The sequence below is a fragment of the Microbacterium sp. LWS13-1.2 genome (assembly GCF_040144835.1).
GTDB lineage: Bacteria > Actinomycetota > Actinomycetes > Actinomycetales > Microbacteriaceae > Microbacterium.
The window spans coordinates 3,383,907-3,499,249 of sequence record NZ_CP151632.1 but is presented as its reverse complement, the minus strand read 5'-3'; the positions used below and the strand labels follow the sequence as shown (position 1 = coordinate 3,499,249).

90 protein-coding genes (2 of these 90 cut by a window edge) are annotated in these 115,343 nt (G+C 70.8%); 48 read left to right on the top strand and 42 right to left on the bottom strand.

Annotation, left to right across the window (positions count from 1 at the left end):
- From MRBLWS13_RS16135 to MRBLWS13_RS16060, 16 genes are all read right to left on the bottom strand, one after another.
- Positions 1-2,600, bottom strand: partial view of an LPXTG cell wall anchor domain-containing protein gene (locus tag MRBLWS13_RS16135; RefSeq protein ID WP_349426347.1) — the 5' portion only. Its footprint begins 685 nt before the window's first position; 2,600 of the gene's 3,285 nt are visible here — the first part of the coding sequence; it begins with the start codon at positions 2,598-2,600; its stop codon lies beyond the left edge, outside the window.
- Positions 2,601-2,877: 277 nt separating this feature from the next.
- On the bottom strand, positions 2,878-3,096 hold the full coding sequence (locus MRBLWS13_RS16130; protein WP_349426346.1) for a hypothetical protein: 219 nt from the start codon (positions 3,094-3,096) through the stop codon (positions 2,878-2,880).
- A gap of 167 nt (positions 3,097-3,263) precedes the next feature.
- Positions 3,264-4,457, bottom strand: coding sequence for an elongation factor Tu (tuf, locus tag MRBLWS13_RS16125; RefSeq protein WP_308867838.1), 1,194 nt, complete (start codon positions 4,455-4,457; stop codon positions 3,264-3,266).
- Positions 4,458-4,616: 159 nt separating this feature from the next.
- Positions 4,617-6,731 carry an elongation factor G gene (gene fusA / locus MRBLWS13_RS16120; protein ID WP_349426345.1) on the bottom strand — a complete coding sequence of 705 codons (2,115 nt, stop codon included), beginning with the start codon at positions 6,729-6,731 and terminating at the stop codon, positions 4,617-4,619.
- Between the two features lie 80 nt (positions 6,732-6,811).
- Positions 6,812-7,282 (bottom strand): 30S ribosomal protein S7, encoded by a 471-nt coding sequence (gene rpsG, locus MRBLWS13_RS16115; protein ID WP_055962856.1) that lies wholly within the window; start codon positions 7,280-7,282, stop codon positions 6,812-6,814.
- 5 nt (positions 7,283-7,287) lie between these two features.
- Positions 7,288-7,656, bottom strand: a complete 369-nt coding sequence (rpsL, locus tag MRBLWS13_RS16110; RefSeq protein ID WP_018171438.1) for a 30S ribosomal protein S12 — start codon at positions 7,654-7,656, stop codon at positions 7,288-7,290.
- 350 nt (positions 7,657-8,006) lie between these two features.
- Entirely contained in the window at positions 8,007-8,606 is a 600-nt protein-coding gene (locus MRBLWS13_RS16105) for a hypothetical protein (protein WP_349426344.1), read from the bottom strand.
- Positions 8,603-10,111, bottom strand: coding sequence for a DUF5684 domain-containing protein (locus MRBLWS13_RS16100; protein WP_349426343.1), 1,509 nt, complete (start codon positions 10,109-10,111; stop codon positions 8,603-8,605). The genes MRBLWS13_RS16105 and MRBLWS13_RS16100 overlap by 4 nt, the downstream gene beginning before the upstream one ends.
- A complete protein-coding gene (locus MRBLWS13_RS16095; protein WP_349426342.1) occupies positions 10,108-12,663 on the bottom strand; it encodes a transglutaminase domain-containing protein in 2,556 nt (851 codons plus the stop codon). The genes MRBLWS13_RS16100 and MRBLWS13_RS16095 overlap by 4 nt, the downstream gene beginning before the upstream one ends.
- A complete protein-coding gene (locus MRBLWS13_RS16090) occupies positions 12,660-14,102 on the bottom strand; it encodes a DUF58 domain-containing protein (RefSeq protein WP_349426341.1) in 1,443 nt (480 codons plus the stop codon). The genes MRBLWS13_RS16095 and MRBLWS13_RS16090 overlap by 4 nt, the downstream gene beginning before the upstream one ends.
- Entirely contained in the window at positions 14,099-15,064 is a 966-nt protein-coding gene (locus MRBLWS13_RS16085) for a MoxR family ATPase (protein ID WP_349426340.1), read from the bottom strand. The genes MRBLWS13_RS16090 and MRBLWS13_RS16085 overlap by 4 nt, the downstream gene beginning before the upstream one ends.
- A 57-nt stretch (positions 15,065-15,121) precedes the next feature.
- Positions 15,122-21,091, bottom strand: coding sequence for an Ig-like domain-containing protein (locus tag MRBLWS13_RS16080; RefSeq protein ID WP_349426339.1), 5,970 nt, complete (start codon positions 21,089-21,091; stop codon positions 15,122-15,124).
- A complete protein-coding gene (locus tag MRBLWS13_RS16075; RefSeq protein WP_349426338.1) occupies positions 21,091-22,233 on the bottom strand; it encodes a serine/threonine-protein kinase in 1,143 nt (380 codons plus the stop codon). The genes MRBLWS13_RS16080 and MRBLWS13_RS16075 overlap by 1 nt, the downstream gene beginning before the upstream one ends.
- Positions 22,234-22,396: 163 nt before the next feature.
- Positions 22,397-23,065, bottom strand: coding sequence for a spermidine/putrescine ABC transporter substrate-binding protein (locus MRBLWS13_RS16070; RefSeq protein WP_349426337.1), 669 nt, complete (start codon positions 23,063-23,065; stop codon positions 22,397-22,399).
- Positions 23,066-23,137: 72 nt separating this feature from the next.
- Positions 23,138-23,665, bottom strand: a complete 528-nt coding sequence (locus tag MRBLWS13_RS16065) for a hypothetical protein (protein ID WP_349426336.1) — start codon at positions 23,663-23,665, stop codon at positions 23,138-23,140.
- A 44-nt stretch (positions 23,666-23,709) separates the two neighbouring features.
- On the bottom strand, positions 23,710-24,693 hold the full coding sequence (locus MRBLWS13_RS16060; protein WP_349426335.1) for an ABC transporter: 984 nt from the start codon (positions 24,691-24,693) through the stop codon (positions 23,710-23,712).
- A 139-nt stretch (positions 24,694-24,832) separates the two neighbouring features.
- Here MRBLWS13_RS16060 and MRBLWS13_RS16055 point away from each other — a divergent pair, with 139 nt between their 5' ends.
- Positions 24,833-25,438 carry a hypothetical protein gene (locus MRBLWS13_RS16055; RefSeq protein ID WP_349426333.1) on the top strand — a complete coding sequence of 202 codons (606 nt, stop codon included), beginning with the start codon at positions 24,833-24,835 and terminating at the stop codon, positions 25,436-25,438.
- Positions 25,439-25,448: 10 nt separating this feature from the next.
- On the opposite strand, the gene MRBLWS13_RS16050 is transcribed toward MRBLWS13_RS16055, so the two are convergent.
- A complete protein-coding gene (locus MRBLWS13_RS16050; protein ID WP_349426331.1) occupies positions 25,449-26,063 on the bottom strand; it encodes a hypothetical protein in 615 nt (204 codons plus the stop codon).
- Between the two features lie 236 nt (positions 26,064-26,299).
- On the opposite strand from MRBLWS13_RS16050, the gene MRBLWS13_RS16045 reads away from it, so the two are divergent.
- Genes MRBLWS13_RS16045 through MRBLWS13_RS16035 form a run of 3 tightly spaced genes read left to right on the top strand, consistent with a single transcriptional unit; the run spans position 26,300 to position 28,205 of the window.
- Positions 26,300-27,073 (top strand): hypothetical protein, encoded by a 774-nt coding sequence (locus MRBLWS13_RS16045; RefSeq protein WP_349426330.1) that lies wholly within the window; start codon positions 26,300-26,302, stop codon positions 27,071-27,073.
- Entirely contained in the window at positions 27,070-27,489 is a 420-nt protein-coding gene (locus MRBLWS13_RS16040) for a phage holin family protein (protein ID WP_349426329.1), read from the top strand. The genes MRBLWS13_RS16045 and MRBLWS13_RS16040 overlap by 4 nt, the downstream gene beginning before the upstream one ends.
- On the top strand, positions 27,486-28,205 hold the full coding sequence (locus MRBLWS13_RS16035) for a DUF3618 domain-containing protein (protein ID WP_349426328.1): 720 nt from the start codon (positions 27,486-27,488) through the stop codon (positions 28,203-28,205). The genes MRBLWS13_RS16040 and MRBLWS13_RS16035 overlap by 4 nt, the downstream gene beginning before the upstream one ends.
- 98 nt (positions 28,206-28,303) lie before the next feature.
- Here the strand turns inward: MRBLWS13_RS16035 and rpoC are convergent, their stop codons facing one another.
- The 3 genes from rpoC to MRBLWS13_RS16020 all read right to left on the bottom strand — a co-directional run bounded on the left by rpoC (position 28,304) and on the right by MRBLWS13_RS16020 (position 36,338).
- The gene (rpoC, locus tag MRBLWS13_RS16030; RefSeq protein ID WP_349426327.1) at positions 28,304-32,176 is read right to left on the bottom strand and encodes a DNA-directed RNA polymerase subunit beta'; all 3,873 of its coding nucleotides are present in this window, start codon (positions 32,174-32,176) and stop codon (positions 28,304-28,306) included.
- 41 nt (positions 32,177-32,217) lie between these two features.
- Positions 32,218-35,718: a DNA-directed RNA polymerase subunit beta gene (locus tag MRBLWS13_RS16025; protein ID WP_349426326.1), complete on the bottom strand. Its 3,501-nt coding sequence runs from the start codon at positions 35,716-35,718 to the stop codon at positions 32,218-32,220.
- A 293-nt stretch (positions 35,719-36,011) separates the two neighbouring features.
- The gene (locus MRBLWS13_RS16020; RefSeq protein WP_163618826.1) at positions 36,012-36,338 is read right to left on the bottom strand and encodes a hypothetical protein; all 327 of its coding nucleotides are present in this window, start codon (positions 36,336-36,338) and stop codon (positions 36,012-36,014) included.
- A gap of 193 nt (positions 36,339-36,531) precedes the next feature.
- On the opposite strand from MRBLWS13_RS16020, the gene MRBLWS13_RS16015 reads away from it, so the two are divergent.
- From MRBLWS13_RS16015 to MRBLWS13_RS16005, 3 genes are all read left to right on the top strand, one after another.
- Positions 36,532-39,165 (top strand): DUF4062 domain-containing protein, encoded by a 2,634-nt coding sequence (locus tag MRBLWS13_RS16015; RefSeq protein WP_349426325.1) that lies wholly within the window; start codon positions 36,532-36,534, stop codon positions 39,163-39,165.
- 125 nt (positions 39,166-39,290) lie between these two features.
- A complete protein-coding gene (locus MRBLWS13_RS16010; RefSeq protein WP_349426324.1) occupies positions 39,291-41,513 on the top strand; it encodes a CHAT domain-containing protein in 2,223 nt (740 codons plus the stop codon).
- A gap of 38 nt (positions 41,514-41,551) precedes the next feature.
- Positions 41,552-43,753, top strand: a complete 2,202-nt coding sequence (locus MRBLWS13_RS16005; protein WP_349426323.1) for a caspase family protein — start codon at positions 41,552-41,554, stop codon at positions 43,751-43,753.
- Between the two features lie 19 nt (positions 43,754-43,772).
- On the opposite strand, the gene MRBLWS13_RS16000 is transcribed toward MRBLWS13_RS16005, so the two are convergent.
- Positions 43,773-45,347, bottom strand: a complete 1,575-nt coding sequence (locus tag MRBLWS13_RS16000) for an urea amidolyase family protein (protein WP_349426322.1) — start codon at positions 45,345-45,347, stop codon at positions 43,773-43,775.
- A complete protein-coding gene (locus tag MRBLWS13_RS15995) occupies positions 45,341-46,096 on the bottom strand; it encodes a 5-oxoprolinase subunit PxpA (RefSeq protein ID WP_349426321.1) in 756 nt (251 codons plus the stop codon). Before MRBLWS13_RS15995 ends, MRBLWS13_RS16000 begins: the two co-directional genes overlap by 7 nt.
- Before the next feature lie 117 nt (positions 46,097-46,213).
- Here MRBLWS13_RS15995 and MRBLWS13_RS15990 point away from each other — a divergent pair, with 117 nt between their 5' ends.
- Complete coding sequence (locus tag MRBLWS13_RS15990; protein ID WP_349426320.1) at positions 46,214-47,968, top strand: ABC transporter ATP-binding protein; 1,755 nt, start codon at positions 46,214-46,216, stop codon at positions 47,966-47,968.
- Positions 47,969-48,141: 173 nt separating this feature from the next.
- Here the strand turns inward: MRBLWS13_RS15990 and MRBLWS13_RS15985 are convergent, their stop codons facing one another.
- The 3 genes from MRBLWS13_RS15985 to MRBLWS13_RS15975 form a co-directional block, all read right to left on the bottom strand.
- Positions 48,142-49,104 carry an ABC transporter permease gene (locus MRBLWS13_RS15985; RefSeq protein ID WP_349426319.1) on the bottom strand — a complete coding sequence of 321 codons (963 nt, stop codon included), beginning with the start codon at positions 49,102-49,104 and terminating at the stop codon, positions 48,142-48,144.
- 43 nt (positions 49,105-49,147) lie between these two features.
- Positions 49,148-50,152, bottom strand: coding sequence for an ABC transporter permease (locus MRBLWS13_RS15980; RefSeq protein ID WP_349426318.1), 1,005 nt, complete (start codon positions 50,150-50,152; stop codon positions 49,148-49,150).
- A 105-nt stretch (positions 50,153-50,257) separates the two neighbouring features.
- Entirely contained in the window at positions 50,258-51,919 is a 1,662-nt protein-coding gene (locus MRBLWS13_RS15975) for an ABC transporter substrate-binding protein (RefSeq protein ID WP_349426317.1), read from the bottom strand.
- A gap of 257 nt (positions 51,920-52,176) precedes the next feature.
- Here MRBLWS13_RS15975 and MRBLWS13_RS15970 point away from each other — a divergent pair, with 257 nt between their 5' ends.
- The 3 genes from MRBLWS13_RS15970 (at position 52,177) to MRBLWS13_RS15960 (ending at position 54,196) form a co-directional block, all read left to right on the top strand.
- Positions 52,177-53,040, top strand: coding sequence for a fused MFS/spermidine synthase (locus MRBLWS13_RS15970; protein WP_349426316.1), 864 nt, complete (start codon positions 52,177-52,179; stop codon positions 53,038-53,040).
- An 86-nt stretch (positions 53,041-53,126) separates the two neighbouring features.
- Complete coding sequence (locus tag MRBLWS13_RS15965) at positions 53,127-53,654, top strand: tetratricopeptide repeat protein (protein ID WP_349426315.1); 528 nt, start codon at positions 53,127-53,129, stop codon at positions 53,652-53,654.
- Positions 53,655-53,704: 50 nt separating this feature from the next.
- Positions 53,705-54,196, top strand: coding sequence for a SprT-like domain-containing protein (locus MRBLWS13_RS15960; RefSeq protein ID WP_331910833.1), 492 nt, complete (start codon positions 53,705-53,707; stop codon positions 54,194-54,196).
- A gap of 109 nt (positions 54,197-54,305) precedes the next feature.
- Here the strand turns inward: MRBLWS13_RS15960 and MRBLWS13_RS15955 are convergent, their stop codons facing one another.
- Entirely contained in the window at positions 54,306-54,947 is a 642-nt protein-coding gene (locus MRBLWS13_RS15955; RefSeq protein ID WP_349426314.1) for a 2-phosphosulfolactate phosphatase, read from the bottom strand.
- A gap of 66 nt (positions 54,948-55,013) precedes the next feature.
- Here MRBLWS13_RS15955 and MRBLWS13_RS15950 point away from each other — a divergent pair, with 66 nt between their 5' ends.
- The 3 genes from MRBLWS13_RS15950 (at position 55,014) to MRBLWS13_RS15940 (ending at position 58,668) form a co-directional block, all read left to right on the top strand.
- Positions 55,014-55,520, top strand: a complete 507-nt coding sequence (locus tag MRBLWS13_RS15950) for a hypothetical protein (protein WP_349426313.1) — start codon at positions 55,014-55,016, stop codon at positions 55,518-55,520.
- A 104-nt stretch (positions 55,521-55,624) separates the two neighbouring features.
- Entirely contained in the window at positions 55,625-57,367 is a 1,743-nt protein-coding gene (locus MRBLWS13_RS15945; RefSeq protein WP_349426312.1) for a hypothetical protein, read from the top strand.
- Positions 57,364-58,668, top strand: coding sequence for a hypothetical protein (locus tag MRBLWS13_RS15940; RefSeq protein WP_349426311.1), 1,305 nt, complete (start codon positions 57,364-57,366; stop codon positions 58,666-58,668). The genes MRBLWS13_RS15945 and MRBLWS13_RS15940 overlap by 4 nt, the downstream gene beginning before the upstream one ends.
- 44 nt (positions 58,669-58,712) lie before the next feature.
- Here MRBLWS13_RS15940 and MRBLWS13_RS15935 read toward each other — a convergent pair whose 3' ends face one another.
- Positions 58,713-60,200 (bottom strand): FtsX-like permease family protein, encoded by a 1,488-nt coding sequence (locus MRBLWS13_RS15935; protein WP_349426310.1) that lies wholly within the window; start codon positions 60,198-60,200, stop codon positions 58,713-58,715.
- A complete protein-coding gene (locus MRBLWS13_RS15930; RefSeq protein WP_349426309.1) occupies positions 60,197-61,015 on the bottom strand; it encodes an ABC transporter ATP-binding protein in 819 nt (272 codons plus the stop codon). The genes MRBLWS13_RS15935 and MRBLWS13_RS15930 overlap by 4 nt, the downstream gene beginning before the upstream one ends.
- A 143-nt stretch (positions 61,016-61,158) precedes the next feature.
- Between MRBLWS13_RS15930 and MRBLWS13_RS15925 the strand changes: the two genes are divergently transcribed.
- Entirely contained in the window at positions 61,159-61,848 is a 690-nt protein-coding gene (locus MRBLWS13_RS15925; protein WP_349426308.1) for a hemerythrin domain-containing protein, read from the top strand.
- Positions 61,849-61,928: 80 nt separating this feature from the next.
- Here the strand turns inward: MRBLWS13_RS15925 and MRBLWS13_RS15920 are convergent, their stop codons facing one another.
- Together MRBLWS13_RS15920 and MRBLWS13_RS15915 are read right to left on the bottom strand one after the other, a co-directional pair.
- Complete coding sequence (locus tag MRBLWS13_RS15920; RefSeq protein WP_349426307.1) at positions 61,929-62,567, bottom strand: response regulator transcription factor; 639 nt, start codon at positions 62,565-62,567, stop codon at positions 61,929-61,931.
- Entirely contained in the window at positions 62,564-63,766 is a 1,203-nt protein-coding gene (locus MRBLWS13_RS15915) for a histidine kinase (protein ID WP_349426306.1), read from the bottom strand. Before MRBLWS13_RS15915 ends, MRBLWS13_RS15920 begins: the two co-directional genes overlap by 4 nt.
- A 272-nt stretch (positions 63,767-64,038) precedes the next feature.
- Here MRBLWS13_RS15915 and MRBLWS13_RS15910 point away from each other — a divergent pair, with 272 nt between their 5' ends.
- The 9 genes from MRBLWS13_RS15910 to MRBLWS13_RS15870 all read left to right on the top strand — a co-directional run bounded on the left by MRBLWS13_RS15910 (position 64,039) and on the right by MRBLWS13_RS15870 (position 74,611).
- On the top strand, positions 64,039-64,887 hold the full coding sequence (locus MRBLWS13_RS15910; protein ID WP_349426305.1) for a nitrilase-related carbon-nitrogen hydrolase: 849 nt from the start codon (positions 64,039-64,041) through the stop codon (positions 64,885-64,887).
- Positions 64,888-65,116: 229 nt separating this feature from the next.
- Positions 65,117-66,550, top strand: coding sequence for a dihydropyrimidinase (gene hydA / locus MRBLWS13_RS15905; protein ID WP_349426304.1), 1,434 nt, complete (start codon positions 65,117-65,119; stop codon positions 66,548-66,550).
- Between the two features lie 121 nt (positions 66,551-66,671).
- Entirely contained in the window at positions 66,672-67,688 is a 1,017-nt protein-coding gene (locus MRBLWS13_RS15900) for a TIGR03842 family LLM class F420-dependent oxidoreductase (protein ID WP_349426303.1), read from the top strand.
- Between the two features lie 10 nt (positions 67,689-67,698).
- On the top strand, positions 67,699-68,628 hold the full coding sequence (locus MRBLWS13_RS15895) for an ABC transporter permease subunit (protein ID WP_308867792.1): 930 nt from the start codon (positions 67,699-67,701) through the stop codon (positions 68,626-68,628).
- Positions 68,625-69,416: an ABC transporter ATP-binding protein gene (locus MRBLWS13_RS15890; protein WP_349426302.1), complete on the top strand. Its 792-nt coding sequence runs from the start codon at positions 68,625-68,627 to the stop codon at positions 69,414-69,416. Before MRBLWS13_RS15895 ends, MRBLWS13_RS15890 begins: the two co-directional genes overlap by 4 nt.
- A complete protein-coding gene (locus MRBLWS13_RS15885; protein WP_349426301.1) occupies positions 69,413-70,252 on the top strand; it encodes an ABC transporter permease subunit in 840 nt (279 codons plus the stop codon). Before MRBLWS13_RS15890 ends, MRBLWS13_RS15885 begins: the two co-directional genes overlap by 4 nt.
- 59 nt (positions 70,253-70,311) lie before the next feature.
- Positions 70,312-71,502, top strand: coding sequence for an ABC transporter substrate-binding protein (locus MRBLWS13_RS15880; protein WP_349426300.1), 1,191 nt, complete (start codon positions 70,312-70,314; stop codon positions 71,500-71,502).
- 175 nt (positions 71,503-71,677) lie between these two features.
- The gene (locus tag MRBLWS13_RS15875) at positions 71,678-72,994 is read left to right on the top strand and encodes an aspartate aminotransferase family protein (protein ID WP_349426299.1); all 1,317 of its coding nucleotides are present in this window, start codon (positions 71,678-71,680) and stop codon (positions 72,992-72,994) included.
- An 84-nt stretch (positions 72,995-73,078) separates the two neighbouring features.
- Positions 73,079-74,611 (top strand): CoA-acylating methylmalonate-semialdehyde dehydrogenase, encoded by a 1,533-nt coding sequence (locus tag MRBLWS13_RS15870; RefSeq protein WP_349426298.1) that lies wholly within the window; start codon positions 73,079-73,081, stop codon positions 74,609-74,611.
- 130 nt (positions 74,612-74,741) lie between these two features.
- On the opposite strand, the gene MRBLWS13_RS15865 is transcribed toward MRBLWS13_RS15870, so the two are convergent.
- Together MRBLWS13_RS15865 and MRBLWS13_RS15860 are read right to left on the bottom strand one after the other, a co-directional pair.
- On the bottom strand, positions 74,742-75,716 hold the full coding sequence (locus MRBLWS13_RS15865; RefSeq protein WP_349426297.1) for a diacylglycerol kinase family protein: 975 nt from the start codon (positions 75,714-75,716) through the stop codon (positions 74,742-74,744).
- A gap of 22 nt (positions 75,717-75,738) precedes the next feature.
- On the bottom strand, positions 75,739-76,209 hold the full coding sequence (locus MRBLWS13_RS15860) for an Lrp/AsnC family transcriptional regulator (protein WP_349426296.1): 471 nt from the start codon (positions 76,207-76,209) through the stop codon (positions 75,739-75,741).
- Between the two features lie 124 nt (positions 76,210-76,333).
- Here MRBLWS13_RS15860 and MRBLWS13_RS15855 point away from each other — a divergent pair, with 124 nt between their 5' ends.
- From MRBLWS13_RS15855 to MRBLWS13_RS15845, 3 genes are all read left to right on the top strand, one after another.
- A complete protein-coding gene (locus tag MRBLWS13_RS15855; protein WP_349426295.1) occupies positions 76,334-77,764 on the top strand; it encodes a DUF6421 family protein in 1,431 nt (476 codons plus the stop codon).
- 100 nt (positions 77,765-77,864) lie between these two features.
- Positions 77,865-78,578: an SDR family oxidoreductase gene (locus MRBLWS13_RS15850; protein ID WP_349426294.1), complete on the top strand. Its 714-nt coding sequence runs from the start codon at positions 77,865-77,867 to the stop codon at positions 78,576-78,578.
- Positions 78,579-78,625: 47 nt separating this feature from the next.
- On the top strand, positions 78,626-79,702 hold the full coding sequence (locus MRBLWS13_RS15845) for a low specificity L-threonine aldolase (protein ID WP_349426293.1): 1,077 nt from the start codon (positions 78,626-78,628) through the stop codon (positions 79,700-79,702).
- A gap of 36 nt (positions 79,703-79,738) precedes the next feature.
- On the opposite strand, the gene MRBLWS13_RS15840 is transcribed toward MRBLWS13_RS15845, so the two are convergent.
- From MRBLWS13_RS15840 to MRBLWS13_RS15830, 3 genes are all read right to left on the bottom strand, one after another.
- On the bottom strand, positions 79,739-81,421 hold the full coding sequence (locus tag MRBLWS13_RS15840; protein WP_349426292.1) for a hypothetical protein: 1,683 nt from the start codon (positions 81,419-81,421) through the stop codon (positions 79,739-79,741).
- Positions 81,422-81,626: 205 nt separating this feature from the next.
- Positions 81,627-83,540, bottom strand: a complete 1,914-nt coding sequence (locus tag MRBLWS13_RS15835) for a M3 family metallopeptidase (RefSeq protein WP_349426291.1) — start codon at positions 83,538-83,540, stop codon at positions 81,627-81,629.
- 62 nt (positions 83,541-83,602) lie between these two features.
- Complete coding sequence (locus tag MRBLWS13_RS15830) at positions 83,603-84,190, bottom strand: NUDIX hydrolase family protein (protein ID WP_349426290.1); 588 nt, start codon at positions 84,188-84,190, stop codon at positions 83,603-83,605.
- Positions 84,191-84,287: 97 nt separating this feature from the next.
- Between MRBLWS13_RS15830 and MRBLWS13_RS15825 the strand changes: the two genes are divergently transcribed.
- The 5 genes from MRBLWS13_RS15825 (at position 84,288) to MRBLWS13_RS15805 (ending at position 88,135) form a co-directional block, all read left to right on the top strand.
- A complete protein-coding gene (locus tag MRBLWS13_RS15825; protein ID WP_349426289.1) occupies positions 84,288-84,911 on the top strand; it encodes a hypothetical protein in 624 nt (207 codons plus the stop codon).
- A 79-nt stretch (positions 84,912-84,990) separates the two neighbouring features.
- The gene (locus MRBLWS13_RS15820; RefSeq protein ID WP_349426287.1) at positions 84,991-85,656 is read left to right on the top strand and encodes an alpha/beta hydrolase-fold protein; all 666 of its coding nucleotides are present in this window, start codon (positions 84,991-84,993) and stop codon (positions 85,654-85,656) included.
- A gap of 272 nt (positions 85,657-85,928) precedes the next feature.
- Complete coding sequence (locus tag MRBLWS13_RS15815; RefSeq protein WP_349426285.1) at positions 85,929-87,605, top strand: ABC-F family ATP-binding cassette domain-containing protein; 1,677 nt, start codon at positions 85,929-85,931, stop codon at positions 87,603-87,605.
- A gap of 104 nt (positions 87,606-87,709) precedes the next feature.
- On the top strand, positions 87,710-87,892 hold the full coding sequence (locus tag MRBLWS13_RS15810; protein WP_349426284.1) for a PspC domain-containing protein: 183 nt from the start codon (positions 87,710-87,712) through the stop codon (positions 87,890-87,892).
- Positions 87,893-87,952: 60 nt separating this feature from the next.
- Positions 87,953-88,135 carry a PspC domain-containing protein gene (locus MRBLWS13_RS15805; RefSeq protein WP_349426283.1) on the top strand — a complete coding sequence of 61 codons (183 nt, stop codon included), beginning with the start codon at positions 87,953-87,955 and terminating at the stop codon, positions 88,133-88,135.
- A gap of 6 nt (positions 88,136-88,141) precedes the next feature.
- Here MRBLWS13_RS15805 and MRBLWS13_RS15800 read toward each other — a convergent pair whose 3' ends face one another.
- The 4 genes from MRBLWS13_RS15800 to MRBLWS13_RS15785 all read right to left on the bottom strand — a co-directional run bounded on the left by MRBLWS13_RS15800 (position 88,142) and on the right by MRBLWS13_RS15785 (position 92,453).
- Entirely contained in the window at positions 88,142-88,900 is a 759-nt protein-coding gene (locus tag MRBLWS13_RS15800; protein WP_349426282.1) for a hypothetical protein, read from the bottom strand.
- 364 nt (positions 88,901-89,264) lie between these two features.
- Positions 89,265-91,397 (bottom strand): bifunctional polysaccharide deacetylase/glycosyltransferase family 2 protein, encoded by a 2,133-nt coding sequence (locus MRBLWS13_RS15795; RefSeq protein WP_349426281.1) that lies wholly within the window; start codon positions 91,395-91,397, stop codon positions 89,265-89,267.
- Positions 91,394-91,903 (bottom strand): hypothetical protein, encoded by a 510-nt coding sequence (locus MRBLWS13_RS15790; RefSeq protein WP_349426280.1) that lies wholly within the window; start codon positions 91,901-91,903, stop codon positions 91,394-91,396. Before MRBLWS13_RS15790 ends, MRBLWS13_RS15795 begins: the two co-directional genes overlap by 4 nt.
- A 136-nt stretch (positions 91,904-92,039) precedes the next feature.
- Complete coding sequence (locus MRBLWS13_RS15785) at positions 92,040-92,453, bottom strand: hypothetical protein (RefSeq protein WP_349426279.1); 414 nt, start codon at positions 92,451-92,453, stop codon at positions 92,040-92,042.
- Here MRBLWS13_RS15785 and MRBLWS13_RS15780 point away from each other — a divergent pair.
- The 11 genes from MRBLWS13_RS15780 (at position 92,446) to MRBLWS13_RS15730 (ending at position 107,273) form a co-directional block, all read left to right on the top strand.
- The gene (locus MRBLWS13_RS15780; RefSeq protein ID WP_349426278.1) at positions 92,446-92,628 is read left to right on the top strand and encodes a hypothetical protein; all 183 of its coding nucleotides are present in this window, start codon (positions 92,446-92,448) and stop codon (positions 92,626-92,628) included. The genes MRBLWS13_RS15785 and MRBLWS13_RS15780 overlap by 8 nt on opposite strands.
- Positions 92,628-97,478 (top strand): ATP-dependent helicase, encoded by a 4,851-nt coding sequence (locus MRBLWS13_RS15775; protein ID WP_349426277.1) that lies wholly within the window; start codon positions 92,628-92,630, stop codon positions 97,476-97,478. The genes MRBLWS13_RS15780 and MRBLWS13_RS15775 overlap by 1 nt, the downstream gene beginning before the upstream one ends.
- Positions 97,471-98,259, top strand: coding sequence for a DNA-formamidopyrimidine glycosylase family protein (locus tag MRBLWS13_RS15770; protein ID WP_349426276.1), 789 nt, complete (start codon positions 97,471-97,473; stop codon positions 98,257-98,259). The genes MRBLWS13_RS15775 and MRBLWS13_RS15770 overlap by 8 nt, the downstream gene beginning before the upstream one ends.
- Positions 98,260-98,544: 285 nt before the next feature.
- Positions 98,545-99,753 carry an ABC transporter ATP-binding protein gene (locus tag MRBLWS13_RS15765; protein ID WP_349429084.1) on the top strand — a complete coding sequence of 403 codons (1,209 nt, stop codon included), beginning with the start codon at positions 98,545-98,547 and terminating at the stop codon, positions 99,751-99,753.
- Positions 99,754-99,852: 99 nt separating this feature from the next.
- On the top strand, positions 99,853-101,037 hold the full coding sequence (locus tag MRBLWS13_RS15760) for an extracellular solute-binding protein (RefSeq protein WP_349426275.1): 1,185 nt from the start codon (positions 99,853-99,855) through the stop codon (positions 101,035-101,037).
- Entirely contained in the window at positions 101,030-101,971 is a 942-nt protein-coding gene (locus tag MRBLWS13_RS15755; RefSeq protein ID WP_349426274.1) for an ABC transporter permease, read from the top strand. The genes MRBLWS13_RS15760 and MRBLWS13_RS15755 overlap by 8 nt, the downstream gene beginning before the upstream one ends.
- A complete protein-coding gene (locus MRBLWS13_RS15750) occupies positions 101,968-102,888 on the top strand; it encodes an ABC transporter permease (protein ID WP_349426273.1) in 921 nt (306 codons plus the stop codon). The genes MRBLWS13_RS15755 and MRBLWS13_RS15750 overlap by 4 nt, the downstream gene beginning before the upstream one ends.
- A gap of 26 nt (positions 102,889-102,914) precedes the next feature.
- The gene (locus tag MRBLWS13_RS15745; protein ID WP_349426272.1) at positions 102,915-104,570 is read left to right on the top strand and encodes an amidohydrolase family protein; all 1,656 of its coding nucleotides are present in this window, start codon (positions 102,915-102,917) and stop codon (positions 104,568-104,570) included.
- A gap of 273 nt (positions 104,571-104,843) precedes the next feature.
- Positions 104,844-105,401 (top strand): cysteine hydrolase family protein, encoded by a 558-nt coding sequence (locus tag MRBLWS13_RS15740; protein ID WP_349426271.1) that lies wholly within the window; start codon positions 104,844-104,846, stop codon positions 105,399-105,401.
- A 115-nt stretch (positions 105,402-105,516) separates the two neighbouring features.
- Positions 105,517-106,947 (top strand): FAD-dependent oxidoreductase, encoded by a 1,431-nt coding sequence (locus tag MRBLWS13_RS15735; protein WP_349426270.1) that lies wholly within the window; start codon positions 105,517-105,519, stop codon positions 106,945-106,947.
- Complete coding sequence (locus MRBLWS13_RS15730) at positions 106,944-107,273, top strand: cupin domain-containing protein (RefSeq protein WP_349426269.1); 330 nt, start codon at positions 106,944-106,946, stop codon at positions 107,271-107,273. The genes MRBLWS13_RS15735 and MRBLWS13_RS15730 overlap by 4 nt, the downstream gene beginning before the upstream one ends.
- Positions 107,274-107,285: 12 nt before the next feature.
- On the opposite strand, the gene MRBLWS13_RS15725 is transcribed toward MRBLWS13_RS15730, so the two are convergent.
- Positions 107,286-108,869 (bottom strand): PucR family transcriptional regulator, encoded by a 1,584-nt coding sequence (locus MRBLWS13_RS15725; RefSeq protein ID WP_349426268.1) that lies wholly within the window; start codon positions 108,867-108,869, stop codon positions 107,286-107,288.
- 167 nt (positions 108,870-109,036) lie between these two features.
- Between MRBLWS13_RS15725 and MRBLWS13_RS15720 the strand changes: the two genes are divergently transcribed.
- From MRBLWS13_RS15720 to MRBLWS13_RS15705, 4 genes are all read left to right on the top strand, one after another.
- The gene (locus tag MRBLWS13_RS15720; protein ID WP_349426267.1) at positions 109,037-110,590 is read left to right on the top strand and encodes a CoA-acylating methylmalonate-semialdehyde dehydrogenase; all 1,554 of its coding nucleotides are present in this window, start codon (positions 109,037-109,039) and stop codon (positions 110,588-110,590) included.
- A 124-nt stretch (positions 110,591-110,714) separates the two neighbouring features.
- Positions 110,715-112,124 carry an aspartate aminotransferase family protein gene (locus MRBLWS13_RS15715; protein ID WP_349426266.1) on the top strand — a complete coding sequence of 470 codons (1,410 nt, stop codon included), beginning with the start codon at positions 110,715-110,717 and terminating at the stop codon, positions 112,122-112,124.
- A 143-nt stretch (positions 112,125-112,267) separates the two neighbouring features.
- On the top strand, positions 112,268-112,675 hold the full coding sequence (locus MRBLWS13_RS15710; RefSeq protein WP_308867754.1) for a transferase: 408 nt from the start codon (positions 112,268-112,270) through the stop codon (positions 112,673-112,675).
- Between the two features lie 43 nt (positions 112,676-112,718).
- Positions 112,719-113,288: a thermonuclease family protein gene (locus MRBLWS13_RS15705; RefSeq protein ID WP_349426265.1), complete on the top strand. Its 570-nt coding sequence runs from the start codon at positions 112,719-112,721 to the stop codon at positions 113,286-113,288.
- 150 nt (positions 113,289-113,438) lie between these two features.
- Here MRBLWS13_RS15705 and MRBLWS13_RS15700 read toward each other — a convergent pair whose 3' ends face one another.
- Entirely contained in the window at positions 113,439-113,837 is a 399-nt protein-coding gene (locus MRBLWS13_RS15700; protein WP_331912689.1) for a DUF1304 domain-containing protein, read from the bottom strand.
- Positions 113,838-113,872: 35 nt separating this feature from the next.
- On the opposite strand from MRBLWS13_RS15700, the gene MRBLWS13_RS15695 reads away from it, so the two are divergent.
- Positions 113,873-114,628 carry a LysR substrate-binding domain-containing protein gene (locus MRBLWS13_RS15695; protein ID WP_349426264.1) on the top strand — a complete coding sequence of 252 codons (756 nt, stop codon included), beginning with the start codon at positions 113,873-113,875 and terminating at the stop codon, positions 114,626-114,628.
- A 206-nt stretch (positions 114,629-114,834) separates the two neighbouring features.
- Here MRBLWS13_RS15695 and MRBLWS13_RS15690 read toward each other — a convergent pair whose 3' ends face one another.
- On the bottom strand, positions 114,835-115,343 hold the end of the coding sequence (locus MRBLWS13_RS15690) for a CHAT domain-containing protein (RefSeq protein ID WP_349426263.1). Its footprint extends 1,984 nt past the window's final position; only the last 509 of its 2,493 coding nucleotides appear in the window; the start codon falls outside the window, past its right edge; its stop codon occupies positions 114,835-114,837.

Sequence of the window (115,343 nt, the reverse complement as noted above, 5' to 3'; positions counted from 1 at the left end):
TACGCGAACACCGCCGACGCACCGGCGCCGACCGTAGCGGAGGTGTGGTCCACCGTCTTGGTGATCGTCCAGTCGTAGTCCCGATCGAACGACCCTTCGGCCGTCTTGCTGACGATGAGGTCCTGGTAGTCGCAGACCGTGACGGTCTCGTCCACCTGCTCGCCCGTCTCTTCGATCCACGCGGTGTTCGTGTAGTCGACGCAGGTGCCCGGGGTGCCGTCGAGCGTCAGCTCGTACGTGAACTCCGTCGGGCCGTCCGCCCAGTTGGCGGTGCCCAGCTCGACCGGGTTCTCCGGGTCGGTCATATCGTCGATCACCGTGATGGTGTCGTTGATGAGAGTCTTGTCCCAGTCAGCCTCGGTGATGGGCGCGGTGTACTCCGCATTCGAACCCGGGCTCGATGCCTCGTCGGCGTCCCACGTCACCGTCGCCTTGTTGGACCCCGTGATGAACGGGCCGTCCTCCGAGAAGCTGCAGGTGTAGTCGAACGTCTTGGTCGAGTTCGCGGGGATCGTCGCGTCGACGCCTCCCGTGACCGTGCACGAGGCCCCGTCGAACGACGGCACGTCGGTCACGGTCGCCGTCACGTCGCGGCTGTTCGGGTTGGTGACGTCGATCTCGCCCTCCATCGCCCAGTCGGAGTCGGTGGCGGCACCGGGAGTCACCTCGACGGTGTACTCGAAGGTCGCCTGGCCGTTCTCGTCGACCGTGCGGACCGTCTCGTCGACGCTCTTGGCGATGTCCCACGCGTACGTCCGCGTCAGGCTCACGACGACGTTCTTCTCGATCGTGAGGTCCTCACCGGTGCAGACCTCAACGGTTGCGCTGTCGGAGAGCTCCGGCTGAGTGACTGTTGCGGCGATCGACGCGGTGTTGTCATACTCCTTGCACGCGCCGGCCGCGACGTCGTCCCCGAGGGTGCGCGAGTAGGTGAAGACCGTAGGCTTGCTGACGTCGGTCACTGTCTTCGGCCCGTCGAACTCGGCCGCGGTGTCGGACACCGTCACCGAGGCATCCGTCGTCGTGCTCGGCGCCACTCCCGCGAAAGTGAAGCCGGCGGTCGCCTGCGCCGAACCGGCAGGGATCGCCGACGAGTTCCAGGTCACAGTCGCCGTGTTCGTGCCCGCGGATCCCGAGGGGAGGGTGCAGCCGTATGCGACGTCGGCGGTGCCGCCGGCCGGAACCGTGGGCAGCTGCGGGGTCGTGATCGTGCACTCCGCGCCGGGAATCGAGTCCGTGACGCCAGTGATCGGGACCGCGATCGGATTGGTGTTGGTGACCGTGATCACGCCCGTGACCGTGAAGCCCGAGTCGATCGGGCCCGACGGCGTCACGGTGACGACGTAGTCGAACGTCGCGTTCTCACCGGGGCGCACGGTAGCGCTCGCGGGGTCGACTGACTTCTCGATCTCCCAGTTGTAGTCGCGGACGAACGACGGGGAAGCGGTCTTGGTAGCCGTCAGTGGCACACACGTCGACGGCGGGGTGACTGTCAGCGGACCGGCCCAGGCCTGGATGTTGCCGCCGAGCTCGTTGTTGTTGCCGGTGAAGGACCGGATGTAGACGGCCGAGCCGAGCGTCGGCGGGCAGCCGGGCTTGACATTGGCAAGCAGGGCCAGGTTGAGCCCGACCTCGACGAACGTGCCGTCGGCGTTGGTGACACCCATGAAGCTGTTCGCCGGGAAGTCGCTCGTGACGCAGGTGCCCGGGTAGGACGCAGTGTCGGTGTAGGTGCAGACGCCGCGAAGTATGGTGCCGTCGTTGCCGCTCTGGTCGAGGAAGAACACGGTGCCGCCAAGCGAACGGTCCGGCTGGGGAACGTTGCCATCACCGCCGGAACGAGTCGGAGCCTTGGTGATCTCGATGATGAACCCTGAGGAGCCGGTACCGCTGGCGCGATCCCATGCCGCGAACAGGATCGGGTCGCCGCCCACAGTCGTCGACCATGCCTGCGCGTTCAGGATCGTGGCGTGCTGTGACGGACTGCCGGCGGCGTACCACGTGGACGGGTCGCTGTCGTCATTGGTGGTCTTGTACGGGCCGTGGCTGTTGGTGCTCGCGTCGGGGACGCTGTCCCAGTCCTGACCACCGCAGTTGACCGGGCGGTCACCGTCGATCTCGAAGCCGTAGAAGAGCGCCGGACACGCGAGCGCCACGACGTCCTCCTCCGCGGGCGCTGCAAGTGCGGCAACCGGAGCGGCCGGCTCTTCAGCCTGCGGCTCTTCTGCAGGAGCCGCGGGCTCTTCAACCGCAGGCGCTTCGACCGCAGGCGGTTCGGCCGCGGGCTCTTCGGCTGCTGGTTCCTCGGCCACGGTCTCTTCCGCAGGCGGCGGGGTTGCAGCGTCCGACGATGACGTTTCTGTCGTCGCCTCGCTGGTGGCGGCGGGATCGGTCGGAGTCACCTCCTCGGCCGATGCCGGGGACATACCCGAGAACACGAGCGAACTCGCGACGACAGCCGCGAGCCCTCCCACATACCGGCGTCTCTGAAGCGCGATCTTGCGCTCCTGAGTCCGCTCTTGACGCATGCGACGGCGCAGTCCCTCATTCGAGGCGCGCGCGAAACTACGATTGAACATCACTTCACCCTTGGTCGTCACGACACAGGGCGCCCCAGAAGAGGCCCCTCCCAGCACGTAACGGCCGTGGATTAAAGCGACGTTCCCCAAGATCCCCAAGAGGTTCGGCGTTTCCCCAAACACGAGCCGAAACGTGTTCCCGCCGCAAAGGTATGCCGGGGATCAGCCCGCGTCAAGTATCCGGTGCAAATCCGAATTGCGAAGAACGCCCTGGTAACGATTGTCGAAAGTCGCGTAATAAATCCCAGAAAAGGAAAACGGCCCGGGTTCCCCCGGGCCGCTCCGTCACAGATGAGTTCTACTGGTTGCCGACTGCTCCGTCGACGTTCCCACGGATGTCGTCCACGGTGTCGTGGTGCTCCTCCGGCACGACTTTCTTCGCGATGCCCGAGGCGCCGTCCAGCACTTTGTCGCTGATGTCCTCGGCTTGCTCGGACTTCAGGAAATCGCCGATCTTCTCCTTGTTCTGCGCGTAGAGATCCTTGCCCTGGTTGACGAGGTCGTCGAGACCGCCCATGCTCACTCCTTCAGCCGCCCCCGGCGAGGCGTCAGGCCAATTGTGACGGGAACGGATGCCGCAGCGGAACCCCTGCCCTGGACGCCGAGAAGCCCCCGGGATCACTCCCGGGGGCTTCTCGTCACAGCAGTCGATGCGGTCGCAGAGCGACCTCGTCGAGAACCGTCTTACTTGATGATCTTCGTGACCGTGCCGGCGCCGACGGTGCGGCCACCCTCACGGATCGCGTAGCCGAGGCCCTCTTCCATGGCGATCGGCTGGATCAGCTCGACCGTCATGTCGGTGGTGTCGCCGGGCATGACCATCTCGGTGCCCTCGGGCAGCGTGATGACGCCGGTGACGTCGGTAGTGCGGAAGTAGAACTGCGGACGGTAGTTCGTGAAGAACGGGTTGTGACGGCCGCCCTCCTCCTTGGACAGGATGTACGCCGTGCCCTCGAAGTTGGTGTGCGGGGTGACCGAACCGGGCTTCACGACGACCTGGCCGCGCTCGACGTCGTCACGCTTGGTGCCGCGCAGGAGCAGACCACAGTTCTCGCCGGCCCATGCCTCGTCGAGCTGCTTGTGGAACATCTCGATACCGGTGACGATCGTCTTCTGCGTCGGGCGCAGACCCACGATCTCGACCTCGGAGTTGATCGCGAGGGTACCGCGCTCGGCGCGGCCCGTGACGACCGTGCCACGACCGGTGATCGTGAAGACGTCCTCGATCGGCATCAGGAACGGCTTGTCCTTGTCGCGCACCGGGTCGGGGATCGACTCGTCGACCGCCTCCATGAGCTCGAGGATCTTCGCGGTCCACTCGGCGTCGCCCTCGAGAGCCTTGAGGCCCGAGACGCGCACGACCGGAGCGTTGTCACCGTCGAAGTCCTGCGACGACAGCAGCTCGCGAACCTCGAGCTCGACGAGCTCCAGGATCTCCTCGTCGTCGACCATGTCCGACTTGTTCAGCGCGACGAGCAGGTAGGGGACGCCGACCTGCTTGGCGAGGAGCACGTGCTCGCGCGTCTGCGCCATCGGGCCGTCGGTGGCGGCGACCACGAGGATCGCGCCGTCCATCTGAGCAGCACCGGTGATCATGTTCTTGATGTAGTCGGCGTGACCCGGGGCGTCGACGTGAGCGTAGTGACGCTTCGGGGTCTCGTACTCGACGTGCGAGATGTTGATCGTGATACCGCGCTGGCGCTCCTCGGGAGCGGAGTCGATCGACGCGAAGTCGCGCTGCACGTTGGTGGCCGACGGGTAGGTGTCGGCGAGCACCTTCGAGATCGCTGCGGTGAGCGTGGTCTTGCCGTGGTCGACGTGACCGATCGTTCCGATGTTCACGTGCGGCTTGGTCCGCTCGAACTTGGCCTTAGCCACTGGGTCCTCCTCAGGACGGTCGTGTAGAACTTCCGGGCACTGGTTTGCGACCGGTCGTCTACGGGGATATCTCCACCTTAGTGGAGACGGTTCTGTTGATTCTGTGTGAAGTTGTGCCCCTGGGATGCCTCGTCACCGAGTCATCCCAGGGGAAAAGGGTTACTCGCCCTTGACCTTCTGGATGATCTCGTCGGCCACGGCGCGGGGAACCTCGGCGTAGCTGTCGAACTCCATCGAGTACACGGCGCGGCCCGAGGTCTTCGAGCGCAGATCGCCGATGTAGCCGAACATCTCGGACAGCGGGACCAGCGCGCGGACGACCTTGACGCCCTGTGCGTCCTCCATGGACTGGATCTGGCCACGACGCGAGTTGAGGTCGCCGATGACGTCGCCCATGTACTCCTCGGGAGTACGCACCTCGACCGCCATGAGCGGCTCGAGGATGACGGGGTTCGCCTTGCGGACGGCCTCCTTGAAGCCCATCGAGCCGGCGATCTTGAACGCCATCTCGGACGAGTCGACGTCGTGCGACGCGCCGTCCGTGAGGATCGCCTTCACGCCCACCATGGGGTAGCCGGCGAGCACGCCGATGTTCATGGCGTCCTGGAAGCCCTGGTTGGTCGGCTCGATGTACTCGCGCGGGATGCGGCCACCGGTGACCTTGTTCTCGAACTCGTACGTCTTGTCGGCCGTGACCTCGAGCGGCTCGAGCGCGAACTGGATCTTCGCGAACTGACCCGAACCACCGGTCTGCTTCTTGTGCGTGTAGTCGTGACGCTCGACGACCTTGCGGATCGTCTCGCGGTACGCCACCTGCGGCTTGCCGACGTTGGCCTCGACCTTGAACTCGCGCTTCATGCGGTCGACCAGGATGTCGAGGTGCAGCTCGCCCATGCCCTTGATGACGGTCTGACCGGTCTCGGAGTTCTGCTCGACGCGGAACGTCGGGTCCTCCTCGGCGAGCTTCTGGATCGCGAGACCCAGCTTCTCCTGGTCGGCCTTCGTCTTGGGCTCGATCGCGACCTCGATGACCGGCTCGGGGAAGGTCATCGACTCGAGGACGACCTGGTTGGCGCTGTCGGACAGCGTGTCACCGGTGGTGGTGTCCTTGAGGCCGATGACGGCGTAGATGTGACCGGCGGTGACCGAGTCGACCGGCATCTCCTTGTTGGCGTGCATCTGGAAGATCTTCCCGATGCGCTCCTTCTTGCCCTTGGTCGCGTTGACGACCTGGGCGCCGGAGTCGAGGTGGCCCGAGTACACGCGGATGTAGGTGAGGCGACCGAAGAACGGGTGCGTCACGATCTTGAACGCGAGCGCCGCGAACGGCTCGTCACGGTCGGCGTGACGCTCGATGATGACCTCTTCGTTCTTCGGGTCCTTCGCCTCGATGGCGGGGACGTCGAGGGGCGAGGGGAGGTAGTCCACGACGGCGTCGAGCATCGGCTGCACGCCGCGGTTCTTGAACGCCGAGCCGCAGAGCACGGGGTAGAGCTCCGAGGCGATGGTGAGTTTGCGGATGGCGCCCTTGATCTCGGCGACCGTGAGGCCCTCGCCGCCGAAGTACTTCTCGAGCAGGTGCTCGTCGGACTCGGCGACCGTCTCGAGCAGCTTCTCGCGGTACTCGGCAGCCTTGTCGGCGAGCTCGGCCGGGATCTCCTGGATCTCGTACTTGGCGCCCATGGTCACGTCGCCCTTGGCGTCGCCGGGCCAGACCAGCGCGCGCATCTCGACGAGGTCGATGACGCCCACGAAGTCGTTCTCCGCACCGATGGGCAGCTGGATCACGAGCGGCTTGGCCTTCAGGCGGTTGACGATCGTGTCGACCGTGAAGTAGAAGTCGGCGCCCAGCTTGTCCATCTTGTTGACGAAGCAGATGCGGGGCACGTCGTACTTGTCGGCCTGACGCCACACCGTCTCGGACTGGGGCTCGACGCCCTCTTTGCCGTCGAAGACGGCGACGGCGCCGTCGAGGACGCGCAGCGACCGCTCGACCTCGACCGTGAAGTCCACGTGGCCGGGGGTGTCGATGATGTTGATCTGGTTCTTGTCCCAGAAGCAGGTGACGGCGGCCGACGTGATCGTGATGCCGCGCTCCTGCTCCTGCTCCATCCAGTCGGTGGTGGCAGCGCCGTCGTGCGTCTCGCCGATCTTGTGGTTGACGCCCGTGTAGAACAGGATGCGCTCGGTCGTCGTCGTCTTGCCGGCATCGATGTGCGCCATGATGCCGATGTTGCGGACCTTGTTGAGGTCGGTGAGCACTTCTTGTGCCACGGGGGTCTGTCCTTACTTGTGGTGACGGATGTCGCGGTCCCGCCGCTCCCGTGGATGACACGGGAGCGGCAGGAAGCGGCTTACCAGCGGTAGTGCGCGAAGGCGCGGTTCGACTCGGCCATCTTGTGGGTGTCCTCGCGGCGCTTGACCGCGGCACCCAGGCCGTTCGACGCGTCCAGGATCTCGTTCTGGAGGCGCTCGGTCATCGTCTTCTCACGACGACCCTTCGCGTAGCTCACGAGCCAGCGGAGCGCGAGCGTGTTGGCGCGGTGAGGCTTGACCTCGACCGGCACCTGGTAGGTCGAGCCGCCGACGCGGCGGCTCTTGACCTCGAGGGTGGGGCGCACGTTGTCGAGCGCCTTCTTGAGCGTGGCGACGGCGTCCTGGCCGTTCTTCGCCTCGACACCCTTGAGGGCGGTGTACACGATCGACTCGGCGATCGACTTCTTGCCGTCGACGAGGATCTTGTTCACCAGCTGGCTGACGATGGGTGCGCCGTATACCGGGTCGTTGACGACGGGGCGCTTCGGGGCGGGTCCCTTACGAGGCATCTTGCTTAGCCCTTCTTCGCGCCGTAGCGGCTGCGAGCCTGCTTACGGTTCTTGACTGCCTGGGTGTCGAGTGCACCGCGGACGATCTTGTAGCGGACACCGGGGAGGTCCTTCACACGGCCGCCGCGGACGAGCACGAGCGAGTGCTCCTGCAGGTTGTGGCCTTCACCGGGGATGTACGCGGTGACCTCGGTGCCGTTGCGGAGCTTCACACGGGCGACCTTGCGCATCGCCGAGTTCGGCTTCTTCGGGGTGGTGGTGTACACACGGGTGCAGACACCGGCCTGCTGCGGGTTCGCCTTGAGCGCCGGCGCCTTGGTCTTCGAGACCTTGGGCGAGCGACCCTTGCGAACCAACTGCTGAATGGTTGGCACGTTCTCTCCTTGTTGTGCTGCACGGTGACAGCGTCGTGGTCTCCCCCGCCGCATCCGGATCTTGCGATTCATGACGCTGCGGGCTCACGCGGACCCACCGACGCGGCAGAATGACTGACGCGCTTTGCTTGGTGGGTATGCCGTGGGGGTGGCCTGTTCGCAGGCCGTTCCCTGAGATGCGGCGCCCACACCGTTCGCCGCACCGAGGCACGGTTGACGGCGCGCGTGAGCGCACACCCGATCCATGATACGTGGCTTTCGGGGACCGGGCAAACGCGCAAGCACGCCGCGGGCAGAACGAGGCTGCGACACGCCGTGGCGCGGGCCAGATGGGGCTGCGGTCAGCCCGGTCAGCCGGCGGTCAGCAGAGCCGCGAGAGATACCGCGACGACGATGACGAGAACGGATGCCGCCACCGCCGCGACGATGGCCCGGCGGCGTCGGCGGCGCCTCCCGGCCGCCTCGGCCGCTGCCGTGTCGACGTACGCCTGTGGCGCGTGGCGGGCAGGCTCGGCGCGCGCAGCCGTCGTCGAGGGGACGGACCGCGCACGGTAGGGGCTCGCATCCGCTCGCGGCGCGGACGCGACCCGAGCCCGGGGCGCCGGCGTGCCCGCCGGCGCGGCGGGGCCCGCCGGGGCGGCGCTCTCCCTCCGTCGCACCGTCGCCGTCAGCTCATCGATGTCCGCCGCAGGGCGACCGCGCCGGCGCGGACCGACCGGTGCCGACGTGGTCGCCGCCTGGGTCGTCAGCTCGGAGTTCGGGGGGATCAGGGAGCGCGCCGAGACGACGGTGACGTCGGCGTCGACGTCACCGTCGGCCGGCGTTCCGGCATCCGTCGCTCCAGTTCGGCGCCGCCTCGCGGGAAGCGTCCGTTCGTCGGGTGCCTCGTCCGCGGGCTCCCGCACGGCGCGCCGCGACAGGGCGGTGCGCTCGTCGTCGGGGTCGATCACCCGTCGCTCCGCCGCAGCCGGACCTCGGCGTCGCCCAGAAGGAACCGGTCTCCGGCCTCGACCTCTTCACCGGTGGGCGCTTCGACCTCGGTGCCCATCACCGTCGCGAAGAGGACGCCGTTGGTCGAGTCCAGATCGGTCACGTACCAGCGGTCGTCGCGCAGCGTCAGCCTCGCGTGCGTCTTGGACACCGTCCCGTCGTGGATCGACACCAGCTGCGCGCCGGGGAAATCGGGGTCGCCGGCCGGGCGCCGGCCGAGGATGACGACCTCCGCCGACAGCGCGACGGGGTCGCCGGTGGGCGGGACGAGGGTCCAGTCGGTGCGCTTGCGGCGGGCGATGATCGTCTCGTCGAAGACGTCCTCGTCGGGGATCTCGGGCTTGCCGTGGAATGCCGACACCGACGACCGCGCCGAGAGCGGCACACCGGCGTCCGGAGCCCCGGCGATCGCCGAGACCGGACCGGACGCCTCGGGGAAGGCGTCTGCGTCGCTCATCGGCGAGCGTGCCGGAGCCCACGGCTCGGCCTCGGCACTCGGGGCGTCGGCGACCGGGACGCGCATCACGGGCGGGCGGGTGAGGTGCTCCCCCGTGCTGCCCTCGGGCGCGGCGGACGGGTCGGATGCCGCCACCGGAGCGGCGGTGGAGGAGACCGGCGCGGGCGAGACGAACGACCGGGGAGCGATCGGAACGGCCGAGATGGGGGCGGGAGCACCGGGCACGGCGCCGGTGACCTCGGAGCTCAGGTCGGCGGCATCCTGGCCGAAGCCCTGCCACCGGTCTGCGGGCGCCGGCTCGGCGTCGTGCGCGTCGTCCTCGGCCCAGCCGGCGGCGACGGGAGCGGCGACCGGGCGACCGGGAAGCGGCGGGGGCGTCCAGCCGCCCACGGGCGGTGCGACCTCGTGCGCGTCGGCGGCCGGCGCGGCGGGCACGTTCGTCGCCGGGAACGCGGGAGCGGCGTTCGGGGGCGGGGCGAATCCGCTGGCCCCGGTCGCAGCCGCCGGGAACGCGGCGCCCTCGCCGGAGTGCGGGGCCGGCGTCGGGAACGGCGGCAGCGGCGGAAGGCCGGCGGTGTCGGCCGACCCGCGGCGGACGCCGCCGCCGTGCGCGCCGCGGGATGCGGACGACTGCTCGCGTCCGACCCAGCGGGCGCTCCCCCAGCCGACGATCGACGCCCAGACCGGGAAGAGCAGGACGCCGACCACCGTCATGCCCGCACCGAACCCGAACGCGACGTTGAGGCGGTACAGCGCGATCGCGAGGATCACCAGGAACGCGATGTTCACGAACGGGAAGAACGCCAGGATCACGAGCCACGGCGACAGCCCCGCCAGTTGCAGGACGACGACGATGTTGAGGATCGGCACCCAGGCCTTGAAGGATTCCTCGCCGGACTTGCGGAACACCGCTGACAGCGCGAGGGCCGTCCAGACGTAGAGGCCGGCGAACAGGAGGAGACCGGTCAGCGTCCCGAAGACGGCGGCGGTGGCATCGGTGGCGTTCATGGCATGGGACGCACAGGCTGGGCCCGTCGTCTCCCCCTCTCGGCGAATCTGCTGCGGACGCCCGTTTCGGGCGCCAGTGGTCGGAGCAACGATCTCAACGATACGGTCGCGCGGGCTCCGCGCCAGAACCCTTTTTCGCGGCGCAGTATCCGCCGCTCGGCGTCGACGGCGGCCCAGTAGCGCCGAGCCTCGTCGGCCGATAGCTCGGCGCGCGAGAAGACGGCACGATCTGCGGCGCGCGCGAGCTCCGCCCCGGCGGACGTCGCGAAGGCGGCGGCGAGCTCGCTCCGGGTGAGCGTCTTCGGTGCTGTGCGGCCCGTGTCGAGCGCGGCGTCGACGTACTCGTCCCAGCCCCCGGCGATGCGCGCTGCCGGGGTGCCGGTGCGTCGCCGAGCCCGGCGGCGGGCGGCCTTCGTCCCGACGACGATCAGCAGCGGGCCGAAGGCCAGGGCGAGCACCAGCAGCGCGATGCCGCCGATGCGCAGCGCCGGCCAGAGCCACGCGAGGTCGACGGCGGAGTCCTCCTCGGGGGTGCGTTCCTGCCCCGAGTCCTCCTGCGCGGGATCCGGCGGCACGACCTCCTCGACCGATTCGGGGCGCACCTCGGTGACGTTCTCGGGGTCTCGCTGCTCGGTGACGTCCAGGCTCGGCGACACGGCGTACTGCGGCGTCACGTCGACGGCGACCCATTCACCGGCGGCAGACTGCACCTCGGTCCACGCCGTGAGGTCCTGCGCGCGGCATGCGCCGTCGTCGCAGGTGGCGAGACCGGGCTCTGCCGAGGTGAGGCGCGCGCCGAGCACGACGCGCGACGGGAATCCGAGCTCGCGGGCCATGAGGGCGACGGCCACCGCGAACTGCTCGTCGTCGCCGATCGCGGCGACGTAGTTGTCGGACGCGGTAGCCCGCTGATCCGTCTCGCGCTCGAGCAGGCGCGCGAACATGGTGTCGACACGGGCCAGCGAATGGCCCGAGGCGCTCGGCTGGAACGTGTAATCGGGGAGCGCTGCCGCCCACGCGGGCTGCTCCGCTCCGCGGGAGAGCCCGTGGCTGAGGTAGCCGCGCTCCCGCAGCAGCGACACCAGCCCGGCGAGGGCGGCGCCGCCCGAGCCCGTGGCATGCTCGTCCATCCACGTGCGCAGGCTCTCGGGGGCGGCAACCCCGCCGGGGCTTCCGGGCGCCTCGAGCTCGGCCAGGTCCGCGGTCGGCGGCTCGACCCCGCGCACGACGTAGCTGTCGCCCGCGGAGAGCCCGCCGCCGGCGGTCTGCACGCCGGCCGCCGCGGCGGCGTTGTAGTAGAACCGGTCGGCGAGCGACGCCGACCTGTCGCCCTCGAACTCGACCGTCGAGAGGCGGCCGGCGGTCGGCATCCAGATCCCGTCCCAGGCGTCGATCTCGACGCGCGCCTCGACCGGCGATCCCTCACCCGCGTCGAGAATCGAGGGCACCCGCACGAACCGGCCCGCGTCGACGGCGCCTTCGCCGCCCGAGCGGAAGACCTCGCCGTCGTACGCGTCGAGGGTCGCGATGCGCACGCGCTCGGGGAGCGCGATCCCCGAGCCTTCGGCCGCTTCCACCGTGAACAGGACGTCGTCGGCGCGGTCGTCGCCGAACAGGGCGCGATACTCCGCCAGCGGGCTGACCTCGGCGGACAGATCGATGTCGGGGCCGACCGCCGAGCGCAGCACGTCGCGCTCCGCGCCGCGGGCGGCGAAGGGCACGACGGCCACCGCGAGCACCAGGGCGCCCGCCACCATGGCGGCCCCGAGAGCCGTCCGGCGGCGGTCGGCACCCGTCGGCCGGCGGGAGATGCGCACCCCGCTGGATGCCGCGGCCCGCTGCAGCGCGCGGATGCGCTCGTCGTGGGTGCGCCACGCGAGCCACAGCAGGCAGGTCACGAGACCGGCGATGCCCACGGCCGTCTCGACCGGGGCGTACAGCGCGACCGGGCCGAGCTGCCACGGGACGCTCACGGTGGTGCGTCCGAAGAACAGCCCGAACGTCACCATGCCGAGGGCCACCGGAACGGCGGCACAGGCGGCGCTGTCCTGGCGCCAGGCCAGCAGGAGCAGCGCGCAGGTGCCGACGAGGAACACCACGAGGGCGGGCACGAGCAGGTTGCGATATGAGCCGACGGGCAGTTCGACGGTGACGAGGTCCTTCCACCCCAGCACGAGGCCGCTCGCCAGCTCGCCGAGCCCACGGAGCAGGTCCTGCGGTGATCCCAGCCGCGAGGGGACGGCCAGCGGGATGCCGAGCAGCAGCACCGCGGCAGCGAGGAGTCCCGCGACCGACCAGCCGTTCCAGCCCCGCCACCACGCCAGCGCGGCGGTGCCGCCGCCCACGAGGGTTCCGGCGACGACCAGCACCGTGAAGGAGCCGGAGCGGTAGATGGGCCAGGCGGCCACCGCCGCGATCGCGGCGATCACCACCGCGAACGCCACGCCCACGCCGATGCGGGGCACCAGGCGGGGAGCGCGCAGAGCCGACGTCTCTGCGGCACCCGCGGATGCGGCATCCGTCCTCATCGGCACGGGGATCGGGCCGCTCACGACGTGGCTCCCCGCAGGAGCAGGCCCGACAGGTCATCGAGGGTGCCGACCGTGAGCACCGTCATGCTCGACAGCGGCTGCATGCGGGGGTGGGCGCGCTCGTCGCACATGATGCCGACGACGGCCGTGTCGGCCGGGAAGGCGAGCGCCGCCTGCTGCAGCCGCGTGAGCGGCACGCGCGAGCCGACGACGACGAACGCGATCGAGAGGCGCTCGCCCGACTCGGCGGCGAGGCGGCACACCTCGCCCACGGGCATCGTGCTCTCGAGCAGGTCGACGCCGCTGAACCCGTCGAGCATCGGGCGGGGCGCCGCGGCGGGAATGCGGCGGATCGCGCGCAGGCGGCCGCGGACCACCCGCGGGATCTCCGAGCCGGTGACGATCTGCACGTCCCGGGCGTCGTGCACGGCGCGCAGGCCCAGCGACGCGGCGCACGACACCGCCAGCTCGAACTCGTCGGCGTCCGCGTACTCGGCTGCGGCCACGGCGAGCACGACGGCCATGCGGGAGCGCCGTGACTCCTCGTACTGGCGCACCATGAGGCGCCCGGTCTTCGCCGTCGAGCGCCAGTGGATCTGGCGGCGCGAATCGCCGGGCACGTATTCGCGGATCGCATGGAACGACATGTCGGCGTCGACGAGCCGTCGCGTGGGAGAGCCCTCGAGGTCGCGGATGAGCCCCGCGCTCGTCGAGGGCAGACCGGTGGTGCGGGGATGGACGTAGAGGTCGTGCACGTCGGGGAACGAGTGCTCCCGGCGCAGCAGCCCGATGGGGTCGCTGCGCACGGTCGTCGCCGGACCCACCGTCACGATGCCGCGGGCGAGGCCGGGGATCTCCAGCGGCTGCTCGATGGCGTGGCCGGGACGCAGCAGCGGCACACCGAACTCCACCAGCCCGGCGCCCACCGCGACGTCGATGCGACCTGGAAGCGCGACCCGGTGGCCGTCGTTGCGCACGATGATGCGCCCGTCGACGCCGTCGCCCGCGACGACCCGCTGGTGCGTGAGCGTGAGATCGACGTCGTAGGCGCGCGCGCCGAACAGGAAGGGCACGGCGGCGAGCAGCAGGAGGAGGGATGCCGCCCCCGCGACCATGAACTCGACCCAGCCGAACGCGACGCCGAGCAGCAGCCCGGCCGTCGCCGCGACCGCCGCCAGGACGCCGGCGGGCCGGACCGTGCGTGCAGACCATGCGGCGGCCGTCGAGATCCCTGCGCCCGCCGCCCGCCAGGCCGCCGTCCACCAGACCGCCGCGCGCACGAACGTGCGACCGCGCCGCGGCTCCACGCTCGTCGCGGTGCCGGTCAGCGTCGTCGTGAGGTGCGTGCGACCCTCGGTGCCGGTGGACGAGACCGTGCGGGTGATGCGCGGTTCGAGGGTGCCCGTCCCGCCGCGTCGGCGGTCCCCCCGCCCGGCGGCGGCGCGCTCGGGGGTGCTCATACCGCTTCGCGTCTCGCGGGCGGCGCCACGTCGAGCAGCACCTGGCCGACCACGGTCTCCTGGGTGACCCCGTCGAACTCGGCCTCGGGGTGGAGGATCAGCCGGTGCGAGAGCACCGGCACCGCGAGCGTCTTGACGTCGTCGGGCGTCGCGTACGTGCGGCCCTGCGAGGCGGCGCGGGTGCGCGCAGCGCGGGTGAGGGCGAGCGCGCCGCGGATGCTGACGCCCAGGCGCACCTCGTCGGCCGTGCGGGTGCCGTCCACCAGCCGCGCGATGTAGTCGAGCACCAGCGCGTCGACGTAGACCTGGGCCGCGAGGTCGGCCATCCCGACCAGGGCCTGCGGCGTGATGATCGGGCCGAGGTCGGCGGTCGCGATCGCCGCGCCGTCGAGGATGCGGACGGTCGCGGCGTGGTCGGGGTAGCCGAGCGACGTGCGCATCATGAAGCGGTCGAGCTGCGCCTCGGGCAAACGGTACGTGCCGGCCTGCTCGACGGGGTTCTGCGTGGCGAGCACGAGGAACGGGATGCCGGCCTCGCGAGAGACGCCGTCGATCGTGACGCGCCCCTCCTCCATGACCTCGAGCAGCGCCGACTGGGTCTTGGGGCTCGCACGGTTGATCTCGTCGGCGAGCACGATGTTGGCGAAGATCGGGCCGGCATGGAACTCGAACACGCCCTCCTTCTGGTCGTAGACGCTGAGCCCCGTGATGTCGCTCGGCAGCAGGTCGGGCGTGAACTGGATGCGCGTGTTGGTGCCCTGCACCGACTGCCCCATCGCCCGGGCGAGGGAGGTCTTGCCCGTGCCCGGCACGTCCTCGAGCAGCACGTGGCCGTCGCTGAGCATCGCGGTGAGGACGAGCTCGACGACGTGGCGCTTGCCGAGCACGGCGCGCTCGACGTTGTCGGCGATCTGCCCGAACGTCTGCGCGAACCAGTCGGCCTGCTCCTGGGTGATCGTCATGTGCTGTCCTCTGTGGTGTGCGGGTGGGGCCTGCGGCGAGCGGATGGATGCCGGTGGTCAGGGTGCGGGGGGCGGCTCGGGGTTGCCGTTGTTCGGCTGGCACGCCGCCGAGAACTCGGTGCTCGCGGGGGCCAGCCCCCAGCCCTGGGCGTCCCAGTTCACCGTCACGGAGATGCCTTCGACCCGCTTCGCGCCGATGGGCACGTCCCACGTGTCGACCGTGTGCGGGAGCAGCCTTTCGTCCTCGTCGTAGTAGCGCAGTTGGGAGTTCCCGAAGGCGAAGACGGCTGACGAGCCGTTCGGGGCGTTCGACGACTGGCCGCGGTAGGCGAGCGGGCTCCCGCCGACGCACGATGTGACGGTCCAGTTCGCCTGCACCTGGTACGGGGCGCTGCCGGCGCGCGGGGTCACGGTCGACCACGTGGTCGCCGTGCCCCAGAACTCGTGGACGTATCGCACCTGGATGCCGGGATCCTGGCCGAACACCGTGCTGCCGGGGCCCCATCCCTGGAACTCGGCGCGGTTGCGGTTCGGAAGCCGCTCGGTCGTGGTGGGGTTCTCGCGGATCACCCAGTCGGCGCGTTGCTCCTGCACGTTCGGCCTGCCGTCAACGGCGAACGTCCAGCCCTGCGGCGCCCTGCCCGACTGCTGGGCGCGGACGGTCGCGGTCGTCTCGACGCGGCCGAAGGACTCGTCGTCCCACCACGACTCGACGCACATCCGGAACGCGTACTCCTCGCCGTCCTCCAGCCCGGGGAAGGTGGCCGTCTCGCCGCCGTCGATGACCCTGCAGCGGTCACCGTCCTGCACGATTCCGTAGCGCAGGCCCGATCCGTCGCCGTTGACCACGGCCGACCCACGCGCCGTGACGGTGGCGGTGCCGTCGCCGTTCGACACCGCACTGAGCGTCAGCTGCGGCGACAGCGGACTGCCGATGCCGTTGGCCTGCACGGTCGCGGCGGCGCCCGATGCGCTGCCGCCGAGCCCCGGCGGCAGGTCGAAGCGGGAGTAGGGCGTCACGGTGATCAGCGAGGCGGTGTTGCTGCCCACGCGGTACCAGGGCACCTCGACGCTCGTCCGGTTGCCGTTGACCGGCACGCGCACCACCTCGCCGACGGGGCTCGAGATCTCGAGGCTTCCCGTCTCACCCACCTCGATGCCGTCGATCACGAGCGACACGATCCCGCCGGCGCCGTCGCCGGTGACGACGGGGGCGGCCGTCACGCTCGTCGGCGCGAGCGGCGCGTCGTACGCCCAGGCCAGGGTGCGGACGCTCCCCTTCGACTCGCCCACCGCGTTTACCGCCCACGCCTCGTAGGTGCGCTGCTCGCCGTTGGGGGCTGCGACGGGCGGGCAGACGCCGTCCGCGGCGCACCGCGCGACCTCCTGGCCACCCGAGCGGATGACGAAGCCGGAGAGCGCCGGATACGCCGCGCGTGCCTGTCCCGGGTCGACCCTGAGCGTCACGGTGCCGTCGGCGTAGGACGCCTGGCTGATGCTCGCGGGCGACTTGGGGTATCCCAGAAGATCCAGCAGCACGCGCCCGTCGCGCTCGGCGTTCGTGACCCGGCCCTGGGCGTCGCGGACCGAGAATGTGGCGGTGCACGTCGCCCCCGGGGCATCCGTCGTCCACGTCGCCGTGATCGACGTCGCCGACGCGACCTGGAATCCCACGCCTGCGCACGATCCCGTCGGCCGCACATCGACGACCTCGAGCGGGGTGCGCGGCAGCGGATTGACCTCGCCGCCCGCGCCGATGACCGGGATGGTGCACGACGAGCCGGACGCCTGCGAGCACTGCTGCACGACGGAGCCGCCCTGCGGCAGCGTCGACGGCGCGGCGCCGACGCGGAGGATGAGGCGCGCGGGCGTCACCGAGGGGTGGCTCGTGACCGACACCAGGACGGCCTCCTCCGACCCCTGGACGGCGCGATCGGCGCCGGTCACGGTCACGGTGGAGCCCTCCTGCGTCACCTGGAACGCGGTGCCCGAGTGCTCGGTCGCGTACACGATGCCGTCCCAGTCCTCGCGCAGCTGCCATGTGGTCATGTTCTTGAGGTCGAACGACGCGGTCTCGCCGGGACCGACCGTGATGGAGCCGGGACGCAGCTCGGGCTGCGGATCGCGCGGGTGCACCACGATCGGCACCGAGAGGAGAGTCCACTCCTCGTCGCCCGACAGCCGCACCGGCACCTGGCACGCGTCCACCCACGGTGCGCCCGCTCCGGCGTCGTAGCGGATGACCGTGCCCGAATCGATCGCGCACGCGGCCTCCGCACGGGCTCCGGATGCCCGGACGTCGTCGCCGATCTCGATGAGCGCACCGCGTGGGCGTGCGACGAGGCTCGCCATGTCGAAGGTCCCCGACTCGAGCTCGGTGACTTCGGGGGATGCCGCGCCTGCGCGGAGAGTCAGCGCAAGGTCGTCGTCACCCGGCACGCGGAGGAACCCGTACGACGTGACCTCACCGGCAGCGCTCTCGCCGGTCACGGCGAAGGGGATGAGCTGCGTGGTCTCGGGGAGCGCGCCGCGCAGGCGCGAGCCCTGCACCGCCACCCCCTGCGGGTCGCCCCACAGCGAGAGCTCGAGGTCGCCGGCGTCGCCGCCCGACCACGTGACCTTGCCCGCCAGCACGTCGACGCCCCGCGGGAAGTCCTCGCGGCTCTCGACGGTGAGGCTGGTGTCGGCGACGACCGGGTAGTCCGGCACGCTCTCGCGCACCACCCGCACCACGATGAGGCCGCGCCCCGTGTTGCCCGACGAGGACTCCACGTCGTAGAGGAAGGACATCGTCGCCGGCTCGTCGCCCGCCGCGATGCGGACCGTCGCGTCGTCGACGGCGACGATCTGGTCGCCGAGACGCTCGTACTCCGGATTGTCGCTGCCGTCGATGAGGGTCGCCGGCACGTCGGGACGGATGTCGGTCACGCGCAGCTCGCCCATCGTCGGATCGACGTCGTTCGAGAGCGGGCTCACGCGGATCGTGTTGCCGTCGCCCGCCTGCACCTGCACGTAGTCGGTGAAGGTGACCGGGCTCGGGTTGGCCTCGCTGTCCAGCACGCCGACCCGCACGGTGCCCTCGGCGGTCTCGCCGAACGCGTCGACGACGCGGTAGCGGAACGACACCTGCCCGCTGTCACCCGGGACGCTCGTGTACATGATCGACGCGCCGTCGGCCGTGATCGTGGCGGCTCCGCGCTCGGGCTGGGCGACGATGCGGTCCAGCGTCACGACGTCGCCGTCGGGATCCATCCCGAAGCCGTCGAACTCGATGAGCGCGGACTGGCCGCTCAGCACGCGGCCCTCGAGCGTGTCGGCCGTCGGTGCGCGGTTGGCGTCGGCGTCGATGACCCGCACCCGCACCGCCGCGGTGTCGGCGAGCGCCGGCGCACCGGTGGTGAACACCGAGTACTCGATGCCGTACTCGCCGGGCTCGCCGGGCGCCAGGTAGCGCAGCAGGTCGCCCGATGCGAAGGCCAGCGCCCCATCGGACGAGGACCGCACGGACGCGGGGTTGAGGGTGGGCAGCCCGCCCGACGGCGCGATGTCGTTGTCGAGCACCGGGATGTCGATCTGCGCGCCGGCGCGCACCACCACGGTGTCGTCGACGGCGATCGGCGCGAGCTCGGGCGCCGGAGGCAGCAGGTACACCGTGGCCTCGCCCTGGACGCTCGCGCCGGTGTCCTCGGTGCCGTCGCTCACGACGTACGAGACCGTGCCCAGCCGGCCGGCGGCGCCGTCCGCCGTCGTGCCCGACACCCGCAGGTGGTTCTGGCCCACGGCGTCGACCGACAGGGTGGCGCCGTCGTCGGCTCGCGCGGTGACGTCGCTCAGCAGCAGCACGCGGCGCGTCGGGTTCGAGACCGCGTCGAAGACCTCGAGCGTGGCGTCCTGCTGGGGGTGCACGAACGCCACCACCGGCGAGGTCGAGAGTTGGGCGGGCGCATCGGCGGGCAGCAGGGTGATCCGGGCCGTGCCGGCCGCCTCGCTGACGCCGTCCGTCACCGTGAAGTCGACGCGGAACGTGCCGGGGTTCTGCGCCGTGAAGTCGAACGACGTCGAGCCGCCGACCACGGTCGCCGTCGCTGCGGCGTCGTCGAGTACGCGCACCGACTCGAGCGAGAGCGTTCCCGCCGTGCCGGTGACGTGGTCTGCGACGTCGATGGTCATGCCCGATGCCACCGTGTCGGTGACGGCGAACGACTGGGCGGCCAGCTGCGGCTGCGGCGACACCTTCACGGTGAGCGACTTCACCGCCGTCTGCCCCTGGGTGTCGGCGACGGTGACCGCGAGCTCGATGAGCTGCTCGCCCCCGTCACCGGTGTCGCTGTGCTGGTAGACGACGTCGCCGCCCGGTGTCGAGGCGACGCTTCCGGTCCCCGTCACGTTCTCGACCGACAGCAGCAGCAGCGGGTCGCCCTCCGGGTCCACCCAGCCGGGGAGCACCGGCACGGTCACCGTGCCACCGCGCGCGACCTCCGGCTGCGGCCACTCGACGAGGCAGCGCTCGACGCCGCACCACTCCGGCGCCGACTCGGCTGCGGCATCCGCCACGGTGACGGTGACGGTCGTCGACTCCGACATCAGGCCGTTCTCGGTCGTGCCGTCGGTGACGGCGTACGAGAAGGTGGCCGAGCCCGTCGCGCCGGGCTGCACGCGCACCGCGAGGCGCTGGTCGTCGTCGGTCACCGTCACGGCGCCGAAGGCGGGATCGAGGCCCGTGACCGACGCGGGGTCGATCGTGAGCACGTCCTCGTTCGGGTCGTGGTCGTTCATCAGCACCGGCAGCGAGGCGAGCGCCCCGGAGCGCACGCCGAAGGCGTCCGGCTCGGCGATCGGGGGCTTCGGGTCGAGCACGACCTGCAGCTGCTCGCCGCTCGGCACCGCGTCGGGGTCGGTGCGGTCGTCGAGGCTCCAGTCCTGACTCGAGGCGATGAGGGCGCCGTCGGGCACCGACCACGCCCATCCCGACCGCGTGTCGTTGAGGATCACGGCGGAGTCGCTCGCGACGAAGACCGGGCGGACCTGGTCGCCCATCGCCTCGGCGCCGTAGTCGAGGACGACCGTCGCGCCGTTCGAGCGCCACAGCAGCCCGCCCGCGTCGCCCGTGCCCAGCCAGGCGGCGTAGGTCTCGCCGTCGTGCGTGACCGGCTGCGCCGGGGTTCCGAGCACCGTGCCGGTGCCGCCGCCGACCTCGGTCGCCATGCTGGAGCCGTCGGCCGGCACGCGCACGAGCGCGGTGTCGTCGGCGAGGTAGACGTCGGTGCCGCCCGCATCGGGCGCGCCGACGACCACGGTGCCGGTCGTCGGCGTCCGGACCGGGCCGTCCTGGCCCCGCAGCCAGACATCGCCGTCCTCGGTGTCGACGACGGCCCACGTGTCTCGCGCGGCGGTGATCGCCGGCGCGGCGAGCCCATCGGCGTCGAGGGTGTCGCGGTCGCGCACCTGGCCGTCGCGGACGTCGTAGCGCAGCACCGAGCCGTCGGCGCGCGAGTACGCGAACAACACGCCCCGGGCGTCGACCGCGATCGCCTCGGCGGTGTACTGCGGCGTGTCCTCGTCGTCGGTGCGGAACGGGTCGAGCTGGGATGCCGAGCCGCTGGAGAGCCGCCCGGCGAACACGGCGCCCGAGTCAGTGAGATACGCCACGTAGTCACCCGCGGTGACGACCTCGGTGGTGCCGGGCGGCGTCTTCTGCGACGTCTGCAGCGCCTCCTCGTCGAGGTCCTCCGGCATCGCCGCGTCGATGCGGGTGAGCGTGCTGTAGCTGTCGCTGAACAGGTACGCGGCATCCCCCGTCTGCACCACCTGATCGGGATTGCTGATGCTGCGGACGGTGTCGAGCTCGCCGACCGAGGTGTTCACCCGTGCATAGCGCCTGCCGTCGCCGGTCTGCAGCGCCCACACCGCCGTGTCCACGTCGGGTGTCTCCTGGGCGTCCAGGCCCGGCCACACGATGCTGACCCCGATCACCGCGGCCGCCACCGCGCCGGCGGCGACGAGGCCGGTGACCGTGCCGCGGCGCATCACAGCACCCCCACGGCCAGCAGCACCGCGACGACGGCGCCGGCGCCGGCGACCACTCCCGCGCCGATGCCGACGACCCACGGCAGCGCGCCGCCGCCGCGTCTGAGGCGCGCGGGCGCCGAGATCTCCGTGTCTTCGTCACGGGCGAGGGCTGCCACCCCGGTGCCTGCCCGGGACTTGCGGGTGAGGTCGCGCTCGACATGGGAGCGGGCCGGTCCGCGCAGCGCCGAGTCGCCGAAGTCGACCGGACCGGATGCCGGTGACCACTCCGCGTCGGGGATCTCGAGCGGCGTCGGCGAGAGGCCCAGCCCCGCCTGCACCTCGCGCAGCGCCTCGCCGAACGCACGCGCCGAGTCGTAGCGGCGACCGGGGTCGCGGCTCATCGCCGTGGCGAGCACGCTCTGCAGCGACGCCGGGACGTCGGCGCGGGGGATCTCGACGTAAGTGGCGCGCGCGATGCGACGCCGCAGCAGATCCTTGGTGTTCTGGCCGCGCTCACGCCGCTCGAAGGGGCTGTGACCCGCGAGCAGCGAGTACACCGTCGCGCCGATGCTCCACACCTCGCTCGTGACGGTGCCGCTGGTCTGCTCGGCCACGACCTCGGGCGAGCTCCACGGGATCGACATCGCCAGCACCTCGCCGCCGCTCTTGCGCTGGAGCGACGCTGAGATGCCGAAGTCGGCGAGCACCGGAGTACCGAAGGTCGTGATGAGGATGTTGCTGGGCTTGACGTCGCGGTGGATGAGGCCGGCGCGATGCGCCGACTCCAGCGCGCTCGCCATGCGCACGCCGATCGCGAGCACCTCCTCGACGGGGATGCGCTCCACCCGGTAGCGCTGCGCGAGCGAGCCGGGGCAGTACTCCATCACGATGTACGGCCGCCCGTCGGCCGAGATGCTGGCCTGGTAGACGGTCACGATCGAGGGATGGGCGGACAGGTGTGCCAGGACATCGGCTTCGGCGTTGAACATGCGCCGCAGCTCGGGGTCGCGCACGTCGCTGGGCATGACCTTGACCGCGACGTTGCGGCGGGGCATGTCCTGCTCGTACAGGAAGACGTCGGCGAATCCGCCGGAGCCGAGAGGGCGGATGTAGGCCAGCCCGGGAAGTATCGGGGGCGCCGAGGGAAGCCGTGTGGCCACCACACCTCCCCCGCAGTCCGCTACCTTGACACGACCCGTGCCGTCGTGACGGCAACAAACCTGGCCATGCTAACAAAATCACTTCTGAGAACCCGCGCCGGCCCGCGCCGGCTGTGCAATTCTCGAGGCCCGTCTCCGACCTGCTGTGCCCGGCCGGCGCGAGTCACTCCAGGCGCGGGGCTTCGCCGGGGTCGTGCGGGTCGAACGGCGCGTCGAGCGACTTCGTGAGATCCGCGAGCATCGCCTCGATCTGGGGCTCGACGAACTCGCCGACCGCGGCCTGGATGCGCAGGCGATGGTGCAGCAGGATGGTGCACACCTCGCGGCCGACCATGTTGGCGTAGTCGTCCGCGAGGCCGACCTCCTGGCGGAGCGCGGCCTTGGCCTCCTCGGTCAGCGGCGGCAGGTCCGGAACGTGCGCGTCGGCCTCTTCGGCGAGACCTGCGATCGTGAAGAGGAACGGCGCACCGGGCACCGGCTCAGGATCCAGCGGCAGCCCTTCGAATTCGGGGTCCAGCCCCTCGCCCGGCCGATAGCTGCGCGCACGGTTGCGGGCCGCCTGCTGGTCGAGCTCCGTCTGCAGCATCGGGAGGTTCAGTGCCGTGTACTCGGCCACCGAGCGGTCGACGATGGTCTTGATCCGCGTGGAGAGCCCGTGCTGCACGCCGTGCGGGACGTCGGCTCCGAGCCCCGCCGCGGACAGCACCGGCGACCCGAAGCAGCGCCGGCACGGAGCGGTCCGGCCGCGGTGCGTCGCAGGCTCCCACCGCGGCAGCCAGGCGAGCCAGGCGTCCACCGCCTGGCTGACCTGGGTCTCGAGCGACCGCTCCACCCGGTCAACGCTAGTACCCGGCATGTGTTTTCGCCCGGATTCCCGCGGTTCCCGGCCGCGCGGACATCCGGATCACTCGTCGAACTCGTCCTCCCAGGGCCACCGCGGACGGTGCGCGCGTGTGCGAACGAGCGCGATGCCCGCCCACGCCGACACGAATGCGGCAGCCGCCACCGACACCCCGAACCACGACGTCGCCAGGCGCCCCGCGACCGCCGTCGCGACCCCCAGGTCCGCCCCGGTGAACAGGGCCGCGAACCACACGCCCCCGATGTACGCGAGGAACGCCGCCGCGGTGGTCCACGCGGCACCCCAGTAGGACGGATGCGGCGACCCGGCGCTCGTGCGCGACGACGGGCTGTCCGCGCGAGCGATCGCCGCCCACAGCCCGCCCGCGAACGCGAGCGTCGCGCACACGACGCCCGCGGCCCCCGGGATCTGCCCGAGGCCGGGCGTCGCGATGACGTCCTCGGCGAGGACGAGGCTCGTGATGCCGAGCCCGAAGATGGTGAGCGCGATGAAGCCGACCGTGGCGAAGGCCAGGGCGATCGGCGGCCGCACCGGACCCGCCGACGCCGCGCCTTCCCCGTCACCGGCCATGCCGCCAGCCTACGTCGGCGGCTCCCGCGGCGGAGGGGGTGCGGCTACGCGCGGACGAGCTGCGGCCCGGCCTCGAGCGTGCGCTCGTACTCCCGCTGCGCCTCGATGTTGAGCTCGGTCACGCGCTTCGCGCGCGAAGCCGCCCAGGCGCCGAACCAGATGGTCAGCTCGCGCCCGATGACGAACGCGGCGATCGCCAGCGGCGTGAGCAGCTCGGCCTCGGCGAGGTCGCCGCCCTCGGTCGCCGTGAGCTCCCAGAACGGCGCCTGGAAGAGCGCGCCGAGGATGTGGCCGCCGTACGCGGCGATGCCGACCAGGATGCCGAAGACCACCCAGGCGCCCCACCGACCGCGGTTGATGATCGCGCCCAGCACCCAGAAGGCGAAGAAGAAGACCACGACCGGCACCCACAGCGACCAGGTGCCCAGGGCACCGACGACCGTCGTGCCGACGTTCTCGCCGGTCAGGTCGCCCTCGATCGCGTCGACGCCGAGCCAGACGGCGAGGTACAGCACGGCGAACGCGATGGCGGCGAGGAGGCCGATGGCACCGGCCGCCGCGCGGTTGCCGCGCGGTCGCGGCGCTTCCGGCGCCTGGACGAAGATGGGCTGCGGAGCCGCGGCGGCGACGACCGTCGGCTCGGCGACGACGGGCTCGCTCGGAGTGACGACGGGCGCGGCGACAACGGTCGGCGCGTCGTCGGCAACGGGTGCCGCCGTGGAGGAGTAGTCGAGGGATGCCGCCTCCGGCGATGCCCACGGGTCGGGCTCCGCGTCCGCCGGGGTCGCGGTGGCGGGGGCCACGGCCTCGTCGGCCGGGGCGACGGCGGGCTCGTCGGCGACGGCCGGAGCACTCGCGTCGGACGCATCCGCGGGCGTGGATGCGGCTGCGGTGGAGCTGTCGGCGTCGACCGCATCGCGGCGGGCGGCCTCTGCGTCGGCGAGGCCTTCGTTCGCGCGACCGACGACGTCGTCGACGCCGTTGGGCTCTTCGACGGGCTCGCCGTAAGACGACTTGGGGTCACTCATCGCAGGCACTCCTCACGCAGGGCCAATCCCCGCAGTGGCAGAGTAGCCCGCGGGCCCGCGCATGCCGCGGAGGCGTGCCGGAGGAATGCGCTCCCGCGTCGCGGCGACCGCCGCCGCGCGGCGCCACTACCCTGGGCCAATGGCAACACCTGCGCGAACCCCTCGCCACGGCCGGCGCGCGGCGGTCGCGGCATCCGTCCTCCTCGCGCTCGCCGTGCTGACGGCGTGCGCACCCGACGACGCACCCTCCGGCGACGGCTTCACCTACTCGCCCACCCCCACGAGGGACGCGTCCGTGACGCCGACCCCGACGCCGTCGGCGACGCCGCTCGCCGACATCCCCGACGACTGCCGCGCGATCCTCACCGCCGACGTGCTCGCGCAGCTCGAAGGCATCCCGCTCAACGACCCGGCCTTCGGGTCGTCGGGCGTACAGCCCGACGGCGGCCTCGTGTGCGTATGGCGCGACCCGGCCACGGACACCACGGGGCTGATCACGACCATCACCTACATGTCGCGCGGCCCCGCCCTCGACATGCTCAACAAGCTCGTGACCGACGAGGGCTACACCTGCTACACCCCCGACGGCGGCACGCGCTGCGAGAAGACCTGGCAGAACGAGACGTACCCGGTGACCGACGGGCGCACGCTGTTCTGGCGCGACGACATCCTCATCGACACCACCTACTCGAACCTCGCACCCAGCGGCTACACGGCCGCTGTCGTCGCGAGCATCTTCGGCTGAGGCGGCCGGATCAGCCCCACACGATGCGGTCGAGCCGCGCGCCGTAGTCATCGGGGTGCCACTGCGTCTCGACGCTCACGAGCCAGAGCCCGTCGCGCAGCGTGTGCTCCTCGCGCACCGAGCCCTGCGTCCGCGCGCACACCGTGGCGCCGCCGGCGGTACCGCACGAGAACCCGTCGCCCGAGAGCGCGGCCTCGGCGATGGAGACGGCATCCGGGTCGACCTTCGACAGCGTCGTGACGATGCCGCCCGCGTCGAACCGCCAGGTGCAGGTCACCAGCACGTCGGGGGCCGCCGCGTCGGCGAACGAGGTCGCCGTGGTGGGGGGCGGGCCGAGTGACTGGCCGAGGAGCGAGCCGGGTCGCCAGGTCAGCTCGTTCCAGAGATCGTCGGCGTACAGCGTCCGGCAGTCGACGGCCCCGCCGTCCGCCGCCGTCTGAGCGGGGATCTGCTCGGGCGTCGCGCTCGGCTGCGGCGCCGTGGCGTTGCGCAGCGTGTCGCCGACCCACGCGACCGTGACCGGCAGCATCGGCAGAGACAGCCACACGAGTGCCCCGACGACCGCCCCGCACAGGATCCCCGCGGGCACGGCGATCCACGCGTTGCGACCACCGATCCGTGCCATGGGGCCCCCACCTCCGCTTCCCACGGTAAGCCGGAACGGCCGGATGGCCTCGACCCACGCCGCGGAACCGGCGGCGGCGCGATCCGGCGAGCGGTGAAGAATACACTCCCGCCGCGCCGAGTTCGACCCCCTCTCTACAACCACCCCGGATGACGGACGGTTTTCTCCCACGGCGGATCCCCAGGCCCGGCACAGCGCCGGACCGACACCGCACGTGAAAGTGGAGGAGGAGGAGCATGTCGACATACGACACCGAACAGTCCGCAGGTCGGAGCGCGGCGACGGGAGACGTGAAGGAGCGTGCCGTCGACACGGTCGCCGAGGTGGACGCGGGCGCGAAGTACGTCGCGGGCGTCGCCGGCGAGGAGGCCGGCAGCGTCGCCCACGACGTCAAGCGCGCCGCCCGAGGGTTCTTCGACGAGACCCGGACGCAGTTGTCGGAGCAGGCCTCGACGCAGCAGCGCCGCGCTGCCGGAGCGCTGCGCAGCACCGGTGACGAGCTGGAGGGCCTGGCATCCGGCACGGCCTCAGGAGCCGGAGGCGCCGCGACCAGCGCGGTGCGCACGATCGGGCAGCAGACGCGCCGGGCCGCCGACTGGCTCGAGCAGCGCGAGCCCGCCGACGTGGTCCGGGAGGTGCGCGGGTTCGCCCGCCGCCACACCGGGGCCTTCCTGGTGATCGCACTCGGCGTGGGCATCGTCGCCGGTCGCCTCACCCGGGCGCTCGTGTCGGACGCCCGCAGCGACAGCGGGATGCCGAACGGCAGCGCGGGCCGGGTGGGCGCCCGCCCGATGGTCGCAGGAAACGGCACCGTCGGCGCACCCGCGGGAACGGCCGGCACGACGGGCTGGAACGACACCGGTGTCGCCGCAGACGGCGACACCCCGATCGGCGACGCCCTGGCGGGCGACCAGGAGAGCATGCCGACCACTCCAGGATCGCAGGGGCTGTCGACTGCGGGCGACACCGCGCAGAACGAGTGGTCGCCCAGCGGTGAGGCACGACGATGACCGACATGCCCACGCCGTCGCAGCAGAAGGCGGCCGAGACGTCGCTGGGCGACCTCGTGGGCGAGGTCTCGCGCGACCTGTCGATCCTGATGCGCAAGGAGCTCGAGCTGGCGAAGGCCGAGCTCTCGGAGTCCGCCAAGCGCGCCGGCAAGGGCGCGGGACTCCTCGGAGGCGCGGGATACGCGGCCATGATGGCCGTGCTCTTCCTGAGCCTCGCCCTGTGGTGGGCGCTCGGCACCCTGATCGGCCTCGGCTGGTCGGGCGTCGTCGTCGCCGTCATCTGGGCCATCGTGGCCGGAATCATGTACGCCGTCGGGCGGAGCCGGCTGAAGACCGTGCAAGGCGCGCCGCAGACGGTGGAGACCGTTCGAGAGATCCCCGAGGCGCTCAAGAGGAACGAGGAGAACAGATCATGAGCAACCCAGACCAGATCCGCGCCGACATCGAGGTGACGCGCGACGAGCTCGGACGCGACGTGGACGCGCTCGCCGACAAGGTGTCGCCGCCGAAGATCATGGAGCGTCAGAAGACGAGGGCGCGGCAGGTCATGACCGACGTGAAGGGACGTGTCATGGGCGTCGCCGACGACCTCGGCGACTCGGCATCCTCCACCGGCCACACCGCCGGGCAGGCCGTCGGCACCGCCGGCGACGCTGTGCGCGACCTCCCGAACAAGGCCAGGCAGACGACCCAGGGCGCACCGCTCGTGGTCGGCCTCCTGGCGGCGGGAGTCGGATTCCTCGTCGCGAGCCTGATCCCCACGACCGACGCGGAGACGCGGTGGAGCACAGCGCTGCGCGACAAGGCCCAGCCGCTCGTCGACAAGGCGGTGAATACGGCGAAGGATGCCGCGCACGAGGTGGCCGAGGGACTGAAGGGCCCGGCGCAGGATGCCGCTCAGCAGGTCAAGGACTCCGCCGTCGCGTCTGCCGAGACCGTGAAGGAGGAGGCGCAGAGCACCGCTGAACGCGTGAAGGAGAACGTCACCGAGAACGTGTCGCCCTCCAGCGGCGACGGGGCCGCGGCAACGACCGGCTCCGAGAGCATGGGCCAGACCGGCACGTCGACGTCGTCCGACCCCCTCGGCTCGGCCGAGAGCGACGACTCCCCCGGCTGGCACCGCCTCGGCTGAGGCATCCGTCCGCAGTGAACGACGAAGGGCCCCGGCTGATGCCGGGGCCCTTCGTGCTGCTTCGTCTCAGCCCGGTCGCTCGGCGACCGGAAGGGGACTCAGTTGTAGTCGGTGGTGAAACCGTCCGTGGAGAAGCTGTCGAAGTCGACGTAGCTCAGGTCGGCGTCGGTGTACGCGCCGTCCGAGGCGAAGATGCGGTTGGGGTACCGCTCGCTCTTGGCCTCCTCCGTCGCCTCGACCGTGACATCGCGGTACTTCGCGAGGCCGGTTCCGGCGGGGATGAGCTTTCCGATGATGACGTTCTCCTTGAGGCCGACGAGCGGGTCGCTCTTGCCCTCCATGGCCGCCTGCGTCAGGACGCGGGTGGTCTCCTGGAACGACGCGGCCGACAGCCACGACTCGGTCGCGAGCGACGCCTTCGTGATACCCATCAGCTCGGGACGACCCGACGCGGGGCGCTTGCCCTCGGCCACGGTCTCGCGGTTGATGTTCTGGTACTTCTTGAAGTCGACCAGCTCACCCGGCAGCAGCGTCGTGTCGCCGTGGTCGACCACGGTGACCTTCCGCAGCATCTGACGGACGATGACCTCGATGTGCTTGTCGTGGATCGGCACACCCTGCGAGCGGTACACGCCCTGGACGCCGTTGACGAGGTACTTCTGCACCTCGCGGGCACCCTGCACGCGCATGACCTCCTTGGGGTCGAGCGTGCCGACCTGGAGAGGCTGACCGACCGTGACGCGCTGCCCGTCCTCGACCAGGAGCGTCGCGCGCTTCAGGACCGGGTAGACGTGCGGCTCGTCGCCGTTGTCGGGCGTGAGGATGACCTTCTTCGACTTCTCGGTCTCGTCGATCGTGATGCGGCCATCGGCCTCGGCGATCGGCGACGCGCCCTTCGGGGTGCGGGCCTCGAACAGCTCCTGCACGCGGGGCAGACCCTGCGTGATGTCGTCGGCCGACGCGGAACCACCGGTGTGGAAGGTACGCATCGTCAGCTGCGTGCCGGGCTCACCGATCGACTGGGCCGCGATGATGCCGACGGCTTCGCCGATGTCGACGATCTTGCCGGTCGCGAGCGAACGGCCGTAGCACTTCGCGCAGACGCCGACCGCCGAGTCGCAGGTGAGGACCGAGCGGACCTTGATCGACTCGACACCCGCACCGACGAGCTTGTCGATGAGCACGTCGCCGACGTCCTCACCGGCGGAGGCGACGACCTCGCCCTTCGGGTCGACGGCGTCGGCCGCGAGCGTGCGGGCGAACACCGAGTTCTCGACGTTCGCGTCGCGCACCAGCGCACCGTCGGCGCCGGGGGCGGCGATGGTGAACTCGAGGCCCTTGGTCGTGCCGCAGTCCTCCTCGCGGATGATGACATCCTGCGAGACGTCCACCAGACGACGGGTCAGGTAGCCCGAGTCGGCCGTACGGAGGGCCGTGTCGGCCAGACCCTTACGGGCACCGTGCGTCGCGATGAAGTACTCCGCCACCGACAGACCCTCGCGGTACGAGGAGATGATCGGACGCGGGATGATCTCACCCTTGGGGTTGTTCACCAGGCCTCGCATACCCGCGATGTTGCGGATCTGCAGCCAGTTACCGCGAGCACCCGACGAGACCATCCGGTTGATGGTGTTGTCGGCCGGGAAGTTGTCCCGCATCGCCTTCTGGACCTCGTCGGTCGCCTCGGTCCAGATCTTGATGAGCTCCTGACGACGCTCGGCGTCGGTGGTGAGACCCTTCTCGAACTGCGCCTGGACCTTCGCGGCCTGCTTCTCGTAGCCCGCGACGATCTCGCCCTTGTTCGGGGGCGTGAGGATGTCGCTCAGCGCCACCGTGACACCCGAACGGGTGGCCCAGTAGAAGCCGGCGTCCTTGATGCGGTCGAGCGAAGCCGCGACCTCCACCTTCGGGTACTCCTCGGCGAGCTTGTTGACGATCTGCGACAGCTTGCCCTTGTCGGCCTGCTCGCGAACGAACGGGTAGCCCTTGGGGAGCGTGTCGTTGAAGATCGCCTGACCGAGCGACGCGTCCACGAGACCGTGGCGCTCGTAGCCCTCGGGGGCTTCGCCCTCGAGGAACGTCAGCCCGGGAACGCGGATGCGCACCTTGGCCTGCAGGTCGAGGGTGCCCTCGTCCTTCGCCAGGATCGCCTCGCCGACCGAGCCGAACACGCGACCCTCGCCGCTCGCGCCCTCCTTGACCGTGGTCAGGTGGTGCAGGCCGATGATCATGTCCTGCGAGGGCAGGGTGACCGGGCGGCCGTCCGACGGCTTCAGGATGTTGTTCGACGCCAGCATCAGGATGCGGGCCTCGGCCTGGGCCTCGACCGACAGCGGCAGGTGCACGGCCATCTGGTCGCCGTCGAAGTCCGCGTTGAACGCGGCGCAGACGAGCGGGTGCAGCTGGATGGCCTTGCCCTCGACGAGCTGAGGCTCGAAGGCCTGGATGCCGAGACGGTGCAGCGTCGGCGCACGGTTGAGGAGCACGGGGCGCTCGCGGATGATCTCCTCGAGCACGTCCCAGACCTCGGGGCGCGTGCGCTCGACGGCGCGCTTGGCCGCCTTGATGTTCTGCGAGTGACCGAGGTCGATCAGGCGCTTGATCACGAACGGCTTGAACAGCTCGAGGGCCATCTGCTTGGGCAGACCGCACTGGTGGAGCTTGAGCTGCGGGCCGACGATGATGACCGAACGGCCCGAGTAGTCCACGCGCTTGCCGAGCAGGTTCTGACGGAACCGGCCCTGCTTGCCCTTGAGCATGTCGGACAGCGACTTGAGCGCACGGTTGCCCGTGCCCGTGACGGGGCGACCACGGCGACCGTTGTCGAACAGCGCGTCGACGGCCTCCTGCAGCATCCGCTTCTCGTTGTTGACGATGATCTCGGGGGCTCCGAGGTCGATCAGGCGACGGAGGCGGTTGTTGCGGTTGATCACGCGACGGTAGAGGTCGTTCAGGTCGGAGGTCGCGAAGCGGCCACCGTCCAGCTGCACCATCGGGCGCAGCTCCGGCGGGATCACCGGGACGACGTCGAGCACCATCGAGGCCGGGCTCATGCCGGTCTGCAGGAACGAGTTGACGACCTTGAGGCGCTTGATCGCACGGATCTTGCGCTGGCCCTTGCCCTCCGAGATCTGCAGGTGCAGGTTCTCGGACTCGGCCTTCAGGTCGAACGCCTCCAGGCGGCGCTTGATCGACTCGGCGCCCATGTGGGCCTCGAAGTACTGACCGAAGCGGTCCTGCAGCTCGTGGAAGATCTCGTCTTCGCCCTTGAGCTGGCCGACCTCGAGCGTGCGGAAGTCCTCCCACACCTTCTCGAGGCGCGTGATCTGGTCGTCGGTACCCTTGCGGATGCCGGCCATCTCCTTCTCGGCGGCGTCCTTGACCTTCTTCTTCTGGTCGGCCTTGGCCCCCTCCTCCTCGAGCGCGGCGAGCTCCTCCTCCAGCTTCTGGAGGCGAGCGGCGACACGCGCGTCGCGGCGGTCCGCGAGCGTCTTCAGCTCGAGGCGGATGTTGTTCTCCTGCGTCGAGAGGTCGCGATGGCGCGCCTCCTCGTCGACCGAGATCACCATGTACGCGGCGAAGTAGATGACCTTCTCGAGGTCCTTCGGCGCCATGTCCAGCAGGTACCCGAGGCGCGACGGGACGCCCTTGAAGTACCAGATGTGCGTGACGGGCGCGGCGAGCTCGATGTGGCCCATGCGCTCACGGCGCACCGAGGACTTGGTGACCTCGACGCCGCAGCGCTCGCAGACGATGCCCTTGAAGCGGACGCGCTTGTACTTGCCGCACGCGCACTCCCAGTCGCGCGAGGGTCCGAAGATCTGCTCGCCGAACAGACCGTCCTTCTCGGGCTTGAGGGTGCGGTAGTTGATGGTCTCGGGCTTCTTGACCTCGCCGTAGGACCAACGACGGATGTCGTCAGCGGTGGCCAGGCCGATGCGAAGCTGATCGAAAGTGGTTGATTCGAGCACTGGTTCTCCTGTGTCGGAAATTCGTTCGTTACCTGGCGCGCTTAGATCTCGTCGATCGACGACGACTCGAAGCGGCTGGAGATGTTGATGCCGAGCTCCTCCGCGGCACGGAAGGCGTCGTCGTCGGTGTCGCGGAGGTTGACCGCCGTGCCGTCGGCCGAGAGGACCTCGACGTTCAGGCAGAGCGACTGCATCTCCTTCATGAGCACCTTGAACGACTCGGGGATGCCGGGCTCCTGGATGTTCTCGCCCTTGACGATCGCCTCGTACACCTTGACGCGGCCGAGGATGTCGTCGGACTTGATCGTGAGGAGCTCCTGGAGCGCGTACGCCGCGCCGTAGGCCTCGAGGGCCCACACCTCCATCTCACCGAAGCGCTGACCGCCGAACTGCGCCTTACCACCGAGCGGCTGCTGGGTGATCATCGAGTACGGGCCCGTCGAGCGCGCGTGGATCTTGTCGTCCACGAGGTGGTGCAGCTTCAGGATGTACATGTAGCCGACCGAGATCGGAGCCGGGAACGGCTCGCCGGAGCGGCCGTCGAACAGCTGCGTCTTGCCCGAGGAGTCGATCAGGCGCTCGCCGTCGCGGTTCGGGGTCGTCGAGTCGAGCAGACCCGCGATCTCGGCCTCGAACGCACCGTCGAACACCGGCGTGGCGACCTTCGTGCCGGCCGGCGCCTCGAAGGCCTGCTCCGGCAGCTGGGCGGCCCACTCCGGGATGCCCTCGACCTTCCAGCCCTGCTTGGCGATCCAGCCGAGGTGCAGCTCGAGGACCTGGCCGAAGTTCATTCGACCGGGGATGCCGAGCGGGTTCAGGATGACCTGGACCGGCGTGCCGTCCGCGAGGAACGGCATGTCCTCGACGGGCAGGATCTTCGCGATGACGCCCTTGTTGCCGTGACGACCGGCGAGCTTGTCGCCCTCGGTGATCTTGCGCTTCTGGGCGATGTAGACCACGACGCGGCGGTTGACGCCCGAGCCGAGCTCGTCGTCGCCGTCCTCGGCGTTGAACTCCTTGACCGCGATGATCGTGCCCTGCTCACCGTGGGGCACCTTCAGCGACGTGTCGCGGACCTCGCGGCTCTTCTCGTTGAAGATCGCGCGAAGCAGGCGCTCCTCGGCCGACAGCTCGGTCTCGCCCTTCGGCGTGACCTTGCCGACGAGGATGTCGCCGGGGCGAACCTCGGCGCCGATGCGGATGATGCCGCGCTCGTCGAGGTCCTTCAGCAGGTCGGGGCTGACGTTGGGGAGATCACGGGTGATCTCCTCCTTGCCGAGCTTCGTGTCGCGGGCGTCGACCTCGTACTCCTCGATGTGGATCGAGGAGAGGGTGTCGTCCTTCACCAGGTCCTGGCTGAGGATGATCGCGTCCTCGAAGTTGTGACCCTCCCACGTCATGAACGCCACGAGGAGGTTCTTGCCGAGGGCGAGCTCGCCGTTCTCGGTCGCGGGACCGTCGGCGATGACCTCGCCGGCCTCGACGCGCTCGCCGGCCGAGACCACGACGCGCTGGTTGTAGCTCGTGCCCTGGTTGGAGCGGTCGAACTTGCGCAGGAAGTAGTCCTGGGTGCCGCCCTCGTCGAGCTGCACCGTCACGACGTCCGCCGAGACCTCGACGACGACACCGGCCTTGTCGGCGGTGACGACGTCACCGGCGTCGATCGCGGCGAAGCCCTCCATGCCCGTGCCGACCACCGGCGACTCGGAGCGCAGCAGCGGCACGGCCTGACGCTGCATGTTCGCACCCATGAGGGCGCGGTTCGCGTCGTCGTGCTCGAGGAACGGGATGAGCGAGGTCGCGACCGACACCATCTGGCGCGGCGAGACGTCCATGTAGCCGATCTCCTCCGAGTGGAAGAGGTCGACCTCGCCGCCGTTGCCGCGACGGGCGAGGACGCGGTCCTGCGCGAAGCGGCCGTCGGCCTTCAGCTCGACACCGGCCTGCGCGACGATGTAGTCGCTCTCCTCGGAGGCGGTCAGATAGTCGATCTGGTCGGTGACCTTGCCCTCGACCACGCGGCGGTACGGCGTCTCGATGAAGCCGAACGCGTTGATGCGCGCGAACGAGGCGAGCGAGCCGATCAGGCCGATGTTCGGGCCTTCCGGCGTCTCGATGGGGCACATGCGGCCGTAGTGCGACGGGTGGACGTCGCGAACCTCCACGCCTGCGCGCTCACGCGACAGACCGCCGGGGCCGAGGGCCGAGAGGCGGCGCTTGTGCGTCAGACCCGCGAGCGGGTTGTTCTGGTCCATGAACTGCGACAGCTGCGACGTTCCGAAGAACTCCTTGATCGCGGCCACGACGGGGCGGACGTTGATCAGGGTCTGCGGCGTGATCGCCTCGATGTCCTGCGTGGTCATGCGCTCGCGGACGACGCGCTCCATGCGCGACAGACCGGTGCGGACCTGGTTCTGGATGAGCTCGCCGACCGCGCGGATGCGACGGTTGCCGAAGTTGTCGATGTCGTCGACGTCCAGGCGGATCTCGGCCGGCTTGCCGCCGCGCACGCCGTCGAACGTGACGTCGCCCCGGTGCAGGCGGACCAGGTACTTGATCGTGGCGACGATGTCGTCGACCGTCAGCACCGAGTCGCTGAGCGGCTTGTCGACACCGAGCTTGTGGTTGATCTTGTACCGGCCGACCTTGGCGAGGTCGTAGCGCTTCGGGTTGAAGTAGAAGTTGTCCAGGAGCGCGCGGGCGGCCTCGGCGGCGACCTGCTCGCCCGGACGGAGCTTGCGGTAGATGTCGCGGAGGGCGTCCTCCTTGGAGAGGATCGTGTCCTTCGACAGCGTCTCCTCGATCGAGTCGAAGCCGGCGAACTCGGCGAGGATGTCCTCGCTGGTCAGGCCGAGCGCCTTCAGGAAGACGGTGACCGACTGCTTGCGCTTGCGGTCGATGCGGACGCCGACCTGGTCGCGCTTGTCGATCTCGAACTCGAGCCAGGCACCCCGCGACGGGATGACGCGCGCCGACACGATGTCCTTGTCGCTCGTCTTGTCGGGGGTCTTGTCGAAGTAGACGCCGGGCGAACGGACGAGCTGCGACACGACGACGCGCTCGGTGCCGTTGATGATGAACGTGCCCTTGCCGGTCTGGAGCGGGAAGTCGCCCATGAAGACCGTCTGGGTCTTGATCTCACCGGTCTGGTGGTTCATGAACTCGGCCTCGACGTAGAGCGGGGCCGCGTACGTCTTGCCGCGCTCCTTGCACTCCTCGATGGAGTACTTCTCGGGCTCGAGGTACGGGTTGGTGAACGAGAGCTGCATGGTCTCGCTCAGGTCTTCGATCGGCGAGATCTCCTCGAAGATCTCCTCGAGACCGCTGATCTCGGGCACGTCGGTGCGACCGTCGGCCTTCGCCTGGGCGACGCGGGCCTTCCAGGCCTCGTTGCCCACGAGCCAGTCGAACGACTCGGTCTGCAGCGCGAGAAGGTCGGGGACCGTCAGCGTGTCGGAGATCTTGGCGAACGAGAGGCGGGATGCTCCGCGTCCGTTCTTAGGGGTGGTGGTGGGGTTGGATGCGTTGCGCGCAGCAGCCAAGGGGATTACCTCCGTGGGCCCGTAGGGCTCGTTTCCTTGTCGTCAGGTGGAGTGCTCTCTTCCCCGAAACCCGCGCGGCACTCCTCGCGTGAACGCGGGGGGGCGCAGGCACAGCCGACCACCATATGAGGGCAGGGGGAATCCAAGAGCGCAAAGACCCACTATACGTCGAACGACGCGCCGTGTCCAGTCGGATCCTTGACGACTTTTGGATGCTGCGGTATAACCCCACGCAGCACGCACCCGCGCACCCGGCCCAAGGGCCGGAGCACGCGGGCGCGACCTGCTGCTGCCTACTTCTTGCCGAGGTTTCCTCGGCAGGCCATGCCCGGGTTCACGCCGACGTCGATGCCGGCGCTCACGAACATGCCGTAGCTCTGGATGCCCTTGTAGCCGTTCTTCTGGTTGCCCCGCATCGCGAGCATGTCGTCGTCGAAGCCTTCGGGGTTGCCCTCGACACTGTCGATGGTGTCCTGCCCCGAGAACGCGCACTCCGACGCGGAGTTGTTGGCGCCTTGCGCCTCACCGCCGTTGCCGGTCGCCTCTCCTGCCATCGCGGCTCCGCCGCTGCCGAGCACCAGTCCGATCGCCACCGCCGCGCACGCCAAAACCTTCTTCATCGCATTCCCCTCCCCATGGTGACGTCCGAAGCCCCGGATCGGACGAACGGCGACCCCTTCGGCGCCGTCACCGCCGCACCATACTCCTGACGGAAGCCGAGCGGAAGGACTCGACGGGGAGGATCGACCGCTTCCGATACACCGATGCACTGAAACCGTGGCGGAATCGGCCGGACAGGTCCATGATGTGGTCATGACTGGGGGACGATCCCCCGTGATCCGCACGCCCGACCAGCGGATCCGGGTGTTCGTGAGCTCGACCCTGCGCGAGCTCGCCGACGAACGTGAAGCAGTGAGGTCGGCCATCGAGCGTCTGCGGCTCGCGCCAGTGATGTTCGAGCTGGGCGCCCGCCCCCACCCTCCCCGCGACCTCTACCGCTCCTACCTCGCTCAGAGCGACGTGTTCATCGGCATCTACGGCGCCAGCTACGGCTGGGTCGCCCCCGAAGAAGCGGTCTCCGGACTCGAAGACGAATACAACCTGGCCTCCCCCGAGATGCCCAAACTCATCTACGTCAAAGACACCGACACCCGCGACGAACGCCTCACCCAGCTCATCGCCCGCATCCAAGCCGACGACACCGCCGCCTACCTCCACTTCCACACCGCCGCCGACCTCGAAGACCACGTCGCCGGCGACCTCGCCATGCTCCTCGCCGAACGCTTCGACGAATCGCGAGTCGCCGCTACAGCCGAGCCGGAGCCCGAGGCTCCCACCCTCATCGGACGCGTCCCCGTCCCCTACACCCCGACGATCGGCCGCGAGGCCGACATCGACGCCGTGCGCACACTCCTCGCCCGCGGCACCGACCGCGTGGTGAGCCTGATCGGCCCCGGTGGCATCGGCAAGAGCCGGCTGGCGATCGAGACCGCGCTGGCGTGCGGCGACATGTTCCCCGACGGCGTGTACTTCGTGCTCCTCGAGGGCGTGCTCGAGCCGGGACTGCTGCTGCCGACGATCGCCTACTATCTCGGCATCCGCGACAACGGCGAAGCGGCGCTCGAGGAGCGCATCGCCCACGCGCTCGCCGATCGCCGCGTGCTCATCGTGCTCGACAACTTCGAGCAGATCGTGGATGCCGCCCCCGTCCTGGTGCGGCTGTACACGGTCGCTCCGACGGCGACGTTCCTGGTGACGAGCCGCATCGTGCTGCGCATCCGCGGCGAGCGCGTCTTCGAGGTCGCTCCGTTGACGACCCCGGCCGGCGAAGGTCCGGCGAGCCTGGATCGCGCCACGCGGTCCGCCGCCGTGACGCTGTTCGTGGACCGGGCGCGGGCGATCGACGCCGACTTCGACGTCACCGCAGACAACGCGGGCGACCTCGCCGACATCTGCCGCCGGCTGGAAGGGCTGCCGCTGGCGATCGAGCTCGCCGCCGCCAAGGTGCGCATCCTGAGCCCTTCCGGCATCGCGGAGCGTCTCGAGAGCAGCCTGCCGCTGCTGACGGCGGCGGTGCGGGATATGCCCGACCGGCACAAGACCATGCGGGCGACGATCGACTGGAGCGTGAGCCTGCTCCCCGACACGCAGCGCGAGCTGCTCGAAGATCTCGGCGTCTTCGCGACCCGGTTCACACTCGACGCTGTCGAGGCGCTGGGCGAGGGACGCTCGTGGGGCGACGAGGCGATCGACGCGCTCACCGCACTCATCGACGGCTCGCTCGTGAAGCAGAGCGAGGTCGGCGGACGGCGCGTGTTCTCGCTGCTGTCTCTCGTGCGCGAATACGCGCTGGGGCGCCTGAAGGAGCGCGGCGACGCGGTGCGGGTGCGCCGCGCGCACGCCGACTACTACCGGGGCCTGGTGCAGCGGATCGCGCCCGGTCTCGGCGGCAGCGGGCAGGCCGACGCGGTCGTGCGTCTGGGGCTCGAGCTTCCGAACCTGCGCGCCGCGGTGCGCCACCTCATCTACACGAACCGGCTGGACGACGCCGGCGACTTCGCGTGGAGCCTGCTCATCTACTGGTGGATCTCGGGCTTCTTCGCCGAGGTGCGGGTGTGGATGCTCGAACTGCTCGAGAAGCAGCACGACCAGCCCATCACCCAGCACACGCGCGCGATCGCGTGGTTCTTCGCCCTCTGGGGCGAGATGTGGCAGCGGCCCAGCGAGCAGGTGATCGCCGGGCTCGGCGAGTGCGTACGGCTGTTCACGGAGAGCGGCGACGAGGATGCCGCGGCCATGGCCCTCGCCGCGCGCGCGACCGCGCGCGTGCAGTTCTCCCACCTCGACACCGACAAGGCCGATGCCGAACTGCGCGAGGCGGTCGTGACGCTGAGCGAGCGCGGGAACACCTGGGCGGAGGCCATCACGGAGGTGTCGCTCGGCAGGCTCGCGTGGGTCAGGGGCGCCACCGACGACGCCCTCGCGCACTTCGATCGCGCCACGTCGCTCGCCGAGGCACGCGGCGACCTGTTCACGACGTCGGTCGCCGGCAATCTGCGAGCTCGTCTGAACTTCCAGCTGGGACGCACCGAGTATGCCGAGCGGGAGTTCGTGCACACCCTGCTGCTGTCGATCCGGCTGCACTACGAGGAGGGCGTCGCTTACGGGCTCGAGGGCGTCTGCGCCGTCGCCGCCGCGCACAGCGAGGCGTGGCGGGCGGCGGCTCTGGCGGTCGCGGCCGGCGAGATCCGGCAGCGGATCGGCATCTTCGACGTCGAGGCGTTCACGGTGCACACGCCGTATCTCGAGATCCTGCGCGGTCACGACCCCCAGAGCGTGGAAGCCGGGCAGGCCGCCGGTGCCGAGCTCACGGTCGCCGAGGCCGTGCAGCTCGCTCTTCCCGAACACGAGTGGGAGACCGTCGCCGACACCCTGCGCACCTGGTAGGGGAAGGACGTATCAGCACTGCGCACGCGGTGCTCTGGTGCGGTGAGAAGCGTGCTCGTATGCTGTCCACCGAACTGCGCTCCTCGGATCCAAAGGTGACTGGGCACCGCTGCGAGGGGGTCGAGATGGCTCTGGTTCCAGACGTGCCGCGCGGCACAGTCGACGTCGACGGCGACGGAGACTCCCTCGACGTGCGCATCGACGCGGCGCCGCCGGACGTCGTGCCCGATGAGCACGGCATCACGCTGCTCGCCGATGTCATGCTCCACGCGCGCGCGGACACCGTCGCGACCGTGCTCGTCCGAGGCGGCGACGACGTCCACTACGCCGCGCTCACCGTGCGCGACGGGATCGCGGAGCTCATCCACCTCGAGCGGCGGGGCGACCACCTCTACGGGGCGCGGATCCACCTGATCATCGGTGAGACGCTGCATCTGACCGTGGTCGCGAGCGACTTCGAGACGGGCATCGCCTGGCTCGAGGAGCAGGTCGCCGTCGGCGGCATGGGCATGGGCGGCGGGCCCGAGTCGGCCGCGGAGGCTGTGCCTCCGCCCGCGGTGCCGGAGTTCGAGACCGGTGGTGCATTCGAGATGGGGCCACTGGGTGGAGGCGGGATCGGCGGTGGGATCGGCGGCCGATCCCCCGGGCTCGCACCCGCCGCACCGACACCGCCCGCTCCCGCCCCGTCCGCGCCGCCGCCCGCAGCGGCTTCACCGGTGCCGGCGCCGGGGGCGCCGGCCGCCGGCCTGGACGGTGCGACGCCGGTCCCGACCGTCGTCGACGCGGAGGTTCCCTCGCGCGTCATCGCCGGCGTCGCGTTCGATGCCGTCGTCAGACTGTCGCTGGAGGACCTCGTCCCGACGGCAGGCACGGCGCACAAGAAGACCCGGGCACGGTTCGACCCGTCGCGTGACATCGAAGTGGGCATGCAGCTGCGCGGCCTCGCCTTCGCCGACGGCACCCCGTCGGTCATCACGACCTCGCTGCCCGCGGAGGGGGACGACCCCCGGCGACTCGTCTTCCGGCTGGTGCCCGACGCACCCGGGCGCGGCCACATCACCGTCACGTTCACCCAGGCGCCCGTGGTGGCTCCGCTCGCCGTCCTGGCGCTGAGCACCCCCATCCTCCCCGACGACGCCGACGGCCCCGACGGCGACGTGCGGGTGGTGGCGGCATCCGTCGCCGCGCCGCCGCGCAGCATCGCGGACCTCCCCACCCTCGTGATCGACGAGTCGATCTCGCGCGGCCGCTCCGAGCTGCTCATCACGGCGAAGATCGGCCGGACGGTCGTGAAGAACTCGGTGCGCCTCGCCGACAAGAGCGCGTACGTCGAGGGCATCTACGCCGACCTCGCCGAAATCAGATCGGCGTATCGGCAGACGGTGGAGGACGACCCCGACGAGGCCGAGGAGGCCGCCGACACCGTCCGCCGCGAGGTGCGCACACTCGGCGCCCGGATCGCGGAGGATCTCCTCGGCGATGAGGTCAACGCCCTGCTGTGGAGCCGGCGGCGGCGGATCTCGCAACTCGTGCTGCAGACGTCAGGCGAACTCGACATCCCCTGGGAGATCCTGCACCTCGTGCCTGTCGGCACGCAGCGACCCGACCCGGAGCGCTACTTCCTCGGCGACCTCGGGCTGACGCGGTGGATGTACGGGACGACGCGACCCACGGTCCTGCCCGTCGACACCAGCCGTGTCGTCGCGGTCGCGCCGGACTACGTCGATCACAACCTGACCCTCCCGCGCGCCCGCGAGGAGATCGAGACCCTCGGCGACCTACTGGCGCTCCGTCCGCGCTCCGCCGACGACCCGGCCGCTTTCCGCCAGGCGATCGCGGACGGCTTCGACCTCCTCCACTTCGCCGGGCACGGCCGGTGGCGCGACGCCGCTCCACGCGGGCAGGAGATCGCCTTCGCCGCGTTCTCGGAGGATCACGACGACGGATCGGCCTCGTACACGGACTCCGACGCACGACGCGATCTGCCCGAACTGGACGAGCCGCAGGCCGCGGCATCCGCCCCGTTCGTGTTCCTGAGCGCGTGCGACGTGGGCCGGCTCCGCTCCGGCGCGACCGGGCTCGGCGGGTTCGCGGAGGCGTTCCTCCGCGGCGGAGCAGGCGTGTTCATCGGGTGCTCGTGGGCGGTGCGCGATGACGTGACCGCGCTGTTCGTCCGCACCTTCTACGCGCAGACGCTCGGCGAGGGCGCGACCGTCGGCGAGGCGGTGCTCGCCGCACGACACGCCGCGCGCGAGGCCGGCGATCTCACCTCCCTCGCCTTCACGGTCTACGCCGACCCTCGCGCGAAGCTCGTGCGCAGCGGCCACGCCGGTGACGACCACCACTGACTTCACCCATCCACCCTCAGCAGACAGGACGTGACACCATGCCCGACACCACCGCGACCGCCCGTGGCGCGACGCTCAGCGCCGCGGAGCTCACGGCACTGCGCAAGCACGTCGTCCACACGGAGGACGGCAGGCTCGCCACGGCGGCGAGCGCCAAGCCGCGCACCGTCGAGGACTTCGAGACCACGGCCGAGGACGTCAAGCGCATGATCGACGTCGACCTCGGCGCGTTCGTCGACCAGCAGGCGAAGAAGACGCCGGCCGGCGAGGCGCCCGCGCCCGTTCCGGTGCTCATCTGGGCGCACGGGGGGCTCACCGACAAGGCCGCGGGGCTGCAGACCGCACAGCGCCAGGTCGCGTGGTGGAAGAAGAACGGCGTGTACCCCATCCACCTCGTCTGGGAGAGCGGGTTCAAGACCACTCTCGAAGACGTGGTCCGGGGCAAGGCCGGCAAGCGCGGTTTCACCGACCTCACGGATCTCGCCGTGGAAGCCGCGGCACGAGTGCTCGGCGGCCGGAAGTTCTGGGACGACATGAAGCTCGACTCCGCCGGCGCATGTCTTCCGGCCATCGACGGCGGTGCGGCAGGCGGTGCGTACGTGCTCGCGGCGGCGCTCCGGGAGTACATGGCTGCGAACGCGGGCGCCATCGAGCTGCACATCGCCGGGCACAGCGCCGGGTCGATCTACCACTCGCACTTCGTGCCGCGGCTGTTCGAGGGCGACGACAAGGTCGAGAGCGTGAAGAGCGTGACCTTCCTCGCGCCCGCCGTGCGCGTCGACACCTTCGAGGCGACGCTGCTGCCCCTCGCCGAGACCGGCAAGATCGAGAACCTGTCGATCTTCACGATGAACGAGAACCAGGAGAAGCGCGACAACACGGCCGGGGTCTACCGCAAATCGCTCCTGTATCTCGTCTCGCGGGCATTCGAGGCGGAGAAGGATGCCGAGATCCTCGGTCTCGAGGAGCACCTGCGTCGCTCCGGGCGGACGATGGCCTACCTCGGCGACACCTCCGAGCGCCTCGTCCTCGGTCCGGTCGCCCGCGGCCGGCGCAGCAGCACGCAGGCGACCTCGCACGGCGACTTCGACAACGACGAGGAGACGATGATGAGTCTCGCGCGGCGCGTCGTCGGCGTGCCGGACAGCGACGAGACCGACCACGTTGCCGTCTTCCCGCGCCGGACGCGCGAGGTCAGCGAGTTCACGCCTGCGCCGCGCCCGGAGCCGACCGGCGCCCGCGGTGCCGCGCCGCGCAAGCTGGCGCTGTGCATCGGCATCGACGCGTACCCGAGGGACCCGCTGAGCGGCTGCGTGGCGGACGCCGAGGCATGGGCCGCTGCGCTCACCGGCGCCGGCTTCAAGGTGGAGTCGATCCACAACAAGGACGCCACCCGCGACACGATCCTGCGGGCGATGCTCGACAAGGTCTCGTCGGCGCGCGACGGCGACATCGTCGCGATCCAGTTCGCCGGGCACGGAACATTCGTCCCCGACCTCGACGGCGACGAGACCGACGCGTTCGGGCCGAAGGACGAGGCTCTCTGCCCGATCGACTTCCGCGACGGCGAGCTCATCGTCGACGACGACCTCGGCGCCATCTGGGATGCCATCCCCGAAGGCGTCTCGGTGACGCTCTTCTTCGACTCGTGCCACTCCGGCTCGGTGAACCGCGAGATCACGCCGAGCGAGTTCACGTCGCGGAAGATCCCCGCAGGTGCGACTCCGCGGATGACGGTGCTCGACGCCGATGAGGAGGCGGCGTTCCGCGAGGAGCGGGCGGCGTCGCCTGCCGATGCGTTCCGCATGGCCGCGTGGAAGCGGGTCGTCGAGGTCGAGACCGACCGTGCCGCGGTGCCCCGCGCGCAGCGGGCCGACGGCCGGGAGGTGCTGATCAGCGCCTGCCAGCCCGACCAGGTCGCGCTCGAGACGAACGGGCGCGGCGTGTTCTCGTCGGCCGCGCTGAGCGTGTTCGCCAAGACGCCGGCGCTGACCAACAGCGAGTTCGTCGCGGCGGTGTTCGACATCCTCGATGACACCTACGAGCAGCGACCGATGCTCTCGGCGGCAGGAGCCCTGAACGCGCGGGGGCTGCTGTCCTCGGTACACGACGCGCCTCCTGCTGCGGCATCCGTCGCGATCGAGACGGACGGCCACCGCGCGCCCGCCGAGATGCGCACCGCCGCGATCGTGGCCATCCTCCGCGCAACCGCCGACCTGCTCGAGGCCGGAGGCAGGTGAGCCGGCTTCGGTGGTCCCCTCACACGGGCGGGCGCGCGTGCCGGAACCGGATGCGGGTGCCCGGCCGCGCCTGCGCGACGAGGTCGAGGCCGGCGGCCGTCACCACGGCGATCACCGGGTAGCCGCCGGTCACGGGCCCGTCGGCGAGGAGGATGGTGGGCCGGCCGCTGGGCGGCACCTGCAGCGCGCCCGGGACCATGCCCTCGCTCGGCAGCTCCCCCGTGCGCACGCGGGCGAGCTCGGGCCCATCGAGGCGTGCGCCGACGCGATCGGCGTGGTTCGAGACGGTCCACACGGCGTCGTAGAGCGTCGTCAGCGCCTCCGGAGCGAACCACTCGGCGCGCGGTCCCGGTGCCAGTTCGAGCTCGAGCTCGTCATCGTGCGGTGCGCCCCACGCCGCGGGCGGCGCGACCGGGATCGGCGTGCGGGCGTCGTCGCGGACGCCCACGACGGCACCGGCGCGGAGCGCTGCAGGTCCGAGCCCGGCGAGCAGATCGGTCGCACGCGAGCCGAGGGCGGTGCGACCGTCGAGGCCGCCCCGTACCGCGACGTAGGCGCGCGCCCCGTGTGAGAACCAGTCCAGGTGCAGCTCGGCGCCCGCCGGCCACGGATGCGCCGCATAGGGGTCGGCCGCCAGCCCCGCGATGCGCACAGCACCCCACGCACCGGTCACCGCGACCCACAGGTCAGTCTCCGCGACGGCGCGCAGCCCGCCCATCGTGACCTCGATGGCCGCGGCGTCCTCGGGGTTGCCGAGCAGTCGGTTGGCGGTGCGCAGGGCGGCCCGGTCGAGGGCTCCCGACACGGCCACGCCGACGGATGCCGCGCCCTCCCGTCCGAGATCCTGCAGGGTCGCCAGCAGGCCGGGTTCGAGGATCCGGATGCCGGGGCCAGGCGCCTCCGCCGCGGCCGGGCTCACGCGCCCGGAGACTCCGGGCGACGCGCCGCCGCCACCGGCGCGCGCCGCCGGCCGGAACCGAACGCGGGTCCCCGGCGCCAGAAGCGCGGGGGATGCGGCATCCGGATCGAACAGCGGCGCGGTGGTGGTGCCGATGAGCCGCCAGCCGCCGGGAGTGTCGCGCGGGTAGGCGCCTGCGAATCCACCGGCGAGTCCCACCGCCCCCGCGGGCACCCGGGTGCGGGGCGAGTCGAGGCGCGGCACATCGAACGGCCAGTCGTCGCTGACGAGGTAGCCGAAGCCCGGCGCGAAGCCGGTGAAGGCCACGCGCCACTCCGCCGCGGAATGACGGCGCACGAGGTCATCGGCACCGATGCCGAGCAGGAGCGCGGTGCTGTCGAGATCGGCCCCGTCGTAGGCGATGTCGAGCTCGACGAGCGGCCCGGCGGAGCCGCCACCGGGCTCGGTGTCGGCCGCCGCGGCGAGCGCCCACGCCCGAGCGGACGCGAGCGGAAGGAGCCGCGGGTCGACCCGCACCAGCACGGTCCGAGCCGCCGGCACCAGGTCGACGACGCCCTCCGGCCGCGCGGCGGCGAGCGCGGCGTGCAGGGGCAGCACGTCGTCGAGCGCGCCGACCTCGAGGAGGAACGCGCGCTCCCCCATCGGCCGGACGCGCGGCGCCGGCGTGCTCACCACGGCGCCCGCACCTCCACGCCCGCGGCGTCGAGGGCCGCGCGCACGGCGCGCGCCATATGGACCGCGCCGGGTGAATCGCCGTGCACGCACAGGGAGACCGCGTCGGCCACCACGAGCGACCCGTCGATCGCCTCCACCACGCCCTCGCGCGCGAGGAGCACCGCTCGCACGACGACGAGATCGGGGTCGTCGAGAAGGGCGCCCGACTGCGTGCGCGGGACGAGCGATCCGTCGGGCAGGTAGCCGCGGTCGAGGAAGGCCTCGCGTACGAACGGAAGACCGACGGATGCCGCAGCCTCGGCGATCTCGCCGGGAAGACCGAGCACCGGCAGGGGCCGGCCGAGCAGCGCCGAGCAGTCGGCGATCGCGCGGGCGACGGCATCCGCCTGCCGTCGGTCGCCGATGACGGCGTGGTAGAGGGCGCCGTGCGGCTTGACGTAGCGCAGGTCGGCGCCGGCGGCGACCAGGGCCGCGAGCTGCTCGGCGACGGCGGCGCAGAGATCGGCCGGGTCCATCGCCGCGGCGATGCGGCCGAAGTTCGCACGGTCGGGGTACGAGGGGTGGGCGCCGACCGCCACACTGAACCGCTCGGCCCTGGCAACGGCCTCGCGCATGGAGGGGACGTCGCCGGCGTGTCCGCCGCACGCGACGCTCGCGCTCGAGATCACCGCGAACATCGCCTCGTCGTCGGCCGTCGGCATGCCGCCGACCGTTTCGCCGAGGTCCGCGTTGAGGTCGATCGCCGCCATGGCACCACGGTACTGCGGCAAGACTGCCGCCGGCCCGGCGGGCCCCCGCGTTACGGATCCGTAAAGGCTGACCGCGCATCGATGCGCGAGACGACTCCGCCAGGCAGGATGGAGCGCATGGCCCGATCCACTGAACGTGTCGCGGCCGGGGCGCCGCTGCTCCAGGTCCGCGACGTCGCCGTCGAGTTCCAGACCATCGACGGCCCGGTGCACGCCGTCGAAGGCATCGATCTCGACCTCGCGGCCGGTGAGACGCTCGCGATCGTCGGCGAGTCGGGCTCGGGCAAGTCGACCACCGCGATGGCGGTCATCGGGCTGCTGCCCGGCAACGGCAAGGTCACCCGGGGCAGCATCATGTTCGAGGGCGAAGACCTCGTCGGCGCCTCCGAGGGCGTCATGCGCACGATCCGCGGCGGCTCGATCGGGCTCGTGCCGCAGGACCCGATGTCGAACCTCAACCCGGTGGCGAAGATCGGCAGCCAGATCGCCGAGACGCTCCTCGCGCACGGCCTCGCCACCCGCCGGGATGTCGACCGCAAGGTGGTCGAGACGCTGGCCGCGGCGGGCCTGCCCGACGCCGCTGAGCGCGCCAAGCAGTACCCGCACGAGTTCTCGGGCGGCATGCGCCAGCGCGCGCTCATCGCGATCGGCCTCGCGTGCGACCCGAAGCTGCTCATCGCCGACGAGCCCACGAGCGCCCTCGACGTCACCGTGCAGAAGACGATCCTCGATCAGCTCGACCGCATGACGAGCGAACGCGGCACGTCGGTCATGCTCATCACGCACGACCTGGGCCTCGCCGCCGAGCGCGCCGCACGCGTGGTCGTGATGAACCGCGGACGCATCGTCGAGCAGGGCCCGGCGCGGCAGATCCTCGAGGACCCGCAGCACCCGTACACGCAGGCGCTCGTGAAGGCCGCCCCCTCGGTCGCCGCGGTGCGGCTGCGGCCCGACGTGTTCCGCGCGAGCGTGCCCGCGAGCCCCGAGCCCGACATCGCCCCCGTCGAGGAGGCGACGGATGCGGCGACCGCAGCGGATCGCGCTGTCGAAGCCGGCCCGGCCGACGCCGCAGCGTCTCCCGCCCCGGACTACATCATCGAGGTCGAGGGACTCACCAAGATCTACAGCGTCCGGGGCTCCAAGGAGCCGTTCGCCGCAGTGCAGGACGTGTCGTTCGCCATCCCGCGGGGAGAGACCGTGGCGATCGTCGGCGAGTCGGGGTCGGGCAAGACGACCACGGCGCGCATGGTGCTGCGCGTGTTCGAGCCGACGAGCGGATCCATCCGCTTCGACGGCCAGGACGTCGCGAAGCTCAAGGGCGGCGACCTCAAGCAGTTCCGCCAGCGCGTGCAGCCGATCTTCCAGGACCCGTACTCGTCGCTGAACCCGATGTTCTCGATCGAGCGGATCATCTCCGAGCCGCTCGACTTCTACAAGCGCGGATCCTCCAAGGAACGCGCCGCGCGCGTGCGGCAGCTGCTCGACGACGTCGCGCTTCCGCAGACGATGCTGCGCCGCTACCCGTCCGAGCTGTCGGGCGGTCAGCGCCAGCGTGTGGCGATCGCGCGGGCGCTCGCGCTCGCGCCCGACCTCATCGTGTGCGACGAGCCGGTGTCGGCGCTCGACGTGCTGGTGCAGGATCAGGTGCTGACGCTCCTGCGCGACCTGCAGCGCGAGTACGGGCTGAGCTACCTCTTCATCTCGCACGACCTGGCCGTCGTGCGGCTCATCAGCGACTACGTGTGCGTCATGAAGGAGGGACGTCTCGTCGAGGCGGCATCCTCCGAGGAGATCTTCACCAACCCCCGCGACCCCTACACGCGGCGCCTGCTCGCCTCGATCCCCGGCAACGAGCTCGACATCGCCGTCTGACCGCCCGCCGGCCCCGCGCGCCGCGTGCCCGGCGCGTCCCGGGTGCCCGGCGTCCCCCGCGCCCCGCCCTCCCTCGGCGAGACCCCAGTGGGTGGACGAGACCGTGGGGAAACCCCAGGGTCTCGTCCACCCACTGGGGTCTCGCGGTGTGGAGCCGCGGCGGCGACGCGAACTCAGCGGGCGCGGGTGCGCGGGTCCATGGCCTCGCGCAGCGCCTCGCCGAGCAGCGTGAAGCCGAGCGCGGTGATCGTGATGCAGATGCCGGGCAGGATCGCGATCCAGGGGTTCACTGCCAGCTCGAGCTGCGCGTAGGTGAGCATGCGGCCCCACTCGGCGGTCTGCGGCACGCCGCCGCCGAGGCCGAGGTACGACAGGCCGGCGGCTTCGATGACCGCGGTGGCGAGCGTGAGCGTCGCCTGCACGATGACGGGTCCGACAGCGTTCGGCAGGACGTGGCTCATCGTGATGCGGCCGCGACCCAGACCGAGGGTCGCCGCCGAGAGCACGTAGTCGCTCGATCTCTGCTGCAGCATCGACGCCCGCAGCAGGCGCGCGAAGATGGGCACCTGGGCCGCCCCGATCGCGATCATGATCGCGAGCGGCGTCTGCCCCATCAGCGCGGCGATCGAGACCGCGAGCAGCAGCGACGGCACCGACAGCAGGATGTCGACGAAGCGCATGATGAGCGTGTCGACCCAGCCGCCGAAGGTGGCGGCGATGAGTCCGAGGATCATGCCGCCGGCGAGGCCGAGCAGCGTCGACACGATGCCGATGACGAGCGAGGCCCGCGCACCCCAGATGAGCTTGGAGAGCATGTCGCCGCCGAAGCGGTCGAGGCCGAGCGGGAAGCCCTCGATCTCGCCAGGACCGGGGATGTGACCGGGGGTGATGTACTGCTGACCCGGCAGCTCCTCGGGGCCGTAGGGAGCCAGCCAGGGCGCGAAGATCGCGACGAGGACGAAGATCGCGGTGATGACGGCGCCGACCCAGGCGCTCGGGTTGCGGCGCAGGCGCCGGAAGACGTCGCGCCAGAAACCGCCGCCGCGGGTCTTCGCGGCGAGCAGCTCCTTGTCGTCGACGGCGGTGTCGTCGACGGGTCCGCCGCTCGGGGCGGGGGGAAGCATCGCGGACGTCATGCCGCACCTCCGATGTGGTCTCTGATCAGCTGCGCGCGCGTCATCACTGCACCCGCACCCTCGGATCGATGAAGCTGTACGACACGTCGACCGCGAGGTTGATGAGCGCGTAGATGACGGCGATGAAGAGGATGAACCCCTGCAGCACGGGGTAGTCGCGGTTGAAGATCGCGCGGTACAGGAACGACCCGATGCCCGGGTACGCGAACACCGACTCGGTGAGGATCGCGCCCGACAGCAGCAGGCCGAACTGGAGGCCGATCGTGGTCACGACCGGCAGCAGCGAGTTGCGCAGGATGAACCGGCCGCGGATCGTCCCGCGGGAGATGCCCTTCGCCATGCCGGTGCGGACGTAGTCCGAGTTCTGCACCTCGAGCACCGAGGCGCGGGTGATGCGGGTGATGATCGCGAGCGGGATGGTCGCCAGGGCGATGCCCGGCAGGATCAGGTGCAGGAACGCGTCCCACGCGGCATCCCACTCCCCGGTGATGATGCCGTCGAGGACGTAGAAGTTCGTGTAGTGGGTCGCATCCAGTCGCGGATCCTGACGGCCGTCGGACGGCAGCCAGCCCAACTGCACCGCGAAGATCCACTTGAGGATCACACCGAGGAAGAACACCGGGATCGTGATGCCGATGAGGCTGGCGAAGACGGCGAAGTGATCGGCCGGCTTCCCCTGCCTCCGCGCGGCCCAGTAGCCGATCGTGATGCCGACGCCCACCGCGAGGATGATCGCGAACATGGTGAGTTCGAGCGTCGCGGGGAACCGGCGGAGGAACTCCTCCGTCACCGGTCGCTGGGTTTGGATCGAGACGCCGAAGTTGCCCTGCAGCAGCTGGCCGAGCCATGTGAAGTACTGGGCGATCAGCGGCTCGTTGAAGCCGTACAGCTCGTTGATCTCGGCGACGCGTTCGGGCGTGGCCCGTTCGCCGAGGAGGGCGACGGCAGGCCCGCCGGGCAGGGCGCGCACCCAGAAGAACAGCAGAAGGGTCAACCCGAACAGGGTCGGGACGAGCAGGAGGAGGCGCCTGCCGATGGTGCGTAGCACGTGGGAATCTCCGGGGACGGCGACCGGCGGTCGCGGGCGAGCGGACGAGGGGAACCGGGATGCCCCGTCCCGGCGTCGGCCGGGACGGGGCATCCGGTCACGGCGTCACTCGCTGAGCTCGACCATGTTGTACACCTCGTCCTGCACCGGGCTGGCCGGGTAGGACGTGACACGCGCGTCGAACGCGAGGGTCGGCACCGGGTGCGCGAGCGGCACGCCGGGCAGGAACTCCATGATCTGCTCGTTGATCGCGGCGTAGGCGGCCTCCTGCTCCTCCTCGGTCGCGAGACCGCGGGCATCGGTGAGCGCCTGGAACAGCTCCGCGTTGTCGAAGCCCCACTCGTTGGTCGGCAGACCGAAGAACGTTCCCACGAAGTTGTCGGGGTCGTTGTAGTCGCCGGTCCAGCCCAGCAGGTGGATGCCGTGGTCCGTACCGCCCTGGATCAGGTCGAGGTACTCGACCCACTCGTTCGTGACGGGGTTGAGCACGATGCCCACGGCCTCGAGCTGGCTCTGCAGGTTGGTGAAGATCTGCTCGGGGTTGGGCATGTACGGCCGGGAGATGTTCACGGGGTAGTTGAACGTGATCGTCAGCGGGTTCGCCTCCGTGTAGCCGGCCTCCGCCAGGAGCGCCTGCGCGGCCTCCGGGTCGTAGTCGTACTGCGTGACGTCCTCGTTCCAGCCGATCACGGCGTCCGGCATGAACTGGCTCGCCGCGACGGTGCCCTCGGGGAGCACCTGCGTGATGAGCGCGTCCTTGTCGATCGCGTGAGCGATCGCCTGGCGCACCTTCGGGTCGGAGAGGCCCGGAGCGGCCTGGTTCATGCCGAGGTACAGCACGTTGAACGGGTCGCGGTTCACGAGCGAGAACCCGGCATCCTCCAGCGACTGGAGATCGGCGGGCGCGACCAGGTCGTAGCCGTCGATGCTGCCCGACTCGAGCGCCTGACGGCGAGCCGTCGTGTCGCCGATGACCCGGAAGATGACCTCTTCGACCACGCCCTGCTCGCCCCAGTAGTCGGGGTTGGCCGTGAGGACGGTCTGCTCGCCGAGCGAGATCGAGTCGAACATGAACGGACCGGTGCCGGTCGGGTGCTCCTGGCCGTACTCGCTCTGGACCGGCGCCTCCTCGGTGCCGCCCACGTCGTCGGCGCCGTACTCCTCGAGAGCGGTCGGGCTCTGGATCGAGAACGACGGCAGCGACAGCGCGGGGATGAACCCGGCGAACGGCTGCTTCAAGGTGATCGTCGCCTGCGTCTCGCTGTCGGCCGTGCAGCTGTCGTAGATGGAATCAGCACCGAAGCCGCGCATGATGACGCCCCAGTAGTACGCCATGCTCTGCGACGCCGCGACACCGGTGAAGGCGTTCTGGCGGTCGAAGTTGAAGCAGACGGCCTCGGCGTTGAAGTCCGTGCCGTCGTGGAACGTCACGCCCTCCTCGAGGGTGAAGACGTAGGTCGTGTCGTCCGGCTGCTCCCAGCTCTTGGCGAGCAGCGGGGCGGGGTCGGCGGTGCCGGGCACCGTGCCGACGAGCCCCTCGAACATCTGGCGCGCGACGCGGAACGTCTCGCCGTCGCTCGCGAACGCGGGGTCGAGGCTGGCGGGGTCTCCTGACGCGCCGAACACGAAGGTCGTGTCGACGTCGCCGCTCGCCTCGTCGTCTCCGCCTCCGTCGTCGCGCTGACTCGCGCAGGCGGTGAGGACGATCGCGCCGACGGCGACCGCGGCAGCGCCGGCGAGCCAGCGCCTTCTCGCAGTGTGGAGCATGTGCTGTGCACCTTCCATATCGTGTGGGCTCCGCTGCACGTCATCGTGGAGCAGAGGTGCGCGCAAGCCCTCAGCGGGGTGTGATGCTCCGACGCTACCCGGGCGCAGCACCCTCGTCGGTTACACCTGTGTCTCGATTCGGTTTCGGCGGCGACGGATGCCGTGATCTCAGCGTTGTGCGCAGGACTCCGCACGGATGGCGGGCAGAAGTGTCAACGGCGCCCGGTGCGGTGCCGCGCTGCGGCTAACGTGGAGGCATGGCACGCGCACGGGAAGAGGCCGCCGTCCCGGCCGTCCGCCTCTCCGACGGCACACTCGCCCGCGTGGTGCGGTCGCCCTTCGGCGGCGGCTGGGAGCTCGATGTCGACGGCACGCCGCAGTCGCACGTCGACCTCGACGACCCGACCCACCTGCACTTCGAGTACGTCGCCCGCATGGGAGCCGTGATCGACCGGCTCCGGATGCCGGGGCAGCCGCTGACCGCGATCCACCTGGGCGCCGGGGCCCTCACGATCCCCCGTTATGTCGAGGTGACACGGCCCGGCTCGCGGCAGCAGGTCGTCGAGCTGGAGCCCGCCCTCTGGGACCTGGTGCGCGAGAACCTGCCGCTGCCCCGGGGCGCCTCGATCCGGGTGCGGATCGGCGACGCCCGCGAAGCGCTCGGACGGCTGCCCGCGGGCCTCGTCGGCGCCGCCGACCTCGTCGTGTCGGACGTGTACTCCGGGGCGCAGACCCCGGCCCACCTCACCACCGTGGAGTTCTTCACGGAGGCATCTCGCTTCCTCGCCCCCGACGGCGTGCTGCTGGTGAACGTCGCCGACGGCGCCGGCCTCGCGTTCGCGCGCCGGGAGGTCGCCACGGTGCAGGCGGTGCTCGAGCACGTCATCGTGCTCGCGGAGGTGCAGACGCTCAAGGGCCGCCGCTTCGGCAACCTCGTGATCGCCGCCTCCCGGGCCCCGCTGCCCACCGAGTGGCTGCCCCGGCTCATGGCGGCCGGTCCGCATCCCGCCAAGGTGGCGGAGGGCCGCGAGCTCCAGGAGTTCGCGCGCGGTGCCCGTGTCGCCACCGACGCCGACGCGACGCCGTCGCCGAAGCCCTCGGCATCCGTCTTCACCCGCTGACCGCCACGACTCGGCGTGGCACGCCCGCGAGCATCGGAGCGGCAGGCACACTGGGTTGTGCCACCGGCGCGGCGAAGGGAGCAGACGTGAGCTACATCAGCGGGTACGATCCCGACACTCTCCGCGAACAGGTGAATCCGAGCCAGTGCAAGGAGCGGCTCGAAGAGATCGGCGAACAGCGCAGCCTCCCGGCACTCCTCGAGCGCGTGTGGCTCCTCAAGGTGCTCGACCGCGCCGAGGACGCCCTGGTGATCTCGGAGCAGTCCGTGCGGGTGGCGCGCATGGCGGGCACCCGGAAGGACCTCCTGCGGGCCCGCATCCTCCACGCGACCGTGCTGCAGGCGCGGGGCGCCTACGCCGCCGCCGAGCAGGAGCTCACCACCTGCGCGGGAGAGGCCGAGGGACAGGGCTGGGCGAGCATCGGCGCCTTCGCCTACCAGCATCGGGGCAAGGTCCACTTCGACACCGGGGACTACGAGTCCGCCCGCAAGGACTTCAAGCGCGCGCTTTTCCTCCGCCAGGAGTCCGGTGCCACCGAGGACCAGCTCGAGTCCACCCTCCTCGCGATCGACGCCGCCGACCGGCGCCGGGCCGCGGCATCCGTCGCCAGCTGAGGTGGATGCCCTCGCTCTGAGTGTCGGAGATATGTTCTAGTCTCGCCTCCATGTCGGAACTGCATCGCGTGCGGCACTGGGCCGAAGCCCTCATCGCCGCCCACCTCGACCCCTCGTGGAGCTTCGCGTTCGACAACGCCAAGCGGCGCGCCGGTCTCTGCGACTACACGCACAAGCGCATCAGCGTGTCGCGCTACCTCGCGGCGCGCTACGACGACGACACCAACCACCAGACGCTGCTGCACGAGGTGGCGCATGCGCTCGCGGGCCCCCGTGCCGGACACGGGCCCCGATGGAAGGCGGTCGCGCGCGAGCTCGGCTACGTCGGCGGCGCGACCCACCAGGGCGAGACCGCGACGGAGCTCGCTCCGTGGGTGGGCGTGTGCCCCGCCGGCCATGTCGCCTACCGGCACCGCAAGGCGACCAGGCCCACATCGTGCGCGAAGTGCGCTCCGCACTTCGACGAGCGCCACGCCTTCACCTGGACCCGGCGCGAGATCACCCGCGCGACGCGCCTGGCCGCGCTGACCCCGCGGGACTGAAACCGCGCCCTGCGCCCACGGCCCCGGTCGTTGAGCGAGCTTGCGAGTCGAAACGCAGAGACGAAACGCGCTGCACCCCGCGCAGCGCCGCAGCGCCGCAGCGTCGGCGTCAGTACGCGACGAACGAACCGGCACGCAGCACCGGGACGACGGATGCCGCATCCACCGCCGCGGCGTCGAGCACCTCGTCACGCGCGTCGCGATCGAGGAGCTCCTGACCCGAGCCGCTCGCGGTGAGCAGGTGGCGCACCGCACCACGCAGGCCGCGGAACGCCTCGCACGCGGCGGCGGACTCCGGCGACGTGTGGTCGATGCCGAGGGCGCCGAGGGCGTCGACGACCGCGCCGGCGCCGAGCTGGTCCTCGACGGCGAAGCGCAGCGGGGCGTCCGGCTCGCGGCCGCCGAGCTCACCGGCCGCGATCACCGCGATGCTCGTGCGCTCGGCGCGCCGGCGCTGGATGTCGAGCACGGCGCCCGCCACGGCGGCCGCATTGCGGAGACACCCCAGCAGCACCGTGGCGTCCGACCCCGTGGCGGCCTCGGCGACGGCAGCGCCGTTGAGCGACACCGCGTGGGCGGACGCGTCGAGCGGCACGCTCTCGCCGCGCGCGACGGCATCCGTCACCGTCGTGGAGAACCGCAGCACGTCGACGATCACGACGACGTCGGCGGGCACGAGGCGCCGGAGACCTGCGACCCCCCAGTCGTGGCGGACCTGGTACCGGCGCTGGTCGAAGGGACTCTCGGGCATCCGTCCAGCGTAGGCCGCGGCATCCGTGACCCGCGTCCGCCGCCGAGGCGGGTGCGAAACTGGAGCATGCGGATCCTGCTGAAGTTCGTGATCGACTGCGACCCCGACGCCGCGTGGCGGGCAGTGCACTCGCCGCGTGCGGTGGCCGAGCTCTACGGCCCGGTGATGGATCTCGCGCCGCTGGTGCCGCGCGGCCTGCCGACGTCGTGGACTCCCGGCGACGACGTCCCCGTGCAGCTGTCGGCGTTCGGCTCGGTGCCGATGGGGCGGCAGCTGATCCACGTCAGCGAGCGGTCGGTCGACGAGCCCGGCGGGCGTGTGCGCGTCTTCCGCGACAGCGGCATCCCGCTGACCGGTCCGCTGGCGAGCCTCGACGTGTGGGATCACCAGATGGCCGTCTCGCCGGCGCCGGGGCAGCCCGGCAAGACGCTGTGGCGGGACCGCCTCGTCATCGGCGGTCCGACCGCGCCGCTGCTGTGGCCGGTGCTGTGGGGCATCTGGCAGTGGCGCGCGGCGCGCGTGAAGGCCCTCGCCCCCGGCTGGACGCACGACCCCGAGCCCGCCGACGCCTGAGCCGCAGGGACGTCAGGCGCCCCGGTATCACCCGCGTGCGGCTCACGCTCTTCCCCAGCGGAGGAAACCGCTGCAAGGTGGAGCCGAGGACCTGGGGGTGCGACATGACCGATGGTGTCGAGTACGCCGAGCATGCCGACGAGCCGCGCACGCACGTGACGCTGCGGCTCATCGCACAGGACCCTGCGGTCAGCGGCGACGACGGCAGGATCCTGACGGCACGGGTGAAGGTGCCGTGGTCGCGCATGGAGGACGGCCCGCGGGGAGCCCGCCTGCACGTCGTGGACTACGACACGGCGACCGGCCGCTACGTCAAGCACGCGCCGCTGGGCAAAGACGACCTGTTCGCGGATGCCGACGACGAGGTCCTGCGCACAGATCTGGCCTTCCACGCCCAGCACGTCTACGCCACCGCGGCTCGGACGCTCTCCACGTTCGAGACGGCGCTCGGCCGGCGACTGCCGTGGGGCTTCGGCAGCCACCAGCTCTACCTCGTGCCGCACGCGTTCGCCGAGGCGAACGCGTACTACTCGTTCGAGGACCGGGCGCTGCTGTTCGGCTATGTACCGCCCGCCGACCCCCGTGGCGAGGCGGTCTTCACGTGCCTGAGTCACGACGTGGTGGTGCATGAGACCACGCACGCCGTGCTGGACGGGCTCCGCCGCCGGTTCCTCGAGCCGAGCCTGCCCGATCAGGCGGCCTTCCACGAAGGGTTCGCCGACATCGTCGCGCTCCTCTCAGTGTTCTCGATGCGTCCCGTCATCGAGCAGGCTCTCGGCAAGCCCGACAGGAGCGGCCGCATCCCGCGCGGCCGCATCCAGCCCGACGCGCTCCGCAAGAGCATGCTCGCCCGCGTCGCAGAGCAGATCGGCAGCGTGCTGACCCAGGGCCGTGGGGCGCTGCGCGAATCGGCGTTGAACCCGCCCCCGGCGGACTGGGCGAAGCGGCCCGAGTTCGTCGAGCCGCACCGGCGGGGCGAGGTCCTGGTCGCGATCGCCTTCGATCTGCTGATCGAGATCTGGTACCGGCGGCTCCAGGCGCTCTTCTCCCGCCCGAACGGCGAGACCGCCGGCGGCCGCGGTATCACGGTCGACCGCGCACGTGCCGCCGAGGAGGGCGCCAAGGCGGCATCCCAGCTGCTCCATATGCTCATCCGCGGTCTGGACTACCTGCCGCCCGTCGAATTCGACTTCGGCGATCTGCTCAACGCCGTGCTGCTGGCCGACAACGAGCTCGTGCCGGACGACGACCTCGGCTACCGCCAGCTGCTGATGGCCGGGTTCGCCAAGGCCGGCATCCAGCGGTCGTCCGACCGGGTCACCGACGTGCTCGAGGCCGAGCTCGCCCCGCACTATCTCGGGATCAACTTCGCCGGACTGCGCAGCGACCGCGACGAGGTGTTCCGATTCCTGTGGCAGAACGCGCGTCGGCTCGACGTGTCGACCGACTACTACACGGTGATCGAGTCCGTCCTGCCGACGCAGCGGATCGGCCCCGACGGCCTGATCGTGCCGGAGTCGGTCGCCACGTACGTGCAGATGGCCGATATGACCGCACGCGAGTTCACCGACGAGTCGGGGCTCCAATTGTCTCCGGCGATCGACCCGCGCACCCCCATCCAGCTGTTCGGCGGCGGCACCCTGATCTTCGACCAGTTCGGCAGGCTCAAGCTGCACATCCACAAGCGCCTCGACGACTGGCGCCGGCAGCAGAAGCGGCTCGACCACCTCGAGCGGACCGGGCGTCGCGACTCGTCGGCGCGCCTCGGATTCTCGGACGGCTTCGCCCGCGGGCAGACGTTCGCAGAGCTGCACCGCACGCAGCAGGACTCCGGGGAGACATGGTGAGCACTCCGATCCGCGTCCGCGTGCGCATGTACCAGGTCGGCTTCGGCGACTGCTTCCTGGTGTCCGTCGAATACGACGCGCCACTGCCGGACGGGCGCGACACGCGGCACATCCTGATCGACTTCGGCACGAGTCATTCGCCGAGGGAGGGCATGGCGCGCGGCCGCATGGGCGATGTCGCGGCGCTCATCGAGGAGCACACCGGTGGCGAGCTCGACGTTCTCGTGGTGACCCACCGGCACCGCGACCATCTGCGCGGATTCGAGGTCGACGCCGGCGCGGCGATCATGAAGCGACTCGCCCCCAAGCTCGTGGTGCGGTCATGGACCGAGGATCCCGAACTCTCGGAGACCGCGAACGGCCCTGCCGCCGCACCGGACGAAACCGCAGGGGTGAGCCGCGCGTCGGCGAGGTACGCCGCTCTGCTCGCGGAGGCGCAGGAGCAGGTCGCGGGGCTCGCCACCCTGGTGGGTCTCGACGACGAGGTCAGGGCAGCCGCCGAGGACCAGCTCAAGAACGCCGAAGCGGTCGCACTCCTGAACGAGCTGTCGCGCGACGGCCGCGGCCGCTACCTCCACGCCGGCATGGACTCGGGCCTCGCCGACGTCGTCCCGGGGCTCGAAGCGACGGTGCTCGGCCCTCCCACCGTCGACCAGGACCCACGGGTCGCCCGGCAGCGCGAAGAGGACCCGGAGTACTGGCTCACCGCACTGGGGGCGTCGCTGCGTGTGGTGGGTTCCGCTGCCCAGGCCGACGCACGCTCGCCGATCACCCATGGGCCGGGACCGGTGCGCTGGCTGATCGACCGGCTGGCGAATCAGCGGTCCCGCTCCGCCGCACGGCTCGTCCGCGACCTCGACGACGCGCTGAACAACACCAGCGTCATCCTGCTGCTGAAGGTGGGCGGCGTGTCCCTGCTGTTCTCGGGGGACGCCCAGATCGAGAACTGGCGGCACACCCTCGATCAGCTGGGCGACGATGCGGACCTCCGCGACCGGCTGGCGAAGATCGACCTCTACAAGGTGGGCCACCACGGCAGCCGCAATGCGACGCCGCGATCGCTGCACGCACTGTGGAAGGCGCGTGCGGCGGACCTCCCCCGGCTTGCGGCGGTGATGTCGACGCGGCAGGGCGTCCACGGCAGGAACGACAACGCGGTTCCGCAGCAGCACCTCGTCGCGGCACTGCGCGAGGTCGCCGATCTCTACTCGACCGACGACCTCGACGGCGGCGAGGAGTATCTCGAACTCGTGGCGGACGCCGCTCGCGGCCCGTTCCGCATCGTCCCTCCACCGGCATGACGGATGCCGCGGCGCGAAGCCTGCGCCGCGGCACCCGGCCCGCCTCAGTCGGCGAGCGCCTCGACCGGGGCGACTCGCGTCGCCAGTCGTGTCGGCACGACCGCGGCCACCAGCGTGAGGATCGCCGTCGCCACGACGATGATCGCGACCGGGAGCCACGGCACGGCCGGCGCGACCAGCGTCGGCGCGGCGAACGACGGCGGCATCGGCACCGCCCCGAGGAGCGACTGCGCCCCGGCCCATCCGTACGCGGTGCCCAGCACGAGTCCCGTGACGGTCGCGGTGATCGTGATGTGGGCGGCCTCGAGCAGCACCATCCGACGCACCTGGCCCGTCGACACGCCCAGCGCACGCAGCAGTCCGAGTTCGCGCCGGCGCTGCACGACGCCGATCGTGAGGAGGTTGACGAGCCCGACCGCCGCGATGACGGCCGAGACGGCGACGAGGCCCATCATGATGCCCGCGAAGGTGTCCATGAGCGTCGTCATGTCGGTGGGCAGCGGGCCGTCGGCGGATGCCGCGAACACCGCCTTGACCGTCTCGAGCGCGACCGCGAACATCGTCACCAGCGTCACGCCCATCACGACGCCGATGGCCATCCGGCTCGAACGCTCCGGATAGCGGAGGGCGTTCTCGGCGGCCAGGCGCGCCGTGGCCGATCCGCCGAAGAGCCTGCCGACGAGCCGCAGCACCGGCGGCATCACGAGCGTCGCGCCGAGCGTGAGGCCGGTGAAGGAGAAGATGCCGCCGAAGAAGGCGACGATCACTCCGAGCGGGGTCACCAGTCCGAGCAGGATGCCGGACGCCAGCAGGGCGCCGCCGATCGCGAACAGCGTGATCGCGGCGCCGTTGCGCGCGCCCCGCCGGGCGAATGCGTCGTGGGAGGCCTCGACCGACCCGCCGAGCGCCTGCAGCGGCGTGACCGTCAGAACGCGGCGCGAGCCGGCCCAGGCCGCGACCCACGTGGTCAGTGCGACGACCGCCGCCGGGATCACGAGCACCGCCTGCACGACGGCGTAGCCGACGTCCTCGATCCCCAGCGCCCAGGTGGCCAGCGCGACGCCGGCCCACGAGGCGAGCGTGCCGCCGACGAGTCCGAGCGCGGCGCCGATGACGCCGACGACAAGACCCTGCCGTGCGACCTCGGAGCGCTGCGAGCGCGCCGAGGCGCCGATGAGGCGCAGCAGTGCGATGCGCCGCGTGCGTCCGGCGATGACCGTGGCGAACGTGTTCGCGGTCACGATGGCCGCCACGTACACCGCGACACCGATGAGGAGGACGCTCATCATCGCGAGCACGACGGCGAGCGTGCCGCTGTCCCCGATGAAGGGGTCGGCGCGCAGCACGGCCGCGATGAATCCGGTCGCGCTCAGCAGGATCGCGCCGAACGCGCTCGAGATGGCGGCGACGAGGATGCTCGCGCCCATGCCGCGCTCGCGCAGCCAGGCGAGTGGGGAGGCCGCGCCCGACGACGCGGCGGTGACGGATGCCGCGGGCTGCGGCATCCGTCCCGTCTGGGCGAGCGCGGTCACGACGTCACCTGCGCGACCGCGTGGCCGACGGCCGACGCGGCGGCGACCGGCGCCCCGGCGCTCAGCTCGGACGCGAGCATGTACGCCGAGATCTCCTCGGCGCTCTGACGCGGTTTGTCGGCGACGATGCGGCCGTCGCCGAGGAACAGCACCCGGTCGGCGTGCGAGGCGGCGACCGGGTCGTGGGTGACCATTGCGATCGACTGGCCGTGCTCGCGCGTGGCGGCGGCGAGGAGGGCGAGCACCTCGCGCCCCGAGCGCGAGTCGAGGTTGCCGGTCGGCTCGTCGGCGAACACGAGATCGGGAGCCGTCGCGAGCGCGCGGGCGATCGCGACGCGCTGCTGCTGGCCCCCCGACAGCTGGTGCGGCCGGTGGCCGAGGCGGCTGGTGAGGCCGAGGCGCTCGACGAGACCGTCGATGCGCGCCCGCTCGAGCGTCGTCGGACGGCGCCCGTCGAGGTCGAACGGCAGCAGGATGTTGCCGAGGGCATCGAGGGTGGGCACGAGGTTGAACGCCTGGAAGACGAATCCCACCCGGCGGCGGCGCAGGACCGTCAGCTCGAGGTCGGAAAGACCGGTGATGTCGGTGTCGCCGATCCAGGCCCGGCCGGAGCTCGGCGCGTCGAGACCCGCCATGATGTGCATCAGCGTCGACTTGCCCGACCCCGACGGCCCCATGATCGCGGTGAACTCGCCGCGGCGGATGCCGACGCTCACCCCGTCGAGCGCGTGCACCGTGCTCTCGCCTGTGCCGTAGGTCTTGCTGAGCTGCTGCACCCGGGCGGCGAGGCCCAGGTCGGTCGATGAGAGTTCCATGACTCCGACAGTAGGAACGGGCACCCGTCGCGCGCGTCGGCCCGGCGAGGCATCCCGCGTACATCTCCGGGATGATCTTCCCCGCGCCGCCTCGCAGGACTATCGTCGCGTCCAGCCCGACCGCCGCGTCTCGAGGAGCCGCCATGCCCGCTACGCCCCTGCCGCCCAGCGGCGCGCTGCCCGAAGACCCGAAGACGTGCGACGCGAGTGGGATGGTGGAGATCCATCGCCTCTTCCGCCGCGGGTTCGGCGAGGCACCCGACCTCATCGGACGGGTGCGCGCGGGCGACACCGCGCACGCAGCGGTCGTCGCGACGCAGCTGGAGACGCTGTCTCTCGGGCTGCACGCACACCACGAGGGTGAGGACGAACGGCTGTGGCCGGCACTCGATGAACGGGCGCCATCATGCGCCGCGCACGTCGAGCGCATGAAGGCTCAGAACGCCGAGCTGCTCGTGCACCTGAGCGCGATGGATCGGGCACTGCCGGCGTGGCGCGCTTCGGCGACCGCAGCGGATGCCGCGCCCGTGCTGGCTGCCTTCGACGGCGTCAACGCGGCGATCGCGGTGCATCTCCCCGACGAGGAGACCAATATCGTGCCCGTCATGGAACACACCATCACCGAGGCCGAGGTGGAGTGGTTCTCGGAGCACGGCCGCGCCTCGATCCCCAAGGGCCAGACGTGGCAGCAGCTGGGCGAGATCCTCGCCGCGCAGCCCGACGGCGGCGACGAGTGGCTGCACAAGCACATGCCCGCGCCCGGCCGTCTCGCCTGGCGCTGGATCGGCCGACGCAAGTACGCCGCCCACCGCGTCGCGCTCGAGGGCCGCTGACGCACCGTGGTTCGCCGCCGCGCGGACCCGCCCGCGCTGGCGGCGGCATCCGTTCACGGAGTGACGCCGCCCGGCTCGGACTACGCGAGGCCGTGCTCGAACGCGAACACGACGAGCTGCACGCGGTCGCGCAGCGCGAGCTTCGTGAGGATGCGGCTGATGTGCGTCTTCACGGTGGCCTCCGAGAGGAACTCCCGCGCGGCGATCTCGGCGTTCGAGAGGCCGCGCGCGGCGAGGGCGAAGATCTCGCGCTCACGGTCGGTGAGGTCGCCGTAGGCGGGCGGCATGGGCCGGGGCGCGGCATCCGTGAAGCGCTCGAAGAGCTCGCGAGTGGCGGATGCCGCGATCACGGCCGAACCGGCATGCACGGTGCGGATCGCGGCGAGGAGGAACTCGGGGTCGGCGTCCTTGAGGAGGAACCCGCTCGCGCCCTGCCGGATGGCCCGGGCCGCCGCCTCGTCGAGATCGAAGGTCGTGAGCATCACGATGCGCGGGGGTTCGGCGTCGGTGAGCAGCTCGGCGGTGGCCGCGAGGCCGTCCATGACGGGCATGCGGATGTCCATGAGCACCACGTCCGGCCGCGACCGGCGCACCGCGTCGATCCCCTCACGGCCGTCGGCCGCCTCGGCGACGACCTCGAGATCGGGCTGCGAGTCGATGAGCATGCGGATGCCGGCGCGGAACAGCGCCTGGTCGTCGACGAGCACGACGCGGATCATGCGAGATCTCCGATCGGGATGTGCGCGCGCACGGTGAAGGCGCCGAACTCGTCGGCCGCGTCGAGGCGGCCGCCCGCGAGCTGGGCGCGCTCGCGCATGCCGATGAGTCCGTGTCCGAACCTGGCCGGCTGGGTGCCGGGCACGATCGGGTTGCGCACATCGAGTTCGACGCGATCGGGTAGCCAGGCGAGCCGCACGTCGACAGGGCCGCCAGGGGCACCGTGGCGGAGCGCATTCGTCAGCGCCTCCTGCAGGATGCGGTAGACCGCGAGCTGCACGGCCGCCGCCGGTTCGCCCTCGGCCGAGCTGCGCTGCGGTGCGGGGTCGACGTCGACGCGCAGCTCCACGCCGGCGGCGCGCACCTGCGCGTAGAGCTCTTCGAGGTCGGCGATCGTCGGCTGCGGTCCGTCCCCCTGGCGATGGCGCAGCTGGCCGAGGAGCAGCCGCACGTCGGCCAGCGCCGAACGCGCGGTGCTCGAGATCGTCGCCAGCGCATCGGTCGCGACCGCGGGATCGGCCGCGACGGCGTAGCGCGCTCCGTCGGCCTGGGCGATCACGACCGCGAGCGAGTGCGCGACGACGTCGTGCATGTCGCGGGCGATGCGCACCCGCTCCTGCTCGGCGACGGTCTCCGCCTCGGCGCGCTGCTGCGCCTCGCGATTCTCCCGTGCCCGCACCGCCGTGCGCACGAGCGCGCCGATCGTCCACGAGAGCCCCAGGGCGAAGGCGGCGGCGACGAGCGTGACGAGGGCGATGGGCAGCGTCTGCCACGACAGCCCGCCCCCGGCGAACACCGGTCCGGCGAACAGGTAGACGGTGATCACGAGAGCGCCGACGATCGCCGAGACGAACCCTGCCCAGTACACCGGCCGCACCCCGTACGCCGCCGTGGCGTACAGCACCGCGAAGATCGCGACGTCCGAGAAGCTGGGCGGGCGCCCCAGGCCGATCTGCGCCACGGCGCCCAGCCACGCGAGCCCGAGCGCGAGGGCGGGCGACAGCCGGCGCACCGCCAGAGCGGCGCTGAAGATGCCGGCGATGAGCAGGCCGAACACGGTGTGCCCGTCCGATCCGATCAGGTACTCCACGCCGAACGCACCCGTCGCTGTGACTGCCTCGACCGGCCAGGCGACCAGCAGGAAGACCAGCGCGACCGAGACGTCGGTGACGAGCTGGTACGTCTTCAGGCGGCGGAACACCGTTTCACGTTACGGGACGCGCTGTGCGGCGGCATCCGTCCGGAGATGTACCTCGGATGCCGCGGCATCCGTCCTGCGATCCATCGAAAGGTCTGCCGAGCCAACCATTGCGCCGCACCGGGTCAGGCTTTACTGTCGCGTCACAGGCCGAAACCGACGGGAAACGTCGGGTCGACAGGATCGGGGTGCAGGGCCGCCGCGGGAGCGGACCCCGCCGGTCCCACCCGAGGGACGAGGAACACGGCATCCGCCGGTTCACGAACGGAGAGACGATGACGACGGTACGCGCGGCGATTTCGCAGACCACCTGGACGGGCGACAAGGAGTCGATGCTCGACAAGCACGAAGGTTTCGCGCGGGATGCCGCGAGCCAGGGCGCGCAGGTCGTGTGCTTCCAGGAGCTGTTCTACGGCCCCTACTTCGGGATCACGCAGGACAAGAAGTACTACCGCTTCGCCGAGCCGGTCGACGGCCCCATCGTGCAGCGCTTCGCCGCGGTCGCCAAGGAGCTCGGGCTCGTGATGGTGCTCCCCATCTACGAGGAGGCCGAGACCGGGGTCTACTACAACACCACGGTGCTGGTCGATGCAGACGGCACCACCCTCGGCATCTACCGCAAGCACCACCTGCCGCACCTCGACCGGTTCTGGGAGAAGTTCTACTTCCGCCCCGGCAACCTCGGGTACCCCGTCTTCGAGACCGCGGTGGGACGCGTCGGCATGTACATCTGCTACGACCGCCACTTCCCCGAGGGATGGCGCGAGCTCGGCCTCGCCGACGCGCACATGGTCTTCAACCCGAACGCCACCAAGCCCGGGCTGTCGAACCGGCTGTGGGAGGTCGAAGGACCCGCCGCGGCCGTCGCCAACGGGTACTTCGTGCTGCAGCCCAACCGGGTCGGCCGCGAGGACAACGAATACGGCGACCTCGCGGTGGACTTCTACGGCACGAGCCAGGTGATCGATCCGCGGGGCAACTTCGTCGGCGAGCGCGGGTCGGGCGAGCACGAGGAGCTGCTCGTTCGCGACCTCGACCTCGACATGGTGCGCGAGATGCGCGACGACTGGCAGTTCTACCGCGATCGCCGGCCCGACTCGTACACCCGGATCGCGAAGCCGTGACCGATATGCGGTCGTTCCCCTCCCGGTCGTTGAGCGAGGGAGCGCAGCGACCGAGACGAAACGCGCCGAACCGACGTCACGCAGCGGCCCGAGGCGTTTCGGCTCTGCGTTTCGACTCGCAAGCTCGCTCAACGACCGCGTTCCTCGCACGCTCAACGACCGGTGGGAGAGTGGCTCGCGGCGCTTCGACTCGCAAGCTCGCTCAACGACCGGGATCAAGGGAGATGCAATGACCACCACATTGATCAAGGGCGGGACCGTCGTCTCGGCGACCGGTCGCGGCGAAGCGGACGTGCTCATCGACGGCGAGACCATCGCCGCCGTCCTGGCGCCGGGATCGCAGCTTCTCGGGACGGATGTCGCGGCATCCGTCGACACCGTCATCGACGCCACCGGCAAGTACGTGATCCCCGGCGGCATCGACGCGCACACCCACATGGAGCTGCCCTTCGGCGGCACGAACGCCTCCGACACATTCGAGACCGGCACGCGGGCGGCGGCCTGGGGCGGCACCACGTCGATCATCGACTTCGCGGTGCAGCGCTACGGCGAGCGCGTGCAGGACGGCCTGGCCGCCTGGCACGAGAAGGCCGCCGGCAACTGCGCGATCGACTACGGCTTCCACCAGATCGTCGGCGGCGTCGACGAGGACTCGCTCGCCGCGATGCGGGGCCTCCTCGACGAGGGCATCTCCAGCTTCAAACTGTTCATGGCCTACCCCGGCGTCTTCTACTCCGACGACGCGCAGGTGCTGAAGGCGATGCAGGTGTCGGCAGAGACCGGCCTGCTCACGATGATGCACGCCGAGAACGGTCCGGCGATCGACGTGCTGGCGGCGCAGCTGGCGGATGCCGGCAAGAAGGCGCCGTACTATCACGGCATCGCCCGCGCCTGGCAGATGGAGGAGGAGGCCACCCACCGCGCGATCATGCTCGCGAATCTCACCGGTGCGCCCCTCTACACGGTGCACGTGAGCGCCAAGCAGGCGGTTGATCAGATCGCCTGGGCGCGCGACCAGGGCTGGAACGTGTTCGGCGAGACCTGCCCGCAGTACCTCTACCTTTCGCTCGAGGAGCAGCTCGGCGCGTTCAGCGAGGAGTGGGGGCAGTTCGAGGGGGCGAAGTGGGTGTGCTCGACGCCGCTGCGGAGCGCCAAGGACGGCCACCAGCACCACATGTGGCAGGCGCTGCGCACCAACGACATCCAGATGGTCTCGACCGACCACTGCCCGTTCTGCATGAAGGGGCAGAAGGACCTCGGCCTCGACGACTTCCGCGCGATCCCCAACGGCATCGGGTCGGTCGAGCACCGCATGGACCTCATGTACCAGGGCGTCGTCACCGGCAAGATCACGCTCGAACGGTGGGTGGAGCTCACCTCGACCACGCCCGCGCGCATGTTCGGCCTCTACGGTCGCAAGGGCGTGATCCAGCCGGGCGCCGACGGCGACGTCGTGGTCTACGACCCGAACGGCCACACCAGCATCTCTGCGGCATCCCACCACATGAACATGGACCACTCGGCGTGGGAGGGAATCGAGATCGACGGGCACGTCGACACCGTGATCTCACGCGGCAAGGTCCTGATCGACGGCGGCCAGTACCACGGCGCCAAGGGCGACGGCCGCTTCCTCAAGCGCGGCCTCTCGCAGTACCTCATCTGACCATGGCACGTTTCGTCTCTGCGTTTCGTCTCGCTTCGCTCGCTCAAGGACCGGTACGTCACCCGGTCGTCGAGCGAGCGAGGGACGAGCGAGACGAAACGTCACGAACGTAGGAGCACACATGGACTTCGGAGTCGTCCTGCAGACCAATCCGCCCGCCGCGCGCACCGTGCAGCTCGCCCGGCTCGCCGAGGCGCACGGGTTCAGCCACGTGTGGACGTTCGACTCGCACCTGCTGTGGCAGGAGCCCTACGTCGTCCACTCCGCGATCCTCGCCGAGACCAAGCGGGTCACCGTCGGGCCGTTCGTCACGAACCCCGCGACGCGCGACTGGACGGTCACGGCATCCGTCTTCGCCACGCTCAACGAGATGTACGGCAACCGCACGATCTGCGGCATCGGCCGCGGTGACTCGGCGGTGCGCGTCACCAACGGCAAGCCGGTGACGATGGCCGAGCTGCGCGAGTCGATCCACGTGATCCGGGAGCTCGCCAACTCCCGCCCGGTCGAGTACAAGGGTGCGACCCTGCAGTTCCCGTGGAGCCGCGGATCGCAGCTCGACGTCTGGGTGGCCGCGTACGGCCCGCTGGCGCTGAAGCTCACCGGCGAGGTCGGCGACGGCTTCATCCTGCAGCTCTCGGACGTCGACATCGCCGCCTGGATGATCAAGACGGTGAAGGATGCCGCGGCCGCCGCCGGCCGCGACCCGGAGTCGCTGTCGTTCTGCGTGGCGGCGCCCATGTACATCGGCGAGGACCGGGCGCACATGCGCGACCAGTGCCGGTGGTTCGGCGGGATGGTGGGCAACCACGTCGCCGACATCGTGGCCAAGTACGGCGAGCACGGGGCCGTTCCCGACGCGCTGACGGACTACATCGCAGGTCGCCAGGGATACGACTACAACACCCACGGCAAGGCCGACAACGACCATGTCGACTTCGTGCCCGACGAGATCGTCGAGCGCTTCTGCATCCTGGGCACCGCCGACGAGCACATCGCCAAGCTCGAGCAGCTGCGCGAGCTCGGCGTCACGCAGTTCGCCGGCTACCTGCAGCACGACAACAAGGAGGAGACCCTCCGCGTCTACGGCGAGACCGTGATCCCTGCGCTTCAGACCCACGTCGCCGCGAAGAAGTGAGGGCTGCGGCATGAGACCGATCGGCTGGTCGGCCCGGAGGCAGGGCGAGCTGCGCGGCTGGATCGCCGCGGGCTGGGGAGCCCTCGGCGTGCTCGCCGTGCTCGTGCTGTGGGAGCTGTACAAGTTCCTCGGCCCCAGCGACGGGTTCGTGATCGGGGCGGTGGCAGGCGAGTCGGGCTCGGGTGTCATGATCCTGCCGCGCACCCACGACCGCGCCATGCCGCACGTCTGGGACATGGTCGCCCGGCTGTTCGCCCCGACCAGCGGCGGCGATACCCCGCCGCTGTGGGTCTCTGTCGCCGGCGCCGCGCTCGTGACGCTCGGCATCGCGGCAGTCGGCTGGCTGATCGGCGTCGCCGTCGGCGCCGTGCTCGGACTCGTCATGCAGCGCTGGCGCCTGCTGGAGTGGGGCCTGCTCCCCTGGATCGTTGTCAGCCAGATCGTGCCGCTCATCGCGTTCGCCCCGGTCGTCAACGCCATCGGCAATCAGATCGACCGCGGCGGCGGCTCCTGGCCGCAGTGGCTGTCGGTCGCCGTCATCGCGTCGTACCTCGCGTTCTTCCCGGTCGCCGTCGGCGTGCTCCGCGGCCTCGGCTCACCCGACCGCATCCACCTCGATCTGATGAACAGCTACGCCGCCGGCTACTGGCCGACGCTCCTGCGCCTGCGGCTGCCCGCCGCGGTGCCGCACCTGCTGCCCGCGCTCCGGCTCGCCGCCGCGAACGCCGTGCTCGGCGCCGTCGTCGCCGAGGTGTCGATCGGCATGCGAGGCGGAATCGGCCGCATGCTGATCCAGCTCGCCGGCCAGGCCTCGAGCGACCCCGCCGCGCCGTGGGGACCGACGTTCGGCTCGATCGCCCTCGGCCTGATCGCCGCCGGCTCGGTGGCCCTCATCGGCCTCGGACTCGCCAACTACCGCAGAGGAGAGGCCACCGCATGACGGACCTTGCCGTGCACGCAGCCGCAGTCGGGAAGGTCTTCCCGACTGCGACCGAGGAGGTCGTCGCGCTCACCGAGGTCGAACTGGAGGTCGCCGCCGGCGAGTTCGTGTCGCTCATAGGCCCCTCGGGCTGCGGCAAGTCGACGCTGCTGCGCCTGATCGCCGACCTCGACCAGGCCACCACCGGCGCCCTCGAGATCTTCGGCAAGCCGGCCAAGCGCGCCCGCATCGACCAGGACTACGGCATCGCCTTCCAGCAGGCAGGACTCCTGCCGTGGCGCACGGTGGCCGCCAACATCGGACTGCCGCTCGAGCTGCACGGCACCGGCAAGGCCGCGCGGGCGACCCGCGTCGCCGAGCTCGCCGAGCTGGTCGGTCTCTCGGACTTCGTCGACCGGTACCCCGACCAGCTGTCGGGCGGCATGCAGCAGCGCGTCGCCATCGCGCGCGCACTCGCCGCGCGGCCGAGGCTCCTGCTCATGGACGAGCCGTTCGGCGCGCTGGACGAGATGACGCGCGAGCGGCTCCAATCCGAGCTCACACGCATCGCGGCCGAGACATCGGCCGCCGTGGTGTTCGTGACGCACTCGATCCCCGAAGCCGTCTTCCTGTCCGACCGCGTCGTCGTGATGAGCCCGCGTCCCGGCCGCATCACCGACGTCATCGCGACGGGTCTCGGCGAACAGCGCGACGAGGCGCTGCGCGAGTCGCCGGCGTTCTTCGATCGCGTCACCGCCGTCCGCGAGGCCTTGCACGGCTCGCCCGTCGCGAGGGCGAGTGAATCATGACGGATACGGCGACCACGATGCTGCCCGCCCCGCCGACGCCGGCGGGCAAGGCGCAGCGCCCCGAGCCCGGCGAGCGCGAGCTTCCGGGGTGGCTGCGGTGGGTGGCGCCCGTCGTGGTCGGCATCCTGATCCTCGCGATCTGGATCTTCTGGGTCGACGTGCTCGGCACCGCGCCCCGGATGCTGCCGAGCCCGATCGCGATCGCGGAGGAGTTCGTCCGCCGGTTCCCGATCATCCTCGACGACATGAGGATCACGGCCACGAACGCGCTGATCGGGCTCGTGGTCGGATCCCTCCTCGCGCTCCTGTTCGCGGGACTCGCCGCCGCGGCCCGGCCCATCGACGGCATGCTCGCCCCGCTGGTGTCGGCCCTGGCGGTCATCCCGATCGTCGCGGTCACGCCGATCCTCAACACGATGTTCGGCGCGTCGAGCCAGTTCGGGCGCCAGGCGGTGGCGACGATCGCGGCCTTCATCCCCGTGTTCGTCAACGTCCTGCGCGGCCTCCGCCAGACCCGGCCCGTGCATCGCGATCTGCTGCGCTCGTCGGCGGCATCCGGCTTCCAGACGTTCCGCGTGCTCACCCTGCCGACCGCGCTCCCCTATCTGATGACGGGCCTGCGCATCGCCAGCTCGCTCGCCGTGATCGCCGCGCTGGTCGCCGAGTATTTCGGCGGCCCGGCCGACGGCATCGGCACCGCCATCGCGACCTACGCGAAATCGGGGCGCGCCGCCCTCGCATGGGCCTATGTCCTCGGCGGCATCATCATCGGCCTCGTGTTCTTCCTCGTGACCTCGCTGCTGGAGCGGCTGGCGACGAGGCGGTCGCCGGGCTAACCGGCGGGTATCGACAGGCTCTACCACCAAGAAAAGACGCACCACACGAAAGGAACGCAATGAGACACAGCAACTCACGCAGGTCCGGCATCCGACGTGGGCTGGCCGCGGCATCCGTCGCGACCATCGCGGCACTCGCCCTCGCCGCCTGCTCCGGCTCGGGCGACACCGATGACGGCGGCGACGACGCGGACTTCGAACCGCTCAGCTCGATCAAGCTGCAGCTGCAGTGGCTGCCGCAGGCGCAGTTCGCCGGCTACTACGTCGCCCAGGAGCAGGGCTACTTCGAGGAGGAGGGCTTCGACGACGTCGAGATCGTGCCGTCGGGCGGTGACATCGTGCCGCAGGACGCCCTCGTCGCGGGCGATGTCGACTTCGCGATCGCCTGGGTGCCGAAGGTGCTCGGCACGCTCGAGGCGACGGGCGTCGAGCTCACCGACATCGCGCAGGTGTTCCAGAAGTCGGGCACCCTGCAGGTCGCGTGGAAGGGCGATGGCATCACGTCCGTCTCGGACTTCGAAGGCAAGCGCATCGGCTCGTGGGGCTTCGGCAACGAGTGGGAGATCTTCGCCGCGATGGCCGCCGAGGACCTCGACTCCACCTCCGTGTCGATCACGACCCAGGACTTCTCGATGAACGCCCTGCTCGACCGTGACGTCGACGCCGCCCAGGCGATGACGTACAACGAGTGGGCGCAGATCCTCGAGGTCGTGAACCCGGAGACGGGCGAGCTCTACCAGCCCGAGGACTTCGACGTCATCTCGTACGAAGACACCGAGGGTGCCATGCTGCAGGACGCGATCTGGGCGGACACCCAGCGCCTCGAGGAAGACCCGGCGTACGCCGACGCGGCCGTCCGGTTCCTGAAAGCCGTGACCAAGGGCTGGATCTACGCGCGCGACAACCCCGAGGAGGCTGCGACGATCGTCTACGACATCGCCTCCAACGCCGAGGCCGCGTTCCCCGTGGGCCCGGTGCACCAGCTGTGGCAGATGAACGAGGTCAACAAGCTCATCTGGACGGGTGTCGACTTCGGGCTCGTCGATGAGGCCGCGTGGGACAAGACCGTGGCCGGAGCGCTGTCGGCCAAGAACCAGGACGACCTCGAGCTCATCACCACGGAGCCCGCCGACTCGGCCTATTCGAACGAGTACATCGAGAAGGCGCTCGCCGAGCTGAAGGACGAGGGCGTCGAGGTCGCCGGCGAGTACACGCCGATCGACGTCACCCTCACCGAGGGCGGTCAGTAGGTCGGGATGCGTTTCGTCTCGCTCCGCTCGCTCAACGGCCGGCTTGCGGTCGGTCGTTGAGCGAGCGAGGAACGCGGTCGTTGAGCGAGCTTGCGAGTCGAAACGCAGAGACGAAACGCCCTGAGCGAGACGGAACGCCCTTGACCCGGCGACAGAGAACGGGAAGCGTGGCCGCATGACCGAAGATCTCGACGCGCTCGCGAAGCAGCTCGACCGCGAGCACGTGTTCCACTCCTGGTCCGCGCAGGCCGGGCTCGACCTCCCCGTCATCGCGGGCGGCGCCGGAACAGTGGTGTGGGATCACGCCGGCCGTCGCATGCTCGACTTCTCGAGCCAGCTGGTGAACGTCAACATCGGGCACCAGCATCCTGCCGTCGTCGCGGCCATCCGGGCGCAGGCCGAGGAGCTCGCGACGATCGGCCCCGCCACGGCCAACCTCGCCCGCGGCCGGGCGGCGCAGCGCATCCTCGGCAAGGCGCCGGACGGCTTCGCCAAGGTCTTCTTCACCAACGGCGGCGCCGACGCGATCGAGAACGCGATCCGCATGGCCCGCCTTCACACCGGCCGCGACACGGTCCTCTCGACCTACCGGTCGTACCACGGCAACACCGGGGCGGCGATCGTCGCGACCGGCGACTGGCGACGGATGCCGAATCAGTTCGCCCGCGGCCACGTGCACTTCTTCGGTCCGTATCTGTACCGCTCGGAGTTCTGGGCGACCACGCCCGAGGAGGAGTCGGAGCGGGCGCTGCACCACCTCGAGCGCGTCATCCAGTCGGAGGGCCCCTCGACGATCGCGGCGCTGCTGCTCGAGTCGATTCCGGGCACCGCGGGGATCCTGCTGCCGCCGCCCGGCTACCTCGCCGGTGTGCGGGCGCTGGCCGACCGATACGGCATCGTGCTGATCCTCGACGAGGTCATGGCCGGGTTCGGCCGGACCGGGCGCTGGTTCGCGTTCCAGGGGTACGACGTCGTGCCCGACCTCATCACCTTCGCGAAGGGCGTGAACTCCGGCTACGTCCCGGTGGGCGGCGTGATCATCTCGGACGAGATCTCGGCGACCTTCGACGACCGCGTCTTCCCCGGCGGGCTCACGTACTCCGGGCACCCGCTGGCGGCGGCATCCATCATCGCCTCCATCGACGCGATGGAGGCGGAGGGCATCGTCGACAACGCCCGCCGCGTGGGCGAGGACGCGATCGGCCCGGGGCTGCGCGACCTCGCGGCGCGGCATCCGCTCATCGGCGAGGTGCGGGGCGAAGGCGTCTTCTGGGCACTCGAGCTCGTCTCGGACCGCGAGTCGCGCGAGCCGGTGGGCGCAGACGTGATCGGCCGGCTCAAGAAGGAGCTCACCTCGCGCGGCCTGCTGCCGTTCGCCGCTGACAACCGGATCCATGTCGTGCCGCCCTGCGTCGTCACCGACGGGGAGGTGCAGGAGGCGATCGCGATCTACGATGAAGCCCTGACGAGCGTCGAGGAAGACGGTCCCTGAGCCTGTCGAAGGGCTGACGCGTGCATCCCGCACTGCTGGGCGATCACGAGTCGCTCAGGCGGATTCCAAAGGAGGAACACGACAATGACGGACACGATGGAGCACACCGAGACGGTGGGTGCCGACACGACTGTCCTGGATCACTGGGTGAACGGCGCCCCCTGGGCGGGGGCATCCGATCGCACCGGACAGGTGTTCAACCCGGCACTCGGCATCGTGCAGAAGCAGGTGCGGTTCGCATCCCGCGCCGATGTGGGCGAAGCGGTCGACGCCGCCTCGGCGGCGTGGGCGCTCTGGCGCGACGCATCGATCGCGAAGCGCCAGGCGGTGCTGTTCAACTTCCGCGAGCTGCTGAACCAGCGCAAGCAGGAGCTCGCCGAGATCCTGACCGCCGAGCACGGCAAGGTGCTCTCGGACGCTCTGGGCGAGATCGCCCGCGGCATGGAGGTCGTCGAGTTCGCGTGCGGCGTGGGGCACCTCACCAAGGGCGCCTACTCCGAGAACGTCTCGACCGGCATCGACGTGTACACGCTCCGCCAGCCGCTGGGCGTCGTCGGCATCATCAGCCCCTTCAACTTCCCGGCGATGGTGCCGCTGTGGTTCTTCTCCGTCGCGCTCGCCGCCGGCAACGCGGTGGTGCTCAAGCCCAGCGAGAAGGACCCGACCGCCGCCAACTGGATGGCGGCGCTCCTGACCGAGGCGGGCCTGCCGGAGGGCGTCTTCAACGTCGTGCACGGCGACAAGGAGGCCGTCGACGCGCTCCTCGAGCACCCCGACGTGCGCGGGATCTCGTTCGTCGGCTCGACGCCGATCGCCAAGTACGTCTATGAGACGGCGACCGCGCACGGCAAGCGCGTGCAGGCGTTCGGCGGCGCCAAGAACCACATGCTGGTGCTTCCGGATGCCGACCTCGACCTCGCCGCGGACGCCGCTGTGAACGCGGGCTTCGGCTCGGCGGGCGAGCGCTGCATGGCGATCTCGGTGGTGCTGGCCGTCGACACGGTGGCCGATGAGTTCGTGGCCAAGGTGTCGCAGCGGATGAAGACGCTCCGCACCGGCGATGGCATGCGCGGGTGCGACATGGGCCCTCTCATCACCGGGCAGCACCGTGACAAGGTCGCCTCGTACATCGACGTGGCGTCCTCCGACGGCGCGTCGGTGGTCGTCGACGGTCGCGACGTCGACATCGACGGCGACCCGAACGGCTTCTGGCTCGGCCCGACGCTCATCGACAACGTGCCGACGACCTCGTCGGTGTACGCCGACGAGGTGTTCGGCCCGGTGCTCTCGGTCGTGCGGGTCGAGGGCTACGAAGACGGCCTCGACATCATCAACGCCAGCCCGTACGGCAACGGCACCGCCATCTTCACCAACGACGGCGGCGCGGCGCGGCGCTTCCAGCATGAGGCGACCGTGGGCATGATCGGCATCAACGTGCCGATCCCGGTGCCCGTCGCGTACCACTCCTTCGGAGGCTGGAAGGCGTCGCACTTCGGAGACACGAAGGCGTACGGCCCTCACGCGTTCGAGTTCTTCACCGCCGAGAAGGCCGTCACCTCACGCTGGCTCGACCCGTCGCACGGCGGGATCAACCTGGGCTTCCCGCAGCACGACTGACGCGTTTCGTCGCTCTTCCTTCGCTCAGTGAACGATATCCGGTCGTTGAGCGAGCGAGGAACGAGCGAGACGAAACGCCCTGGGCTGAGGTGCGTCGTCGGTCCAGCGCGTTTCGTCTCGCTTCGCTCGCTCAACGACCGGGCAGCGGCGGCACGAAGACCGTCACCGCGCGGGGGACGGCGACGCAGCGCAGCGTGAAGCCGGTAGGCGCCTGCTCTTCGAGCTCGCCGTCGTGGACGAAGACCGACGGATGCCCCTCTTCGAGGCGCACCGTCATCGCGAACTCCGCGACGAGCAGACGCTCGACGTCGGAGCGAGGCGGCATGAGCCGCACCGCCCGCAGCACGGCGGCGGTGCGCCGCCCGAACGCGAGGGACGCCATCGCGCGCAGCCGTGAGCCGCGCGCGTGGTGGATGCGGACGTCGAGTGTCGGTTCAACGAGCGTCTCTCGCTGCATCGTCGCGACGCGCTGGGGATCATTGCGCCCGATGCCGACGAACACGGACCACACGCGCGCCCGCCGGCCGTCGCGCACGATCGTCAGCGACTCCGCCGTCCTGAGCGTCCGCCAGGCGGCGACCATCCCGCCCAGCCACTTGCCGAGCGACTGCCGCCGGCGATCGCGCTCGTCGATCAGCTCGGGGTAGGTGCCCACCGACACCGCATTGAGCGCGAGGATCGGCTCGCCGTCGTCCGCCTGGGCCTCGATCGCGCTCACCTCGATGGTGGTGCCGCTCTGGAGCGCGTCGATGGCCGTGTCCACGTCGTCGAGGCCCGCCGAGCGGGCGAAGTGGTTGAAGGTGCCACCCGGCATCACCAGGAGCGGACGCCCGTGCTCCCGGGCGAGCGCCGCCATCCGCGACACCGAACCGTCCCCGCCGTAGACGCCCAGGATGGCGGGGGGTTCCTCCGACCGCATCGCACCGGCGACCACCTCGGCGAGGTCCTCCCCGTCGCCGAGCTCGTGGATCGTGGCCTCGGGCAGTCGCGCAGCGAGAGTCCCCGCGGGGTCCGCCCGCACCACGGCGGTGCCGGAGGCGGCGTTGCGCACGATGAAGACTCCCCGGCCGTCGGCGAACGCGGGCGGCTCGGATGAGGACGGCATGCTCCTGAGGCTACCCGCGGACTCAGGCAGGGAAGACCGGCCTGTTCTCGTAGAAGGTCTGGAGCACGACCGTGGTGCGCGTGTTGACCGAAGCCGACGAGCGGATGTCGCGGATGAGCGTCTCCAGGTGCCGGGGGGAAGCGACCCGCACCAGCAGCATGTAGCTCGCGTCGCCGGCGATCGAGTGGCACGCCTCGATCTCGGACAGGTGCTCGAGAAGCTCGGGCGCGTTGTCGGGCTGGCCGGGATCGAGCGGCGTGATCTCGACGAATGCGGCGAGCGGCTTGCCGACGGATTCGGCGTCGACGAGCGCGCGATATCCCGTGATGACACCACGAGCCTCCAGCCGGCGCAGCCGGGTCTGCACGGCCGAGATCGAGAGCCCGACGGCCGCGGACAGCTCGGCCAGCGTCGCGCGCGCATTGCGCGACACCTCGCGCACGATCCCCGCATCGATGTCGTCGTCGAGGCGTCCGGGGCCGTCTTCGCTCATGCCCCCAGGCTACCAGCGGCCGCCTGCAACGACAGGAAGTCTTCCTGCTACGCATATGTATCGCCGGAAGATATCCCGTAGAATCGACCCGAGATCATCCTCGACTCGAAGATCGGAGGTTCACATGTCCATCCACGCCCGCACCACGCAGGTCATCGTCGGCGAACCCGAGGTCGTCGAGGACCCCCGGCTCGCCGAGACCAGCGACGCCTGGCGGCAGCTCAAAGAGGCGGCGACCTCGATCCAGGCCCTGCAGGCGCAGGACGGCTCGGTTCCGGATGCCGCCGCACGCGTCGACGCTCTAACCCACGTCGCCGGGATCGTCGCAGGCATCCGCGCTCTCGCGCCCGCGTTCCCGCACGACGCCGAGTACCTGGCCGCGTCGGTGCGCGACTTCGAGCGCTGGGCGGACGAGGGCTTCGGCATCCCGGACTTCCTCGATTCGCTGCAGGCGTTCCAGCCGCAGCAGGACCGGGCCGACGGCATCCGTCATCTCGTCGTCTTCCCGATGTACACGCAGAACGGCTCGAGCGACCGTCGCGTCGAGGCGGTGCTCGTCGAGGTGATCTGGCCCGAGTTCATCGCGCGGCTCGAGGCCGGCGACTACGGCAACAAGCTGTTCGTGTCGCTGCGGTTCCTCGACTTCACGCCCGGCTACGACACCAACAGCGCTGTGCTCTTTCCTGAGACCGTCGCGATGCGCGAGATCCCCCGCTTCACGTGGGGCGCGATCTTCCAGGACCGCGAGGCGGCGCGCTACCGCCGCGTCGTGCGGGCCGCCGCCGAGATCACGAAGCTCGACCTGCCTGCGGATGCCGCGCGCATGCTCGACGACCAGGCGCTCACCGAGAAGACGTTCGTGATGTGGGACATCATCCACGACCGCACGCATATGCGCGGCGACCTGCCGTTCGATCCGTTCATGATCAAGCAGCGGATGCCGTACTTCCTGTACTCGCTGGAGGAGCTGCGGTGCGACCTCACGGCGTTCCGCGAGTGCGTGGCGATCCAGCGTCGGCTGTCGGCGCGCGCGGATGCCGGCGAGAGCCTGGACGCCGCAGAGGCGGAAATGCTCGAGCACGCGAAGCTCGTGCAGTACGCCGTGATCTTCGACCGGATCTTCCGCTTCGCGATCACCGGCTCGCGCGTGCGCAACTATGACGGGCTCGGCGGCCAGCTGCTGTTCGCGTGGCTGCACCAGCGCGACGTGCTGCACTGGACCGACACGGCGCTGGCATTCGACTGGGAGAACGTGCCCGCCGCCGTCGTCGCGCTCGGCGAGGCGATCGACGACCTCTACTGGCGCTCGATCGACCGACCCAAGACCGCGCACTGGCTCGCCGCGTACGACCTGGTGCGGACGACGCTGACACCCAACCCGGCATCGCATTGGGCGCGCGGACTTCCCGATGAGATCCTCGCCGGAGCGCCAAAGGGCTACACCGACGCGGTCATGGACGACGAGTTCCCGCTGTCGATGTTCTTCGAGGCGCTCGACAAGAAGATGAGGCCGGTCATCGAGTCGACCGCCGGCATCACCGGCCGCGTCTGCTGACATCACCGACGTCCTCGGCGGGAGCGCAGGGTCTCGCCGAGGACCCGCGGCCGTCGACGGCCGGCGAGACCGTGCGCCCGAGGCGTGGAAGGGTAGGAGCATGAGCGTCACAGGCAGGCTTGTGGTCATCTCGGGCGCGACGAGCGCCTCCGGTCTCGCGGCGACCCGCGAGCTCGTCGCCGCAGGCGCCCGCGTCGTCGCGGTCGGCCATGACGCGCAGAAGCTGCGGGAGCTCACGGACTCGCTCGACACGGGCGCCGGCGCCGCCGGTGCCGGCCAGGCGGGAAGCCTCCGCACCGAGATCTGCGACCTGACGGACGAAGCGGACGTCGCCGCCCTCGCCGAGCGCGTGCACGCCACCGACGGCCGCGTCGACGGAGTGCTCCACCTCGTCGGCGGATGGCGGGGCGGCGGCGGCCTCGCGGGGCAGACCGAGGAGGACTACCGCTTCCTCGAGCGCTCGCTCACCGCACTCCGCCACGTCAGCCGGGCGTTCGACGCCGATCTGCGATCGTCGTCGTCCGCGCGCACCGCCATCGTGTCCTCGACGGCGGTCGAGCGCCCGCTCGCCGGCGGCGCCAGTTACGCCGCCGTCAAGGCCGCGAGCGAGGCGTGGGCGCGAGCCGTAGGGCAGGGGTTCGCGAGGGCCGCGAAGGACTCCGGGCAGCCGCTGGCCGCGGCATCCGTCATCTTCCGCACCAAGAGCCTCGACGGCCTCGAAGAAGCGCTCGCGCAGCGATTCGCCGACCTCTGGGCGACACCCGCCGCCGAGACGAACGACACGATCGTCGAACTCACCGACCCTTCGCTCTGACGATCCCCGGCGGAGCCGGGTCGCCGCGCGAACTAGATTGGACACCCGTGACCACGATCCACGACCCGAACCTGCGGGGCTTCGCCTCGGACAACTACTCCGGCATCCACCCCGAGGTGCTGGCCGCGATCGCCGCCGCCAACGACGGCCACCAGGTCTCGTACGGCGACGACGTCTACACCGCGCGTCTGCAGGAGGTCATGGCCCGCCACTTCGGCGAGGGCGTCGAGGCGTACCCGGTGTTCAACGGCACCGGTGCGAACGTCGTCGGGCTGCAGTCGATGCTCCCCCGCTGGGGAGCCGTCGTCACGGCGGGCACCGCGCACATCAACGTCGACGAGGGCGGCGCCCCCGAACGCGTGGCCGGCATCAAGCTGCTGACCGTGCCCACCGACGACGGCAAGCTCACGCCCGAGCTCATCGACCGCGAAGCCTGGGGCTGGGGCGACGAGCACCGCGCGCAGCCGCTCACCGTGTCGATCACGCAGTCCACCGAGCTCGGCACGCTGTACACCATCGACGAGATCACCGCCATTGCCGACCACGCGCACAGCCTGGGCATGCGCGTGCACATGGACGGCTCGCGCATCTCCAACGCCGCCGCGTCGCTGGGCGTCCCGTTCCGGGCGTTCACCCGTGACGCGGGCGTCGACGTGCTGAGCTTCGGAGGCACCAAGAACGGCGCCATGCTCGGAGAGGCGATCGTGGTGCTGAACCCGGAGGCATCCGAGGGGCTGAAGTTCCTGCGCAAGCTCGACATGCAGCTCGCGTCGAAGATGCGCTTCGTGTCGGCGCAGCTGCTCGCCCTGCTCGAGGGCGACCTGTGGCTGCGCAATGCATCGCACTCCAACGCGATGGCGCAGCGCCTGCGCGCGGGCATCGAGGCCGGTGTCGCCGACGGCTCGATCCGCGGCATCGCGTTCACGCAGCCGACGCAGGCGAACGGCGTCTTCGCCACCCTCCCCGACGGCGTCGCGGACCGCCTCCGCACGTCCTTCAAGTTCTACGACTGGGATGCCGCGAAGAACGAGGTGCGCTGGATGTGCAGCTTCGACACCTCCGAGAACGACATCGACGCCTTCCTCGCCGCGATCGCCCGCGAGACCTCCGCTATCGGTCGTTGAGCGAGCGAGGAACGAGCGAGACGAAACGCCCGGGGGTCAGTGGGCGCTCCGCTCGTCGTGGTCGCTCTGCTCGTCGGGGGCGTTCTCGCTCACCTCGCCGTCGGCCTCCTCTGTCGCGACTTCCAGGTCGGCCTCCGCCTCCGCACCCTCGACGTGGCTCGGCTCGGCCGCGGACGGATCGGCCCCGGCGGGCTCAGCGTCGTCGCGCTCGGCCTCGGCGGGCTCGAACTCGACCGGCTCGGCATCCGCCGGCTCCAGGTCGACGTCCGCGATCGCGGCGGCACCCTCGCCCGCGACGGCCGCCGTGACCGACGTCTCCGGGCGGATGAGCTCCTTCACCTCGGCCATGAAGCTCATCAACTGGTGCTGCTGCCAGCGCAGCTGACGCGTGCGGTCCTCGGCGTCGCGCAGCACGGCCTGCGAGTGCGTCGTCACCAGGTCGATGATGCGCTCGGCCTTCACGTGCGCCCGCTCCAGGTGCTCTCGCGCCCGCACCTGTGCGTCGGCCTCGATCTGCTGCGACTGCGCGCGCATCAGCCGCTCGAAGTCCTCGGCCTTCACCGACACGCGCTGCGCGTGATCGAGCGACGCGGTGACCTGGTCGTTGGCGTCCTGCGTGATGCGCTCGGCGTGGGCGACCGCCTGGTTGTGCAGCACGAGGAACTCCTGGTGCGCGTCATCCTGCCGGCGGGTGAGGGATGCCTCGAACTCGAGTGCCCGCAGGCGCAGCTCGCGCACCGCCTCCTCGGCGTCGGACCGATCGCGTGCCGTCTCGCGCGCGACGGCGGAGCGCAGCACGGCCGCCCCCTTCTCCGCCTCGGAGCGGATGGCCGCAGCCTCGCGCTCGGCCTGCGACACCTTCTCGGCGGCGTGCGCCGCCTCGCGCTCGATGCGCGCTTCATGGGCGGTCAGTTCGGTGTCGATCTTGAGCCGCACCTGCTGGGCCTCGTGCTGGGCCTGCGAGAGGATGGCCTCCGCCTCGGCCAGCGCCGACGAACGGCGGTTCGCGATCTCTTCGCGGGCCGCCTCGAGCAGACGATCGCCCTGGACGCTCGCGTTGCGGATGAGGAGGCTGGCCTGGTCCTCGGCGACGCGCAGCACCTCTTCGAACTGCTGGCGGTTCGGTGACTCCGTCGTGGCGCCGACCAGCTCGTCGCTCAGGGTCTGCACCCGCTGCTCGGCGTCGGCGAGCTTCGCGTTCGCGAGTTCGATCTCGCCTCGCAGCCGCTGGACGATGTCGCCTTCCTCGTCGCGGGCGGCGGAAGCCTCGGCCGCGACGCGCTCGAGCTCGGCCCGACGGCCCTCCTCGGCCTCGGTGAGCGCCGCCTCGAGCCGCTCGATCTCGTCCTGCTTGGCCTCGAGCGCGGCATCCAGCTCCGCACGGCGGCCGGCGATGGCGGCGTCGATCTCGGCCTGGCGCTTCTCGGCGGCCGCCTGGAGCTCCGCCTCGAGGCGCTCCGCCTTGGCGCGGCTCTGCGCGACCGCAGCACCGGCACGACGCTGGTGCTGCTTCAGCTGCGCGACCTCGTCGTGGGCCGCGCGCACGCGCGCGTCGAGCCCGGCGATCGCGGCGTCGACCTCTTCCTTGTCGTACCCGCGGAACGTCGTCGTGAAGCCCGACCCGAACGAGGTCGTCGCCGGGTCGCCGCCGATGAGGTTGTCGAAGGGGGTCGGGTCGTCCTGGCCCGGATTACCGGCGCTCACGGCGTGGTCGGACATCGGTGTGTCTCCGCTTCTGGCTTGCTGTGTCGGCGAGTGCGCTCGGCGGAGGCGTGCGTCCTGGCCCACGGCGCCGGCGAACGTATCGCCTCGCCCGCGAGCAGCGGTGGCCGCATCGTCCTCGACGACACCGGGGGGTTGTGTCGCAGGTGACTGCGTATCAGGGTAGGTGAACCCTACATCCCCCGGCTGTGTCGGCGAAACGTCAGATGCCGGCGAGCCACTCCCGGTACGCCTCGAAGGACGACGGGCGGCCGAGGAACGCCTCGACGAGGTCGTTCGCGTCGCGCGATCCGCCCCGTTCGAGCACCTCGGAGCGGTAGCGACGCGCGGCCTCGGCATCCATGAGTCCGCCGGTGAAGCCGCTCAGCAGGTCGCGCGCGATCACGAGGCTCCACTGGTACGTGTAGTAGCACGCGCCGTAGCCGGTGAGGTGGCCGAACCCCGCGTAGGAGTGGAGCCCCGGCAGCGGCTGGACCGGGCTGGCGGCCGCGTAGAGCCGCTCGGTCTCGGCCTGCAGATCGGCCGGCCGATCCACGTGCAGGTGGTACGACACGTTCGCGTGCCCGAGCTGCCGGCGCACCTCGAGCGCGCGTCCGAACGCGTCGGCGGTGCGCATCCGAGCCACGAGGTCGGCGGGAATGGGCTCGCCCTGCGCGTCGCCGCTGAACGAGGCGAGCACTCCGGCATCCCATGCCCACTCCTCGAGCAGCTGGCTCGGCGCCTCGACGAAGTCCCATTCGGTCGCCACTCCGCTGAACCGTGCGAATCGCTGGCGGCCGCCGAGGATGTCGTGCACCAGGTGACCGAACTCGTGGAAGAAGGTCACCACCTCGTCGTGCTCGAGAAGGCCGCGCGAGAAGTTGCACAGCAGCGCGGCCTCGGGGAGCACCCGGCCCGCCACGCCGGGTGCCAGCGGGAAGCAGGCTGCGTGGCTGAACTTGCCCTCCCGCGGGTGCAGGTCGAGGTGGATGCGTCCGAGCCGCTCGTCGCCGCGCATCACGTCGAACGACTGCACGTCCTCGTGCCAGGCATCAGCGTCGACCGGCACGTACTGGACGTCGAGCAGGCGGCCGGTGACATCGAGCACGCCCGCCACGACCCGCTCGAACGGGAAGTACGAGCGGACCAGCTGGGCGTCGACGTCGTACTGCTCGCGCTTGATCGCGCCCAGCAGGTACCAGAAGTCGGCGATGGTCACGACCTCCGCATCGGGGACGTCGCGCCGCAGTCGCTCGAGCAGCTGCGGGTACTCCGCCTGCGCCGCCGAGCGCGACGCATCGTCGAGCCGGGAGAGGAACGCGGGGATCGCCGCGCCCGACCCGATCATGCGGGTCTCGGTCTCGTAGTCCGCCCAGTCGGGATACCCGAGCAGCCGGGCACGCTCGGCGCGGACGTCGAGCAGTTCGGCCAGGATCGCGTCGTTCTCGGGCCACGCGAGGTCGTTGTAGGCGCTCACCAGGGCGATCCGCGTCGCGCGCTCGCGCGCGTAGTCGCGGACCGGCATGAGGTCGGGGTAGTCGGTCGACAGCGTCACCCGCCCGTGCTCGTCGGCGGGGTGGGAGTCGAGGAAGTCCTGCGGCATGCCCGCCAGTCCGTCCGCGGGAACGGTGATCTCGCGACGCCCGTCGCGGATGTTCCGCGAGAACGCCAGCGACAGCTCGGTGTCGCGGTCCGCCAGCTGCCGGGCGCGCTCGCGGTCGGCATCGTCGAGCTCGACGCCGCCGCGCCGGAAGTCGCGCAGCAGGTGGGCGAGCAGCCGCGCCTGATCGTCGTCGAGCGCGGTCGCCGACGCATCCGCGAAGGCGTTCCAGAGATCACGGTCGAGAAGCCGCGCCGCCGAGAGCGACTCCACCGTCTGCACCTGAGCCTCGGCGCGCTCGCGCACGGCCTGATCGGGGTGCGCCTCGCTCAGGACGTAGGCCTCGCTGAGGGCCTCGCTGAGGGCGATGTCTGCGTCGTTCCACAGCTCCAGACGCTCGACGGTCGTGAGCGACGACTCGGACTTCAGCCGCCCATCGATCTCGCGGACCCGGGCGATCCGGGCGCCGGGGCGCTCATCGGCGAAGGCCGCCCACCCGGCGGCGGCGGATGGAAACGGCAGGGGCTCGAGGGTCACCCTGCGAGCCTAAGGGCGACGCCGTCGGTTCGCGAAGAGATCCGGCGGCGGGCGCCGATCGGTCAGCGCAGCGCGCCCACGCTCGCGAGAGCCATGCGCACCAGAGTCCCCCGGCCGCCTTCCATCTCGGCCGAGAGGGCGTCGGATGCCGCTTCCTCCGGAGTCAGCCAGGTGACCTCGAGGGCGTCCTGGCGGGGCTCGCACGTGCCGGTCACCGGCACGACGAACGCGAGCGACACCGCATGCTGGCGGTCGTCGTGGTAGGCGGTCATGCCGGGGAGGGGGAAGTACTCGGCCACGGTGAACGGCGTCGGCTGCGGCGGGAGCATCGGGAACGCCATCGGGCCGAGGTCGTTCTCGAGGTGGCGGAAGAGGGCGTCGCGGACCGTCTCGCCGTAGCGGACGCGGCCCGAGACGATGGTGCGCGAGATCTCACCCACCGGTGTCGCCCGCAGCAGGATGCCGACCTGGGTGACCTGCCCCATCCCGTCGGTGCGCACGGGCACCCCCTCGACGTAGAGCATCGGCAGCCGGCGGCGCGCCTCCTCCAGCTCGATGTCGCTCAGCCAGGCCGGATTCGAGATGTTTCCCGCCGGCGGGCCGAACGGCTCGTCGCCCGCAGGTTCGGGGTCAGGGGTGCGCACGGACATGCCTCCTGTATACCCGCTCCGTCCCGATCCTGCCGCGCGTCCACCGCGCCGATGCGGATGCGTCATTATTCTGAGGGCATCGTTTCGGGAGGACGCCATGGCCGAGGACCCGCCGCAGACGCGTATCAGCCGCATCCAGGACATCGTGGGCGTCTTCGTGCTGTCGATCACCGCGGTGCTCACGGCGTGGTGCGGCTTCGAGTCGTCGAAGTGGGGCGGCGAGATGTCGATCGCGTTCAGCGAGGCGTCGGGCGCCCGCATCCAGGCCGCGAGTGCCGAGAACGAGGCGCGGGCGGCTCAGCAGTTCGACCTGTCGGTCTACGCGCAGTGGGTGCTGGCGGAGGGCGAGGGCGACACCGAGCTGGCGCAGTACATCCAGGAACGCTTCCAGCCGTGGTTCACGGTCGCCTTCGACGCGTGGCAGGCCGACGGGATGGTCGAGAACGCTCCCTTCGCCCGCGACGAATACGTGCCGCCGGGCGAGGTGGAGGCGGTGGAGCTCAACGAGCGGGCGGACGCCAAGTTCGCCGAAGCTCTCGAGAGCAACCAGCGCGGCGACAACTACTCACTGCTGACGGTGCTGTTCGCCCTCGTGCTGTTCCTGACCGCGATGTCGCAACGCGATGTGCGGACCTGGATCGGTCGGGTGCTCCTCGGGCTCGCATTGGTCGTGATGACCGTAGGGATCGGCATCCTGCTCACCTTCCCGATCAAGATCTGACCGGCCCGACCGGAGGCTGCCGGTTGCGGCGCTCGGATCCGCCCTTCGCCGTGTCGGCCGCGGATGGGAGGATGAGGGCATGCCGGAAGCGCTCGTCCTCGACGCCGACGCCGTGCTGTGGTCGACCGACCGGTCGGCCGTCGCCGGCCGGCACCTGCTGCTGCTCCTCCACGGCTACGGCGCCGACGAGCACGACCTCTATCCGCTGCGTCAGTACTTGCCCGAGGCATTCGCGGTCGCCAGCCTCGCCGCGCCCCTCGCACCCCCGTGGCCGGCCCCGGGACGCTCCTGGTATCCGATCGAAGGGCTGGAGGGGCGCGACGCCTCGCACGTGACCCGCGCCGCCGAGGCGGTCATCACGTGGATCGACGCGCATGCCGCGGGTGCGGCATCCATCGGCCTCCTCGGCTTCTCGCAGGGCGGCGCGGTGTCACTGCAGGCGATGCGCCTCGAGCCGCAGCGCTTCGCGTACGCCGTCAACCTGTCCGGCTACGTCACACCCGGCGAGCTGGCGGGGGACGCCGCGCTCGCCGAGCTGCGGCTGCCGGTGTTCTGGGGCCGGGGGACGAACGACGACGTCATCCCGGAGTTCGTCGTCGCGCACACCACGCAGTGGCTGCCCGAGCACGCCGAACTCAGCGGCCGCGTGTACCCGGGCCTCACGCACAGCGTCTCGGAGCAGGAGCTCGCCGATGTGGCGGCATTCCTGGACAAGCGGCTGACGGCTCTCGATGCGGTCGGCTGATCGCGTTTCCTGGCCATGGTCAGCATCGTCCGCTATGGTGTCTCACGGCCTTTGTCCCCTCGGTGAGGAACTCCCTTGAAGCTGATCGACGCGTCCGCGCTGTAATCGCGCTGCTCCGTCGACCCTCGACGTCTCGCAGCGCCTGACGATTCCGCGCTGCTCGTCGATCCATCGCTTCTCCTCCCGCGATGCCTCAGCCTTCCCAGGCCGGCACGTTCCGGACGGATCCCGCGGTCCCTCGGTGTCAGCGCTCGACTGACATAGGAGGCCTCATGCCCGCACACACTCTCACACCCGTCATCGTCCTCGACCGGGTCTCATTCGCCTGGGCCGACGGCACCGTCGCCCTCGCCGACGTCTCCGGATCGTTCGGCACCGGCCGCACCGGCCTCGTCGGCCGCAACGGCTCCGGAAAGTCCACGCTGCTGCGCCTGATCGCCGGGGACCTCACGCCCTCCGCCGGGCACATCGCCCGGACAGCGGATGCCGCATACCTGCCGCAGCGGCTGACGCTCGACGTCGACCGCCCCGTCGCCGACCTGCTCGGCGTCGGCGACACCCTCCGCGCGCTGCGCGCCATCGAGTCCGGCGATCCCGATCCGCGTCACTTCGACGCGGTGGGCTCCGACTGGGACATCGAGGCGCGCGCGCACGCCGCGCTCGCCGAGGCAGGACTCGCACCAGACATGCTCGACCGCAGCGTCGGGCAGCTGTCCGGCGGCGAGGCGGTGCTCACCGCGATCGCCGGCATCCGTCTGCGCAGCCCCGAGATCGCGCTGCTCGACGAGCCGACCAACAACCTCGACCGCGACGCCCGCACGCGGCTGTACGACATGGTGCGCTCGTGGCGGGGCGCCCTTGTGGTGGTCAGCCACGACACGGCGCTGCTCGAGCTGATGGACGACACCGCCGAGCTGTATGCGAACGAGCTGTCGGTGTTCGGCGGTCCGTACTCGCAGTGGCGGGCATGGTTGGATGCCGAGCAGGGCGCCGCCCGTGACGCCGAGCGAGCGGCCCGCCAGGCCGTCAAACGCGAGAAGCGCCAGCGCATCGAGGCCGAGACCACCCTCTCGCGCCGCGCCGCGATGGGGCAGAAGGCGTACGAGGAGAAGCGCGTGCCGAAGATCGTCGCGAACGGACGCCGGATGGCGGCCCAGGTCTCGGCGGGCAAGCTGCGCGGCGAGAAGGCCGAGCGCGAGGCGTCGGCGCGCGAGGCCCTCGATGTCGCGGAGCGCCGCGTGCGCGACGACGACATCGTGAAGATCGACCTGCCCGACCCCGGAGTGCCAGCGGGCCGTCGCATCGCGACGCTCGGCGACGGCGAGCGGTCGTGGGTGATCCAGGGGCCCGAACGGGTCGCGCTGATCGGCCCGAACGGAGCGGGCAAGACGACGCTGCTGGAGCGGCTGGTCGCCGAAAGCGTTCCGAACTCAGGAAGAGGTGCGGATGCCGGCGGCCACGACCCCGGGTTTCCGGGGCTCGACGCGGCAACCGCCTCACCGTTCCTGAGTTCGGTACGCGCCGAGCTGCACACCGACCGCGTCGGGTACCTCCCGCAGCGCGTCGACGGGCTCGACGACACGGCATCCGTGCTCGACAACGTCGTTCCGTCTGCGCCCGGCGTCACGATCGTCGAGCTGCGCAACCGGCTGGCGCGGTTCCTCATCCGAGGAGCGGCCGTCGAACGCCCGGTGGGCACGCTGTCGGGTGGCGAGCGCTTCCGCGTGGCTCTCGCCCGGCTCATGCTCGCCGATCCGCCGCCGCAGCTGCTCGTCTTCGACGAGCCGACGAACAACCTCGACCTCGACACGGTCGACCAACTCGTCGACGCGATCGCCGCCTACCGCGGCGCGGTGCTCGTGGTGAGCCACGACGACGCGTTCCTCGAGCGCATCGGCGTCAGCCTCGTGCTCGAGCTCGACCGCGACGGCACGTTGACGGAGCGCTGAGGACGCACCGCGGCCGGGCTTCGTGCCCGGCCGCGGGCTGCTCCCCCGACTGTCCGGGGGCCAGCACCCGTGCGCCGGCGCCCCGACTCGCGGATGATGAACTCATGAACGCACTCGTGAGACCTCAGCAGGGCCGATGGATCGCCGGCGTCTGCGCCGCCGTCGCCAACCGCTTCGGGTGGAACGTGACCCTGATCCGGATCCTCACCGTCCTCGCCGTCGTCTTCTTCGGCCTGTCGCTGTGGATCTACATCCTGCTCTGGATCCTGGTCCCCTCCGAGCGCTGACGCCGGGGTTCCGCTCGCCCGCCCCTGGCGCGCAGGGGTTCGCCGCGCCATGATGAACGCATGCATCGCCTGGTTCGTCCCAGACGGGGACGCATTCTCGCCGGGGTCTGCCAGGGCATCGCGGACCGCTTCGGCTGCAGCGTGGTGCCGGTGCGCGTGCTCACCGTCGCCTCGACCGTCTTCTTCGGCGTATCGATCCTGATGTACCTGTTGCTGTGGATCCTCATGCCGGACGAGAGCTGACGTCGGTCAGGGAGTGACGAAAGCCTCCGCGAAGACCGCAGCCAGGTCCTCCGCGTGCCAACCGCTGTCGGGCGCGATCTCGACGGTCATGGCGTTGATTCCGTCGGTGGCCTCGTAGACCTGCCCTCCCAGGTACCCGCCTTGAGTAGAGAAGTACGCCCCGATTCCGGGAACGCCGAGATCGACCGCCTCACCAAGATCGGCCCAGGGGACGTCCCAGGCCGCGCCCGACTCGAAGACTGCGAGCGCGATCTGCCGACCGTCGGTCTCGAATGCGCACCACGTACGCCGCGAGGCGATATCGGCGACCGCGGTCGCCGCGCTCGGCGGGTCGTGGTAACCCGCGGCCTGCGCGGCCACCGGTTGACCGAGGTGAGTCGTCAGCTCAGCGGCGAGAGTCTCACACTCCTGAGCCGGCCACCACTGCGTCCGGTCGAGCTGCCAGTCGATGCCTGCGCCGGCCGCGTTGGCGGCGATGCCCGCAGCGATCTCGGCACCGATCCGATCGGTTTCGGCGCGGCCGCGATCAGGCAGGTCGGATGCGTATCCGCTGATCCAGAGGTCGGCGGATTCCGCCTCCCACGAGCAGCCCCAGTCGCAAGCCCCGAAGTAGTAGTCGGCCTCGGCAGCAGGCAGGGCCGCGCCATCGAGTCCCACCTTCGGGAGGATCGTGACCTCTCCCGAGACGTTTCCGCCGCGCCATTCGCAGACGAGCCCGCCGATGTTGTTGATCGCGCGGGTCCAGTTCACGTCCCGACGCGTCACCTCGATTCCCTCTATGCCTGTCGCGGCCGCGAGCACAGCGGCAGGCACTGCAACCTCACAGTCCCCGCCGAAAACGCCTGGCGGAGACGTCCCCGCGTTCACCAGAGTCGGGGCGGGCGTCGGCGTCGGAGAAGATGTCGCGGCAGGGGTCGCAGCGGGCGTCCGGCCCGCAGCATCCTGCTCCGCCGGCGCGCACGCGGTGAGCGTGCCGAGAACGGCAAGGGCGGCGAGGGCGAGGGGAAGGGATCGTCGCACGGCGTCTCCATCGAGGGGGGTCCCGCGACTCTATCCGTGGCGAGCTTGACGACAGGGACAGATTCCACAACGATTCGGACACACGACCGTCGTGGTCTTGTTCGCGCGGTCAGCCGACCTGCTGCAGGGAGCCGTAGCGCTCCATCCGGTGCCAGCGCAGGCGCGTGCCGGCCAGTGCGGTGAAGACGGACTGGATCACGACGAGGTACATCAGCTGCCGGTAGACGAACTGCTGCAGCGGCAGCGACCACAGTGGCCGTGGCGACTCGCGATCCAGGGCGAAGGCGAACCACGCCATCAGCAGCTGCACCAGCAGGAACGCCGCCCACAGGGCGATGATGCGGGCGGGGTCGAGGAAGATGAGCCCGTACAGCGCGAACACGTCGACGACCGGCGCCAGCAGGGGCATCAGCACCTGCAGCACGAGCAGGTAGCCGAGCCCGCGGCGGCCGAGCTTGCCGGCGGCGCCTCGCTGGCGGACTGCGTGGCGGTGCTTGTACATCGCCTGGAGCGTGCCGTAGCACCAGCGGTAGCGCTGCTTCCACAGCGCGTCGAGCGACTGGGGCGCCTCGGTCCAGGCGCGCGCCGTCTCTTCGTAGACGACCCGCCAGCCGTCGCGGCACAGCGCCATCGTGAGGTCGGTGTCTTCGGCGAGGGTGTCGGAGCTCACGCCGCCCACGCCCTCCAGCGCCGCGCGCCGGAACCCGCCGATGGCGCCGGGCACCGTGGGCATGCACTCGGCGACGTCGAACAGGCGGCGGTCCAGGTTGAACCCCACGACGTACTCGATGTGCTGCCAGCGCCCGAGGAGTCCCCCGCGGTTCGCGACCTTCGTGTTGCCGGACACCGCACCGACCTTCGGGTCGGCGAACGGCTGCACCAGCAGCCGCACGGTGTCGGGTTCGAAGACGGTGTCGCCGTCGACCATCACGATGAGCTCGTGCTGCGCGGCTCGGATGCCGGTGTTCAGCGCCGCCGGCTTGCCCTGGTTCTGCTGCCTGATCACCCGCACGCGCGGCAGGCCGAGGCGCTCGACGATATCGGCGGTGCCGTCGGTGGACCCGTCGTCCACGACGATGATCTCGACGGGATGATCGGATGCCGCGATCGACCGCACCGCAGCCGCGATGCCCGCGGACTCGTTGTAGGCGGGAACGATGACCGATACCGGCTCCGTGATCGGTATGAGCATCGGCCCGGGCGTGCGGACGCGACGGACATGGCGGATCGCGGCGCCCATCACGAGGACGGCGCGCAGCAGCACGACGATGCCGCTGAACAGGAGCGCCCAGGTGAGCGCGGTCACGACCAGGTCGCTCGTGCGGACGACGGCGATGGTCGCCCAGCCTGCGACGCGGTCCCACCAGGACGCCGAAGGGTTCGTCGCCTCGACGCCGATCGCCTCGCCGACCGACGTCACCCGATATCCCCGGTCGTCGAGCTGCGTGAGCAGCTGGTCGAGGGCGGCCACGCTCTGGCTGCGATCTCCGCCGCCGTCGTGCATCAGGATGACCGATCCGGCGGCGCCGGTCGGGGTGGACGCATCGACGATGGCGTCCGCACCGGGCGCGGTCCAGTCCTTGCTGTCGAGCGTGGAGAGCACCGAGAGGTAGCCATCGGCACCCGCTGCGTCGATCGCCGCCCAGGTGTCGTTCGTGACCGCGGTGTTCGTCGAGCTGTACGGCGGGCGGAACAGTGTCGCGCTCACACCGGTCGCCGCCGCGATCGCGCGCTGCGTCGCCACGAGCTCCAGATTCTGCTGCCACGCCGGCACGGCGCCGAGGTCGAGGTGCGTGAACGTGTGCACGCCGATCTCGTTGCCGCCGGCCACGACCTCGCGCGCCAGCCCGGGGTTGTCGGCGACCGCGGAGCCGACGGCGAAGAACGTCGCAGTCGCGTCGTGCTCGCGGAGGACGCGGAGGATCTCGGGCGTCCACCGCGGATCGGGTCCGTCGTCGAAGGTCAACGCGACCGTGCGCTGAGCGGGCGCCGCGGTGCGCACTCCACCGTCACGGGGATCGATGACGGGACCGCCGTCGGTGACCTCGGCGGGCACCTGGTCGGTGGCCGTGTCCTCGGCGGCAGTCCCCGAGCGCGGATCCGCGGCGGTGACGTATCCGTGCACCACGAGTGCGGCGGCCAGCACGACCAGCACGGCCACGAGGACGACCCAGTGGACGCGGGTCTTCGCGGCGCGCGCGGCACTGCGGTGCTCGCGCCGCGTGAGGGTGTCCGCCGTCACGGCTTCGCCGGCTCCGTCGGCTCGGTGGGCGCATTGGCGCGTCCGGGGGCGGTCGCGCTGCTGCCGCGGTCGTCCGCTGGCGGCGTGTTGCCGGGCGTCGTCGCCGTCTCGGACGGCGCGGGAGCGGGAGCGGGCGCAGGCGTGACCGGGTCGCCGGGCGCCGTCGGGGCGCCGGTGGCGGCATCCGTCGATCCCTCCGCCGTGTCGACGGTGGGACTCGGTGTCGGCTCGGGCACGGCGACCGGCGCGGGGCCACCCGCCTCCGAGGACGTCCCCGCGTCGGCGGCCGGCGCAGGGAGGGAAGGCAGCAGCGGCGAGACGACCGTGGGCACGCCCAGCATGGACACGACCGCGAGGCCTAGCGAGAGTCCCACGACGGCGACACCGGCGATCGCGGCGGTGCGGACGCGGCGCACACGGCGGCCGGTGCGGTCGACGAACACGGGGCTGGCACGGCGGGTGAGCGGAGCGGGGGCCTCCGACCCGCGCGAGGGCTTCGGATCCATCACGCTCCTCGGGCGGTGAGGCGTGCTCGGGAGGCGCACGCCCGCCGGGGAGTTTATGCGAATGATCTGCGTGGAAGCCGGGCGCGAGCGGGTATCCTCATCGACCTCTCACGCGGCGGGAGGCGCGGATCGCAGCTCACGGCCTCCTCGGCTCCTTGGTGCGTCCGGGGGCGCTGTCGCTGTTGCCGGGACCGCTGGAGGAGTCCTCTTCCTCCTCCGTCGGCGGCGGCACCGTCGGCGCCGGAGCCGGAGCGGGCTCGACGGCCGCGTCCGTCTGCTCGTCTTCGCCGGCATCCGGCTCCGGCTCTGCTGGCGGGACCGTCGGACTGGGAGTGAGCAGAGGGGTCGGCGCCGGCGGTGTGGGGCGGGGAGTCACGCGCACCTCCGACGCCGGCGCGGGATCGGCGGGCAGCGGCGAGCGGTCGCCCTGCACCGCCGCGAACACCGCGGTGACGACGACCACGAGCGACAGTGCGAGGGCGCCGACCAGCGCTCCGAGTGCGAAGGTCTGCACCCGGCGCGAGCGCACCCAGGAGGCATCGGTGGCCATGGGCGTGGCCGTGGGGGTGAGCGGCGCCGGAGTGTCCGACCCGCTCGAGGGCGTCGACTCCATCAAGGTCCTCGGCGGTGAGCGCGTGCGGGGGGACACGCGAGCACCGATCCTACGCGACCCGGTTGCGACCCGCCCTGGCCGGATGTCGGCGATCGCGACGAAGATGGAGTGATGGGAGACGTCCTAGAGCGGTTCGGTCCTGCCACGCAGGACTGGTTCCGTGGCGCCTTCCACGCCCCGACCGATGCCCAGAAGGGGGCCTGGCAGGCGATCTCGGCAGGCAAGCACGCGCTGGTGGTCGCACCGACCGGCTCCGGCAAGACGCTGTCGGCGTTCCTGTGGGCGATCGACCGCGTCTTCCACGACAAGGCGGCGGCCCCGGTGGGCGCGCCCGCCTCCGGTCGGAAGAAGATGACGGATGCCGCGGCGCCCGCGACCCGGATCCTCTACATCTCGCCACTCAAGGCGCTGGGCGTCGACGTCGAGCGCAATCTCCGCTCCCCGCTCGTCGGCATCGGCCAGTCCGCGCGCCGGCTCGGTCTCACGGTGCCCGACGTCACCGTGGGCGTGCGCTCCGGCGACACCCCGGCGGGCGACCGGCGCAAGCTCGTGCAGCGCCCGCCCGACATCCTGATCACGACGCCCGAGTCGCTCTACCTCATGCTCACGAGCCGTGCGGGCGAGACGCTGCGCGACGTGCACACGGTCATCGTCGACGAGGTGCATGCCGTCGCCGCCACCAAGCGCGGCGCGCATCTGGCGGTGAGCCTGGAGCGGCTCGACGCGCTGCGTCGCTCGTTCGCACCCGACGCCCCACCTGCCCAGCGCATCGGCCTGTCGGCCACCGTGCGGCCGATCGACGAGGTCGCCCGGTTCCTCGGGGGCGCCGAGCCGGTCGAGATCGTCGCACCCCGGGCGACGAAGGCGTTCGACATGAAGGTCGTCGTGCCGATCGGCGACATGCTGAATCCTCCGCCGCCGCCGAGCCCGTACCGATCCGACGACGACGCCTGGGCGGACCCGGCCGCCGCGTCCTCGCCCGACGGGCCGGCGGAGGCGATCGACGAGGACTGGTTCGCCGACGGCTCCGGGTCTGGGGCGGGTTCGGGGAGCGATCCGCGCCGGGCGTCGGGTGCCGGCGAGACCGAGATGACCGGGTCGGTCTGGCCGCACGTCGAAGAGGCCATCGTCGATCGCATCCTGCTGCACCGCTCCACGATCGTGTTCTGCAACTCCCGACGGCTCGCCGAACGGCTCACGGGCCGGCTCAACGAGATCTACTCCGAGCGTCTCGGGCTCGACCTGCCCGAACAGGCGGTTCCCGCGGCCATGATGGCGCAGGCGGGCGCGACGGCAGGAGCCGACCCCGTGCTCGCGAAGGCGCACCACGGGTCGGTGTCGAAGGAGCAGCGGGCGCAGGTCGAAGAGGAGCTCAAGTCGGGCGTCCTTCGGTGCGTCGTCGCCACCTCGAGCCTCGAGCTCGGCATCGACATGGGCGCCGTCGACCTCGTCATCCAGGTCGAGGCGCCGCCGAGTGCGGCATCCGGACTGCAGCGGATCGGCCGTGCCGGGCACCAGGTGGGCGAGGTCAGCCGTGCCGCGCTGTTCCCGAAGCACCGCGGCGACGTGCTGCACACCGCGATCGTGACCGAGCGGATGCTGGCCGGGCAGATCGAGGCGATCGCCATCCCGCAGAACCCGCTCGACATCCTGGCGCAGCAGACGGTGGCCGCAGCGGCGGTCGCGCCCGTCGACGTCGAGGGCTGGTACGAGACGCTCAAGCGCAGCGCCCCCTTCCGCTCGCTCCCCCGGTCGGCGTACGAGGCCACGCTCGACCTCATCGCCGGGCGGTTCCCGTCCGACGAGTTCGCCGAGCTCCGTCCCCGCGTCATCTGGGACCGCGATCTGGGCGTGCTCACCGGCCGCCCGGGCGCCCAGCACATCGCCGTGACCAGCGGCGGCACGATCCCCGACCGCGGCCTGTTCGGCGTCTTCATCGCCGGTGAGTCCCAGAACGCGCGCGTCGGCGAGCTCGACGAGGAGATGGTCTACGAATCGCGCGTGAACGACGTGTTCACCCTCGGCACGACCAGCTGGCGCATCGTCGAGATCACGCACGATCGCGTCAACGTGGTCCCCGCGTTCGGACAGCCCGGCAAGGTGCCGTTCTGGCACGGCGACGGCATCGGTCGCCCGGCCGAGCTCGGCGAGGCCCTCGGCAAGTTCTCCCGCGAGGTGTCGACGGCGAAGCCCGAGAAGGCCGAGTCGCGCCTGCACGACGCGGGCCTGGACGAGTACGCGCAGGACAACCTGCTGGCGTACCTCGCCGAGCAGCGCGAGGCCACCGGCACGCTGCCGACAGATCGTCAGCTGACCGTCGAGCGCGGGCGCGACGAGGTCGGCGACTGGCGCGTCATCCTGCATTCCCCGTACGGCATGCAGGTCCACGCGCCGTGGGCGCTCGCGGTCAACGCGCGCATCCGCGAGCGGCTGGGCGTCGACGGATCCGCTGTCGCCAGCGACGACGGCATCATCGCGAGGATCCCCGATGCCACCGCCGAGCCGCCGGGTGCCGACCTCTTCGTCTTCGATCCCGATGAGCTCGACCAGATCGTGACCGAAGAGGTGGGCGGCTCCGCGCTGTTCGCTTCGCGGTTCCGCGAGTGCGCGGCGCGGGCGCTGCTCATGCCGCGGCGCAACCCCGGCAAGCGCACACCGCTGTGGCAACAGCGCCAGCGGTCGGCGCAGCTGCTCGAGGTGGCCCGTCGGTACCCGACGTTCCCCATCATCCTCGAGACGCTCCGCGAGGTGCTGCAGGACGTCTACGACGTGCCCGCGCTCCTGCAGCTCATGCGCGGCATCGGCGAGCGCCGCATCCGCCTCATCGAGACCGAGCCCGCGCAGCCCTCGCCGTTCGCGCGCGACCTGCTATTCGGCTACGTCGGCGCCTTCATGTACGAGGGCGATTCGCCGCTGGCAGAACGTCGGGCGGCCGCGCTCTCGGTCGACCCGGCACTGCTGTCGGAGCTGCTCGGCAAGGTCGAGATGCGCGAGCTCCTCGACCCGGACGTCATCGCGCAGTTCGAGCGCGAGGCGCAGCGCCTCGATCCCGAGCGCCGCGCACGCGGTCTCGAGGGCGTCGCAGACCTCCTGCGCCTTCTGGGTCCGCTCGACGCGACCGAGGCGGCCCTGCGGCTCGAGGAGGAGGGCGACGGCGTGGCCGACGCGCACGCGAGCCCAGGCGAGGCATCCGCTCTCCTCGACGCGCTGGTCGCGTCGCGGCGCGCGATCCCGGTGACGATCGCCGGGGCGACCCGCATCGCCGCGATCGAAGACGCCGGGCGGCTGCGCGATGCACTCGGGGTGGCTCTGCCGGTCGGCATCCCCACTGCGTTCCTCGAGCTCGTCGCCGACCCGCTCGGCGACCTGCTCGCCCGGTACGCGCGCACCCACGGGCCTTTCACGGCGGATGCCGCGGCCGACCGCCTCGGCATCGGCGTCGCCGTCGCGCGCCATACCCTGCAGCGGCTCGAGTCGCAGGGCCGGGTCACGAGCGGCTTCTTCCTGCCCGACCCGCCGCCCGGCTCGGAGGACGGCTCCGCAACGCGCGGCGACGATGCGGAGTGGTGCGACACCGAGGTGCTGCGCCGGCTGCGGATGCGCTCGCTCGCGGCGATCCGCGGCAGCGTTGAGCCGGTGCCCCAGCAGGCCTATGCGCGCTTCCTTCCGGTGTGGCAGCACGTCACCCGGCCGTTGGAGGGCATCGACGGCGTCGCGGCGGTCGTGGAGCAGCTGGCCGGCGTGCCGATACCCGCGAGCGCCTGGGAGTCCCTCGTGCTGCCGGCACGTGTCGGCGACTACACGCCGGGGATGCTCGACGAGCTGACCGCCACCGGCGAGGTCATCTGGTCCGGCCACGGCACGCTGCCGGGGCGGGACGGCTGGATCGCGCTGCATCCGGCTGACGCCGTGCCGCTGACGCTCTCCGTGCCCGACGACGCCGAGGAGATTGCGCCGGGGTCGCTCGATGCCCAGCTGCTGGCCGCGCTCGGCGGCGGGGGGGCCTACTTCGCCGCACAGCTGCGGCAGACGACCGGCGCCGAGAACGAGCAGTCGGTCGTCGAAGCGCTGTGGCGGCTCACCTGGGCAGGACGGATCACGAACGACACCTTCGCCCCCGTCCGCGCGCTCGTGTCGGGCGGCTCGCAGGCGCACCGGGTCAGCCGGCGCGCCCCGCGGGCCCGCCTCTACCGGGGCGCCGCGGTGCGGTCGGTCGCGGCATCCGTCCCCGCCCGTCCGCCTGCGATCGGCGGACGATGGTCGCTGCTGCCGGCGGCCGAGCCGGATGCCGCCCTGCGTGCGACGGCGACCGCGAGCCTGCTGCTCGACCGCTACGGCGTCGTCACCCGCGGCGCGGTGCAGTCCGAGGGCGTGCCGGGCGGATTCGCGCAGACCTATCGCGTGCTCGCGGGCTTCGAAGAGGCGGGTCACTGCCGGCGCGGCTACGTCATCGAGAAGCTCGGGGCGGCACAGTTCGCCGCCTCCGCCACCGTCGACCGGCTGCGCGAGTTCGCCGGTCTCTCCGACCCGCCGCCGCTGCGGGGCGTGACGCTCGCCGCGACCGATCCCGCGAATCCGTACGGTGCGGCGCTGGCGTGGCCGGCGCTCGAGGGCGTCGGGCATCGCCCCGGACGCAAGGCGGGTGCGCTGGTCGTGCTCGTCGACGGCGCGCTCGCCCTGTACCTGGAGCGTGGCGGCAAGTCGGCACTCGCGTTCACGGGCGACGAACCGGTGCTCGCCGCCGCCACGCGGGACCTCGCCGCGACCTCTCGGGCGCGACGGCTCGACACCCTGACCATCGAGCAGGTCAACGGCGCCTTCGTGTACGGCACCGCGGTCGGCCGGGCGCTGCGGGATGCCGGCTTCGTGGAGTCGCCACGCGGGCTCACCCTGCGGCGACCCACGGCTGGTGCTGCGCGACAGGCTCCGGGACCGGAAGACCGGGCGGGCGCGCGTGCCTGAAGGCGACACCGTCTTCCGCACGGCCCGCCGCCTCGATGCCGCGCTGGCGGGGGCGACGGTGACGCGGTTCGAACTGCGCGTCCCGCAGGCGGCCACGATCGACCTGCGGGGCGAGGTCGTGCACGGCGTGGTCTCGCGCGGCAAGCACCTGCTTCATCGCATCGGGTCGTGGACGCTGCACACCCACCTCAAGATGGAGGGCGAGTGGCACGTGTACCGGCACGGCGAGCGGTGGCGCGCGCCGGCGTTCCGTGCCCGAGCGGTGATCGGCGCGACCGCGCCGGAAGGCACCGAGTGGGAGACGGTCGGCTTCGACCTCGCCGACATCAAGGTGGTGCCCACCGCCGACGAGGACGAGCTCGTCGGCTACCTCGGCCCCGACCCGCTGTCCGAATCGTGGGACCCGGTGGAGGCGGCTCAGCGCCTCGGGGCCGACACCCGCGCCGTGCATGTCGCTCTCCAGGACCAGCGCAACATCGCCGGATTCGGCAACGAGTACGTCAACGAGATCCTGTTCGTGCGCGGCATCCTTCCGACGACCCCGGCGGACGAGACGGATGCCGCCGCGATCGTGGACCTCGGCGCGCGCATGATCCGCGCCAACCGCAACCGGTCGGGCCGCACGTTCACCGGTGACGAGCGCTCCGGACGATCGACCTGGGTCTATCGCCGTGAGGGCCGGCCGTGCCGGCGGTGCGGGACCCTCATCCGCGGCGGAAGCCTCGGTGCGGATCCCACCCGCGAGCGCATCGTCTTCTGGTGTCCGTCCTGCCAGCGCTGATCCTCTTCCAGCACGCTTTCATCACGATGCCGGGCGGACGAACTGTCGCCCGGGAGCCGGGCATCCGTTCGTCGCCGCGCGTGCGCCGTTGAAACACCGCGGATTCCTGGCCGTTACACAAGTCCGGACGAAGTGTCGTGCCGGAGGCCGCAGGCACCCCGGATCGTCTGGTTAGGCGGCGGCCGCATTGCGGGTGACCACGTCCCCCTATTGAATACTCGACACACCCGATCGGCCGTGCAGCGTTGCGCGGCCCGCGACCAGAAGGACCCTCACGAGGTGACGATGTCCACAGGCACGGCGACCGCAGCGGCAGACCCCGCAGAGCAGGTTCCCAGCGAGAGCGAGGCCGCGCGCGGGGCAGTCGTCCTTTCCGGGATCACGAAGTACTACGGCGAGCAGCTCGCCGTCGACGACCTGTCCCTGACGATCCAGCCGGGTGAGTTCATCTCGCTCCTGGGCCCCTCCGGCTGCGGCAAGACGACGACGCTGCGGATGATCGCGGGGTTCGAGCGGCCGGATGCCGGCGACATCCGCATCTCGGGGCGCTCGGTGCTCGCGGCGCCGCCGTACAAGCGCGACGTCAACACGGTCTTCCAGGCGTACGCCCTGTTCCCGCACCTGTCGGTCGCGGAGAACGTCGCGTACGGCCTTCAGCAACGCCGGACTCCGAAGTCCGAGGTGCGTGAGCGAGTCACCCAGGCGCTCGACATGGTGCAGATGCGGCGTTTCGGCGACCGCAAGCCCACGCAGCTGTCGGGCGGCCAGCAGCAGCGCATCGCGCTGGCACGGGCGCTGGTCAACCGCCCCGCCGTGCTGCTCCTCGACGAGCCGCTCGGCGCGCTCGACCGGCAGCTGCGCGAGGAGATGCAGCTCGAGCTGAAGCTCCTGCAGTCGCGACTGGGCATCACGTTCGTCTTCGTCACCCACGACCAGGGCGAGGCCCTCTCGATGAGCGACCGGATCGCGATCATGCGCGCCGGCCGCATCGAGCAGCTCGCCGACGCCGACACCGTGTACGCGCGTCCCGCATCGGCGTACGTGGCGGCGTTCGTCGGCCAGCAGAACTTCTTCCGCGGCCCGGCGGCCGAGGCGGGTGCGGCGATCACCTCGCCGCACGCGCTGGTGCGCGCCGCATCGCCCGTGCTCACCAGCACGAACCTCGGCGAGGCGGCGGTGCGGCCCGAGTTCATCCGGATCGAGATAGACCCCTCGGCGGGCTCGGGAACCGCGACCGGCGCGAGCCGTTCCGAGGCGAACACGACCCGCGGCGAGCTGATCGGCGTCGCTCATCTCGGCGACACGATGCAGTACCTGGTGCGGCTCGGTCCCGACCAGAGCCTGATCGTGCGGCGGCCCACGCCGGACGCCCCGGCGCTCGCCGTCGGCGACCACGTGGTGTGCACGTGGGGAGCGCACCACGTCCTGCTCTTCCCCGCCGCCGACGACGCGGCCGCGGAGCAGGGCGGCTACATCGCGCCCCCGACCGCCTGACCAGACCGACCGCCTGACCCGAACAGCACGCCCGACCCGACGCACGCCCTCAGCCGCGGCATCCGCCTCTCCGGCTCCCGACCCGACCAGGAGTACCCGTTGACCCAGTCTCGTATCCCGCTCCGCATCCTCGCCCCCGAGGCCGCCGCGCCCGCGATCGTGCGCGAGCTCTCGCGGCGCCGCTTCCTGAGCTTCGCGGCACTGGCCGGAGGCACCGCCGTGCTCGCCGCCTGCACGCCTGGCGGCAGCGGGTCACCCGCGCCGCAGGCCACCGGCGGAGACCTGGAGGGGAGCCTCTCGGTGTACACGTGGGGCGAGTACGACTCGCCGGATGTCGTTGAGGGATTCACCGACGAGCTCGGGCCCAAGGTCACTCTCGACTCGTACTCCTCGAACGAGGAGCTCATCGCGAAGCTGGTCGCGGCGAAAGGCACCTCGGGCTACGACATCGTCGTGCCGACCGGCGTCTTCATCCCGCAGATGATCGAGAACGGCCTGCTGACGAAGTTCAACAAGGAGCTTCTGCCGAACATGTCGAACATGGACCCGGCCTTCCTCGGCCGCGCGTGGGACCCGGGCAACGACTACTCGGTCTGCAAGGCGTGGGGAACGACCGGGTACGTCTACGACAAGACGGTCATCACCCGCGAGCTCACGACGTGGAGCGACTTCTTCGACGCCGCGCAGAACGAGGCGAGCGGCAAGACGGCGATGTCGGACGACCCCGCGGGCATCATCGGCTCGTACTTCTGGGCCAACGACCTGGACTGGAACACCGAGGACCCCGACGAGCTCGAAGCGTGCCGCGCCTTCCTCGTGGAGCAGATCGCGCCGCACATCTCGGCGTTCGACTCCTACCCGGGCACGAACGCGATCCCGCAGGGCACGCAGGTGCTGATGCAGGCGTGGAACGGCGACGCACGCCTCGGCCTGATGGAATCGAGCGAGCCGGAGCGCTGGCAGTGGGTGCTCCCAGGCCCCGTGACCGAGCTGTGGATGGACAACTGGGCGATCGCCCACGGCGCGCCGCACCCCGAGGCGGCTCACGCGTTCATCAACTACTCGATGACGCCCGAGAACCTCGCCCTGAACCTCGACTACATCGGCTACAACGTCGGTGGCAAGGACATGCAGGCCGCGGCCGAGGAGAGCGGCCTCGCATACACCGACATGATCTTCTTCAACCCCGAGCAGCTCGAGACCATGCACGAGCAGGAGCTCAACGACTCGCAGACGACCCGCGTCGAGATCTACAACGAGGTGAAGGCTGCCGCCGGTGCGTAGTCGTTCGGCAGGAGCCGCGCTCGCCGTTCCGGCGTGGGCGTGGCTCCTCCTGTTCTTCGTCGCGCCCGTCGCGATGGTCGTGTGGTTCAGCTTCGGCTACAAGCCCGGCGTCTTCGGCAGCCACGCGAACGACATCCTGTCGTTCGACCGCTACGTCGAGGCCTTCTCGCCGACGTTCTTCGCTACGTTCCAGAACACCCTCTGGGTCGGCGTGATCGGCACCGTGCTCTGCTTCCTGATCGGGGCGCCGGTCGCCTACTGGATGGCGTTCAAGGTCAAGCCCGAACGCCGCGGCATCCTCATCGCCCTGGTGCTGGTGCCGTTCTGGACCAACTTCCTGGTGCGCACGATCGGCTGGCAGGTGATCCTCGCGCCCGAGGGCTGGCTGTCGTCGCTGCTGCAGGGCATCGGCGTGCTCGACGGTCCGCTCGATCTGATGTACACCCGAACCGCGGTGATCATCGGCGTCGTGTACAACTACCTTCCGCTGATGATCCTGCCCCTGTTCGTCGCGTTCGACCGCGTCGGCCCGGCGCTGCGAGAGGCGTCGAAGGACCTCGGCGCGGGCAAGCTCACCACCTTCCTGCGCGTGACCCTTCCGCTGTCGCAGCCGGGCATCATCGCCGGCGTGCTGCTGGTCTTCATCCCCCTGATGGGCGATTACATCACCGCGACCGTGCTCGGCGGCGCCAAGGGCAACATGGTCGGCCAGCTCGTCGCGAGCCAGTTCCAGACCGCCCAGAACTGGGCGCTCGGCTCGGCGATGGCGGTGCTGCTCATGCTCGTGATCATGCTGACGATCGGCGTGGCCGCGGTGATCATCTGGCTGATCGCGCTGCCGTTCCGCTCGCGCAGCCGGCTGGTGCTGGGACCGGTGGCCGACACGGTGAAGACGGATGCCGCGCCCGCAGGCGCGCTGGAGGCGACGACGTGACCACGCAGACCGAGACCGAGACGATCCTGCAGGCCCAGACCCGCGAAGCGCGGCCGACCGCAGCTCCCCGCCGGCGCGCGCGCAAATCGTGGTCGGACGTCGCCTTCGGCGTCTGGGGCGTGCTGGTGATGCTCTTCCTGTTCCTGCCGATCATCGTGATCGTCATCTACTCGTTCAACAGCGGCCGCCTCCTGGTGTCGTGGGACGGCTTCGGGTTCGACGCCTTCAGCACGATCCTGGTGAAGCCGGCCATCCAGAACGCCGTCCGCGTGTCGCTGATCACGGCGCTCATCGCAGCGATCATCGCGACCGCGCTCGGCACGCTCGCCGGCATCGCGATGGCGCGGCATCCCGGCAAGTGGGTGTGGTGGTTCCTCGGGCTGCTGCTCCTGGTGTCGGTCACGCCCGAGATCGTCGACGCGGTGGCGCTGCTGCCCTGGATGGTCTTCCTCGGCCAGGATCTGGGCATCTCGATGTTCAACGACGGCATCGTGCGCCTCTCGGTCGGCTCTTCGCTGTTCGCGACCGCCGTCGTGTCGTACATCGTGCGCGCCCGGCTCGTGGGTCAGGACATGAACCTCGAAGAGGCCTCGGCCGACCTGTACGCGAAGCCGTTGACGACGTTCCGTCGCATCACCCTCGCGCTGGCCATGCCGGCGGTGCTCGCCGGCTTCCTGCTGGCGTTCACGCTCAGCCTCGACAACACGATCGTCGCGGCCTTCGTGCAGGTCTCGGGCACGACCCCGTGGCCGGTGTACGTGCTGAGCGCGCTGCGTTCGGGCCTGCGACCGGAGATCGCGGCCGTGTCCACCATCATGCTGGTGCTGACGCTCATCGCGCTCGCGCTCGTCGCGCTCGTGCTCAAGCGCGCCGGCGACTCCGCGACGCAGATCGCCCGCACGATGACCGGCGGCTGACCGGACCTCTCAGCGATCGGAGACCCATGCCCTACGCCGACCTCGTCTTCACCGGCGGCCCCGTGTTCACGGCGAACACCGTGCGGTCGCGTGCGACGTCCGTCGCGGTCACCGGCGGGCGCATCGTGGCCGTCGGCGGCGATGATGTCAGTGACCTCGTCGGCCCGTCCACGGAGGTCGTGGACCTCAGTGGGCGGATGCTGATCCCCGGCTTCCAGGACGCCCACGTGCATCCGGTCTGGGGCGGGCTCGACATGCTCCGCTGCGACCTGTCGGAGCTCGGCACGGCGTCGGAGTACCTCGAGGCGATCGGCCGCCATGTCCGCGCGCATCCTGACGACGAGTGGATCCTCGGCGGCGGGTGGCAGATGTCGGCGTTCCCGGGCGGCACGCCGACGGCATCCGCCTTGGATGCCGTCACGGGCGACCGCCCGGCGTTCTTCCCGAACCGCGACGGCCACGGCGCGTGGGTGAACTCGGCGGCCCTCCGACTCGCCGGCATCGACCGCGATGCGTCCGATCCTGCTGATGGACGTATCGAGCGCGACGCCGACGGCGCCCCCTCGGGAACGCTGCACGAGGGCGCGATGGCGCTGGTCAACCGCCTGCTGCCCGAGGAGCCGCTCGAGCGCCTCACCGAGGCACTCCTGCTGGGCCAGGACTACCTGCACTCGTTCGGCATCACCGGCTGGCAGGACGCGATCGTCGGCTCGTACGGGGATGCCGGCGATCCCGGTCCCGCATACCTCGCGGCCGCGGCCGCAGGCACCCTCACGGCGCGGGTGGTCGGGGCGATCTGGTGGGACCGCACGAAGGGCCTCGAGCAGATCCCCTCGATCCTCGAGCGCCGCGAGCGGTACCGCGGCGGACGCTTCGCCGCGACCTCGGTCAAGGTGATGCAGGACGGCGTCGCCGAGAACTTCACCGCGTCGATGCTCGAGCCGTACTGCGACGGCCACGGTCACTTCACCGACAACGCCGGCATCTCGTTCGTCGCGCCGGAGGTTCTCAACGAGGCTGTGCCGCTCCTGGACGCCGAGGGCATCCAAGTGCACTTCCACGCGATCGGCGACCGCGCGGTGCGCGAGTGCCTCGACGCGGTCGAGCATGCCATCGCCCGCAACGGCCCCAGCGACAACCGGCACCATATCGCCCACATCCAGGTCGTGCACCCCGAAGACGTGTCGCGCTTCCGCCAGCTCGGCGTCGCCGCCAACATGCAGTCGCTGTGGGCGACGTACGAACCGCAGATGGTCGAGCTGACGCTGCCGTTCCTCGGTGAGCCGCGCAGCGCCTGGCAGTACCCGTTCGGCGACCTGCTGCGAGCCGGCGCGGTGCTCGCCGCAGGCAGCGACTGGTCGGTGTCGACACCCGATCCGATGGCAGCCATCCACACCGCCGTGAACCGCACCGCAGCCCCCGGCCACGAGGAGGGCGATTACGACGCCTTCCTGCCGGAGCAGGCGATCGACCTCGCGACATCGCTCACCGCGTACACGGCCGGATCGGCGTGGGTGAACCACCTCGACGAGGTCACCGGCACGATCGAGGTGGGCAAGCTCGCCGACCTGGCCGTGCTCGACCGCGACCCGTTCGCCGGCCCCGCGGAGCGGATCGGCGCCACCCGCACGCTCCAGACGTTCGTCGAAGGCACGCGGGTCTACGCCGCGCCGGATGCCTGACACGTTCTGCACCACGCTCAGGCGTTTCGTCTCGCTCGTTCCTCGCTCGCTCAACGACCGGGACCTAGCTTCGGTCGTTGAGCGAGGGAGCGCCAGCGACCGGGACCAAGCTTCGGTCGTTGAGCGAGGGAGCGCCAGCGACCGAGACGAAACGCCCCGAGCCTCTCGATTGCGCTGGGTGCCCGCGTTTCGTCTCGCTCGTTCCTCGCTCGCTCAACGACCGGTGTCTACGCCGCGCCGGATGCCTGACACGGCCGCCTCTATGCTGTTGCGGTGACCCGACTCCTGCTCCTCATCGACATCCAGCGCGACTACTTCCCGGGAGGGCGGCATCCGCTCGTCGACCCGGATGCCGCCGCCGATGCCGCCGCGCGACTCCTCGCCGCGTTCCGCGCGACGGGTGAGCGGGTCGTCCACGTCCAGCACGTGTGGGACGGTCCGGATGCCGCGTTCTTCGGCGCCGGGACGCCGGGCGTCGAGTTCGACCCGCGCGTCGCGCCCGACGGTTCGGAGCACGTCGTCGTCAAGCACGAGCCGAACGCGTTCCTCGGCACGGGGCTCGAGGCTCTGCTGCGCGCCGCGGCACCCGACGAGATCGTCGTCGCCGGGATGATGTCGAGCATGTGCGTCGACGCGACCGTGCGCGCGGCATCCGATCTCGGCTTCCGCCTCGCCGTCGCACAGGACGCGTGCGCGGCACCCGACCTCGCCTACGACGGCCGGACCGTGCCGGGCGCCCAGGTGCACCTGGCGTTCATGGCGGCGCTCGACGGCACCTACGCCCGCGTCGCCGACGTGGATGCGCTCACCGGGGAGCTCGCCGCGCGCTGATGCCGGCGCGACAACCTGTCCGGCCGACGGACAACTTCCGACACGCGATGCCCGCACCGTCGCCGTCGACGGGCGAGGATGGGAGCACCAGACACCCGCATCGGAGTTGATAACCGTGGGCACGACCGTCTTCGAACGACAGCGGCCGCCAGCATCCGTCGTCCAGCATTCCCTTGCCGGCACCAGACACTCCGTCTTCTGGCGCGACGACCTCCCCGAGAATCTGAGGCCCGACCGGTCCTCTCTCGTCGGCACGCATCGCGCCGACCTGGTCGTCGTCGGCGGCGGCTACACCGGCCTGTGGACCGCCCTGCTCGCCACCGAGCGCGACCCGGGCGCCAAGGTCGTCGTCGTCGAAGCGCAGCGCGTGGGCTGGGCGGCGTCGGGGCGCAACGGCGGCTTCTGCGAAGCGAGCCTCACGCACGGCCACGAGAACGGCATGGCGCGCTGGCCCGACGAGATGCCGGTGCTCGAGCGGCTCGGTCGCGAGAACCTCGATGCGATCGAGGCGTCCGAGGCGCGCTACGGCCTGGACTTCCAGTTCGAGCGCACCGGTCAGCTGGCGCCCGCGGTCGAACCCCATCAGGTGGAGTGGCTGAAGGAGTGGGCCGCCGAGGGCGAGGAGGGCGTCGTCTATCTCGACCGTGCCGAGGTGCAGGCATCCGTCCACTCCCCCACGTATCTCGCCGCCGTCTGGGAGAAGCACGCGTGCGGCATGGTGCACCCGGCGCGCATGGCCGCCGAACTCGCCCGCGTGTGCGAGGAGCGCGGCGTCGAGATCTTCGAGCGGTCCCACGTGACCGGGCTCGACACGACCGGCCCGGGGGTGGTCGTGATCACCAACGACGGGCGCGTGGAGGCAGCGCGTGCCGTGCTCGGCACCAACGTGTTCCCGTCGCTCATCAAGCGCAACCGGCTCATGACGGTGCCGGTGTACGACTACGTGCTCATGACCGAGCCGCTCACCGACGCGCAGCTCGCGTCGGTCGGCTGGCAGGACCGCCAGGGCATCGGCGACATGGCGAACCAGTTCCACTACTACCGGATCAGCAAGGACAGCCGCATCCTGTTCGGCGGCTACGACGCCGTCTACCGCTACGGGCGCCGCGTCGATCCCGCCTACGAGCACCGGCCCGAGACGTGGGAGAAGCTGGCGAGTCACTTCTTCACGACCTTCCCACAGCTCGAGGGCCTGCGCTTCACGCACCAGTGGGCGGGCGCGATCGACACATCGACGCAGTTCACGGCCTTCTTCGGCACGGCGCGCGAACGTCGCATCGCCTACGCCGCCGGCTTCACCGGGCTCGGCGTCGGCTCGACCCGCTTCGCCGGCGACGTCATGCTCGATCTGCTCGACGGCGTCTCGAACGAACGCACCGAGCTCGAGATGGTGCGCAAGCGCCCCCTGCCGTTCCCGCCCGAGCCCGCGGCCTCGATCGGCATCAACGCGACGAGGTGGTCGCTGGATCGCGCCGACCACAACAAGGGCAAGCGCAACCTGCTGCTGAAGACGCTCGACGCGCTCGGACTGGGCTTCGACTCATGAACCCGGGGATCGTGACGGATGCCGCGGCCCTCGCGCTCGCGCTCGACTCCCTGCCGGCCGAGCAGGTCGTCGAGGGCTCCCCGCGCACCGGCTACATCGAGCTGACGGACGCGATCGGCGTGTGGGAGCACACGCCGGGGGTCTCGACCGACGTCGAGACCGACGAGGTGTTCGTCGTGCTGTCCGGCTCGGCGACGGTGTCGTTCGACGACCCGGCACTCGAGCCGATCGAGCTGCGCGCGGGTGCGGTGGTGCGCCTCACCGCCGGCATGCGCACGGTCTGGACCGTCCGCGAGACGCTCCGCAAGGTCTACATCGCGGGCTGATCCGGGCCCGCGTCAGCGGCCGGCGGAGCGCCGCACCAGGAGTGCGAGGTGAAGCGCGGTCTGGGTCTCGCCGTCGTCGAGGTCGGCGCCCAGCAGCTCCTCGATGAGCGCGATGCGCTGATAGAACACCGACCGCGAGAGATGGGATGCCCCCGCCGCCGCGGTGCGGTTGCCCGGGTGCGCGAGCATCGCCTCGAGGACGTCGAGCAGGTCACCCGAACGCGACAGGTCGTGCGCGATGAGCGGCGCGAGCATGCGCTCGCCGTGATCGAGCACCCTGTGGTCATCGCGCAGGGCCGCGACGAGCTGGACCAGCGGGCGGTTCTCGCCGCGCCGCAGATGTGGGCCGCGTCCGGCCCGGCGACGCCGGCCGCCGGCCAGATCCACGGCTTCGTGCACCGAGGCGAGGGCAGCGTCGATGCCCTCGGCGCCGCGACCGACCGAGACGGTGACCCGTTCGACATCGGCGGCGTCGACGAGGGCCCGCACGAACGCCACCACGGCGGCGTCGTCGAACACGGCGTCCCGCGGCAGCGATACCAGCATCGTCGCCGCGGGCGCCGCGACTCCGGCCGGCGCCGACCCTGCGAGTGCGCGGCCCCGCAGCGCGCGGGCCGCGGCATCCGCTCGCTCCACCGCGACGGGTGCGCCCGACACGACCAGGCCGTACAGCTTCGCGCCGCGCAAGGGCAGCCCGGCCGCTTCGAGGCGCGCGGCCGCGCCGCCGACGCCCGCGAAGCGGCCGGCGAGCAGTCCGTCGACCAGGCGCCGGCGCCCGATGCGGACCCATTCGTCGGCGTCGCCGTCGGCGAGACGGCCGACCGCGAGGGCGATGGCTCCCTGCTCGAGCACCGCCATCCGCCCAGCCGCATGCTCCGGACCCGGAAGGGCGATGAGGTTGCCCCAGCGGATGCCGCGCGCCTCGACGGGAATGATGAGCCAGTCGTCCGCGCCCGCGGCAGCGCCGCGCTGACGACGCTGCTCGGAGCGCCGGTGGGCGGAACGGGAGCGCAGCTCCCACTCGGCGAAGAGCTCCTCCTCCATCGCCAGGGGCACCTCGGCCGCCACGACCTCGTAGCCGAGGTTCTCGAGCACGATGGGCGCACCCAGCGTCTGCGCCAGCTGATGAACGATGAAGTCTGCGGGCGAGCCGCGCAGCACGAGCGCCGTGAAGCGCTCGCGCACCTCGTCGCGGGCGCGCAGCGCGTCGGTCTGCCCCGTGATGATGCGGCTGTGCACGGCTTCGGTGACCGTGACGAACTTCACCTCGCGGTGCAGCACGATCAGCGCGAGGTCGCGCGCCGCCGCCGCCTCGACGACCACGGCGGGCACGTAGCGGTAGTGGGTGCCGAGCTCGAGCGCGAGGCCCGAGAGCCCGGCGTCGGCGAGCTCGTCGATGAACCTCCGCAGGTCCGCGGGCTCTGCGGGCCACGAGGAGCCGGTCGACAGCAGCAGCTCGCCGCCATCGAGCAGGCGGGCGACACCCGCACTGTCCGAGACATGCAGCCAGCGCACCCGCGCGTCGAGGGCGTCGCCTGCGACGAGCACCTCGGGAACACCGTGGGCGACCGCGTCCAGCGCGATCACCTCGCGCACGGTCGGGAGGGTCTCATCTGCGGATCGATTTGCCGGACGATCCGTGTGGATCGTCCGATCTTCGCGACGGTCGGGCACCGTGAACGCCTCTTCTTCTCTGACAGGCTGGGACGCGTCAAGCCTAAGGGATCGCCACACGATCTGTCCGACGCCGAAAGGGATCACCCATGAGCATTGCCGAGAGCGCTGTCGCACCTGCGACCACCGACGCCGATGTGCGGGTGATCTCGCATTGGATCGATGGTGTGGAGGTGCCGTCGTCGTCGGGGCGGACGGCGCCGGTGTTCAATCCGGCGACGGGTGTGGTGTCGGCGCGGGTGGCGTTGGCGGATGAGGCGGAGATCGACGCGGCGATCGCGTCGGCGGTGCGTGGGTTCGAGGTGTGGTCGGGGTGGTCGATCGCGCGGCGGCAGGGCGTGTTGTTCAGCTTCCGGGAGTTGTTGAATGTGCGGAAGCGAGAGTTGGCGGAGATCATCACCGCGGAGCACGGCAAGGTGGTCTCGGATGCGATGGGGGAGATCCTGCGCGGTCAGGAGGTCGTGGAGTTGGCGTGCGGTTTCCCGCACTTCCTCAAGGGCGCGTTCAGTGAGAACGCGTCGACCGGGATCGATGTGTACTCGCTGAAGCAGCCGCTCGGGGTGGTGGGGGTGATCAGCCCGTTCAATTTCCCGGCGATGGTGCCGATGTGGTTCTTCCCGATCGCGATCGCCGCGGGCAACGCGGTGGTGCTGAAGCCGTCGGAGAAGGACCCGTCCGCGGCGCTGTGGCTGGCGGCGCTGTGGCAGGAGGCGGGACTGCCGGACGGGGTGTTCACGGTGCTGCAGGGCGACAAGGCCGCGGTCGACGGGCTGCTGGAAAGCCCCGACGTGCAGTCCATCAGTTTCGTCGGGTCCACGCCGATCGCGCAGTACATCTACGAGACCGCCTCGAGGCATGGCAAGCGAGTGCAGGCGCTGGGTGGTGCGAAGAACCACATGCTGGTGCTGCCCGACGCGGACCTGGACCTGGTCGCCGACCAGGCCGTCAACGCCGGCTACGGTGCCGCCGGGGAACGCTGCATGGCCATCAGCGTCGTGCTCGCCGTGGAACCGGTCGCCGATGACCTCATCAGCAAGATCACCGAACGCATCGCGAAGCTGAAGATCGGCAACGGTGCCGGGGTGGACGGCGTGGAGCCCGACATGGGGCCGCTGATCACCGACGTGCACCGCGACAAGGTCTCGAGCTACGTCGACATCGCCGAGGCGGACGGCGCGAAGATCGTCGTCGATGGCCGGGGCTTCACTGTCGAGGGGCATGAGGATGGGTTCTTCTTCGGCCCCACCCTGATCGACGACATCCCCACCACCAGCCGCGCGTACCAGGAGGAGATCTTCGGACCGGTCCTCTCCGTCGTGCGCGTGCAGTCGTACGACGAGGGTCTCGAGCTGATCAACTCCGGCCAGTTCGGCAACGGCACCGCCATCTTCACCAACGACGGCGGCGCCGCCCGCCGCTTCCAGAACGAGGTGCAGGTCGGCATGATCGGCATCAACGTGCCCATCCCCGTCCCCGTCGCGTACCACTCCTTCGGCGGCTGGAAGCAGTCGCTGTTCGGCGACGCCAAAGCCTACGGCGTCCACGGCTTCGACTTCTACACCCGCGAGAAAGCCATCACCAGCCGCTGGCTCGACCCCGCCCACCACGGCGGCATCAACCTCGGCTTCCCCCAGAGCAACTGACGCGCATTCGGTCGTTGAGCGAGCGAAGCGAGACGAAACGCGCCTGACATTGCTCGCGATCAGCACGCGTTTCGTCTCGCTCGTTCCTCGCTCGCTCAACGACCGCAACAGGAGAGGACTCCTCATGACCGACACGCTCGCCGACGCCGCCGTCTACACCGATCCGGCGGGTGTCCGCCGCACGCTGCCCGACCGCCAGGCCGACGCACGCGTGCGCGCCGACGACCGCGGACACGTGTTCCACTCCTGGAGCGCGCAGGCGCTCATCGACCCGCTGCCGATCGCAGCGGGCGAGGGCTCGACGTTCTGGGACTACAGCGGCAACGCCTATCTGGACTTCAACTCGCAGCTGGTCAACCTCAACCTGGGCCACCAGCATCCCGATCTGGTCGCGGCCATCCAGCGGCAGGCGGGCCGCCTCGCGACGATCCAGCCGTCGATGGCCAACGACGTCCGCGGCGAGCTCGCCCGCCGCATCGCGGAGGTGGCCGGCGACGGCTTCGACAAGGTGTTCTTCACCAACGGCGGCGCCGACGCGAACGAGAACGCCGTGCGCATGGCTCGTCTCGTCACCGGTCGCCGCAAGGTGCTGTCGATGTACCGCAGCTATCACGGCAACACCACGACCGCCATCTCACTGACCGGCGACCCGCGCCGCTGGCCGAACGAACCCGGCGACGGCTCGACGGCGAAGTTCTTCGGGCCCTACCCCTATCGCTCGGCGTTCCACTCGTCGAGCGCCGAGGAAGAGACGCAGCGCGCGCTCGAGCACCTCGAGCAGACCATCGTGCTCGAGGGTGCGTCGACGATCGCCGCCATCCTCATCGAGACCATCGTCGGCACCAACGGAGTGCTCGTTCCGCCGCCCGGGTACCTCGCGGGCGTCCGCGAGCTGTGCGACCGCTTCGGCATCGTCTACATCGCCGACGAGGTGATGGTGGGCTTCGGCCGCGTGGGCGAGTGGTTCGCGTTCCAGGCGTTCGACGTGCAGCCCGACCTCATCACCTTCGCAAAGGGCGTGAACTCGGGCTATGTGCCGCTGGGCGGGGTCGTGATCTCGGACCGCATCGCGGCGCACTTCGACACCGTGTCGTTCCCGGGCGGCCTCACGTACTCCGGGCATCCGCTCGCGTGCGCAGCGGGCGTGGCGACGTTCGAGGTCTTCGAGCGCGACGGCATCCTCGAGCGCGTCCGCGATCTCGGTTCGCGCGTCGTCGAGCCGCGACTGCGCGACATCGCGTCGCAGCATCCGTCCGTCGGCGATGTGCGGGGGATGGGCCTCTTCTGGGCGATCGAGCTGGTCAAGGACCGCGACACGCGCGAGCAGCTCGTGCCGTTCAACGCGAGCGGAGCGGATGCCGCGCCCGTCGTCGCCGTCGCCGCCGCGTGCAAGCGCGAGGGCGTGTGGCCCTTCACGCACTTCAACCGCGTGCACATCGCGCCGCCGCTCGTGATCAGCGAGGACGAACTGGTGCGCGGTCTGGACGTGATCGACCGCGCTCTATCGGCCGCTGACGAGTTCGTGGAACGCTGATCCGAACCGGCTTCCGGCCCCGCATTCCTCGGGATGCGGGGCCTCTTTCCGCCGTGACCGGATCGTTCCGATGCGCGGGAATGAATCACCGCTCTCCTCGGTTATTTCTGTACTCAGCACTATGTGCTGCTCAGGAGGGGATTGTGGGCAAGAACTACATCGACATCGAGAACGACCGGGGCGAGACGCTGCGCTACCGCAAGCACGTCAACGGTCGTGGCCTCATCGCGCATGGAGCGAAGGTGCACCCGAGCGCCGTCGTCGAAGCGGGGGCGTATGTCGAACCGGGGGTTCAGATCGCCGCGGGCGCGCACGTCGGCCGTGGCGTGTGGGTCGAGACGGATGCCGTGATCGGCCCTGACGTCGAGATCGCCCCTCACGCCCACATCGGTCCGCGGGCCGCCATCGGCCCGCGCGCGAAGATCGGCGTGCGCACGCAGGTCGGCCACGACGCTCGTGTCGCCGGGGGCTCGCTCATCGGCGACGACCAGACGATCGCCGACGGCGAGCGCGTCGCCACCGACAAGCGGGGACTCCGACTGGCCGCCTGACCTCCGACCGCGGAGCGTCGCGAGCACGGCATAGGCTCGCGACGTGTTCAGACGCGTCCTCATCGGCATCCTCGTGCTCGTCCTCGCGGGCGCGGCCGTGTGGTGGTTCGCGGGGCGCGACCATGATGCAGCCCCAGTCGCCGTCGCACCCCCCGGCGGTGCTGCGACGATGCCCGCGATTCCCGCTGACGCGTTCGAGATGACCGTCGAGAGCGTGCACGACGGCGACACCCTGCGCGCCCATGTCGCGGTGTCCAACGCCGTCGTCGGCGATCTCGAGTCGACGCGCGTCCGCCTGCTCGGCATCGACACCCCCGAGACCTCTCCTGTCCTCGACTGCTGGGGCGCGGAGGCGACCGCGAACCTCTCGGCACTCGTACCGGCGGGGTCGACGATCTGGGTGGCGCCCGACGCGGAGGTGCACGACCAGTACGGCAGGACTCTGCTGTACATCTGGACGCCCGACGGCCGCTTCGTCAACGGCGAACTCGTGGCTCAGGGCGACGCGCGCGTCGAGGTCTACTCGCCCAACCGCAGCCAGGAGGCGCTGCTGCGATCGCTCGAGAAGACGGCTGTCGCGTCGGGGTCCGGTCAGTGGGGCGCGTGCGATTGAACCCCGCCTCCGCGCATCGGCCGCGGCGAATCGGCGACGTGGCACATCCCCGTTTCGTCGATGAACTTCCGGTTCACACACCACGAGGCTGTGTGAACCGGAAGTTCATCGATGTTTCGGGGATGCCTTCGCCCGAGCTCAGCAGGCTCGTCAGGCGAAGAGGAACAGCACGAAGCCGATGAGCGGCAGCGTCCCCTGGATGAGCGCCGGCCGCAGATACTTCATTCCTGTGGTCAGCAGCACGAGAGCGGCAGCCACCATCGACCCGAGGCTGAACAGCACGAGCGCGAGCCCGGCCGCGCGCACGGGGGCGGCATCCGATCCCGCGAAGATCAGCACCAGACCGATCACGACGCCGATGGCGAGGAACAGGTTGTAGAACCCCTGGTTGTACGCCATCGGCTTGGTCGTGTCGGCCGCGGCCTGGTCGGCGACGCCGAAGCGCTTCCAGACCTTCGGCTGCGTCCACTGCACGCTCTCCATCACGAAGATGTACACATGCAGCAGCGCCGCCAGCGCTGCGAAGACCGTCGCGAGGATCGTCACCATGAGCGAACGATAGCGCCCCGGCTACGCTGAACGGTATGGCGAAGGGCGGGCCGCGCGCAGGCGGGCGAGGACGAGGCGTCTCGGGCAGGCGTCCGGGCGCCGCATCCGGATCCGCAGCCAAGGGCAAGCCGACGAAGGCACGCCGGCCGCAGCCGTCGCCGGGCCCGTCGCCGACGCCTCCCGCCGAGCCGCCCATGCCGACGACGTTCCTCCTCGGCGCGATCCCCGGTGCCACACCGGGCAAGTGGATCGACACCTGGAAGGAGCGGATGCCGCGCACGAGCCTGGAACTCGTCCCGCTGGCGGTCGCCGACCAGCGTGATGCCCTCCGCGCCGGCGAGGTCGACGCGGCCCTCGTCCGACTGCCGATCGACAAGGACGGGCTCCACGTCATCCCGCTCTACGACGAGGTGCCGGTCGTCGTCTGTGCGAAGGAGTCGCACCTGACGACCGCCGACGAGCTCGATGCCGCCGACCTCGTGGGCGAAGTGCTGATCGTTCCCGAGGACGACGTGCTCGGCATCCGTCCGCCCGGCACCGTGGCACCGCGCTTCGCTCCCCCGGCCGACACGGCCGAGGCGATCGCGACCGTCGCCGCAGGGGTCGGGATCGTGGTGGTGCCGATGTCGCTCGCGCGGCTTCACCAGCGCAAGGACGTCGAGTACCGGCCTCTCCTGGACGGACCGGCATCCACGGTCGCGCTGGCGTGGGCCACGGACCGCACCACGCCCGCCGTCGACGCGTTCGTCGGCATCGTACGCGGCCGCACCGCGAACTCCTCCCGCGGCTGATTCCGCCACGGTGCACGGATGAGGGGCGCCGCCCCCAGTCCCCGGTGCGGCACCCCTCGAAGATCGGCACCGAAGACCCGCTCCCGAGCAGCGTTTCCCCAGGAGGCCTTCTGTCCCGCTTCCCGGCCCCCAGGTCAGGCAGCGGGAGCCCATCCAGTGACGAGGAGCCGCCGGCATCCGCCCTGATACACGCGGCGCGAGAAAAGTCAGAACCCGGCGCCGTGCACCTGGAACGGTGCGACGATGCCGGTTCGCTCGGATGCCGCAGCCAGCGCCTCGGAGGGCGCGACCCCGGCGGCGAGCCCGTGATGCATCGCCGCGAGGAGTTCGCACGCGACGTCGTCGGCGACGATGACCGGGGCGGCGACGACGCATCGAGTGCCGGCGTGCAACCACACCCGCGTCATGCCGATCGATTCGTCGCCCCAGCGCACGGCCGAACGTCCCACTTCGCAGGCGGACAGCACCACGACCTGGGGCGGACGCGTCATGAGGTCGATGTCGTAGCCGAACAGCGCGCCATCTGCGAGTTCGAGCCCCGAGAACAGAGGGTTGTCGGCCGCATGACGTCCGTGGGCAGCGATGTGCAGCACGTCGACCGTCGACGCGAGCGCGGTCACGGCGTCGGCGGTCGCGGCATCAGCGTGCAGCTGCTGTGCGTGCGCCCAGGCATCGGCTGCCATCGTGATCTCCTCATCGCCGCGTGCGACTCGCG

Excerpts from the sequence above, each read along its gene's own strand:
- MRBLWS13_RS16045 (WP_349426330.1), top strand. The coding sequence starts at position 26,300 with ATGTCGACATACGACACCGAACAGTCCGCAGGTCGGAGCGCGGCGACG.
- MRBLWS13_RS16005 (WP_349426323.1), top strand. The coding sequence starts at position 41,552 with ATGCCCGACACCACCGCGACCGCCCGTGGCGCGACGCTCAGCGCCGCG.
- MRBLWS13_RS15720 (WP_349426267.1), top strand. The coding sequence starts at position 109,037 with ATGAGCATTGCCGAGAGCGCTGTCGCACCTGCGACCACCGACGCCGAT.
- MRBLWS13_RS16040 (WP_349426329.1), top strand. The coding sequence starts at position 27,070 with ATGACCGACATGCCCACGCCGTCGCAGCAGAAGGCGGCCGAGACGTCG.
- MRBLWS13_RS15840 (WP_349426292.1), bottom strand. The coding sequence starts at position 81,421 with ATGTCCGACCACGCCGTGAGCGCCGGTAATCCGGGCCAGGACGACCCG.
- MRBLWS13_RS15775 (WP_349426277.1), top strand. The coding sequence starts at position 92,628 with ATGGGAGACGTCCTAGAGCGGTTCGGTCCTGCCACGCAGGACTGGTTC.
- MRBLWS13_RS15885 (WP_349426301.1), top strand. The coding sequence starts at position 69,413 with ATGACGGATACGGCGACCACGATGCTGCCCGCCCCGCCGACGCCGGCG.
- MRBLWS13_RS16010 (WP_349426324.1), top strand. The coding sequence starts at position 39,291 with ATGGCTCTGGTTCCAGACGTGCCGCGCGGCACAGTCGACGTCGACGGC.
- MRBLWS13_RS15920 (WP_349426307.1), bottom strand. The coding sequence starts at position 62,567 with ATGATCCGCGTCGTGCTCGTCGACGACCAGGCGCTGTTCCGCGCCGGC.
- MRBLWS13_RS15895 (WP_308867792.1), top strand. The coding sequence starts at position 67,699 with ATGAGACCGATCGGCTGGTCGGCCCGGAGGCAGGGCGAGCTGCGCGGC.
- MRBLWS13_RS16015 (WP_349426325.1), top strand. The coding sequence starts at position 36,532 with ATGACTGGGGGACGATCCCCCGTGATCCGCACGCCCGACCAGCGGATC.
- MRBLWS13_RS15925 (WP_349426308.1), top strand. The coding sequence starts at position 61,159 with ATGCCCGCTACGCCCCTGCCGCCCAGCGGCGCGCTGCCCGAAGACCCG.
- MRBLWS13_RS16020 (WP_163618826.1), bottom strand. The coding sequence starts at position 36,338 with ATGAAGAAGGTTTTGGCGTGCGCGGCGGTGGCGATCGGACTGGTGCTC.
- MRBLWS13_RS15830 (WP_349426290.1), bottom strand. The coding sequence starts at position 84,190 with ATGTCCGTGCGCACCCCTGACCCCGAACCTGCGGGCGACGAGCCGTTC.
- MRBLWS13_RS16035 (WP_349426328.1), top strand. The coding sequence starts at position 27,486 with ATGAGCAACCCAGACCAGATCCGCGCCGACATCGAGGTGACGCGCGAC.
- hydA (WP_349426304.1), top strand. The coding sequence starts at position 65,117 with ATGACCACCACATTGATCAAGGGCGGGACCGTCGTCTCGGCGACCGGT.
- MRBLWS13_RS16100 (WP_349426343.1), bottom strand. The coding sequence starts at position 10,111 with ATGAACGCCACCGATGCCACCGCCGCCGTCTTCGGGACGCTGACCGGT.
- MRBLWS13_RS15785 (WP_349426279.1), bottom strand. The coding sequence starts at position 92,453 with ATGGCCACCGATGCCTCCTGGGTGCGCTCGCGCCGGGTGCAGACCTTC.
- MRBLWS13_RS15855 (WP_349426295.1), top strand. The coding sequence starts at position 76,334 with ATGTCCATCCACGCCCGCACCACGCAGGTCATCGTCGGCGAACCCGAG.
- MRBLWS13_RS16080 (WP_349426339.1), bottom strand. The coding sequence starts at position 21,091 with ATGCGCCGCGGCACGGTCACCGGCCTCGTCGCCGCCGGCGCGGTGGCG.
- MRBLWS13_RS16085 (WP_349426340.1), bottom strand. The coding sequence starts at position 15,064 with ATGACGATCACCCAGGAGCAGGCCGACTGGTTCGCGCAGACGTTCGGG.
- MRBLWS13_RS15745 (WP_349426272.1), top strand. The coding sequence starts at position 102,915 with ATGCCCTACGCCGACCTCGTCTTCACCGGCGGCCCCGTGTTCACGGCG.
- MRBLWS13_RS15960 (WP_331910833.1), top strand. The coding sequence starts at position 53,705 with ATGTCGGAACTGCATCGCGTGCGGCACTGGGCCGAAGCCCTCATCGCC.
- MRBLWS13_RS15970 (WP_349426316.1), top strand. The coding sequence starts at position 52,177 with ATGGCACGCGCACGGGAAGAGGCCGCCGTCCCGGCCGTCCGCCTCTCC.
- MRBLWS13_RS16130 (WP_349426346.1), bottom strand. The coding sequence starts at position 3,096 with ATGGGCGGTCTCGACGACCTCGTCAACCAGGGCAAGGATCTCTACGCG.
- MRBLWS13_RS15815 (WP_349426285.1), top strand. The coding sequence starts at position 85,929 with ATGCCCGCACACACTCTCACACCCGTCATCGTCCTCGACCGGGTCTCA.
- MRBLWS13_RS16090 (WP_349426341.1), bottom strand. The coding sequence starts at position 14,102 with ATGAGCACCCCCGAGCGCGCCGCCGCCGGGCGGGGGGACCGCCGACGC.
- MRBLWS13_RS15695 (WP_349426264.1), top strand. The coding sequence starts at position 113,873 with ATGGCGAAGGGCGGGCCGCGCGCAGGCGGGCGAGGACGAGGCGTCTCG.
- MRBLWS13_RS16055 (WP_349426333.1), top strand. The coding sequence starts at position 24,833 with ATGGCAACACCTGCGCGAACCCCTCGCCACGGCCGGCGCGCGGCGGTC.
- MRBLWS13_RS15990 (WP_349426320.1), top strand. The coding sequence starts at position 46,214 with ATGGCCCGATCCACTGAACGTGTCGCGGCCGGGGCGCCGCTGCTCCAG.
- MRBLWS13_RS15715 (WP_349426266.1), top strand. The coding sequence starts at position 110,715 with ATGACCGACACGCTCGCCGACGCCGCCGTCTACACCGATCCGGCGGGT.
- MRBLWS13_RS15995 (WP_349426321.1), bottom strand. The coding sequence starts at position 46,096 with ATGGCGGCGATCGACCTCAACGCGGACCTCGGCGAAACGGTCGGCGGC.
- MRBLWS13_RS16050 (WP_349426331.1), bottom strand. The coding sequence starts at position 26,063 with ATGGCACGGATCGGTGGTCGCAACGCGTGGATCGCCGTGCCCGCGGGG.
- MRBLWS13_RS15820 (WP_349426287.1), top strand. The coding sequence starts at position 84,991 with ATGCCGGAAGCGCTCGTCCTCGACGCCGACGCCGTGCTGTGGTCGACC.
- MRBLWS13_RS15950 (WP_349426313.1), top strand. The coding sequence starts at position 55,014 with ATGCGGATCCTGCTGAAGTTCGTGATCGACTGCGACCCCGACGCCGCG.
- MRBLWS13_RS15825 (WP_349426289.1), top strand. The coding sequence starts at position 84,288 with ATGGCCGAGGACCCGCCGCAGACGCGTATCAGCCGCATCCAGGACATC.
- MRBLWS13_RS15890 (WP_349426302.1), top strand. The coding sequence starts at position 68,625 with ATGACGGACCTTGCCGTGCACGCAGCCGCAGTCGGGAAGGTCTTCCCG.
- MRBLWS13_RS15985 (WP_349426319.1), bottom strand. The coding sequence starts at position 49,104 with ATGACGTCCGCGATGCTTCCCCCCGCCCCGAGCGGCGGACCCGTCGAC.
- MRBLWS13_RS15850 (WP_349426294.1), top strand. The coding sequence starts at position 77,865 with ATGAGCGTCACAGGCAGGCTTGTGGTCATCTCGGGCGCGACGAGCGCC.
- MRBLWS13_RS15810 (WP_349426284.1), top strand. The coding sequence starts at position 87,710 with ATGAACGCACTCGTGAGACCTCAGCAGGGCCGATGGATCGCCGGCGTC.
- MRBLWS13_RS15880 (WP_349426300.1), top strand. The coding sequence starts at position 70,312 with ATGAGACACAGCAACTCACGCAGGTCCGGCATCCGACGTGGGCTGGCC.
- MRBLWS13_RS15955 (WP_349426314.1), bottom strand. The coding sequence starts at position 54,947 with ATGCCCGAGAGTCCCTTCGACCAGCGCCGGTACCAGGTCCGCCACGAC.
- MRBLWS13_RS15975 (WP_349426317.1), bottom strand. The coding sequence starts at position 51,919 with ATGCTCCACACTGCGAGAAGGCGCTGGCTCGCCGGCGCTGCCGCGGTC.
- MRBLWS13_RS15910 (WP_349426305.1), top strand. The coding sequence starts at position 64,039 with ATGACGACGGTACGCGCGGCGATTTCGCAGACCACCTGGACGGGCGAC.
- MRBLWS13_RS15875 (WP_349426299.1), top strand. The coding sequence starts at position 71,678 with ATGACCGAAGATCTCGACGCGCTCGCGAAGCAGCTCGACCGCGAGCAC.
- MRBLWS13_RS15790 (WP_349426280.1), bottom strand. The coding sequence starts at position 91,903 with ATGGATCCGAAGCCCTCGCGCGGGTCGGAGGCCCCCGCTCCGCTCACC.
- MRBLWS13_RS16060 (WP_349426335.1), bottom strand. The coding sequence starts at position 24,693 with ATGAGTGACCCCAAGTCGTCTTACGGCGAGCCCGTCGAAGAGCCCAAC.
- MRBLWS13_RS15700 (WP_331912689.1), bottom strand. The coding sequence starts at position 113,837 with ATGGTGACGATCCTCGCGACGGTCTTCGCAGCGCTGGCGGCGCTGCTG.
- MRBLWS13_RS15860 (WP_349426296.1), bottom strand. The coding sequence starts at position 76,209 with ATGAGCGAAGACGGCCCCGGACGCCTCGACGACGACATCGATGCGGGG.
- MRBLWS13_RS15870 (WP_349426298.1), top strand. The coding sequence starts at position 73,079 with ATGACGGACACGATGGAGCACACCGAGACGGTGGGTGCCGACACGACT.
- MRBLWS13_RS15805 (WP_349426283.1), top strand. The coding sequence starts at position 87,953 with ATGCATCGCCTGGTTCGTCCCAGACGGGGACGCATTCTCGCCGGGGTC.
- MRBLWS13_RS15765 (WP_349429084.1), top strand. The coding sequence starts at position 98,545 with ATGTCCACAGGCACGGCGACCGCAGCGGCAGACCCCGCAGAGCAGGTT.
- MRBLWS13_RS15865 (WP_349426297.1), bottom strand. The coding sequence starts at position 75,716 with ATGCCGTCCTCATCCGAGCCGCCCGCGTTCGCCGACGGCCGGGGAGTC.
- MRBLWS13_RS15900 (WP_349426303.1), top strand. The coding sequence starts at position 66,672 with ATGGACTTCGGAGTCGTCCTGCAGACCAATCCGCCCGCCGCGCGCACC.
- MRBLWS13_RS16065 (WP_349426336.1), bottom strand. The coding sequence starts at position 23,665 with ATGGCCGGTGACGGGGAAGGCGCGGCGTCGGCGGGTCCGGTGCGGCCG.
- rpsG (WP_055962856.1), bottom strand. The coding sequence starts at position 7,282 with ATGCCTCGTAAGGGACCCGCCCCGAAGCGCCCCGTCGTCAACGACCCG.
- MRBLWS13_RS15930 (WP_349426309.1), bottom strand. The coding sequence starts at position 61,015 with ATGGAACTCTCATCGACCGACCTGGGCCTCGCCGCCCGGGTGCAGCAG.
- MRBLWS13_RS15730 (WP_349426269.1), top strand. The coding sequence starts at position 106,944 with ATGAACCCGGGGATCGTGACGGATGCCGCGGCCCTCGCGCTCGCGCTC.
- MRBLWS13_RS15945 (WP_349426312.1), top strand. The coding sequence starts at position 55,625 with ATGACCGATGGTGTCGAGTACGCCGAGCATGCCGACGAGCCGCGCACG.